Source organism: Lysinibacillus sphaericus, assembly GCF_015844675.1.
In the GTDB taxonomy this organism is placed as follows: Bacteria; Bacillota; Bacilli; order Bacillales_A; family Planococcaceae; genus Lysinibacillus; species Lysinibacillus sphaericus_E.
In genome coordinates, this window is sequence record NZ_LDGC01000010.1 from 1 (window position 1) to 91,786 (window position 91,786).

Below are 91,786 nucleotides of genomic sequence, written 5' to 3' on the forward strand. Positions count from 1 at the left end.
GTGACCGGCTCTACTGGAGCTACTGGCGTCGCCGGGGCTACCGGCTCTACTGGTGACACTGGTCCTACCGGAGCTACTGGCTCTACCGGAGCTACTGGCTCTACCGGGGTTACTGGGGTTACTGGGGCTACTGGCGTTACTGGCGTTACTGGTGTTACTGGTGTGACCGGCTCTACTGGAGCTACTGGCGTCGCCGGGGCTACCGGGGTTACTGGCTCTACTGGACCTACTGGGGCTACTGGTGTTACTGGTGTTACTGGTGTTACTGGTGTTACTGGTGTTACTGGTGTTACTGGTGTTACTGGTGTTACTGGTGTTACTGGTGTTACTGGTGTTACTGGTGTTACTGGTGTTACTGGTGTTACTGGTGTTACTGGTGTGACCGGCTCTACTGGAGCTACTGGCGTCGCCGGGGCTACTGGCGTTATTGGCGTTACTGGCGTTACTGGCGTTACTGGGGCTACTGGCGTTACTGGTGTGACCGGCGCTACTGGACCTACTGGGGCTACTGGGGCTACTGGTACTGGTGTGACTGGCTCTACTGGACCAGCATTTACAGAAGGTTTCTCAGCATTTAATAATGGTATAGCAGTAAGTGCTTCTAGTACAATCACTAACTGGAGTGTTGCATCGCCATATTTCACAACACCAGCATTCAATCCAGTGACCGGAATTTTCACTGTTCCAACAACCGGAAGATACTCTTTTGAAGCAACAATAAATTACTCAACTACTGCAGTAATTACCGTTGGTTTAGGTGCTGGCATCAATCCATCATTTGCAATTCGCAGAAACGCAGCAACAAGTTTAATAAGCGGGCTATTCCCTTTATTAAATGTAAATATTATTGCCGTATTGGATTTACGCACTATCCTTGGTAATGGGACAGTAACATTAGCTGGAGAAGTCGAGTTAAATGCAGGTGATACCATTGATTTATTCTACAATGCTAACGGTTTAACGATTGGACTTACTCTTGGAGGAGCGAACTCTGGCGGTATTGTATGGTCATGTCACCGAATTTCATAGCATAAAAGAACAAATACTGGTTGAACAACTAACATTCTCTATAAGATTTTTACTGGGAAAGTAGAAACTTACTTTCCCAGTTTTCTATTTCGATGTATCTAACTTGTGCAATTTTTACTTTTAAGCGCTTCTATTTCATACTTTACAAATAATTTATCGCGGAATCTCTTAAAAGCAATAAAAAAAGTAGTACAAACATTGTTCAAGTTTGTACTACTTCTAAAAACTTTTAATCCACAAACATTTCCGATAGTACTTCGTCAGCAACATTTTTACCTTGCTCAACGCACTCAGGTATTGATATTCCTTCGAAGGAACTCCCCGAGAGCTTTACAACGGGAAAATGTTCACGTAATTCTTGCTTTACTCGCTCGATCTTCGCTTCATGTCCTACGGTATATTGTGGCATGGCATTTTTCCAGCGGGAAACTACAGTCATTAACGGTTCTCCATCTACGCCAATTGTTTTCATTAAATCCTGCAAAACGGTCTTTTCAATTTCAGTATCGGATAACGCTACAATTGCCTCGTCTCCCACTCGGCCAATATAACTACGCAACAGTACGTAATCATCCGGTGTTGTGCCAGGCCACTTTCGATTAATCCAAGTACAAGAAGTTATTGAAAAATCACTATTTCGAGAAACAAAAAATGATAACGCATCTAGATCACCTAACTGGTCTTTTTTAAATGCCATTGTCACAGTAGCAATAGTTGCCGCCTTCATCGTACTCAATTCATTTAACAACTGGTGTTTGCTGAACATTTTTCTTGCTACATTAAAGGGTGTAGCAATAATAACAGCATCTGCTTTTAATTGTGTAAAATTGTTTAACACAACTTGGACAGTACCATCCTTACCATGCTCGATTTCCTCGACTTTAACACCCTTCATAACTGTACCAGGTAGTAGTGATTCTTCAAGTTTTTCGATAAGTGTCTCAAGACCATTATTAAATGATTGAAAAATGCCCTTATCTTTCGTAGTAAGACCGTTATTTAAAAAATTTGTACCAGACTTTTTCATACCAATAAGTAAGCTACGATATTTTTGCTCTAATCCATAGAGCTGCGGAAATGTTGAACGCATACTTAACTGCTCAATATCACCAGCAAACGTTCCAGCAAGTAATGGCTCTACTAAATTTTCTACAACTTCAGCACCGAATCTTCTTCTAAAAAATTGCCCTAATGGTTGGTCATCATCCTGTGCAGAGCGCGGGATGAAAAAATCCCCCGCTGCACGAACTTTCCCGCTAAGTGAAAACAAACCTGATGTAATAAATGACGAAACATGTGGTGTTGCCCCAGACAAAAGATTACTAGGGATTGGATACAATTGACTACCAACAGCAACGTAAGTCGGCCCTGTATTGCTTGTAATTATTTCCTGTTCAATGCCTAAATCCTTTGCCAAAGCATATACATAGTTCTCACGATCAAAAAAAGATTCTGGCCCGCGCTCGATAATACAGCCATCTTTCCTCAGTGTTTGTATTTTTCCGCCAAGACGTAATGACGACTCGACAAGTACGATATCTAACGGCAAATCTTTTGCGCTTGCTTCTTTTTGCAAATAGAACGCAGCTGTGAGGCCAGTAATGCCACCGCCTACAACAACTACCTTTCGTCTTTTCTGAGTCACCAACATCATCACTTTCTTTTCGCTTAGCTTAATTTTTTATGAATGGCATCAACCATTGCATCAATAAATAATGGGTGTGTATTTGGCATGGCTGGACGATAATATTTCGCGCCAAGTTCATCACAAACAACTTTACATTCATAATCGTTGTCATATAAAACTTCTAAATGTTCTGTTACAAAGCCAACTGGCGTATAAACGAATGAACGGAAACCCTTTTGCTCGTAAAGTTCACGCGTTAAGTCCTGAACATCTGGACCGATCCATGGCTCAGGTGTTTGACCTGCTGACTGCCAGCCAACTTCTACATTGTTTACACCTGTCGCTTCTTTAATTAATCGAGCCGTCTCAATTAATTGATCTTCATATGGATCGCCTAGATCTTTAATTTTCTCTGGTAGTGAATGTGCAGACACGATTAGACATGCTTTTTCACTTTCTTCATCAGTCATTGCATTAAATGTTTCATTCACTTTGTTTTTCCAATAATCAATGAACTTAGGTTCATCATACCAAGATTCAACAGAAGTAATTGTTAATCGATCTCCAGCTGTTTCTGCTGCACGACCATTATATGACTTAATAGAGAACGTTGAGAAGTGAGGAGCTAATACGATAGAAACCGCTTCTTTAATACCTTCTGCTACCATTCCTTCTACCGCATCTTCAATGAATGGGTGGATATGCTTTAAACCAATAAATAATTTATATTCCACTTCATCTTGCGCTTCATTTAAACGCGCACATAAAGCTTCAGCCTGCGCCTTTGTAGCAGCAGCAAGTGGTGATAAACCACCGATAGCCTCATAACGACCGCGTAAATCTTCTAAATGCTCTTCTGATGGTTTGCGACCGTGGCGAATATGCGTATAGTAAGGTTCGATGTCTTCTTCTTTATAGGGTGTTCCGTATGCCATAACTAATAAGCCTTTAACTTCTTTCATTACCTTTTCACCTCTAAATAATAGTTAAGTATATCTTTATCGTACAGTATGTGACAAAAAGAAGCTGTCCAATTCATTAGGTTGGACAGCACCCTTTCTACGATGAAATAGAGATATCATTCATAGAAAAGAAATATGAAAGTTAATATCTTGTTCACATCTATATTAAGAGCGTGCTTGAATTTGTTGAGCACTATACTCATGTATAAGAGCAGTTAAACGTTTTAACACTTCTGGATCTACCTCTGGGAATACACCATGACCTAAGTTAAAGATGTGCCCTGGCATTTCTAAGCCTTGATCGATAATATCTTTCGTGCGCTTTTCAATAATTGACCAATCAGCAAGTAATAGTGATGGATCTAAATTCCCTTGTACTGGTTTAGTTATACCGTTAGCACGAGCTTCTCTAATTGGTAAACGCCAATCTAAGCCAACAACATCGATCGGTAAATCATTCCACTCTTTCGCTAAATGACTTGCACCGACACCAAACTGAATAAGTGGCACATTTTCTTTTTGCAACTCTGCAAAAATACGTGTCATAATTGGTTTAATGAACACACGATAGTCTTCAACATTTAAAGCACCAACCCAAGAGTCAAATATTTGGATAGCTTTTGCTCCCGCTTCCACTTGAGCTGAAATATCAGAAATAATCATGTCAGCTAATTTATCCATTAATGCAAACCAAGCTTGAGGCTCTGATACCATAAATGACTTTGTTTTATTATAATTTCTTGAAGGACCGCCTTCAATCATATAGCTTGCGAGAGTGAACGGCGCACCTGCAAAGCCGATTAGAGGTACATTCAGTTGTTCCTCTGATAACATTTTAATCGTTTCTAAAACGTATGGTGTATGTTCTTTTGCATTAAATTCGCCTAGTTTTTCTATATCTGCGATTGAGCGAATTGGATTTGAAATTACAGGACCTACGCCTGCTTTGATTTTTACATCTACTCCAATACCAGGTAGTGGTGTCACTATGTCTTTGTATAAAATCGCTGCATCAACATTGTAATTTTCTACTGGTAATCGCGTTACATATGCACAAAGCTCAGGTTGAAGTGTAATTTCTTCTAAAGAATACTTTTCTTTAATCGCACGATATTCTGGCTGAGAGCGTCCTGCTTGTCGCATATACCACACTGGTGTATGTTCCGTTCTTTCTCCCCGTGCAGCACGTAGAAGAGTATCATTAAAAGTTGTCATGAATAGTTCCTTCCCCTCAATAAAATTCATATAGTAAAATTCTCTGATTTAATTCGTTATTATTGATATCCGTTTTCAATAGTAAACGCTTCCTCTGTTATTGTATAGTTTTCATAGGGAAATGTCATAAAATTGTTCTTTCTATAGGGTTTCTTTTTTGACAAAGCTATATACTTCCATTTAAATGGAGATAATCACGCTATGTTATCATTTCCGCCTTAGCGTGCTAGTTGCTTTCGCGTAGATAACAGCGGGTCTAAGTAGTGCGTTATACAAGCACAATTCATTCCTTTTAAAAGATGAACATTCATAAGGAGGGCAATAGTTATGTATATTTATTTAACTTCTGGTACAGGTGATTTTTTAGAGCAGTTAAAGAATAAACATCCAAACGAGGCGTTGATTTTAATACACGGAGAGGGAAACTCTGTGCTTATACATGAAACCAATGGAAAATCTATATTTGCCACACCTCGTAAGTTTGAAGTACTGGATTCAGTAAATGCTTTAGAAGAACGAGGCTTCTTTGTTTTCAACAATATTTCTGTGACAGATGAAGGTCGACCAGTTTTTGAACATCGCTTTTTAAATCGAGCACGTGCTATAGAAGATGAACCAGGCTTTGTAGCATTTCGACTTCTTCGTCCATTAAATAGTGAAACATACATTGTCATGACACAATGGAACGGCCCTCATTCATTCGAAGCATGGAAAAGCTCAAAGGCCTTTGCATCAGCTCATGCTGAACGCAAAGAATCAACAGGCGTGAATCAACAAAACATTTTCTCAGCAGCTTCCTATGTCACAACCTATAGTGCCGCTCCAAAAGAAGACAACGAAGATTAGTTGAGGGGCGCGAGTGTTTGCTACTCTTGCGCGGGTATTTTCACCGGTAGCGCGAGTATTTCCACCGGAAGCGCGGGTATTCGCTATTCTTCCGCGGGTATTTCCCCCGGAAGCGCGGGTATTCATTACATTACTTTTCCGATATTCTTTATGAGAAACGTTTACCCCTATTTATCCAGTTTGTAAAACTATTATGTTATTAATAAAAATCTAGGATAATCCGTTTAAGGAGGTTTACTATGAACCAACATCTACTTGAAAAAATCGATGCTCATTTTGATGAAATGGTGGCGATTCGCCGTCATCTGCATATGCACCCGGAGTTAAGCTTTCAGGAACAAGAAACTGCTAATTATATTATTCAATATTATAAGAAACTCGGCGTACCGGTTGAAGCTAATGTCAGTGGTCATGGTTTAATTGCGCGGATTAAGGGGAGCAAGCTTGGCAAAACGATTGCCTTACGGGCAGACTTTGATGCTCTTCCTATACAAGATGAAAAAGATGTACCATACAAATCAACTGTGTCTGGTGTTATGCATGCTTGCGGGCATGATGGTCATACAGCTACTTTGTTAATTATCGGTAAGCTATTGTGGGAAATGCGCGATGAGCTAGTAGGAGAATATGTACTAATTCATCAACATGCTGAAGAGGTTGATCCAGGTGGAGCAATTGGGATGGTACAGGCTGGGGCTTTGGATGGCGTTGATGCTATTTTTGGCACACATCTTTCTTCTAACCATCCTACAGGGATAATTGGCTACCGCGTAGGGCCGACGATGGCCGCTGTTGATAGTTTTGAAATAAAAATTCAAGGTCAAGGCGGTCATGGCGCTCATCCGGATCAAACAAAGGATGCGATTGTTATTGGCTCTCAACTTGTTATAAATTTACAACAGCTCGTCGCACGTCGTGTTGCCCCAACCGAATCGGCTGTTTTGTCGGTTGGTTCATTCGTGGCATCTAATGCCGACAATATTATTGCCGATACAGCCTACTTAAATGGCACAATTCGAACGTTTAATAAAGATGTTCGTGAAACGATGGAACGTGAGTTTAAACGGGTTATCCAAGGTACAGAAATTGCGCATGATTGTACAATTGAACTGAATTATCGTCATGGCTACCCTGCAGTTGTAAATCATGAGAAGGAAACACTCTTTGTACGTAATATCGCTCAGGATATTTGCGATGTTACTGAGATTGAAGCAACTATGGGGGCTGAAGATTTCGCTTATTACTTAGAAGAAAAGCCCGGTACATTCTTCTTCACGGGAGCACGCCCAGCTAAATATGCACCACATCATCATCCTAAATTCGATATAGATGAAAAAGGGATGCTCATTGCTGCAAAGGTATTAGTATCAGCAGCACTAGATTATCAATTAGTAGAATAGAAGACAAATGCACTGGAGAGCCCGAAGCAAAAGTAAGCGCTCCACCACTTAAAACCCGCTTTAACAAAGATAAGCTCATTTCTCCAATTCTATTGTTGGAAAAATGAGCTTTTATATTTTGCTGAACACCATAACGTGGGCTGATTTCCGTTCCGGCTAGGCGCTTTCTTGTTGCTGTCGCTACGCTTTCGCACAGATAAAACATTTGCTGACGCTTCGCACAGACCAAAGCTCCCTGGGGGTGTCGGGGCAACAGATGTTTTTTGCACGAAACCGTAGTGTAACGTAGCGCCAGCAGCACGATGTTAGTCACGAAGGCGTTATCACAGGATGTGATGCTTTTAGCCTTCGTTCCTCTATTGCTAAACCCAAGGAGTCGCCCAGCCGTAACGAAGATCAACTTATTCACATGGCACACGTTTTTAGCAAAATGCCTCTAACCTTTGCTGATAAGCTAACATTAACTATATTCAAGATTTTGAGGCCTTAGATGTCAATTCACTAACAACCAAAATGATTATAAAAGTAACATAAAACATCGGCTGTGTGATACCACATAGACCCACTATAATTGCTTGCGTAATCATTGCAAGACGCACAATTTGATTGACTGCTACCTTACGTGCTTCATCCGTTAAAGGATAAAGCATGTCCATACGAAATTCACCGCTTGATAATAAAGCTGATTTTAATTGAATAGTTGTAGCAAAGCTCAATGCACCTGCGATAACCCATGTAACGACTGGGATATCTACAAAGGCTGCAATAACAGCTGAAATCACTGTTAATCGGAGCCATAAATAAAAATGATCATCTGTTCGGACGAATGTACGGAACACTAAGTACTTTTGGGCATTGTCCTTCTTGTATGCCACAAATTTATAAAGCCAATCAAGCCAACCACGACGACGGATACTACCTCGTAAATGTGGAACGTCCGTGAAATAATTAGCAAAGCGATAGAAACTCATCATGCGATTTTGTTCCAGCTTTACAAAATGCTCGTACGGAATAGGCTCACCTGCACATTTTTTTCTAAATATTACAATATACACACATCCAACTGCAGCAGCAACAATTGCAAAAATAAGCTGCATTTGAAGCGCCATGTACACAGTAACACCAAAGAAAACAGCTCGAATTAGCCTGTCCACCCAAATCATTTGACCACGTTCACTATAACGGTAACTAAATTCACCTTGAACGCTCAAATACTTCAATATAATAATAAGTAGAAATACTGACCAAATTTCAGATGTTGTTAATTCAGTAACAGCCTTTAGTAAAGGGATGCTTACGATATAAACAATTACCACAATCCAAACTTGTGACCAAAACGTCCACGCTAACGCCTTTTTAAAATACTGTGACATTTTCGATTCTAATGGTAATAAATATACTTGGTCTGGCTCTCTCAAAAGTGTAGTTGGACGACTAAATGCTAGTAAAATCCCCATTGCCACTGCAATTAAAATCTCTGCTGGAAAATCAGGCTGTACAATTTTCAGCCATTCACTATATTGATAGCCCCCTGCTCCAATAAGAAATACTAGTACAATCGCTATATGCCCCGTAAAAATAAATCGCATATATTTTTGCACTTCACCTATATAGTGCATAAAGCGAGAGGACCATACATCACGCAAGTTCTTCATGGTCGCGCTCCTTTGTCATTGCAATATATAAATCATCCAATGTCGCACGTGGCATCGCAAATGCCTTGCGTAAATCCTCCATTGATCCCTGTGCTCGCACGCGTCCTTCATGCAATAAAATGATACGGTCACAATGTTTTTCAGCGGTCGATAAAATGTGCGTAGACATTAAGATAGAAGCGCCTTCTTTTTTCTTTTCATCCATCTGATCAAGCAAGGATTGAATCCCAAGCGGGTCGAGTCCCACAAAAGGTTCATCAATAATGTAAAGGCTTGGATTGACTAAAAAGGCGCACATAATCATAACCTTTTGACGCATCCCCTTTGAGAAATGCGATGGGAACCAATTCAGTCGTTTTTCCATTCGAAATTCCTTTAATAATAATTGTGATCGAGCTGCAAGTGTTGCTTCATCTAGACCGTAAGCCATCGCCGTTAATTCTAAATGTTCACGTAATGTTAGCTCATCATATAATACGGGTGTTTCAGGGATATAAGAAAATGCTGTACGATACTTGTCCGTATTTTCCTTTAACGTCACACCATTTAAACGTATGTCTCCTTCTTTTGGAAGCATCGTTCCGATGATATGCTTAATCGTTGTACTTTTACCAGCTCCATTTAAGCCAATTAAGCCAACAAGCTCCCCTTTTTCAATCGAAAATGATAAATCTTTAATAACCGGCTTTCTTGTATAACCACCTGTCACATGTTGTACCTCTAATACCGTCATGCCATCACTCCTCTTCTCGTTTATATTTTATCAAAAATTAGCAAATGATACAGTTATGAGTATGATAGAATGTATGTACATATAAAATAAGGAGGAATTTTCGAATGAGCGATTGCCTTTTTTGCAAAATCATTGATGGATCCATCCCAAGTACAAAAATTTATGAAGACGAACATGTCTATGCATTTACTGACATTTCACCTGTAGCGAAGGGGCATACCCTATTAATTCCAAAACATCACTGTAAGGACCTATTTGAGATGCCTGAGGAAGTGGCCCGTAATTTATATGCAGCTGCACCTAAAATTGCGAATGCTATAAAAACTGCTTTTAACCCGATTGGACTTAATACAATTAATAATAATGGTGCTGCAGCTGGACAAACTGTTTTCCACTACCACTTACATTTTATTCCTCGTTACGATGAAAAAGAAGGCTTGGGCTTAAATTGGCAAACACAAAAATATACACCAGAGCAATTATCTGACGTTGCGGAAAGCATTAAAGCTAACCTTAAATAATTTATGAAATACTCGAATTGTCAGAATTTCTTATTGCAATTTAAAGATTTATATCGTACACTCACAAATAAGTTTCGCTAACGGTCATGAGGACACGTTAGGAGACAAAAAAGATTAGCATAGTCGAGGAGAGATTAGAAATGAATACAAAGAATTTAGTATTAATGGCCCTTTTAGTCGGTGTTGGTGCTACACTTTATGTGGTCACACCAGGAATGGTAAATGGCATGAAACCTGATTTCATGTTAACAATGATGTTTATTGGCATTTTATTGTTCCCTACTGTTAAAGAAACGTTCTTACTTTCTTTAGCAACCGGTGTACTGTCAGGTTTGTTTACAACGTTTCCAGCTGGTCTTGTTCCAAACGTTATCGATAAAGCAGTAACGGGCTTTGTCTTTTTAGCGATCTTAATTGTGCTAAAAAAATTGGCAAGCAACTTTATAGTATCTGCTAGCTTAGTTGGCTTAGGAACAATTTTATCTGGAACTGTCTTTTTAGCAGTAGCACTTTTTGTATTCAACGCAAATGTTGGTGCAACATTCGCTGTACTGTTTGTAGGGGTTGTATTACCTACTGTAGCATTTAATGTTATTGCTTTTGCAATTATTTATCCTATAGTTGCAAAATTAGTGAAGCGCTCTAAATTCCAAACAGCTATTTCAATTTAATAAAAGGTGCATTTAATTAGAAAATGCACCTTTATCTTCAAAAGAAACTAAACTGTGATTTAAAATCACTCGTTTAGTTTCTTTTTTATTTTTGTATATGTGCATTTCATGGTTTAATAGTAGGTATCACATGATAATTACAGGAATGAGGTAATCGATATGAAAGCAAAACCATTTTTATTTGGACTTGGAGCTGGGATCGTCGGTGGTACAATCGCTGTACTTCTTTCAACTCCTCAATCAGGACAACAATTGCGTGCTAATTTGCGAGCAAATGCTGAAAGCACCAAGGACAAACTTTTAGATGTAAAACAGCAAGCAGGCACAGTAAAACAATCTGTTCATTCGCTTACTACTGAAATAAAAAATAATATACCACTAATAATAAATGATTTAAAACAAACTATTACTACATTTACTGAAGAAATAGAACCTTCAAAAAATAACTTACAACAAGAAATAGAGGCATTACAGAATTCAATAAGCGAAATCGAGAAAAACGTTGCACAATTTACAGAAAAAAAGAAAAAACCGCAAGAAAATGTTAGCAACTAAAGTCCTTCACAACTAATAAAAATCATATATTTTTATTAGTTTTCATTGGTAAAATATTATTTTTTAACCACTTTTCAATTTTTTAATTTTTCTAACTTTAAACTTTTTTCCTTTATTGCTATAATATTTTTAAAATGTTAAAGAAAGCAGTAGGTGATGGCTTTGTCAGAGGAATTGTACACTCAAAAAGAAGCGATGCTTTATAGTCAAAGAATTGCGCAAATATCAAAAGCCTTATGGAAAGCAGTTGAGAAAGATTGGCAGCAATGGATTAAACCCTACGATTTAAATATTAATGAACATCATATTTTATGGATTTCGTATCATTTAAAAGGGGCTTCAATTTCTGATGTGGCGAAATTTGGGGTAATGCACGTTTCCACTGCATTTAATTTTTCAAAAAAATTAGAAGAGCGTGGATTCCTTAAGTTTTCAAAGCGTGATGACGACAAGCGTAATACGTATGTTGAGTTAACAGAAGCAGGTACAGAACTTATTGTTGAAATGAATAGTAATTATCATAATACGTATCATTCTGTGTTAGAAGGTTCATTAGCTTTAAAAGACTTATACGGTCGCTTCCCAGAATTTTTAGATGTTATGGCTGTTATTCGCAATATATATGGAGAGGACTTCATCGACATTTTTGAGCGTTCCTTCCAGCACTTCCGTGAATCCTTTGACACGATTGAAGAACGTTCAACTGTAAAAGGATGAAAATGAAACTACTAGGCTTTTAGCGTTAGTTGTTCGGAATCTATACCTAATGGCCGTAGATGCTTATAATTAAAGAGGTATTTCAGAAATATTTCTGAGATACCTCCTTTTTCTTGCATTCTAATATAAATCAATTTAAATTAAATAGACCATTCATATTACGGAGTTGATAATCATGCATTGTTGGAAAACATTAAATCTGGAACATCATTACGGAACAACGCGTATTATGATCATGTCTGTACTTGTTTTTTTTACTGTCTTTTCGCTTTCCTATGTGACATTTAATTTATTTAATGATGAGCACTATACCGATCGTTTGTTTTGGCTTTTTGTTATTGCTATATTTGCAATCTACCCAATTCATAAATGCTTACACTTTCTAGCATTATATGATTTACGTCAGCATTTAAAATTGCGTGTGCGTACCCAATTTTATGTTATTCCTGTTCTTCACATGCGTATCCGTGAACCTTTATCGAAAAACCGTTATATTCTAGCTTTACTTTCACCATTTATTGTACTAAATACAAGTATTTTATTGGGTACACTACTATTCCCTGCGTATACTCATTATGGTACATTACTTTTAGCTTACCACTGTAGTCTATGTGTAATAGATATTCTATATGTAAAATATTTATTGAATTCACCTAAAGACTCCCAGATTGAGGAGACGCCTAAAGGCTATGAAATTTTAGTGCCACCTACTATTCACTAAATTGCTTGTACTTGTGTTTTATGAACGTTTTTTGTTATGCTATTAATATTGAAAGAGGGGAGGAATAGACTTGCTGTTAATGATTGTAGTTCTATTCTCGGTATTCTATTTATTTCAAATAAACCGCATGACTTATGCGCTGTGCATGCGACGTGAAATTCCCGAAGAAAACCAACCAAAAGTATTCCGAACTATAAATATACTTATTACAATTTTACTTGTCTCATTTTATATTGAAGTTTTATATGCAGTATAGTTAAAAAGAAAGTGATCCACGCAGTATCAATGGAACGTAACTTCAAGCGGGCTGCGAGAATGCCTTTACATTGTTAAAAAAAGCTAAGGATATTAAACCCTTAGCTTTTCGTCATTTTTATTAATTAGTATAGGAACGCTGCACCAACAATAATTAATAAAATAAATAACACAACTAATAAAGCAAAGCCAGAGCCTGAGCCGTAGCCACCGCCGCCACCGTATCCTCCGCTGCCCATAACTTCACCCCCTTTCTTTTCTATATCCTATGCGCTTGTAAATCTGAAATATAGGCTATACTCAAGGGGGAACCATTTTGTTTTTAAAACGTTTATGTTATAGTAAAAAATGGGACGAAACCATATAAGGAGAGAATATCCACTATGAAAAAGACAGTTTTATCTTTAACATTAGCTGCTTCGGTATTAGCACTTGGTGCTTGTAGCGGAGACGACAACAAAACAATCGCAACTTCAAAAGTAGGCGACATTACAGTTGCTGACTTTAACAAAACATCAAAAACTTTAGCAGGTTCTCATATAATTCAACAAATGATGACTGAAAAAGTACTAGCTGATAAATACAAAGTATCAGATAAAGAAATCAAAGAGGCCTATGACGCAACTGCTTCACAATTCGGTGATAGCTTTGCCGATGCACTTGCTCAAAGTGGCTTAACTGAGGAAGGCTATAAAGATGCATTACGTATTGAGCTTCTTTCAGATAAGGCTATAAAAGATAAAGCTTTTAAAGAAGAAGATGTTAAAAAACATTATGAGCAAATGAAAACTGAGTTAAATGGTCGCCATATTTTAGTAGCAGATGAGAAAACAGCTAAAGAAGTCATTGCTAAAATTAAAGGTGGCGCTTCTTTTGCGGATGTAGCAAAAGAATACTCAACTGATACTGGCTCTGCTCAAAATGGCGGAGAGCTAGGTTGGTTCTCTGTTGGTGCAATGGTAGATGAATTTAATGACGCGGCTTATGCCCTTCCTTTAAAAACATTAAGTGAACCGGTTCAATCAAGCTTTGGTTTCCACGTTATTGAAGTTACGGAAAAGCGTGATGTAAAAGGTGTTGGCTCATTCAAAGATGAAGAGAAAAACATCCGTACACAAATGCTAGCTAAATTACAGCAAACAGGTGAAGATAAACAAATTCTTAAAGATGTTGTTGCAAAATTGGCAAAAGATGCTGATGTAAAAACATCTGATAAAGAATTAAAAGCTGCTATTGAAGCCCTTACAACAACAAGTGAGGAGCAAGCTAAAGCTGCTGAAGAAGCAGCTAAAAAAGCTGAAGAAAAAGCTGAAGAAAAAGCTAAAAAAGAAAGTAAAGACGACAAAGAAAAAGATTCTGAAAAATAATCTTACTAGTTGTTACTTTACTATATGAAAAAGGGTTACGCCGATACAGGCGTAACCCTTTTTATACAAAATTGTCTGCTAAATGAATAAGAATGTAATCTCCAACCTTTGAATTTACTATATAGTCGGTTTATAAAACGATCGATTATCAAGTGGAAATAGTCTTTCCGTAAATTCGCCTGGTGCTGTTTTGCCTAATGCTCGTGTTAGCATGTTCATCTTCGCATCAATATTATCAATATAATGTAAGATTTCCGCTTCTTGAATCATCGGTTTTTTCGGGCTACCCCATTCTTCTTTACCGTGGTGAGATAATACCATATGTTGCAATAGCATAACTTCCTCGCCCTCGATTTCTAGTTCACTAGCAATCTTGGCGATTTCATTGACCATAATAGTAATATGACCAAGTAAGTTCCCTTCAACCGTATACATTGTTGCAACAGGTCCTGATAATTCAACTACTTTACCAATATCATGTAAAATAATCCCTGCATATAACAGATCTCGATTTAATGTAGGATATAAATCAGCAATTGCTTTTCCTAGTCTCAACATGGACACCATGTGATCTAATAGACCAGATGCATAATCATGATGATTTTTCGTAGCAGCTGGATAGACTAAAATAGCATCCTGATGTTTTTTAATAGCTGCACGTGTAATTCGTGATATATTCGGATTTTTAACATCAAAGAAAAATTGCGTCAATTCTTCATATAGTTCTTCTTTTGGAGTTGCTGAGGAAGGAACTAAATCATTAATAGCAATTCCCTCCTCTGGTTTTGCAACACGGATTGCCTTGATCCGTAATTGATTTTTGCCACGATAATCATGAATTTCTCCACCTACTCGGACAATTGCTTCAGCGTGATACATTTTTTCATGATCTTCATTTGTATCCCATAGCTTGGCTTCAATATCTCCACTTTTATCTTGTAATAACAGTGACATAAATGGCTTTCCGACTGTGGTAACCCCTTTTGTCGCCTGTTTAATTAATAAAAATTGATCGACTGTTTCTCCAACCTGGAGCGTCGTAATACCCTTCATGTTGACGCCACTCCCCTTTCATTTGCTAGTGCTCCTACATCGACAATTTGGTCTTTCTGCCAATGCTCGAGCATCACGTCATGGCAAGTAAAATATAAAATTTGACGTTCATATCCTACTTCTTTCATTAATTGTACCATTTTGTCTGTACGGTTTCGATCAAAATGGACAAAAGGATCGTCCATAATAAATGGAAATGGAGCAGAGGTTGTTAGCGTTTTTGCTAGTGCCATACGCAACGAAATATAAGCTTGCTCCTTTGTAGCCTGTGATAATTCTGCCATTTGATAACGTAATCCAGAAACATCCTGTGCAACAAAATAGCCTTCATCATTAATTGAAAGCTTATCGTAACGCCCACCTGTAAACGAATTAAATATTGCATTAACTTCTGTCAAAACATGAGGTAGTTTTTCTTCTCTTAGGCGGAACAATGTTTCATGGATCGCAGTAGCCAATGCTTTTTTTGAAGCCCATTGTCCTATCAGCTGTTGCAACACTGATTTCTCTTCTTCAAACTGTTGAAGCAACTGGCCATATTTCTCGTCATTTAGAAGATTCTCCTTTTGGATTTGCAGTGTCGCTCGTTGTTCTAAGCAATGATCGATCGCTACCTGCATTGTTCCTCGCTCTTCTTCTAAAGTAAGCAGTTTTTCATTTAGCTGTTCCTCTTCTAGCAGTGACTGTTTGTTGTCTACATTTAGCGAGACTAGCTGACTTTGAATGGCTTGAAGTTCTGTTTTTATTTGTTGTTGTTGCTCAAATTGTTCATGTGCTTCATAATAGCCCTTCTCTGTTTGTACATTCGCAGCATTAAATAACTGAGTAATTTCAGACTCATAGCTGTCTATATGTGATTGCACTCCTTGCATTTTAGTCTGAAGACTAGTCAACTGCTCTTTTGCTTGTTGGGATATTTGTTGCTCCTGCTGTAAAGTAAGGAATGTAGTACGTAAATGCATAAAGATTTCTTGCTCGCTATACTCTGTCTTTAAGACTCGCTGTATCTGTTCTAGTAACTCGTTTTTCTCCGCTTGTACCGTTTGTAAAAGCGTAAATGTACTCTTCTTTTTTGCTGCCAACTCTTGAGCACCACGAATGCGCATAAACAGTTCTGGTAATAATGTTTTCGGTATATTTCCCTCTAACCGATAGCGTCCTAAAAAGTGGTGAAGCAACTGAGTAGCCTCTTCACTTACCTGCTCAGCCCGTTGAATTTTATATTCAAGTTTCACATATTGACGTTCTTTTTCTTGCTGTTGCTCATTTGCATGCAACAAGCGATCCTCAAATTTTTGTTTTTTTAGCAGGATAGTCTGAGCAATATTTTCCTCCTGCTCTAACTCACGCATTTGCTGACTCTGTTGTTTACTCGGCGCTTCATGAGCTTGTCTAGCAAATTTTAAATATAAAATAATGATGAGTGACATAACCGCTCCTACAACGATAACAGCCATATTTCTTTCCATAACACCATAGATACACGACAGTACACTTATGGCTAATACAATAAATATAAAAATACTTGGTTGTTGTTGTTTCGAGCGTTGTGACCTTCCATAACGCAATTGTTCAAGCTTGCGCTTACGCTGTGGCCACTGTGCTAAAATATGTTCTTCCTCCGTAGTTAATGACTCCTGGTGAAGCTGTTGTTGCAGTTGAGCAATTGTCTCTAATTCTGCATGTAGTTGCTCTAACGAACGCAAATGAAATTTCAGCTCTTCTTCTGCTTCTTCCAATAGGCTTAACTGTTGTTGAAATTGTTCCTCTTGCTGTAATGAAACGGTTTCTTCAAGCAAAATATCCTGCGCTGTTTTTTCCTGGACACCTAATAAACGGAACTGAGCTTCTATTTCTTGCTCGATTAAATACAGCTCATCCATTAAGTTCTGTTCCTTTACAACTAACTGATTCCATGTTGCTTCCTTGTTCACAAGACGAGACATCTCAGTAATAACTTGCTCGTCCATTGTTAATTGTAGCTTACGTTGCAGTCCCTCATACTGCTCCTTCAGCTGCTCCATTTGCAGTGTTTCATGCATAAGTCGATCCTTTAATTGCTCATAACGTCGGATCCCTTCCGGAGGAAACTGCACATGTTCACAGCTTTGTTGTGTCTGTTCTAAAGCTTTTTGCTGCTTTAGAAGTGGCATAGCCTGCTTCAGGATTGTGAGCTGCTGCCATTTTTGCTGCTCTGTTTTTTTCTGACTATATAAACCCTCTAGCCTTAAATCGAGCTGCTGTAATTGTAATAATTTATCCTCAAAGGTCTGAATATTACCTTGCTCTTGTTTAATCGTACGTTCTAACTTTTTTAAATGCTCCAATTTTTGATTAATGAGTGGCACTTTGCCTGATTTTTTAAAAAGCTCACTAGCATCTTTGTCCAATTTCTTTTCTAGAGATGATAGTTGTTGAATCCCAGTTGTTCCAGAGGCAAGTAACAAATGTGTTAGCTCTTCCTCTGACATTTTTTCAATGCCCTGTAGCTCGTGTAATGAAAAGGAGAAAATAGACTCAAAGGAGGCTTTTGAATAACCATATAAGAGCTTTGCTAAAAGCTCCTCATGCCCCATTGTTCCGTCTTCTAAATAAACAGTAACATCTCCAGCTGCCTTTCCTTTCATACGCTCGATCGTGCATTGCCCGTATGTTGGATGCCAAATCGTCAGCTGACCACCGAATTTAGTCGATGCTTTCGGCTCATATTTACGTTGTGCCTGCTGCCTCGTAGGAAATCCAAAAAGCATTTGTAAAATAAACTGTTGAATGGTCGTTTTCCCCGCTTCATTCATACCATAAAAAATGGTAACCCCTTCGCGTAAAGTAATAGTGATATTTTCATGCTTGCCAAAGCCATAAATTTGGATTTTTTGTATCGTTAGCATGTTATTCACGCCCTTTGAATTTCTTCTGCTAATAATTCTTGTGCGTCGTGCATTAAATTTTTAATGTCCTGTTCTGTTAAAGGTTCAATCAGCCTTGCACCGCCAGCATGTTGGTATAGTTCCTTTAAAATATCCTTCCATTCAGAAATATCCCATTCCTCCATTAAATTCATAACGGATTCGGTCGCAGCAGTATGCTCATACAATACGGACGATTGATGTAACACGAGCTTTTGCACCCAGCACATTGGTTCAATTCCATCTTCGGCTTCTCGAATAGTTTCTAGCCAAGCGTCAACTGTAGCATGTTCAAATAAAGATTGTGATTGTTCATCTATATTTTTCAAATGAAGTTCAACAACAGATGCTCCGAACTCTTGACGATTAAGCATCAAAACTTCTTCACATTTTTTAAGCAGTTCATTTGCATGAAACACATTCGAACAATCAACCTCTACCGTGTTATAAACAACAGCAGATGTCGGTACAAATTCCAAATCTGTAGAGGTTTGCGACAAAGTTACGTCATAGAAGCCCTTTATCCCCTGCTCTTTCCGATGTCGGCTTTGAATATTGCCTGGATAAACAATCGGTGGATTTTGATGTAAAAATTGTCGTTTATGAATATGCCCTAAAGCCCAATAATGATAGTGTTTTTCAAGAAGTTGATCTTTTGTGAAAGGAGCGTAAACAGCATGTGAAGTATCGCTAGCCTCGCTACCGTGAAGCATACCAATATGAATAACGCGCTGGTCCTGTGCAACAGGATAACTATCAATCATTGATTTCGTTATATGACGGTCACCATAGCTGAAGCCATAAATATTGACTTGTTGACCACGTATGTTTAATTGCACAACACTAGTTTCAGCTGGTAACTCATAAACATTGCTCGGTAAAGCAAAACGTGTCCAAGCACCATTTAAGTGATCATGATTCCCATAGCTTAAAATGACAGGGATATTATGCTGAAAGAGTTTTTCCATAGCCTCTTGAAATCGTCTTTGTGCCTGTAAGCTTCGATTTTCACCATCATATATATCACCGACAATCAGTAAGAAATCGGGTTTCTCCTGAATAGCTTTCTGAATAATTTTATCAAAAGCTTCGAAAGTACTTGTTCGAATCTTTTTGAAATTTTGTTCGGGTAAACCAAATAAGCCCTTAAAGGGACTATCTAAATGTAAATCCGCCATATGGAAAAAACGAATTGCTGACATCCAACCACCTCAAGTTTTAAATAATCTATACCTTAACTTCATTCTTTTTCACTCGCATCGCGGTAAAATATTGAGTACATCGGAATCGCCGATTTTATAATTTATCAATTATTACATATCTCATTTTTATAATGAGACATTCGTGAATCACGCAGAAACCGAATATTTGTTCTATTTTATCATAATTCCCACTAGATGAGAAATGTATTCAACAAATAATCATTAATAGTATTGCCTTAAACTTTCCACAACTTTCATAATTTATCGAAATATTCGCTAGTTTTACCGTGAAGTTTATAAATCTTCTATGTATAATAGATATATATTTAAGTAAAGGGTGGGGTTTGTATGGAGAATTATCGCTTTACGGCTTTTGAAAAAACTGGGGAAACATTATTTGATGAAACTTGGACTTTCGAAAACGATGAGGCTGCAAAAATCAGCGGTTTAAAGCAGATCGAAGAAAAAGGTGTTGCCAACAAAACTCATCGTCTTGTTAACTCTTCGGGTAAATTAATCTTGTTTCATGTCTAAAAATGGCTAGTAAAAGGCACGTAGTACACTTCTTTACTACGCGCCTTTTAGGCCAAAATGATATTGGTCACTCAGTCGTGTGTTGCTGTCGCTTCGCTTTCGCACAGATAAATTGCCACAGGACGTGGCGCTCTTAGACTGAGTTCCTCTATTTCAACGGGTGTTTGGACACCCAATGAAAGAAGGTAAATCTATTTTCCTACAAAAGCAGGTGCTCTTTTCTCTACAAATGCATGAATTCCCTCTAAATGATCCGTCGTTTTACGCATCGCTTCTTGCCCCGCTGCTTCCATAGATAAGATACTCTCTAATTGCGGTAAATTTTGAGCATGTAGAATTTTTTTAGTCGTAATCATCGATGCAATTGGAGAAGCAAGCATTTTTCCTACTAGTTGGTCAGTAATCGCAAAAACAGTCCCATCTGGTGCAACGTAGTCAATTAACCCTTCATCATGTGCTTCCGATGCTGTTAGCACCTTTCCTTCCCAAATCATTTGTTTAGCTTTGACAGTACCCACACGTTCCTTCATGAAGAAATGGCCGCCACCATCAGGGATGAGACCTATGCCGATGAAGTTCATAGCGAGCTTACTATTTTCACATGCCACCACTATGTCTGCCCCTAGCGCTAGACTAAAACCTAATCCAGCTGATGCTCCATGAACCGCTGCAATGACAATCATCGGTAGCTGGTAATATGCTTTGACAATACGTGTTAAATAAACCATTACCTCATTAATATTAAATGGCTTATTTGAATCTAGCATCGCTTTAATATCGCCACCTGCTGAAAAGACTTTTCCTTCTCCGCGAATAACGAGAACTTGTATTTCTTGTTCTTGCTGTAGTGCCTCAAAACATTCTGCTAGTTCACGCATCATCACGTCGTCCATAGCATTCATGGCATGTGGACGATTTAATGTTAATGTTGCACGGCGTTCTAATTTCTCTAATGTAATCGTTGAAAATTCCATCCCAACACCCCCAAATATGAATAGTCATTCACTATGTACTATTCGTGTTTTTTTAGAAAACTCCTTCTATCCTACGCAAAATTGCACTTGATATGCTATATTTAAGGACGAAAAATGATTTAAAGGTGGTTAATGATTGTGACACAGAAAGACTATCGTGTATTACTTTATTATAAATATATAGCTATTGAAGACCCTGTAACATTCGCAGAGGAACATTTAGCACTTTGTAAAGATATCGGGCTTCTTGGTCGTATTTTAGTTGGCTATGAAGGCATTAATGGAACCGTTTCAGGTACAGTCGAGCAAACTGATGCTTACATGAATCATATGAAGGCAGACCCTCGTTTTAGCGACATTATGTGGAAAATTGATGAAGCTGAAGGGCATACCTTTAAAAAAATGCATGTGCGCCCACGTCGAGAAATTGTGCACCTTGGTTTAGAAGATGATATTAATCCTTTAGAAATAACAGGCGATTATTTATCACCAAAGGAATTTATGGAACGTATGCAAGAGGACAATACGATAGTTATTGATGCACGCAATGATTATGAATTTGACCTTGGACATTTCCGTGGTGCTATTCGTCCAGATATTGAAAACTTCCGTGACCTACCAGCTTGGATGGAGGCCCATAAAGAGGATTTTGAAGGCAAGAAAGTTTTAACTTACTGCACAGGTGGTATCCGCTGCGAAAAGTTCTCTGGCTGGTTAAAACGTGAAGGCTATGGAGAAAGTGTTGGCCAATTACATGGTGGTATTGCCACGTATGCCAAAGACCCTGAAGTAAAAGGTCATCTATGGGGTGGACAAATGTTCGTTTTCGACCGTCGTCGCAGTGTACCTATTAATCAGGTTGAGCACGTGATTGTCGGTAAGGATTTCTTCACTGGTGAACCGACAGAACGTTATACAAACTGTGCAAATCCTGAATGCCATAAATTAATGCTTTGTGAGGAAAAGCATGAGGCCTTTTATATGCGTAGCTGTTCAGACGAATGCCGCCGCGCAGAACGTAACTTTTTCGTTGAAGAGAACACTTGGACAAAAGAGCAGATTGAGGAACAAATCACTAAAATCGCTCAAGTTCAAAATTCTTCTTTATAAGAATAAAAGAGCATCATCCATTTTGTTGGTGATGCTCTTTCATATTTTTTGGATTCTCCATGTCTGTAAAAAAATACACTTTCTCGCCATACCCGAGCGATTTACCACAATTAAATTTCCTTCATTCTCCTTTTGATAAGTAACGCCCTACCTGTCGGCCACTAAATAAACACCCTCCAACAAATGTCCCTTCTAAAGCACGGTAACCATGTACACCGCCACCACCAAAACCACTAACTTCTCCAGCTGCAAATAAACCTGGTACAGGCTGACCATCCGCACCTAACACAGCACCATTCAAATTCGTCTGTAAGCCTCCTAATGTTTTACGCGTTAAAATATTTAAGCGAACCGCAATAAGTGGCCAATTGTTAGGATCTAATATTTTATGGGGCTTCGCAACGCGCACAAATTTATCACCTACATAGTTTCTTGCACCATGAATAGCATTAACCTGTAAGTCCTTTGAAAATTTATTGTCCATTTCACGATCCCTTGCTAAAATTTGCTCTTTTATTTTGATAAAATCGAGGAGGTCATTGCCAGCCAATTTGTTCATCCCATCAACTAATTCCTTTAAATCATTAGCAATAACAAAATCTTCACCATAATTTTTAAATGCTTGTATGGGAGCAGGTGGTCCTGGCAAAACACGTTTCAGAACATCCATAATACTTTTATTTGTTAAATCAGGATTTTGCTCAGAGCCCGATAAGGCAAATTCTTTTTCAATAATTTTTTCCGTTAAAATAAACCATGAGTAATCATAGCCAGTTTTTTGAATGGCTTCTAATGTGCTTAGCGTATCAAAACCAGGAAAATTAGGTGCTTTAAATCGATTGCCCTCTGCATCAAACCATAATGATGAAGGGCCCGGCAAAATTCGAATACCGTGATTGGGCCAAATTGGGTCCCAATTTTTCAAGCCTTCTGTATAATGCCACATGCGGTCTCGATTAACGATACGTCCACCGACATGTTCCGTAATTTCTAACATTCTGCCATCTACATAGGCAGGTACACCACTGACCATATTTTTCGGTGGTGTTCCAAGTCGTGCAGGCCAACTTTTTCTAACTAAATCAAAATTTGCACCTATTCCACCGCTGGCCACAATAACCGCTCCAGCTTCATAAGAAAATTCACCTATACCCAATCTAGAGCTTTTTTCACCACGATTTGCATAGCTTTGCGCCAAAACTGTGCCACTAATTCCCGTTATTTTTCCATCTTGTTGCATAAATTCATCGACACGATGTCTTGGTTTAAAATCTATAAAACCCTTCTTTATGGCCTTTTTCACTTTTTCAACAAAAGGCTTTACAATGCCTGGTCCGGTTCCCCAAACGATATGGAATCTAGGTACTGAATTACCGTGGCCGCCCGCTAAGGATCCCCCTCGCTCTGCCCAACCGACAACAGGAAAAAACTTAATCCCCATAGACTTTAACCAGCTATATTTTTCACCAGCTGCAAAATCTACATAAGCTCTAGCCCATTTGTATGCCCATGAATCTTCATCCTCTAAGCGATCGAAGCCAGCCGTTCCTTGCCAATCCTGCCATGCAAGCTCTTTACTATCCTTAATACCAAGCCTTCTTTGCTCGGGTGAATTCACTAAAAAAATACCCCCAAAGGACCAAAATGCCTGTCCCCCCATTGAATTTTCAGGTTCTTGATCTACTAATAGAATTTTTTTCTTGGCATCCGCTAACTCACAGGCAGCTACTAACCCTGCCAGTCCTGCACCGACAATTGCTACATCATACATCATTCTACACCCCCTAAAAATCAATCTTCCTTACTTACATTCTTCTCTAATTGACGGTTTACCTTCTACACATCGTAATTTCGACAAAAATGTGACAAAAAAAAAATGTTCGCTTTCCTCCACTAAACAAAGAAAGTTTCCATCGTATAATTTTCGACCTCAAATATTTGTTAAACGCCCATGTAATCTGACTTAACATATATCGGTAGCGCTTTCATTGCCCTTTCCTGAAACACGAACGATATTTTGATAAAAACAACATATTGTTCGCTTTTGGTTGTTTAACAGACGTCCTTGGTCATAAAATTTAATCTTTTTCAGAAATATTGTTGACAAAGGTGAACAATAAGGATTATGATGTTAACAATTAAATCACACGAAAATATAACGACGGAGACACGCTAGTCGCTAGAAAATCCAAAGAGAGCTGATGGTTGGTGTAAATCAGTGATTTCTACGATAATAGTTCCACTCCTGAATAGATAAGCCGAACATCTCCAAAGTAAGCTTATCCGTCACATGCACGTTACGCATATAGCTAAGACTGCTAGAAATTTTTAAGCAGTGATTAAGGGTGGTACCGCGAACCAATGTTTATTATGCCTTTCGCCCCTTACAACACAATATCTGTGTTTGTAAGGCGCGGAGGGCTTTTTTTATCTTCATTTTGTAACACTTACAAAATGAAGATTAAGCCTCTGGCAGATGTCATGGATTTTGAAAGGAATAAATTGTGCAAGCACAATTCAGAATCCAGACGCAATTACGCCAAGGCGAAATTGCTATTATTCTCATTTCTACAATGGAGATTTGTAAGATGTACTATCTCCGCAAATTTCAGACTGTTTCGTCTATAAAGAACACTAAACATTTTTTAATTAAAAGGAGCTAATTACAAATGACTACTACAACAAAGGCAATTAACGTATTTATCGCTGACCCACTAAGTGAAGATGGTATTTTCCCACTACGCCAAGAACAAGATCTAGACTTAAATATCATTGTTGATACTGGTCTTGCACCAGAAGAATTAATCGCAAAAATTGCAGATGTAGATGTTTTACTAGTACGTTCTCAAACAACGGTAACACGTGAAGTAATTGAAGCGGCTAAAAACTTAAAACTTATCGGACGTGCTGGAGTAGGTGTAGACAACATCGATTTAACTGCTGCAACTGAACATGGGATTATCGTTGTAAATGCACCAGATGGTAACACTAACTCTGCTGCTGAGCACACTATTGCCATGATGACTTCACTTGCTCGTCACATCCCACAAGCATTCAACACACTTAAAAATGGTAAATGGGATCGTAAATCTTATGTTGGGGTTGAGCTTAAAAATAAAACTTTAGGTGTTGTAGGCTTCGGTCGTATCGGTGTAGAAGTTGCTTATCGTGCAAAAGGACAACGCATGAACGTTATGGCATACGATCCATTCCTAACAGATGAGCGCGCTAAAGAGTTAGGCGTAACAAAATCAACAGTTGAAGAAATTTGTGCAGCAGCTGATTTCATTACAGTACACACACCACTTCTTCCTGAAACACGTAATCTTATTAACAAAGAGAAATTCGCTATGATGAAAGATGGCGTGCGTATTATTAACTGTGCACGCGGCGGTATTATCAATGAGGATGATTTATATGATGCAATCGTAGAAGGTAAAGTTGCTGGTGCTGCTCTTGACGTATTCGTAACTGAGCCAGCAACAGATCACAAGCTACTTACTTTACCACAAGTAATCGCAACACCTCACTTAGGTGCATCTACAATCGAAGCACAAGAGTCTGTAGCTGTTGACGTATCAAACGACATCATTAAATTTTATAAAACAGGTACTGTAACTAACCCAGTGAACATGCCATCTATTCCGAAAGAGTTGCTTGCGCAAGTTGAGCCATTCTTTGAATTAGCTGAAAAACTTGGTTCATTCTTATCTCAACTTACAACTGAGCCTGTGAAAGAAATCAACTTATCTTATGCTGGTGAAGTAGCAAATTATGACGTTCGTCCATTAACGTCAAACGCGTTAAAAGGCTTATTAGCTAAAAATCACGGTAATCATGTTAATGACGTAAATGCTCGTTACCTATCTGAACGTATCGGCATGAAAATAAATGAGCATAAAACAACAACTGCTAAAGGGTTCACTAGCTTAATTACGATTGAAATTAAAACAGGTAACGAAACACACACAGTTGCTGGTACATTATTAAATGGTTTAGGTGCACGTATTGTTAAAGTAGAAGACTACGTTGTTGACGTTATTCCACAAGGTCACCTTCTTTACATTAAAAACACTGACAAACCAGGTGCAATCGGCCGCGTAGCAACGAAGCTAGCAGAAAAAGATGTAAACATCGCAACAATGCAAGTTGGTCGTGCACAAGTTGGCGGAACAGCTGTCATGATGCTAACAGTGGATAATGCTGTATCAGAAGAAGATCTAACATTCGTTGCACAGCTTGAAAATATTGATGAAGTAAAAGCGATTAACCTATAATTTTGCTTTATAAGCAGGGAGTACAAATACTCTCTGCTTTTTTGTTTTGATAAACTTTAGAAACAAAAAAATGTACTGATTCTATGATTTAATCAGTACATTTTTTGTCTTATAGCTTATTTACAAGTTCTAATAATGCAGTTAAAGAATCAACTTCATATGTTGGAGTGACAACACCATTTGGTGCATTGTTTTCACGATTGATCCAAACGTTGCGCATACCAACACGAGATGAGCCTAAAATATCCGTATTTAAGTTATCTCCAACCATGATCGCATCGTCTGCTGTAATACTTGCTTTTTCCATTACATATTCGAAAATTGAGGCATCCGGTTTCCCTTTGCCAAAGTCTCCAGAAATAATGATATGGTCAAAATATGGCGCGATTTCTGGTGTTATTTCCAGCTTTAAATTTTGTAAACTTGGTGCTCCATTTGTTAGTAATACGAGTTGATACTTTCCTTTCAGCTTATCTAGCACATCAAAAGTATCTTCATATAAAAATGGAGACACTTTACGCTCTGCCACAAAACGCTCCCCTAGCTCCGCTCCTAGTTGTGCATCATCAATGCCAAGAGCTGCTAAGCCTTTTGTCCATGCTTCTGCACGATAGCCTGGTACGATATTTTTCATTTTTCGGAAAGAATCTGTTGGATCATCGAATGTTCCCCAAAGCCCTTCGAATGGGTTAATGCCGATTAACACAGTATAATCATATGTTTCATAGCCTTCGTAAAGTGCACGCGCTTCTTTACGCACAGCTTCCTCAAGCTCAGCCGGATTCACATTATGAATTGTTGCTGCGTACTCACACGTTTTTTCAAATGCGGTTTTGACGGATTTTTTATCCCATAATAGCGTATCATCTAAATCAAAAATAATTGTGTTAATTGACATTGTGTCAGCTCCTAGCTTCCTATTAGTATAATCATTTTAGCATATATTCAAAATATTTAGCATAGCGTTTTTAGTTTTTCACGATCGATTTGAACAACAAAAATTTAGGCTCATCACTATAACGTGGGGTTGATGTCCATTCCATCTGGGGGCGTCCCAATTGCAATGAAAATCACGACATACGCTTTTACAAATGCCATCCCTAACTTCTAGTGATGAGCCTATTCCTAGTCTCTTCTACTATTGATTTTTCCTACGCAATCTATCCATTAAGCTTTGTATATCAGCCTTTTTTTGTTCTGTTTCTTCTTTTAAAATTTCAATCTGATAAATGCCGTCTATTTCTTCAATTAGCACACGATCGCCTACTTGCACTGGCTTATTCATAGCGGACTGTAAAATAATTAGCTGTTCCTCTTCCTCTGGGTACTTCAAAAAAACTGCATATCCATCTTCAATACGGTCTAAGGTGTATTTAGTCGAGTTCACTGACGATATCCCCTTTCGCATTACGTAATTGCGCAGCATCTCCATCATTCAGCCAAATCTGTTTCTTTGTCCATTTTAAATAGTTTTGACCTTCTCGTGCGTTTGAGCCACTAGTGACATAAAACGTTTTCCCTGGTTGCAATGTCACATTTGGGAAATTAAAAACTTGAGCTCCTTCAATTGATATAAGTTGCCAATCCTTTAAGGACACTGCTTCATTACTATTATTTTTAATGCCTACAATTTCTTCTATTAAATCCTTACTAACAATTTCAACATTTGTACTCGTAGTTGGTAGTGTTGTTGGTGCTGAGGCGATGGTTCCAGACCATTCCTTCGAATTCACTGCATAGTTTACCCCATCTGTTGATACGATAACATTTCCCGCTTCTGCAGTTGCGTAAATTTTACTGCCAATTGCTTGTAAACGCTCAACGACTTCAGCATGAGGATGACCATACTTATTGCCCTCACCATAGCTTAAAATCGTTACTTCAGGATGCACTGCCTGAATGAACTCTGCAGAGCTACTCGTGTTAGAGCCATGATGGCCTGCCTTTAAAATTGTAGCTTTCACACCGTCTTGCAGCATCTCTTTTTCTAACGCTATTCCCGCGTCGGCTGTTAATAAAAATGATACATTACCATATGCAAGTTTTAAGACAATGGAAGCATCATTATTATCTGTTGCATTTTCATTGGCGTTTAACACCTTCACATTTATATCATCATCAAACGCAATACGATCGCCTGTTTTCGGAATATTATAAGGAATATTCTTCGTATCAATAAGTGTCAGCATCTCTTCAAAAGTTTGAGATGTATGTACCTTCCCTGAATCATAAAACTGCCCAATATCTATCGAATTTAACACAGGAATTAAACCACCAATATGGTCTGCATCAGGATGGGTTGCGACCACTATATCAAGCTTGTTCACACCAAGTTCCTTCAAATACGAAACAACCTTTTGACCGGCTCCTTTAACGCCTCCATCAACAAGCATTGTTTTGCCGTTTGGCGATTCAATAAAAATCGAATCTCCTTGTCCTACATCAATAAAATGTACGCGCATTTCTTGTCCCGCAGTAACGGATACTTTCTTCGTATTTGATGTCTCCGTACAGCCTGCTAATAAAAAAATACAAAGGAGCATTACTATTAATTTTTTCATTTCTAACTTCCTTTCTACTTTTCTATTATACAAAAAAGAGAGCTTCCTATGGGCTAGGGGCGTTAGCTGAGTCGCAAGATCAACTTATAACGGATCAAAGTTATACCCATTTTGTATATAATGCTCAACCATTTTCTTTGTTTTCCTGCGAATAAAATAATAAGGCTCTTGCATTGCCTGCGAAACACTAATAGTCTCATCTACTAATGATTCAACTACAGTAAAATGTTCAAGTAATGTAGGTTTATCATTTTCATCTATCACCCCCGACAATAACACAGCGTTTACATTCGATAATGTTGCCGTCTTCGCCACCCCTAATGGCGCTTTCCCATGTAATGTTTGGTGATCTGATTTTCCTTCACCTGTCATCACAAACTCGGCACCTTCTAAATGCTTTTTTAACTGTACTGCATTCATCACAATCTCAATACCTGCATGAAAACTACCGTTTAAAAAGGCGATTATCGCGCCTCCCATTCCACCTGCAGCGCCTGCCCCTTTGTAGTCGTGTAATCGAATGCCAACATGCTTTTCAACAATGTCCGCAAATTGCTTTAAGCAGCTATCAAAATAAGCAATTTGATGCTCTTTAACACCTTTTTGAGGCCCAAAAATAGCTGTTGCCCCTTGCTCTCCAATCAGTGGATTATCAACATCACAGGCAATAATAAATTTCGCTTCTGCTAATCGAGGGTCTAACTGACTAATATCAATTGAAGCTAAATCTAATAGTGCCGACACTCCATCCTGAATTAAAGTGCCATCTTCTTTTTTCAGTTGCAATCCAAGTGCCTTTAACATGCCCATACCAGCATCATTTGTCGCACTACCGCCGATTCCGACAATGAATTTTCTAAACCCTTTATCAAGAGCAGCTTTGATTAGCTGCCCCGTCCCATACGTTGATGCAAGCTCGGGATTTTTTTCTTCATCCCGCAATAGCATTATTCCAGATGCCTGAGCCATTTCAATAACACATGTTTCATTATCACCAAGTACACCGTATTTCGCTTCAATTTTTCTCCCTAATGGATCAAGCACACGATGTGAAAAATATTGACCTTCTGTTGAAGTAACAAGTGCTTCTAGTGTACCTTCTCCACCGTCTGCAACTGGTAAAATGACTGTTTCAATCGATGGATCAACGTCCAATATTCCTGCTTCCATCGCACTAGCTACCTCAATGGCCGACAAAGTCCCCTTATAAGAATCTGGACTAATAACGACTTTCATGTTATACCTCCGCTCATTTTAGTTAGACACTTATCACCATTATAATTCAGATTAAACTTTTATCGGAATGTTTCGTGGACTTATCGGAATAAAAAAAGGCAACCTGAAAACATCAGATTGCCATCTTGTTTATGCCTTATATAATTCATCTAAAAACTCAATTTTTTTACCGATTGCCTCTTCAAACGTCATGATGTAGGCAGCAGGATCTTTTGGATTATGGAACTGTGTAATTTTTCCTGTCTCAGGATGAACAAATTTAGAGGAGGCTCCACAGCCAATTCCTAGAATAGTCTGTACTTCTTCCATGATGACAATATTATAGATACTTTCTTCGCCAGCTTTACTGTAGCCGACATTTTCTAAATTACCTAAAATATTTTTTTGACGATATAAATAGTACGGTACATATTCATTTTCTTTCGTCCATACTTGCGCCATATGCATCATTTCTGCAACAGTATCACGGTCTGCAACCTTATACTTATCCTTATTACGTGTCATTTCTGATGCACGTTTAAATGATAATGTGTGTACTGTTAGCGATTCTGGCTGCATTTTTGCTGATTCATCTAATGAATTTCGGAACTCTTCAATCCCTTCATTCGGCAAACCAATAATTAAATCCATATTAATATTATTCATGCCTGATTCACGTGCTAACCAGAATTTATCAATTGTTTCTTGTACCGTATGATGGCGACCAATTGCTTTAAGGGTCTCATCTGTGTACGATTGTGGATTAACACTTATTCGGTCAATGCCCCATTTTTTTAACACTTCTAGTTTTTCAGGCGTAATCGTATCAGGTCTGCCCGCTTCAACAGTTACTTCACGGATTGTTTCAGGATGCGGGAAGGAGTCATACATCGTCTGATACAATGCATCCATTTCATCCGCCTCGATAGATGTCGGTGTACCACCACCCCAATATATGGACGTAATTTTCATATTATTGTCCTTCAACCATTTACCCATTTCACGTAATTCAATATGCAATCCATCTAAAAATGTTGCAACTCGCCCTTGCTTGCGATTGCTGCCAATCGCATACGCTGGAAAAGTACAATAAGCACATTTAGTCGGGCAAAAAGGAATGCCAATATAAATACTTATTTCTTTACCGATATCATCTATATCAGGAATCGTCACTAACTGACGTTCAACTATTTCTTTTAGTAGCGCTACCTTTTCCTCTGACAGTCGGAAATCACGAATTAGGATATCAGCAATTTCTTCATCGCTTTTTCCGGCCTTTCGAAATTTATGGTACAACTTAGTCGGACGTACGCCCGTTAAAATTCCCCACTGTTGTTGCATGCCCGTATGTTGCTCTAGCACATCTAAAAATACGTGTGACAAAGCTCGCTTCATACGAATATTTAGCTCACGTCCTTCAGCCCCAGATTCGTATTGAATACGGTAATCATTCGTATAACGCTTACCATCTACCTCAAGCACAGCTTTTGTAGAAATGGAAAAATCATCACCAATGTTATATTCGAATGACACTGTCATATCTGTTCCTTCAGCTTCTACCTTTAACTTGGAATCCTCAAAAAATAAATTCGCAATATGATTTAATACGCGAATCCAATCCTCAGGATATTTTTGATCTATGTGAATAATTTTCATTGTCTTCGCTCTTTTCTCTCAAAAATTACAGCACCAATAGTTTAACAAATTTTTATAACGTTAAGCAAAGCTACAATTAATAACAGAACATTCCGTTTAAATTATTTCAGCGGTTGTCCAAAACATCCGCTGAAATAATTTAAAGCCTCCGGCGGATGTCACGGGAATCGAAAAGGAGTTCTTTGTGCAGGTACAGAGCCGATTCCGGACGCAATTATGCCAAGGCATAATTGCTTGATACAAAAAATCCATTTTGAAAAATTCATCAAAATGGATTCTTATCTTTTAATTATTTATAGCCGCGTTTGTTTTGAAACTTTCTTCTTTTAGTTTAAGAATTTTTCTTAATTCCATGCTTACTTTCTCTAAGCTTTCCTTATCAGGTATAAAATAAGAAACTTTGTCGATATACTGATCTTCGCCTTTTATTTCTATCGTTTTCGTAGATATGTTTTTAGCATTCAAATATTGCTTTTGAAGTGCGTAGATCTCTTTAGGGTTTAAATCTGTTTCTACGTTTTCTCCTAAAATATCTGCAATTTGACCAATTTTAAATATTGTATTCGTAGATTTCGCTTGATCAATGGTTGCAGTCAAAAATTGTCTTTGTCTTTCTTCACGAGAGTATGAAGCATTTATAGGTCTATATCTCATTCTTACAAATGCAAGTGCCTCTTCCCCGTTTAAATGCGACTCTCCTTTATGAAAGTCTATCCGTTTTTTATCGTAAATATTATCTTCCCAAAAATCCTCTTTTACATCTACTGTTACTCCACCTAAAGCATCTACAATATCTCTAAAGCCATCAAAGTTTACCGCAATAAAGTTATCTATCGGTATATTAAGGAATTTTTCAACTGTCTCTAATTGCAGTTTAATTGCCCCATAGCCTGTCATCGATCCATAATTATAAGCGGCATTGATTTTATGTATACCTGTATATTCCCCTGCATTTTCTATGTTAACTCTGGCATCTCGAGGCACTGTAATTAAGCTAATTTCAGATGTATCCGGGTCCAAAGTAATGACCATTTGAGTGTCTGCTCGGCCATTCTCCGCTTCACTAGAGTAATCTTCAACACCTATTAAAAAAATGGAGATAGGATCTTTTTTAAATGAAACATCCTCTTCCCTTAGCTCTGATTTATTGCCATCTCTTTTTAAATCTACCTTTGAACTATCATAGGCATTTTTAAATTTAACAAACGCATAGGCCCCATAACTAGTTACGCTTAATAGTAAAATTACGATTACTATTAAAGTTATTTTTATTATTTTATTTTTAGGTTTCACTTTTTTAGACCTTCTTAATTTTCTTTCCACACAAAATCCTCTCTTCTATTAAAGTCATCCTCTTCATTGATTAAGACGATAAATGCTCTCACAAGTTTCCTACAATGATTATGTTTGGTAATATAATCAAATATTTATTTAAAATAACACTTAAGAAAGTGAATGAATTCAGCATTTTAAGGCGAAAAAACCCATACAAAGGTAGGCACCTTAATATGGGTCTCAAAATTATTTTAAATATTCTTCTACAAATTCAATTGGTACATATGTTTTATATGCTTCTAGAAAAGCAGGTGCTGCATTAAGTGGGCGTAATGCTTTGTTATAACCAAACATTTTTTCTCCACGAGTAATTGTGTAAGATAGATTACCTTTTGATACAATTGCGCCTTTACTTGTTGATTCCACTTTATAGCCAAGCTTTTCGGCAATCAAACGCAACGGTACCATTTTCGTTCCATCGACTTCATAGTAATCTGTCGCGATAATTTGTGCTATTTCCGCTTCTACAGTATTTTCTGTTGAATTTTCAGACTCGTCATCAAGAACAATTACTTTCGAAGGAGTTGTCTGAGCTGGAATACTTTTTGTTGAAGCTGTATAGAAAACTACTAAATTTTTCTCTATTAAATCTTTAGCTGCAACTTTCTCTCCCTTTGAATTGATAAGCTCTGTGTTTTTGCCAATAGTTAACTTCAACATATCATAAGTATTCGTTAAGTTTTCAAAGAAGTAATCAACTTCAACAAATCCAGCTTCCTCAGTTTCAACAATGACAACATCAGGATCGAATTGTGGTGGATAAATTAACTTTTGTGGCTTGTTCGCAAATGTATAAGCTACTATTTTATCCCCTTTTTTAAGTTCTACTTTTTTACCTGTATTATCGAAAACAAGTGTATCCTTTGTGATTTCTAAAATGTTTGTTTGATCACCATCTTGTACTGTGAAGTATGTAATATTTTCACTTGAATTTACTTTTTCAACCGTTCCATAAGTATTGTTAAAGATGTGTACAGGATCAATTTGGATTTGTGGTACTTGTTGTTGTGCGTCTATTGAATTTTCATTTGCTGAAGCGACTGGTATTACTACACTTCCAAATAATAATGCTGTCATTGCTACGGGTGCAATTTTTTTCATGTTCATAAAATCTCTCCTTATTATTAGGTTCATAGTAGTAGTAGTTTTAGTATGGTAAAAGTTTCATTAAAAATGGAGAATTTATGATAATAACCGTTTTTTTAGTCAATATCTTATAATTAGCAATAAAGAATGCTAGGGGAAAGCCGGCTTGCCGAAAGGTGAGGATTATTATGAGGGGGGTCTTTGTTCTTTTTATGATAATTACTTTTTCTGTCTAGCTGAGGAAGAGATACCTGTTAGTCATTATTATCTTTCAAATTTCAAAAACGTTACAAAAGAATCATTAGAAGAAGTCATAGGTCAAGTTATTCAAATTTCTTCTTATGAGAGATATGGAGATCCTGATGATATCGTATATTATGCAAATTTTGAATTTGATAATGTTTATTTCCAAGCTGGATTTAATCATAATCAAAGTAACGCTGAGCTAACTAGTCTTACATTAGGGATTAGGGATTAATGCTATAGATTAGTGAAAACCAACTTGTCACTGAACTGCGCCCAATTGTTAGACACATCATCTAACAATTGAGTGTGCATTTCAAAATACTGGTAGTTCTCTTTTAGAGAGTTACTCCTTTACAATTTCCTTTAACCCTGTAATATCGATGCCGTTTAATGCTTGAGTTGCAAGGCGGTCGGCTTCAGAATTTTCTTTACGTGCTATCAGCTTGTACTCTGGCTGAATACTAAGTTCCTCTAGCTTTGCATCGATTTTATCTGCCCAGCTAGATAAATTCTTTTCTAGCGCTGGCCATTCCCCACTCAATTGATTAATCACTACTTGGGAATCCCCAGTGAAACAAACAGGCAAATGATGAACGTTCAATAGCTCAAGCTCAACTAACCCTAAATAAAGCGCTGCATACTCTGCTTCATTGTTAGATTTAAGCTCGGACGAAAAAGAATTTTGTCTTAATCGATATGGCTTGCCATTTTGTTCATAATAAATCACACAGCCCAGCCCGGATTGATATGTGGCACGATCAAATCCACCATCAAAATAAACTGTAATATTGTGTGGCTCAGTGTCAATTTCCTTTAAATATGCCTTAAGTTCTTTTAAAGACCAATTTGTATCCTGTCGATCGATACAATGCAGTGATTTTACTCTCCCTGTTCGCTCCATGTCCTCTGCAAGTAGTAATGCTTTAGCTGCTAGCATTTCTTCTGAACGCAAAACAGTTTCCGCACCCTTTTTCGCTTTATAAGTCCATTCAATGATGACATGCATAGTATAACCTCCAATGATAGTGAGCCATAAATTGAAAACGTGCTCCGACTTGCGGAAACACGTTTTCTTCTTACTTGTTATATGTGCAACTAATAGTATTTTTATGCCTTCTCTTTTTCAGGACTCTGAACTTAGCTGTTAAAATTCTTCATATAATGTTTGAATAGGTTTTATTAAAATTCGGTTTACCTCTTCGATGATCTTACTTAAATTCATTTCTGCTTGAAGCATTGCAGAAATTTTTGTATTTTGCTGTGCAAGCTGTGCAGCTTTCTGTGCATAAACAAGTTCATCTTCAAGAATATCTTCACCAGTTAATTGCTTTTTCTGTAGGTCAATTTGAACCTTACGGAAATTTTTGAATAGATTTAATGCCTCTTCATCTTCCTTAACAACTCTCACTGCTGCTTCCAAAGCTTCAAATTCAGGTGTTTTACGAAAAGCTGCCTCTAACGTATTAATTTCATTGTAAATATTAATCATCAACATAATTCTCCTTTTTAAATAAAGTAAACAATTAATCCTTGCACAATCCCAATCAATCCACCAAGAACTGCACCAAGTACTGTAATCATTTTAAACTCACGCTTTGAAATACCTAGTACAAGCTCCTCTAATTTTTCCACAGGGAAAGAATCAACCTGCTCACGTACTACTTCTTGTAAATTTAAGCGCTTTAATACATCTTCTAATTTGTCTTCAGCTTTTACAAAAGCTTTTTCGATAACTTGGGGAATTACTGTTTCCTTCATCCACGAATTCCCTTCTGGCCAGTAATGCGAAATAGGATAATTCAAGCGTTCTTCAATTGCTAATTGTTCTTTTACGTAAGTTTGTAATTTCGATAATATAGCTTCAAAGCGAATATCTTGTAAGAAATCCATTGCTGGGCGATCTTTTAATTTCTCCAATTCCTGCGTAAAAATTTTCGTTAGTAATGTTGAAGTTCCTGGCGCCTGTAAAAATTTCACTAGCTCACGCTGAACCTTTGCCACGAGCGATGAAGAATCACCTAAAAACATATTAATCATTCCACCAAGTGATCCTTTTGACGATAAGAAATCATCAATCATCGCCTTAATTGTCAGTTCGCCCTCGGGTGATAAAAAATAATCCTCACCCTTTTCTAAAATATGATCAACCGCTACTGGTATCTTTGCATCAATCGTTTGTTGAATATCTGCTGATAATAGTGTACGAATTGATTTCGTAGATAGTGTATTCTTAACTGATTCAAATTGTCCCTCAACAATTGCTTCTACCTTCTGTTCAATTGTTGCTGGCATATTAGAAAACCCAGCTAAAGATAGCCAATCCTGAATTGTTTTATCATTTGTAAAAATCGTTTCTTCTACCTTTGTTTGTACAAACTGTTCTACCTTTTCCTGAATATCCTTTGAGAAAAATTTCTTTCTAAAAGTTTCAGGCGTTAATAAATAATTTACAACCGTTAGCCCAAGTTGCTTCGCTAACTCGTCACGTCGTTTTGGAATAAGGCCTGGAGTAAAAGGTACTCGCCAATTTTTAATATATATAGCGTTGTGTGGTCGAAAAAGCATTTTGATGGCTAAGTGATTCGTTACACCACCAATTGCAGCTCCAATGACTGCCATAAATATTAATGTCACTAGAAAATTATCCATTAGTATCCTCTCATTTCAATTGTATTCACTATTGGCGTTTTTTGTCGCCTGCTGCACTCATTATAGCAGAGCAATGATTTTCTACGAAAGAAATACCCCCTGTTAAAGTATGAGGTTTCACTATTTTTATCCTTCTTCATTAATTTGAATATGCATAGGCATAATCATACCGTGTGCTGATTTCCGTTCCGATTGGGCGCTTTGTTGCTGCCGCTTCGCTTTCGCACAGTTAAAACATTTGCTGCTGACGCTTCGCTTTCGCACAGTTAAAACATTTGCCGCTGATCCCCAAGGAGTCGCCCAATCTCCACTCCAATTAACTTATATAAGGAATATGTTTAAATAAATGCCACTCTTATGAAGCCGCAGAAAAGTGAGTAGCTCATAGCAGAATTCAGTATCTGCAAATAGCACTTACAAGCGTCTGTAAAGTGAATAGTTGCAAAATTACCACTATCCTTGAATAATATTAACTACATATATAAGAAATGGGGTTTGGTTATGATTCAGCATTTTAGCTTTAAGCCTTTATTTGAAAATTCTCAGCTTCCAGGTTGGTCCATCTCGTTCTTTTATCAACGCGAACGTTATACAGGGGAGTACTTAAAAGATGGCGTTATACAATGGAAAGGCTCTATCCCTCCTAACGAAGAGGAAGTAAAAAAAATGATTCACGAGCTTATGTTGTACCATGTTTACGATTAATAAAAGTAACACTTTTCAACACACACACTGTATAAATATACCTATTTTTCACTATTTCTAGCACTGCTATTAGCTTATAATTGTTTAAATATGTTGAAATTCCCTTATCCTTCTTATACATTTATGTTATCATGTATTAAAGGGATTTTATGCAGGAGGCTATTTCTATGAGTAAAGTCACTCTTTCTGATGACATAAACAGTTATAATTCAAAACCATTAATTCGTGCAAAAGTAAAAGAAGTTTTTTCCGAATTTTCAGCTAAAATTTTCGAGCTAGCGAATGAGGCTGAAGTTATTGATAGTAAAAAATTCGAAGCTCTTTCTGGCTTTAAAAGTGATTTCTACACGGAATACTGCAGTCAATTAAAAGGATTTTTCGATTCTTCTACTAGTACTTTCGGAAAAAGACCTGTAAAAAATATGTTTTTAACATATAAGGGCAATCATTATATTTTGACAAAACAAGGTATAGCAGAAAAAGCACCTATTACAATTTCTCTTTATTCAGGTGAAATCCCGGTAAAAGAAACGCTACACGATGTGGAAAAAGCGTGCTTGAATTACGCTTTCAACAATAATTAAATAATGAAGAAGGAGCCATCTCATACGAAAATGGCTCTTTTTTTGTTGAAAACTATTTTGACATTAAAGTGTTATAGTAGTATCGCTTTTTGGCATGAAAAGGGGTCGATTTCCGTTCCGACTGGGCGCTTTCCTGGGGGCGTCCGATGAGCCGCTTCGCTGCGCTGCAGGGTCTCGGGCCAACAGATGTCTTTTGCGCGAAAGCGTGAGTGCAACGTAGCGGCAGCAGCACGATGTTGGTCACGAAGGCGTTATCACAGGACGTGATGCTTTTAGCCTTCGTTCCTCTATATTGCTAATCCCCAAGGAGTCGCCCAGTCGTAACGAAGATCAACCTCTTTACTAAGCATATATTTTCAGGGATGGCACTCTGTGCGAAAGCGTGGTGCTATCGTAGCGGTGGCAACAACAAATGTACAACCTCGTCACTTTTAAAAGCCTATTTCTCATTAACATCCTCATTGATTTCCTTGACTATTTTTATTTTTTTAAACAAAGAAGCCACCTCATTTGCATGAGATGGCTTCGTTTTTGTTGCTATTAAAAATAATTCATTTAAAAAAATCCGCAAGTAAGCACTCTTGAGATTTTTGACGTGTCGTTTTATATGAGATGTAAATGCTTCTTTCTCTAAACAAACTATCTTCTTTGCTACATTTAAATTTAGCATAACAAATTTTTATTTTCAATCTGTTGGTGTTTGAAATTATATATTTTTTATATATCGTGAGAAAATTAACTAAAAAAAGTTGTTGTCAATATTTGTGTTTTCCATATAAATATTTTATGATTAAATCATTCAACAATTTTTCAAATCATAGGAGGTGTACACTTTGCTTCCTTCCCTCATTCGGGCGGGAACAAAGGAATTATTTGGACGGAGACATAATGGAAATAACCATAAGGTTGGTGGCATTTGCCCTACTAATAATAATGACAGGATTTTTCGTTGCAACAGAATTTGCAATCGTTAAAGTAAGGACTACGCGAATTGATCAATTGCTTGCAGAAGGCAATAAAAAAGCAAAAAATGCAAAACGTGTAGTTTCAGATTTAGATGAATACTTATCAGCTTGTCAATTAGGTATTACGATCACTGCTTTAGGTCTAGGTTGGCTTGGTGAACCTACATTTAAGATTATATTGAATCCAGTGTTTGAATTTCTAAATTTGAGTGAAAGTTTTACTACTGTCCTTTCATTTATACTTGCATTCTCAATTGTAACGTTTATGCATGTAGTTATAGGGGAATTGGCACCAAAAACACTTGCCATCCAAAAAGCAGAATTTGTAACATTAAACCTTGCTGGCCCATTAGTATTATTCCACAATATTACGTATCCAATCATTAAGCTTTTAAACGGATCAGCACGTGCCTTAACTGGCCTTTTCGGCTTAAAAATGATGTCAGAATCAGAAGTAGCCCATACTGAAGAAGAGTTACGTATGATTTTGTCGGATAGTTTAAAGGGTGGAGAAATTAATACTTCAGAATATGAATATGTAAACAGTATTTTTGAGTTCTCTGATCGTCTTGCGAAAGAAATCATGGTCCCACGTACTGAAATCGTCGGCATTGAAAAAGAACTAACAATTAGAGAAGTTTTCGATTTAATGGGCGTTGAGCAATATACCCGTTACCCAATTATCGATGGTGACAAAGACCATATTATCGGCTTAGTCAATATGAAACACTTATTAACCGCCTACATTAAAGACCCAGCAAATGGCGATAAACCAGTGATTGATTATATGCAGCCAATTATTCGCGTAATGGAAACAACGCAAATTAACGAATTATTATTAAAAATACAGCGTGAACGCATTCATATGGCCATTTTAATGGATGAATATGGCGGAACATCTGGTCTAGTTACGATTGAAGATATTATTGAGGAGATTGTCGGCGACATTCAAGATGAGTTCGATGAAGATGAAATTCCAGAGGTTCAGGAAATTGCAGAAAATCACTTTATTTTAGATGCGAAGATGCTAGTTGAAAGTGTTAATGATATGCTAGGTACTGACATAGAAGATGATGATATTGATACAATCGGTGGTTGGTTCATGACGAAACGCTTTGATGCGGTCGAAGGAGACAGTATTGAAGAACAAGGTTATGAATTTATCGCAAAAGAATTAGATGGTCACCATATTTTATACTTAGAAGTTCTGAAATTACCTGAACGTGATTTATCAAATGACAACGGTGAAGTAAATGACTAAAAATCAATTACGCCTTGGCATAATTGTATTGGATTCGGCTTTGTACATACACAAAACCTGAGTTCCACTCTTTCAGAGGATGTTTGGACAACCGCTGAAAGAGGTTAATTGCAGTGGTATGATTGATGTCGCGATTGTTTGATCAAGTATAAAACTAATATTTTGCTCACAGCCTATAATGGCAAGAGCTTCTACTGAAGTAAAAAAATATTTACGCTAAAAACGACTCCCTTACACGATAAGGGAGTCGTTTTATAATGCCATAAAGTTTTGCTAGGAGGAAACAAAATGGAGCTCTATACAAATTTACGTCAAGGGGAAAAAGGTGCCTGGTTATCTATTGGTACGTATATAATACTAAGCTCAATAAAACTAACGATAGGCTATATCGGAACATCAGAAGCATTAAAAGCAGATGGTCTTAACAATACTACTGATATTATCGCATCCATTGCGGTATTAATTGGATTACGGATTGCTCAAATGCCACCTGACTCTAATCACCAATATGGACATTTACGTGCCGAAACCGTCGCTTCACTTGTTGCTTCGTTTATTATGCTAATTGTTGGCTTACAGGTACTCATCAATTCGCTAAAAAATCTATGGGAGCCAACTGGCACAGCACCATCATTATTAACAGCCTATGTGGCAATCGGCAGTGCAATCGTGATGTATATCGTGTATCGCTATAATTTGGCACTATCAAAAAAAATAAAAAGCGCTGCTGTTAAGGCTGCAGCCTATGATAATCGCTCAGATGCCCTTGTTAGTATCGGTACAGCAATTGGGATTTTTGGCGCTATTTTTGGCTTCCCCATTATCGATACAATAACAGCTCTACTCGTCGCACTTCTTATTATTAAAACAGCTGTAGAAATCTTTTGGGAGGCCGTTCAAAGCCTCACGGATGCCTTTGATGTTGAAGAAGTTGAAACATTATCCGTTTTAATTCGTAATGTTGACGGAGTAATCGAGCTCTTGGACTTTAAGGGCCGAGCTCACGGCAATATGTATTTTATAGATGTAACAGTGACTGTTGATCCTTACTTAAATGTCTTTGAAAGTCATCGAATCACGGAAGAGATTGAAAAAACCGTTACTCATGAAAATCCCTTCTGTCAGGTACTCGTGCATATTGAGCCTGAAATAGAAGTAAATCCTCTAGCAAATGACGACAAGTCTCCTACCAATTGATTGGTTGGAACATAATAATGGAAGCGTATGTTTTTACACCATTTTAAATGAAAAAAAATTTCAATATAAACAAAGAAACCTCCTATTTATCATAGATAGGAGGTTTAATTTGTTTATTATTTAATGGCAATATAAATATCGACCTGAGCTTCTTTAGGGTTGGCACATCGTTCATCGTACATTTCAAAGTCACCTGTGTATGTTCGCTCTACATCTGAGCTTGCAAACCAAGCCCAGACATTCTGCCATGCTTTTACGACAACTTCTTCAAATGGACCTTTATCAGAAGTGAAAACTAAGTATTTAGCAGCTGGCACTGTTTTAACGAACATACCTTCAGGAATTTCGTCGGCAGCAACTACTTCCACCCCAAGTGAAATGGAATATTCTCCGTTAACATCCGTTTCATAATCAGAATACAAGCCATACGTTACTTGATTTACTGCATTAACTACCTGCCCTACAACATTTTGCTGATAAAAATCCGACCATAATTGTGGGATTTTTGCTTGAGCGGTAATTTCATTCGCATTGCTTGTTCGCGCTGAAATCCCTACAATTTGAAATGATTCTTTATTCGTCACAACTGGTTCTTGTATATCATGCTTTCTCCATCTCTTTAAGCTTGGTAAAAAAGACGTCAACATTTGGCGAGCTTCCTCTTCAGCCATACCATCTTTCTTTAAATGTGGGACACAAGTTTCGATCATTTCTTCAACAGTTAAATTTGACTGTTTGAACTCTCCTACTTCATAACAATAAGTGCAATAGTCCTCACTTTTGTTTCCTTCTTTTTCTGTACCAAATAATGCCTCATCCACTAATGGCATTCCACAGCTTTGACAATAACTTTGCATCATTACATCCACCCTTCGTCCTGTTTGTAATGACTATAACAAAGGAAACCTGACAACTGTATGTCATCAATTCATTTTATTTATACAACGCTACGATTTCTTTTGCTCGCATTAATACAATTTCACGTATATGAGGTGGCTCTAAAACTTTTAGACGATGGCCAAAGCTAAGAAGAAAGCCGTATAGCCATTCATCCTCAGGCAATGCAATGTTGATAGTAGAACTTCCACTATCTACATGCTCAGCGCCAAATGATTCTTCTACTAATGTCGTTATCGCACAATCGAAAGATAACGAAAGGTTTACTACATTTTGAGGGTGATGCCACTCTTTATCCCATGGGAGTTCAGATAAGTTGACTTCCCTGCGCTGGAAAGTCGTCACCTCTTCTTGTATATCCTTCATTCTTGAAATTTTAAATAAGCGAAAATCTTCTCTCAATGTGCAATAGCCATAAACATACCAAACTTTTCCCTTTTGTACTATAGTATGCGGCTCTAATAATCGTCTTGTTATATGACCATGTGTAGTAGAATACGTAAAGCTTACACAATGTTCGCGTTCAATTGCTTTCTTTAATAAAGTAATTTGTTCCTTGAAAATAACATTTGGTCCCCAAGGACTAAGGTCAATAAATAGTTGATCAATCGATTGTTTTACTTCCTCATCCGCAACACCTGTTAATTTTTCAAGTACTGCTTCGGCATGTGAATCCTCGTATGTTGTTAGTGCACTTTTAATGGCAATAGAAAGTGATGTAAGCTCATCCTTTGTCAACACCTGCTTATCAACACGATAGCCATCGATTAAACTAATTCCACCATGAACACCCTGCTGGCTAATAACAGGAACCCCTGCACAGCTCAATGTTTCAATATCTCGATAAATAGTACGAACTGACACATTAAATAAATCGGCAAGCTCCTGGGCTGTCACCTTTTTACGATTTATTAAAATCATCGTCATCGTTAAAAGCCGCTCTAATTTCATATTTGTGCTCCTTTACTCTAAGCCCTATTTCCCCCATTGCTAATTACATCGTTTAACTTCCAAATCCTTACTCAATTATATTTACAATATAAGAAAAAACAACCTAGGTACTTATCATCGGTGCTTCCTGATTTACATTCCACACCTTCTTATACAAAAACGGCGGGTTGCTATAAATTGTAGCAACCCGCCGTTTACATTCATTATCTTTTAAACACCGCTACCCTCTGTCAGTCCGTGCTTGACAGCATAAAGAGCCGCCTGTGTACGATCCTGCACCTGTAGCTTCGTAAAAATATTAGAAATATGAGTTTTTACTGTTTTTTCTGTAACAAATAAAGAGGACGCAATTTCTCGATTACTTTTCCCTTTTGTAAGCTCTGCAAGCACATCCTGTTCACGAGGTGTTAGTGGATTTAAAACATGAGGTGCATTTTTAGATTCTTGTCGGTCCATTTCCAGAGTCGTTGTTGCTTCTGGATGTAATGTATTTTCGCCTCGCATAATACGGCGAATGGACAATACTAACTCATCAGGTTCAATATCTTTCAATTGATAGCCTGCAGCTCCTGCCTCCATAGCTGGCACCACATGATCACGGTCTGAAAAGCTTGTCAGCATTAAAATTTCTATTTGCGGAAATTTAGCTTTAATGCGCTTCGTTGCCTGAATCCCATCCATCTCAGGCATTACTAAGTCCATGAGTATAATATCTGGCTGTATACTTTCCGCTAAAGCTACTGCCTCAAGTCCATTTTTTGCTTCTCCTACAACTTCAATATCTTTCTGTGTTTTTAAGAAAAATAATAATCCCCGCCGTACTACATGATGATCATCTGCGATTAAAACACGTATCATACTCTTCCCCCCTAATATGGCAAGCGGATTAACAGCTCTGTTCCTTTGCCAATTTCACTAACCCAGTCAGCTTTGCCACCAACTGATTTTGCACGATCCTTTATGGATTGCAAGCCTATCGAAAGTAGCTTCGTGTTATGATCGATGACGAAGCCTCGTCCCTCATCACGAATAACAAGTAAAATATCTGTAGAAGTAACTGTAATATAAAGTGCAGCCTCCAGAACTCCTGCATGACGACGAACATTATTAAGTGCTTCTTGGGCTACCCGAAATAATGTTTCTTCGATACGTGATGGGAATTGTAGTACACCTGAGACCGTTACATGAAGCTTTAAGCCAAGCATTTCAGCATACACTTTTATCGCCTCAAGTAAACCATTTTCTAATCCTTTTGGACGGAGTTGCCAAATGAGAGCACGCATTTCTGTTAAGGCATCTTGTGTTAAGTGCTGAATCTCCTTAAATGTTTCCTTCACATCACAATCATTTGTCATTTCAATACCAGCTCTCGCCGTTAATGTAACCGAAAAAAGTAGCTGATTGACAGAGTCATGTAAATCTCGGGCTAGACGATTGCGCTCCTTCACAAGTGCCATTTCTTGTTCCTGCTTTGTCAGCAAAATACGCTTAATTGCCGACCCCATCTGAAATGCAACCGATTCAAGTAAAGCTAGCTCTTCCTCTGAAAAACGCACGGTATCCTTTGATGCAACATTTAGGACACCAAAACGCTCTTGCCCTGATTGAAGCGGAACCGTTGCATGATGTGTGATGCCTTCATGGTCACCAACATTTGCTTCAATTGCACTTTCAATACGTTGACATTCAATAATATTAGAAGCTTTCTTTAATTCCTCATTACGATAGCGGGAAACACACCAGCAGCCTCCCTTTTTTAAATAATGACAATTTTTATACTCTAGAGCCTCTGGTAAATTGACATGGACAACAAGCTCTGATCGCCCTTTTTCATCGATAAAAAAAATCCAGCCTGTTTCAAAATTTGTGCCATTTAAAAATTTCACAAGTGCTCCTTTTAACATCGACACAATTTCAGTTTCTTCGTTTAATAACTCTGCGATCTCTTTTAAAATACCAATATTAGAATGATCATTCTCCCTCACAAAAACACCTCTTCTTTGGCATCGCTAATTTAATGATAACATTTCAAAGTCTAGAACGTATGCCTAAGCAATTCATACTTTAGACTGAAATTTTTTATCTTCTTTCGGCGAAGTCTCCCACCTCTATAGGTGATGAGATGAATGCAGTTTTAAACAACTTTTCAATGGGTGTCCTAACACCTACACCTGTCGCTACGCTTTCGGTATAATAGACATTTGCTGAAATAGAAGAACTCCGTCTAAGAACGCCACGTCCTGTTGCAATTTATCTGTGCCTGACGCAATTATGCCGAGGCATAATTGATAGAATACACCTTATTTTGGGTCATCATCAAAAGTTGTGGATGACTTATGTTAAAATCGTATACTATGTAAATAAGTTGATTGGAGTGGAGGCTGGGCGACTCCTTGGGGATCAGCGATAGTTGAACGAAGCGCCAGTCGGAACGGAAATCAACCAAATGTTTTGGTGAATACACCTTATTTTGGGTAAGTTAATTTACATATAAAACTAGAACAACTATAATCGAACAAGTACATGGTTATACTAAGGAGAGAACTTATATGTCTAAAAAAGTAGAGAATGGCTTATTATTTATATGGATTGTCTCTGTTGTTGCAACATTGGGTTCCTTATACTTTTCAGAAATCCGTCATTATGAACCTTGCAAAATGTGTTGGTACCAACGAATTTTCATGTATCCAATTGTCATTATGACAACGATTGCCTTTATCCAAAAAAATGCACGTATTGCTGTAACAACTGCTGTTTTTGCCATTATGGGAGGCAGTATATCACTTTATCATTATGGTATTCAAAAGCTTAGTTTTTTAGCTGAAACTGCACCTTCTTGTGGTGCTGTTTCATGTACTGGTCAATATATCAACTGGTTAGGTTTTATCACAATCCCATTTTTAGCGTTAACTGCATTTATTTTAATTGCAGGGGCAAGCTTCTATGTAATGAAGGCTGCTAAAGCAGCAAATTAATTTCTAGACCGTGTTCTACAAATGGAATACGGTCTTTTCTACGGAGGAAGATATATGTTTCACTATGAAATAAATACGAATGATTTGACAGTCGAGGACCTATTACGCAATCATTGGCGACTTGGCAAAAAGCTAGTCCATGAACTAAGAATGGCGAAGGCTATCACAACTGTTGACGGAGAGCCTATTCAGTGGAAAGATCCACTACAAAAAGGAACAATCATAAAATTTACATTCCCGATTCCGACATCCAATTATCAACCGACACCGGTTTGTGCAATTGATGTCGTCTATGAGGATGACCATTGTTTGATCGTTTCTAAACCAAAAGGCATGTCGACACATCCAAATGATGAGCGTGATACTCATACTTGTATGAATCATGTTATGGCTCATATTAAACAGCAAGGCGGGACATATGCGGAGCATGTTCATCGTTTAGATAGAGGGACACAAGGTTTGTTACTTGTAGCAAAACATCCTTTAGCAAAATCAATCTTTGACCGTATGATTGAGGAAAAATCAATTATTCGAACATACGCTGCAGAAGTGCAAGGAAATTTACGTTCTTCATCTGGCACAATTTCTGAAGCAATCGGGAAAGACCGACATCATGCTACAAGACGTGTCGTTTCTAAAACTGGACAGCATGCAGTTACACACTATGAAGTTGTAGCTCGCTATAAAAGCTCTTGTGTTGTCCATCTAATTCTTGAAACAGGGAGAACACATCAAATTCGCGTACATTTAGCACATATCGGTCATCCGATTATTGGCGATACAATGTATGGAGCAAGAGAAACGGCAAGTGATGATTACGAGCTTCACGCTATTCAATTGGAATTCGAGCATCCATTTTTAAATAAGCAGATTGTTGTAAAGGACGAGAAATAATTTGCACTGCACTTCCAGCTAACAATCGGAAGTGCATTTTTTTATACCTTTTTTGTATAAGTTGATTTCCGTTATGAAAATGCCTTTTACTTTAAGTCTATTAACTTTTTATCCCAAAAAAAGTATAAATATATTGTTTTACATTTCTTTCATCTATTTTTTACAGCAAATTTAATATGCATTTCCATTATTGGTAATGACGATAGATTTCTTTCATGATAGAATTAGAGTGAAATATCAGTCATCTGACTAATATAAGGGGGAATTTATTGATGAAATGGGTTAAAAGTATTGCAGCAACAACTCTAGTTGCGAGTTTACTAGCTACACCCGGTTTTGCCGCACATGCAGCGGAAACAACACCAACTGCTACGAAAGATGGTTTCAAATTAACAGTTCTACACTCAAATGACACGCATGCACACGCTGAGGATGCTCCAAAGCGTGCAACAAAAGTAAAAGAACTTCGTGCTGCAAATGCAAATTCACTTCTTTTAGATGCTGGTGACGTTTTCTCTGGTACTTTATACTTTAACGAATTTGCTGGAGAAGCTGATATGAAGTTAATGAACTTAATGGGTTATGATGCCATGACTTTTGGTAACCATGAGTTCGATTTAGGATCAAGCCCAGAAGGACATGCTGCACTTGCTAAATTCGTTAAGGGGGCTGATTTCCCATTATTGGGGAGTAACCTAGACTTTTCAAAGGATTCTTTATTCGACGGCTTACAATTCAAAACAGTCACTAAAGACTTTGAAAACGGTAAGATTTATGACGGTATTATTAAAGAAATCGCCGGAGAAAAAGTAGGTATTTTCAGTTTAACAACAGAAGAAACACCTTCGATTTCAAGCGTTGCTAACGTGAAATTTGCGAACTATATCGATTCTGCGAAAAAAGCAGTAGCAGAATTTGAAAAACAAGGTGTTAACAAAATTGTAGCATTAACTCACATAGGCTTCGATGACTCCGTAGAATGGGATAATGATCAATTACTAGCGAAAGCTGTAGAAGGCATTGATGTAATCGTAGGTGGCCATACACATACAAAATTAGACAAGCCTGTGAAAGCTGAAACATCGTTTAAGAACCCTACAATTATCGTTCAAACAGGTCAATATAGCGAAAATTTAGGTGAATTAGACTTAACATTCGACAATAACGGTGCTGTTGTTGACTACTTCGGTCAATTACATGCTCTAAATGATAAAGAAAAGCCTGTAGAAGCTGACGCTGAAGCTACAGCACTTTTAGCTCCATATAAAGAGAAGATCTCGAAAATATTAAATCAATCAACAGGTAATACAGCTGTTTCACCGCTAAATGGCGGTCGTAATCTTTGGGGTGTTCGTGCTGGAGAAACAAACCTTGGTAACTTAATTACTGATGGTATGCTTGCTGGTGCTAAAAAAATTGACCCTGAAGTACAATTCGCTTTCCAAAATGGTGGTGGTATCCGCGCAAGTATTGATGCAGGAGATATTACTGTTGGTGAAGTTATGACAGTCATGCCATTCGGTAATGCACTTGGCATCGTAAAATTAAAAGGTGCTGAAATCTATGAAATTGCTGAGCATAGTGTGAAAGAGTTCCCTAAAGAATTTGGTGGCTTCTTACACTTCTCTGGTTTACAAGTAGAATTTGATGGAAAGGCACCTGCTGGTAAACGTGTCAAATCTATTAAATTAAATGGTAAAGAACTAGATAAAGCAGCCTATTATAAAGCTGCAACAAACACTTTCACTGCTAAAGGTGGAGACGGCTATGATACACTGAAAAAAGTTTATGAAGACGGCCGTGTAAGTGAACCTGGTACGATTGACTATGAAATGTTTATCGAACACTTAAATACACTGAAAAAAGTTGATGCAAAAGTAGAAGGACGTATTATTGCAACAATTCCATTTACAGATATTATAAAAGGATCAGAAACAGAAGGCTATGTTCGCGATCTTTATTACCGTGATTTAACAAACGGTACTTCTGCAACAATCTATTCACCAAACGCAAACTTAACTCGTGCTCAAGCTGCATCATTTATCACGCGTGCCTTAAAGCTTGAAGCGAAAGGTCAAGCAACATTCTCGGATATTGCTAATTTAAAAGCTGAAACACAAAAAGAAATTACAGCACTTGCTGAAGCAGGAATTGTAAAAGGTGTGAATGGTAGTAAATTCAATCCTAATGCAAAAGTAACTCGTGCTCAACTTGCATTAATGTTCGCTCGTGCGTATAACTTACAACATGACGCAAAAACAGGTTTAAAAGCTGATTTCAGTGATATTTCTAAATACGACACTGAAACACAAGATGCTATCGCACTTCTGAAAGACTTAAAGATTGTTAGCGGCGCAAACGGCAAATTTATGCCTGGTAACAACGCAACACGTGCACATATGGCAAAAATGCTTTCTAACTACGTTCCTTTTGTAAAAGAATCAAAAAAATAATTTATAAAATCCCGCTTCTCTATGTAGAGAGCGGGATTTCTATTGCACTAAAAATTAAATTTAAAGTTATCTGGGTCTTGCCCAAATCGTTCATTGCGATTTACTGTAGCTATTTTATCCATTTGTGCTAGTGTCAATTCAAAATCAAAAATCTGTGCGTTTTCCTCAATACGACTTGGTGTTACAGACTTTGGAATAATAAGTGTGTCATTTTGTAAATGCCAGCGTAGAGTTACTTGAGCAGCTGTTTTCCCTATTTCGCGACCAATTTCCACAATCGTTGGATTATCAAGCACACCACCGCGACCTAATGGAGACCATGCTGTAACAGCAATTCCATGCTCACTACAATATGCTCTTAATGCATCTTGCTGTAAATATGGATGCACCTCTACTTGATTGACCATTGGTGCAATATTTCCTTTAGCTAATAGCTTTTGTAAATGGTGCTCATGATGATTTGAGACCCCTGTTGCGCGAATTAATTTTTCATCATATAAACGCTCAATTGCTCTATACGTCTCTTCAAATGTTTCAGGAACTGCCCAATGCGTTAAATATAAATCTAAATAGTCCATATTTAACTTTTTCAAAGATACTTCAAAAGCTCGTAATGTTTCATCATAACCTTGGTCATTATTCCAAACCTTTGTCGTCACAAAAATATCCTCACGTTTAACGCCTGCATGACGAATAGCTTCGCCCACCTCAGCCTCATTACCATAAAGCGAAGCCGTATCTATAGCTCGGTAGCCATATTTAAGAGCTTTATCAATAGCCTGCAAAGTCTCATCACGCTCTGTCATTTTATAAACACCTAAGCCAAAGCGAGGCATTTCCACACCGTTTGTTAATGTTTTTGTTGATTGTAAATTCAAGAATAACAACCCCTTTCTTTTCCTAGTTCCATTATACAAAAAATTGGTTTTAAGAAACATCAGGAAAATTTACTGGGTCATTTCTTATTGTTCTTCTGCTTTCTCTTCATAATCATCCACTTGGATAGGGTCTGGAATTCGATCGTCCTCTATAAGCTCTTGACCATCACGTAAATGCTCCATCTGCTTCCCTAAATCCTGTAAATCTTTAAAATTTCTAGCCATTGTACCGTTTTCGATGTTTGGAACCTTTTTTTCCATTATCATCACCTCTCTTATAGTTTTCCCTAAATAGTTATTTCTGAACCATTTCTGACATATTTTATTCCGCTACGTCGTTTCATTTTTATAGTAGATAGGCTATACTAAAAAGAGATGTCTTTATAAACATGAGGAGGGTACTTCCATGAGTTTATTATTAATTATTGGTGTAACTGTAGCATTCTTAACTGCTATTTTCACTGCTGGTTACGAAGGCGACTACAGATCAGACAAATAATACCTCAAGAAAATCACTAAGCGTAAGTATGTGCTTAGTGATTTTTTTGTTTTTTTAAAACTATTACGGCAAAAGGTATAAGGTGCCCTATTGTAAAAAGGTTTGACTCTTCGGCAAAGCGAGGAGTTCATTTCCGTTCCGACTGGGCGCTTTCCTGGGGGCGTCCAGTCGGAACGGAAATCAACTTATTGATATGACATACATTACAAAATGAAATCCAAAAATTCAACAATGTGAAAATTCATCAAAAAAAATTCCCCTTGCATGACCCACCACCATAACGTTGGGTTGATTTTCATCTTCGACTAGGTGCTTTCATTAGGACGTCCTATAGCTGTTCGGTTACCTTTCTTATTTATTGGAACAATATAATTACTTGACTTTCCTCACTTTATAAAATAAACTTACTTACATAAAGTAAGTTGATAATTAATAATAACTTTTATTCGGAGGTAATTTACTATGCATTTTCACGAAAAACCTAACACATATGTCACAAATGTTGAAATTAAAGTGAGTGATTTACAACGTTCATTAACTTATTATCAGGAGGTAATTGGTTTTAAAGTTTTACATCAGGAGTCACATAGAGCAACTTTAACAGCTGATGGTAAAACAGCTTTACTGACAATCGTCCAGCCTGAAACAATAGAAGAAAAAACGAGCTTAACAACCGGGCTTTATCATTTTGCAATTTTATTGCCTACTCGTCGTGATTTAGCAAATATCATTACTCATTTCCATAACAATGGCGTGTACTTTGGAGCGTCTGACCATGATGTCAGTGAAGCACTTTATTTAAATGATCCTGATAATAATGGTATTGAGGTTTATGCGGATCGTCCTGAAAATGAATGGACTTGGCATTTCGACCAAGTGCATATGGTGACTGAGCCTCTTAAGATCCATTCTATATTAGAGGAAGGCGATGGTAGATGGGATGGCCTTCCAGGTAATACGGTTATGGGGCATATTCATCTATCAGTATCTAATTTAGCTGCCACAGAGGAATTTTATACGAAAGGATTAGGATTTGAGATTGTCACTCGCTATGGCGCACAAGCTTTATTCATCTCAACTGGCCGCTATCACCATCATATCGGTTTAAACACTTGGCACTCTGAAAACGCACCAAAGCTTGGTGAAAATCAGGTTGGCTTACAAACATTTTCACTGCGTCTAGATAATGAAGAGCAAGCAGCAACAATGAAAGAAAATCTTCGTGCAATTGGTGCACCTGTTACTAATATAGATGGAGGTTTCCAAACAGAGGACCCATCAGGTATCGTTGTTTTATTAAAATTTTAAAAGTGACTTTTGGATTCATTTTTACGAAAAAAAGCAGTTCTCCTCTATGAGAGAACTGCCTTTTTTAATGTAATCCTGGATATCCTTGTTGACGTAACGCTTCATAAATAACAATGGCTGCTGTATTCGATAGATTAAGTGAACGAACATGCTCACTCTGAGGAATACGTAAGCACATATCGCGACGCTCATACGCAAAATCCTTTGGTAGGCCAGTCGTTTCTTTTCCAAACATAAAGTAAATATCACGATCTTTATCACTAAAATCATGTGTCGTAAAGGGCTCTTCACTATATGTCTCAATTAAATAAACGTCGCCATTTTTAGATGCCTCTAAAAAATCCTCTAGCGAATCGTGGTATACGACATTGACACTATGCCAGTAATCTAAGCCAGCACGTTTTAGCATTTTATCGTCCGTGGAAAAGCCAAGAGGACGAATTAAATGTAATGAGGTATTTGTTCCAGCACATGTGCGTGCAATATTCCCTGTATTCGCTGGAATTTCTGGTTGATATAAAACGATATGCAATGGCATAACGGTACACTTCCTTAACTAAAAAATTATAAACCTTTATCAATTTCAACGAGTACTTCCTCGTCTCGTTCTTTTGCTTTTGCCTCAAGTAATGCAGATTGGGCCTGCTCCCCGCCTATCTTACCTAATGCCCATGCTGCTGTTCCTCGAATAACAGGTCGTTCATCTTTTTCAAGAAGTGCTACTAAATCTGGTACCGCAGCTTCTTCTTTAAAATGCGCAAGTGCCAAAATAGCATTGCGTTGAATTGGCTTTTTCCCCCGCCACGAACCAGAAACATGTCCAAACTTTTCTTTAAAGTCACGATTTGAAATCGTTAAAAGTGGAACAAGTAATGGCTTTGCAAGCTCTGGATCAGGCTTAAATTCCTCATGTATCCAATTAATTTTGCCTTTATTCTTTGGGCATACAGTCTGGCATGTATCGCAGCCATACAAACGATTACCAATATGGGTACGAAACTCATCAGGTAGCATTCCTTTAGTTTGCGTTAAAAAGGCTATACAACGTTGCGAGTCTAGTTGTCCCCCCTCGATTAAAGCGCCTGTTGGACAAACATCTAAACATAAACGGCAATCCCCGCATTCATCCTCCATAGGCTTATCAGGTGCAAATGGGATATTCGTAATAAGCTCTCCTAAATATACATAAGAACCGAACTCAGGTGTAATAATCGAGCAGTTTTTTCCGCTCCAGCCTATCCCAGCACGTTCTGCAACTGCCCTATCTACAAGTGCACCCGTATCAACCATTGATTCAATACGTGCACCTTCTACGCGCTCCTCAAGCCAGGCTGATAATAATTTCAATCGCTCACGTAATGCTGTATGATAATCGACACCCCAGGAAGCACGGCAAAAAATCCCGCGTCTTGCACCCTTCTTGCCAACAGGTGCATTTTGCATACGCGACGGATAAGCTACAGCGATCGCCACAATGCTCTCTGCTCCCTCTAACAATTGTAGGGGTTCGGTACGTTTTTCAACATCGCTTTCTTCAAAACCAGACTGATAGCCAAGTTCTTGCTGACGGCGCAGTCTATTTTTTAATTCTGTAAATGGAGCTGCTGTTGTAAAGCCAATTTTGTCTACACCAATGGACATTGCATACGCCACAAATTCACGTTGTAGGTCATGTATGTTCATTTCATTTCCAACTCCTTACATGATACAATAATAGAAATAGATAAAGTAGGTGATGTTTTATGGACATTTCAATTAATCAATCTCTATTGAAACAACATCCCGAGCTAAAAATCGGCATTATTCATTATACCAAAATTGTCGTTGCAGAATCGCCTCAAATGATTAAAGGCCGCATGCAATTGTATCAGGAAAATCTCTTTTTAGAAATGCAAGATCGTCCTGTAACGCAACGTGAGGGCATCGCAGAATGGCGACAACTATGGAAAAAGCTTGGCGCAGATCCGAACCGCTATCGTCACGCAGCAGAAAGCTTAATGCGCCGAATTAGTAAGCAAAATTATTTAACACCCCTTCACTCAGGTGTTGATTTAAATAATTTCTTCTCCCTCCAATATGAGATTCCAGTAGGTTTATATGATATGGCTAAACTAAAAGGAAATATAGAAATCGCACTTGGCAAAGAGGATACTGGCTATGAAGGTTTAAATGGACGTTTTAATGCATTAAAAAATATCCTATATAGCTGTGATGCTGAGGGAGCGTTTGGGTCACCATTTGTTGATTCTAAACGTACATCTGTTTCAGAGGAAACGACCGAGGCTCTACATATTTTTTACCTTCGTCCATCATTATCAGAAGAAAATGCGAAAGAGCTTCTTACCTCTGCTAGTAAGATGTTTAACCAAGTTCATGGTGGCGATTATAAAATGGCCCTATTAACAAACGCAGCACCATCTACAACAATGTAAAAGGACGTGTATTCATGATTAATCTTGCAGAAGCAGTTAAGCTAAAAAGTATTTTAGGAAAAAAAGTTCAAGAGCTTATTGACGAATTAGAACGTAGCGCTTTTGTAACTGTTGAAAAAGGACAAGCACCTAAAACAAGCAATCGCGCAATGACAGTAATTGAAGCTGAATTGGCTCAAGTACGTCTCGATGTTCGTACATTGGATCGTTTAGTATATGAAGCAAATATAAAAAACTTAGTAGACTTTAAAGGGGAAAAACTAGCATTAGTTGAAGCGATTGAACTCGCTACACAACTCCGTGCAGAAGTCGAGCTTTGCAAAGAGTTTAGTACGCATGAAAAAGAGAGTGTACGCACGGGGTATGGTGAAACTACAATGCTTTATGAAATTGCTATGTATGAACCAGATGAGTACCGTGAACGTGCTATTACACTAGAAAAAGATGCCCATAAATTGTCAAATCTGATCAATGCAAAGAATTATAGTGTTGAAATTAACTTCGATGATTCTCGTTATTTTTAATTAGATCGTAAAATGCCGCAATAAAAAAGCATCCTTTTGAACTGCACCTCCAATTGAGTTTAACAATTGGAGTGCAGCTCCTTTTTGGATGCTTTTTTTCTACTTTGTTAAATCAAAATTAATTCCAATTTTCCCTAAATCCATGTCAGCAATAAGAAAAGTTACATTATGATTAGTATTAGGATCAGTATAAGTATGAGTACCTTTATTCTCATTTCCAGCTTTTTCTAATTCATCACCAAGTTTTTCTACATTTACTCCTAATATAGCAGCCATTGATATAGCGGAGGTAATTCCTTCTCCCCATTCATCACCCTCTTCATTTACTTCGTTTTCTGGCACTCCTTCCATAGAAACACCATATCCAATTATTTTTTTATCATTGTTATATTTAGCTTCTACTTTATAATGACCCTTATATTGTTTAAAATCAGTTTCCAATAAGATTTGTGAGAATGTATTATTCTCTTCTTTATACAGTTCACTAGTAATTGGTTCTGAAATCTTGTCTATTTCGATTGGATCTTCTGGATCCTGTTTGATTACATCAACTTTGACATTGTATTTTTTAACAAGCTTTTCTACCGCAGCCTTTGATTCAGGATCAACCTCTTCAAATTTTACTGGAACGACTTTCTTTTCCTCTGCTGGTTCTTTCGTTACAACATCTTCTTTTTTTACATCTGCCTCTTTTTTCTTCTCTGCTCCCTCTCCGGAACATCCAACTAGCATAACTGCTAAAAGTAATAATAATGCTTTCTTCACTACCTTTTTCCCTCCGAATGCATATCCATAAAAAATATACGTTATTAGATTCAATGGAATAGAATTATAGTAAAATAAATACTTAAATTTCTATTTAACATCCTCTAATTACAATTCTTACAAAAATGTATGTATATTACCATAGTTATCATTCGTCATTTTTCGACAATAAAAACTTTTTGTTATACATTAAAATAGCAAAAACATACGCTCGAATGCACCGAAGGAAACATCTGTTAAAAATCAATAAAGCCTTATATATCAAGGTTAAGACTATAAAGAATAGGAAAAGTATGTACAGGAATAAACGAATTCAAACATGAAATAATTTTGACATTTTTCTACAAATGTCACTGATATTCTTTCGGAAATTTGTAACAAACATGAGTTTTTGCTCGTTATTAGAGTTTGTAATTTATTTAGGAACGACTTACAGTACATACTGATGAATCAAAGCTTTTCATATCATTAAGAAATGTATACAATAGGTATGGAGTCGATGAGACTTCATATCAAATTGGATGTGCTGTTTTCAAAACTAGCTTTTTGAAGCTAACATAAACGAAACCAATGACAAGTTACCTGTTACTGTATGACCAATGACTAATAACCAACTATATGCAATGGCCATACCCGTAAACTTAATAAATCATTCGAAAACGCCATCCAATAGCTCTCTTACACCTTGTGTGTGGGAGAGCTTTTTTCATTCGCAATGAATGAATATAAACAGAGTCAAAATCAATATTTTCAAGTTTTAATCATATTTTGATAATTCACTTTCGTTAACTCACTCATCTCATGTGCAGGAGAGTTTTTTCATGTCTATTTGTTCGCTAATATGGACAAAATGGCTATATCGAAAGAAAGGAGTTATACAATGACAAAACAACATGATTCAACAGACGAGCATGACATGACCTTGACAAATCGACAGGGGCATCCTATTACTAACAATCAAAATATACGAACTGTCAGTAATCGTGGACCTGCAACCCTTGAAAACTATGATTTTATAGAAAAAATAAGTCACTTTGACCGCGAACGAGTTCCTGAGCGTGTTGTTCATGCTCGAGGTGCAGGGGCACATGGCTATTTTGAGACATACGGTGTTGTCGGGGATGATCCTATTTCTAACTATACAAGAGCTAAAGTATTTCAGGAAAAGGGCAAACAGACACCTGTTTTTGTGCGCTTCTCAACAGTTATTCATGGTGGCCATTCACCAGAAACATTACGAGATCCACGAGGCTTTGCTGTAAAGTTTTATACTGAGGATGGTAACTGGGATTTAGTCGGCAATAATTTAAAAATTTTCTTTATCCGCGATGCTATGAAATTCCCTGATATGATTCACGCCTTTAAGCCTGATCCTATTACAAATATTCAAGACGTTGAACGATTTTTTGATTTCTGTGCAAGCTCTCCAGAATCCTTCCATATGGTGACATTCGTTTATTCGCCTTGGGGCATTCCAGCTAATTACCGAATGATGCAAGGCTCTGGCGTCAATACGTATAAATGGGTCAATAGTGAAGGCAAAGCAGTACTTGTAAAGTATCATTGGGAACCTTTACAGGGTATTAAAAACTTAACACAAAAAGAAGCGGAAGAAATCCAAAAGAAAAACTTCAATCATGCTACACAGGATTTATACGATGCAATTGAAAAAGGTGATTATCCTGAATGGGAGCTTAACGTCCAAATTATGGAGGACGGTCCACATCCAGAGCTTGATTTTGATCCATTAGATGATACGAAGCTTTGGCCTAATGATCAGTTCCCGTGGTATCCAGTTGGTAAGATGGTGTTAAATAAAAATCCAGAAGATTATTTTGCAGAGGTCGAGCAAGCTACTTTCGGTACAGGTGTGCTTGTGGACGGATTGGATTTCTCGGACGATAAAATGTTACAGGGGCGTACCTTCTCCTACTCTGATACACAGCGTCATCGCGTAGGTGCAAACTATTTACAGCTCCCTATCAATGCTCCTAAAAAACGAGTGGCAACCAATCAAAACGGTGGTCAAATGCTGTATAAGCGTGATTTAGCTCCAGGGCAAAATCCTCATATAAACTATGAACCCTCGATGTTAAATGGTTTAAAGGAAGCTACCCAAACGGCTAAGGAACATACACCACTTGTGGAAGGCAATCTCGTTCGAGAATCCATTGATCGTCAAAGTAATACGAAGCAAGCTGGAGAAACCTATCGCAATTTTGAGCAATGGGAGCGAGATGAACTGCTTGAAAACTTAATTCGTGATTTAGCTGTCTGTAATATTGCCATTCAAGAGGCAATGATTTCATTAGCGGAGGAAGCAGACGAGGAGTATGGTCGCTTGTTAAAAGAAGGGTTGCAAAAAGCTCAGAATGATTCTTCTTCATCAAAGCCACTTGGCAATATTGCTGGTGATAAAGCGCCTAAAAAGGCTGTAGATAAAGGTCATGACGCAGAGCCTTATTAAATCAAAAAGACATTACATATTTTCACAACAAATATATAATGTCTTTTTTTAGTGACAGAAGTTATTCTTCATTACATTAGAAAAGAACTTTTTAATTATTTTTCGTATGCTTTATACCAATGATATGGTTGTATTTCTTTCAGTGTTTTAAATATCAATTCACCATTCGGATTAGTGATAGCCGCTTTTACATTTTCACCCCAATAAAAAAGCCTTTCTTGACATACACCACAAGGAGTTAGCACAGTAAATACTGAATTTTCGTTTTCTCTGGCAATACAAATACTATGAGTAACCTTCGTATTAAGTTTATGCGCTTCAAGTATTGCACCGGTTTCCATGCACAATTCAGTAGAGGCATTAATAACGTCTGGTGCTACGCTCGTTAAAATCTGACCATCTTCAGTATACATTGCTGCAGCACCACCCCAACCAGAAGGATATCTTTTTTCGATCAATTCTACCGCCGACTGATATAATTTTCGCTCAATATCCATCTTCTTAACCCCCTGTTTTTAATCAATTTAACATAACATAAAATGCTTCTTTTTAATGCACACCAGGCAAAATCTTTAGTACCTTTTCCTGTGCATCTAAAATAGCATCTACGCCTAATGGAATAGCAATATTCGTTGAATCATGGCCAATTTTAAAGCCTGCTACAACTGGAACACCTAAATCCGCAAAATAGTCATTCATTAAAGTCATTAGTGCCGCTTCATCCGCTTCCGTTTGCGTAAAGGAACCGATTACAACACCTGCTAACTGTTCAAGCTTTCTCGCCTGTTTTAATTGCTGTAGATTCTCATCGATTTTTGGAATAGTTTCTCCAAGGTCCTCAATCAATAAAATTCTACCTTCCGTGCGAACTTCAAATTTAGTACCTAATGTGTTAACAAGACGACGTAAATTGCCACCAATCATCTGGCCACGAGCAACTCCAGGTGCAATCGTTGTTAACGGGGCAATATCCTCCGTATACTGTAATTCCATCGGTGAAAATAACTGTAAAAACATTTTCTTTGATAAATCATCTAGTCTATCTACTGACATAAGGAGCGGCCCATGAAACGTCACTAAATTAGCATATTCATTTATCGCGCAATGTAAATATGTAAGATCAGAGAAGCCCCAGAAGATTTTCGGATTTTCCTCAAGTAGTCCGTAGTCAATCTTTTCCGCAATTCGAGCAGCGCCATAGCCCCCCTTAACACAAAAAATTGCCTTCACCTCTGGATTTCTCACCATCTCATGAAAGTCAGCCAGACGCTCCTCATCACTACCTGCCAAATAATCATGCTTTGCCTGAATCGTATCCCCAATTATATAGTTAAGGCCTAACTCTTCAAGAAAGGCTATTGCATCTCCTAGCTTTTCGGGCTCTACTTGACTCGATAAAGCCACAAGACCAACTGTATCGCCCTTTTCTAAATGTGGTACGGTGCTTTTCACCCTAACCCCTCCTATTGTTTTTCTCATTCTAGCATATAGGTATTATTGTAGCATTGATTAATGGCGAAGCTAGAGCCTATGACATCTAAATTTCTGGGTGAATGCTCCACTCTTTTTAGGTTCTCATTCTATCTGTTGATTCGAAGGTTTTATCCATGATTTTGGTGAGTCTATCCACGGCTTGGATTTCTCTATCAATCGCTTTGTCGATCCTTTCCGTCGCCCTAGCCTTTCCATCCGTCGCTTCGACTCTTCTTTCCGTCGCTCTCGCCTTCCTTTCCGTCGCTTCGGCTTTTCTTTCCATCGCTCTCATTTCCATCCGTCGCCTTGGCTTTCCTTTCCGTCGCTCTCATCTCTATCCTTCGCCTTCGTTCATCTGTCGAATCCAAAAAAAAAAGCGCAGACTTCAAAAATATAAAGTCTACGCTTAATTTCTATTTTGTTCCGCCGTAAATAATCGTTACATTCGGATGTTTCAATAATTGGCTTGCTGGGAAATCTTCAGTGATGAACCCACTTTTTAATTTTTCCATAGCCTCTAGTTTTTTCTCACCAAATGCAATGAGGACGATTTCCTTGGCATTCATAATAGATTGAATGCCCATTGTAATAGCATGCGTCGGTACATCCTTTGAGTCATCAAAATAGATGGCATTTTCTGTGCGTGTAGATTCTGTTAACTCTACGATATTAGTCAAAGATTCGAAAGATGTGCCCGGTTCGTTAAAGCCAATATGTCCGTTAACGCCGATGCCTAATAGCTGAAGGTCAATGCCTCCCGCTTCCTTGATTCGAGCATCATAAGCGACACACTCTGTATCTAAATTTTCTGCCTTGCCATTTGGTAAATGTATATTTTCTTCCTTAATATCTACATGATTGAATAAGTTCTCATGCATAAATGTCCAATAACTTGCGGGACTTGATTGGTCGAGACCTACATATTCGTCTAGGTTAAAAGTGATCACGTCGTTAAAAGAAATGTGTCCAGCTTGTTGGCGTTTCACTAATTCTTTATACATCCCTACTGGAGAACCACCAGTTGCTAATCCTAAAATACTTGCTGGCTTTGCTTGTAATTGTTTAGTGAAAATATCCGCTGCTACTTCGCTCATTTCATCGTATGAATTTACTTCTATCCATTTCATTTCGCATTTAATTCCGCTTGTCATTTGTATACCTACCTTACAATCATTATTATTAACTAGACTAATAGGGAATATTATTCTTATAGTAGCTAATATTTTAATTTTACAAGTTATTTACCTATTTTTCTATTATTTTCTTACTAATAATCACGTGTATTCTTAAGCAATTTCGGTTATGTTATTTAATAAGGAGTGAGGCGATATTATGAATTCACAAATACAGCAATATTTAAAGCGTATTCAATTTCAAGGATCTTTAGAGCCTTCTATTAAGTTACTTGGTCAGCTCCAAACAAGACATCTACATATAATTCCTTATGAGAACCTAGATGTTGCCTTGAAATATGGCATCTCCTTCGTTATCCCTGACCTTTTTCAAAAGATTATTATTCAACATCGTGGAGGCAATTGCTTTGAACTAAATATTTTATTTAGTTGGCTACTTCGCGAGCTTGGCTTTTCTGTAACTAATCGCTATGCACAGTTTTGGCGCAATGTTGAAGCAAATACTCCTGTTGAGGATGTACCTATGCACCAGCTATTGCTTGTCCATTTCGCTGGTCAATCATATATTTCAGATGTTGGGGTAGGTGCAGTAGCTCCTTGTAAGCCAGTACCACTAATAGCTGGGCATCAACACCGTGAAGGTAATGAACTTTATAAAATTGAACGAGATGAAATGAACGGCTGGATGCTATACGAACAGACAAAGCATGGTTGGCGTTTTCTATATAGTTTTTTCAATGACGCTAACGATGCACAGTTTGCGCCAAGACTTTCTAAACAAAAAAATAAAATTGCTATGATTCGTACCCCTCGCGGACGACACACGATGCTTAACAATGAATTCCGAATATACGAGGGACAATCCCTAACGACCTATTCAACTCATAACGAAAAGGATTGGCGACAAGCACTTCATCGTTTTTTTCATATAACATTAGATTAGATACTTCATGACAAAAAGCAAGCCTCCTCATTAATAGGAGACTTGCTTTTCATGTGGTAAACATTTATTTGGCAGTACGATCGAGCAACTCATAAACAACAACATCATTGTAAAGCTCTTTAACTAAACCGATACCATCGACAAAGTAATATGTTGAAACTCCATCCCTGTATATGGACATTTCTTCTAGAACAATTACATGATTATAATTGACACCACCTGCTTGGACAGTGCCATCTGTTGCTTTAACAGTTAGTCGGATACCTCCAATTATCCCGCCATCATCCTCATGTTGAATCACGCCAATTCTAAGGGGTAATCCGAAGAATAAATCGTAAAATAAATCATAATCACGATCAACGCCTTGACCAAAAACAAAACCATCGCTAAATAAAAGCTCACTATTAAATACTTTATTAGAATTCAAATCGCTTACTGTCCACACATCACTCTTACCGTCATTATGACTATACTGATAGTTTAATGTATACTGTTTTTTGTCTTCCAACGAATAATGCGCATACGTGTAGTCATACGCCGTATCTTTTAATAGATTCGGATTCGATAGCGTTAATGCACGAGCTAAAAATGCTGAAAAATGCGCTCGCGTTAAAGGTAAATTGGGCCTAAATGAACCATCATCATATCCTCTTGCTATATTATTATTATAAATTATCGAGATTTCCTTATAGCCACTTGTCTTCTCTGAAACATCTGTAAAGTCGCTTGTCTCAAATCCCTTTATTTTAAATGCTCTTTGCAGCACAATCGCCATGTTCCCTCTTGAAAGAGTTGCATTCGGATTGAATTTCTGTGCCGCATTGAAAATCCCAGCATTTTGTACTGCCGCAATTTCTTTATAATAGGGATGCGTAGTAGGTACATCCTGATACTTTGGATCTTTGACATTCGTCGTTTGCAACCTTAAAGCACGTGTTAGCATGACAGCTACTTGCGCTCTCGTTACATTTGTATCTGGTTTAAATAGATTATTAGGATAGCCATTAATAATTCCTTTTTCCACTAAGTAATCAATTTCCGTTATCAATGTATTATCTTTGGACACATCTTTGAAGCTCGCTGCATGTACACTTTCAATCGGTATTAACCAAACAGCTAATAATAGTGAACATACTACTTTTAACATCTTTTCCATGCCTCCCCCCCCTTTCTCCACTATTCATAATATACTTTTTAGACATTATTTCCAATGTAATTTTTAACAAAAAAAAGCCTCCAATCGTTCACAGAGACTTGTTAATCAAATTATTTATTCTGAATTAAGCCGATGCCAATCCCAGTTGGATCTACCAAATAAGCAAGATAAAATTCATCAAATCCCATTTGATCTCGTACAATAACGGCACCATTTTGCGTAGCCTTTGAAATAGCATCATCGATACAATCAACTTCAATTTGAATACGTGTTCCAAAAGGATAGTCATATGGCCCCTTTGCAATACCGCCGTTAATCCCTGACTTATGATCATCCCCAGTTGTTACGCCCCAATATTCCCAATTAGGTGCAGCTACCTCCCAACCAAAAACCTTAGCATAAAACGTAGCCGCTTTTTCTGGCACCTGACTATTTAATTCAAACCCTATTACTCTCCCCATATTATTCCCCTCCTGATTTTTGAAGCATAATTAATAGTTCAACAGTTTGGTGAATATTTCCTCCAACCAAATTGTGCCTTATGGCTCTGTCCATAGCAATTGTAAAAACTTGATGAATTAGGTATTTAACTATTCATTAATTAGTAAAATATTGTATAATCAAATTAGAACGACCGTTCAAATTTTATAAAGGGGTAAATCATTGAATAAAAGACGTTATGATAGCGAGAAAGCAAAAGTTGATATTATGGAACATGCGGTTAGTTTGTTTTCTCAAAAAGGCTATAATCAAACATCAGTCGGAGATATTTCAACCGCTTCAGGCTACAGCAAGGGACATATTTATTACCATTTTGAAAACAAAGAAAAGCTTTTTGTACTTCTAGCCCAACAATCAATGCAAGATTGGCACAACAAATGGCTCCAAAAAGAGTTTATCTACTCCACGGCAGCAGAGAAACTATATGGCATGGCCATGCATGTTCTCTATCATTACCAAACACCTTTATTAAGATCCGGGCAAGAACTAGCTTCCAATCCAAAGTCGAGCCCTGAATCAGTGGAACAGTTATATAATTTAGCGGTTATACCGATGGGTGCTTATCGTGCGATCCTTCAAGAAGGCATTGATCGAGGAGAATTTGTTAATGGCAATATTGATGAGTGGACAGTTCTACTAGGCACATGGCTAGGAGGTTTATGTCAGCTGACAAATACGCAGGAGCTTAAAGCATTAGAACCACTCTTTAATCAGGCAGTTACCATTTTTTTAAGAGAAATAAAAAAGGTGGGATATAAATGAAAATTGCATGTATCGGAGACAGCTTAACAGAAGGCCGACCAGGGGTTTCATTTTTTAAACGATTAAGAGCTAAACATCAACATATAGAATTTGATAATCTCGGTAAACCAGGTGAGACAGTGAAAAGCTTACACACTCGCTTAGAGAAATCGAAGCTAGCTACTTTTTATGACCTTAGCTTTCTTTGGATTGGTGTCAATGATGTCTACACTAAACTTTTGAAAGTACAGGCACAGCCGGTTTCAAAAGATCATCAAGAGTTTAAAGATTACTACGCAAATGTTTTAGAAATGATTTTAGCCTCCTCTAAACATGTAGTTTTAGTAACACCAGCTTTAATAGGAGAGAAAATAGAAAATACTCTCAATATGGAATTAAAAGAGCTCTCCTCCATTATTCATTCCATTTCTTCTAAATATGAAAATGTTAGCTTTTTAAATATGCAAGCGGTTTTTGAACATCAATTAAAACATGTTACTAGTTCGGAATATGTGAACACCAATGTTATGCGAGTGATGAAAGATGTACTGTTGTATAAAAACCCTTTGCGGATTGATCGATTATCCAAAAAGAGAGGGCTACATTTAACGTTGGATGGCATTCATTTAAATAGTAAAGGAGCAGAGCTTGTCGTCGAAGAATACTCAGCTGTCATTAAACGACTTCAATTGCAGGAACACCCTGTCCATTAAGGAATTCATATGAGAGGTGATAATTATGAGAAAGGTTGCGATTGTTACTGGCGGTGTATCAGGTATAGGGAAGGCTATCTGCAAAGAGGTAGTAGGTCGCCACGTATTTGTTATTATTGCAGATATTAACGAACATGATGGACGTCTTCTAGAGGCAGAACTAAATAAAGATACTTCAAATGCTCGATTTGTTAAATTAAACGTAAGTGATTTCGAAAATGTTGAACATGTCATTACAAATGTATATGAGGAATTTCAACGATTAGATTATTTGTTCAATAATGCTGGTATAGCTATGTATGGTGAAATTTATGACATGACAATTGACGATTGGAAAGACATTGTAGATATTAATTTATGGGGCATTGTTTATGGTACACAAGTTGGGTATCAAATCATGAAGGAGCAAGGTTTTGGTCATATCATCAATACGTCATCAGCTGCAGGGTTGGGACCATCTCCTATATCAGCTGCATACTCAACTACGAAGCATGCTGTTGTGGGCTTAACAACATCACTACACTATGAAGCTGAGGAATTTGGCATCAAGGTAAGTACCCTCTGTCCGACTTTTGTTGATACGCCTATTTTTGATAAAGCAACAGCTATTAATATAGATAAATTGGCGATGTCCAAACAATTGAAAAAACAAAAAATGATGTCTCCACAGCAACTAGCAAAAATCGCTATTGCAGGCGTGCACAAAAATAAGCCAATTATTTGTCCTATGCCAATGCGTAAAACAATGGATGTTGTCTTTACGATCTTCCCTTCGTTTCACAGGGCATTAATGAGAATGGTCTGTAAAGTAAGCCGAAAAGCTCGATTAACATAAGTATTTAACGTAAAAGTTTTCTTCTAGATGGTAAAAAACCGCTATGCTTTTCTGCCGGCAAGGCACGAGCCGCATCAGTGCAAAAAATAGAATTTGAACACGAAGGCATATGTCTCCTTCGCTATATTTTCATTTACACTACATTGGAAAAACAATTCTAGGAGTCTCGCGGCTTTTTACCTTTAATTTAGATAACAAAAACACTGAACGAATTAACCCCTTTTAAGAGACAAGTAGCTAGTTATTATGCTCTTCTTCATTTTTCTTATAAATACCTAAGAGTAAAATAATAAGACCTATGATAAAAATTATAGGAAATAAAACCATCATAATCGATGCAGCCCAACCATTTCTAATCAATACTCCATACAATACGCCAATTATATATGATAAAAATGGTGCAAACGCAATCATTATAATGATACCCCAAATGATATATCTCCCTTTTTCTGACCGTTCTTCGCTTAATTGGAATCCCGCTATTAACCCTACTAATACAATTATTAAGGCAATAACAAACGTCATGTCAAATCACCTCCTCCTTTCCTTCTACAATATGCTGCTTTCGTTTATCGATTTGGTAACTTAACACTAGGCTTTTAAAAAAATTTCGTAATTTGCGCATAGACTGAAATCATCCATTGATTCAAAAAAAATACCACAACCATCAAAAGCTGTGGTTGTGGCTTTCTACTACTCGATTTAAATAACATCTTGCAAAATGACACCATCGCTCATTTTTATAATACGGTCCGTATAAGCAAGCATCTCTTCATCATGGGTCACCATTAAAGTTGTAATGTTTAACGTTTTAGTTAAATCCTTAATTAATAACATAACCTCTTTTGATCGTTGTGAATCTAAGCTTGCAGTTGGTTCATCTGCGAATAGTACTTTCGGTTTATGAATGATTGCACGGGCAATGGCAACACGTTGCTTCTCCCCTCCTGACAATGCAGAAGGATAAGAATTTTTCCGATGATCCATCCCTACTAATTTTAGTAATCGATCAACTTCATTTTTTTGTTCCTGTTTCTTTAATTTTGATTCAGAAACATCTAGCATTAGTAGCAGTTGCTCCTCAACTGTAAGAAAAGGTACGAGGTGTGCAAATTGAAAGACAAACCCAAATTCACTTGCTCGTACTTTTCGAACCTCCTCAGCGTTCATAATAGACAGGTTTTTTCCTTCAAATATAACATATCCATCTGTTGCAGGCTGAAGTCCTGCAGCAATTGTCAAAAGCGTACTTTTACCGGAACCAGATGCACCTACCAATGCAGTTATTTCTCCTTCTTTTAATGAAAGATCTATCCCTTTAAGTATTTCCTCCTCTACCTCGCCATTCGTAAACGTTTTTCTAACTTCATCAATTTTAAATAAAGTCATATTAAGCCTCTCCTTGCTGTATCGCTTGTAATGGTTCAATTTTTTTAATTTGGATTGCTGAAATTGTAGCGCCTACAAATCCAATAACTAGAAATACAATCGATAATTGCGTTGTTGTCGCAATCGTTAAAGTGAATGGCATTCCTTTTGGCGCTATTAGATTAAAGGCCTGGCTAAAGGTTACAGATAAAACAAGTGAAATAACTGTAATGATGGCCATCTGTGTCCATATCATTTTAAATAACTTGCTTGTTTTTAAACCAATCGCCTTTAAAATTCCGTATAAGCCGATTTTTTGGACATTCATCATATAGAAGAAGATGGCGAACAACATCCCACTAATGACTACTAGAAACCAAACAATCATATTTAAAGACATTTGTTCTGCGTTATAGCTTGGGATTATGTTAAGAAATTCTTTATTTGAAAATGATTCTAATCCAGCAAATTCTTTTGAAGAATCTCCGTCTGGTACGAAAATCATCTGCATTTCATCCACACGGTAAATTTCTTTATAATCCTCTTTATTAATATAGGCAACAGGTGCATGACTATATTTCTTTTGATCGACAAATCCCTTTACTACAAACTTGCCACCAAATTGATTATTCGTTAATGTATCTCCTACTTTAATTCCTTTATCTTCCATTGAGCTGTCTAATACGACTTCATTATGTTTCACATTTTCAAATAAATCTGAAGCGGTAGATGTAACAAAGGCAACGCTTTGCTGCTTATCGTCCTGATCATTTAAAAAGCCCATTTGTAATGAAAAAGCTACTGCATCTTTTTCTTTGCTCAATATTTCATTTTGTGTACCGCTATCTATTTTTGACAGATTATAAGTTTGATTTGCATCCTCATTCATATAAAATTGACCTTGTGGTAAATCCTTAATTAGAGCGGCATTATCTTGTGACAATCCGTTCGCCAAACCAGAAATAATAAAAGTTAATAAACTAACTAAAAAAACAATTGACCCTAATATTAAAAATCTTACTTTATTCTTCTTAATTTCTTTCCACGCAAGATTCATCGTTAACTCCTCCATTCCTTTTTACATCCTTAGCATAAAATCCTTAAATGAACGGAAGATGAACTAATTATTAATTATGAGATGTTTTTAACAAAAAAAGCTCATAAACCTTTTCTTTGTTAGGTTTACGAGCTGATTGAAATATCCATCATTATTATAGTAGGCTTTTGACAGAGATCTATTGGCCATCTAAACGCATGGAAGCTTTTTTATAATATTTTGGGGTTTCCTCTATTTTTGATTCGTACAAAACCACTTCATCTACTAGAAATTTAGGAAGCTGAAAATTCTCTTCCATCAATGCCTCGAACGGAATTTTTCCGCATGCTTCATCCCACTTTCTTGCAACAGTTATATGCGGGACAAAGGGCTTCTTATCTAATTCAAATCCAACCTTCATACAATCTCGGTATACTATTTCTTGCACAACATTTAATTGCTGCGATTCGAGCAGATCGACCCATAAAATTCTTGGATATTCTTTTCTTCCAAAAATATTGAAACCCTGAATTTTTAATTCAAATGGAGATACATTCAAAAGATTTTTCCTCGCTTCATTCAGTACAGCCTGTAATTGCTCCTCTTCATCCGCATGACCTAAAAAAGCCAAAGTGATGTGATAATCTTCCTGATGAACCCATCGTTTAAAATGAAAAGCTGACTTCATTTTTTCACACTTTTCATTAAGAGCTGCTTTAATGTCTGAAGGAAGTGGAACTGCAATAAAAAAGTGTCTGTTCATAATCATACCCTCTCTATTCATCATAAATGCTACCTAACAGGCATTATGTCTTTTCCTACAATAATTTAACCATACTACTCACGCTTAAGGCTAACCCGCTTTGCTTTTTATCTATTTTTGTCTTATTATCTTTTCTTATTAAATAATGCCCAGTTACTTCAAGAACTAATAACCCTAACATGGATAGAGAGGTGGTCTAAATGAAACTACAAGATTATTACCAAAATCGGATAAACAGTTATATCTCCTTTAATTTAGGACAACCTGTTCCATGTATTCGCTCGATTTAGGATCCATCTGATATTTAAAGAGTAGTCCTTACTGTGTAGGTGACAACGATAATATTTCCTGAATATTGTCTTTTCTTAATATTTTATTATTTATCAAGTAAACCATCCTTTTATTTTGTAGTAAATTTCAGTTAAATCAATTGTAATTATTGCTTCAGTAGATGTTCTTCACACCAAAATTTAAATTCCATTAGTTATTGCGATTTGGATTAATTTAATTTAGTATACAAATAACAACTCACTAACTATTAACTTACAAGGAAAATTCTGAAAAATATTATATAGGTTCTTTATACTAAAATCGGGTGGAGAAGTTTTTTAGATAGCAAGTTTTCGTATAAAATACATCGAAGGAGGGGGGATTTTATGGATTTTATCAGGAAATAAACCGCTTGGAAATAATTTATTCCCTTCTGCTATTGCGGAGTCTCTGATCCTATCTGTACTTTATAGTAAGGGAAGAAGCCTTATAGTCAGTAGAAACCCTTGAAAAAGTTAGTTCAGAAAATTTCTAGTAGGAGCGTGTAAAATGAATTTAAAAGAAAAGTTGATATTAATAAAAGAAAATGGGTACCAAGCACCCCCCGATACATTCCAGTTGATACTAGAAATGATAAATAACATCGGTTCTTTGGATGCCCAACTACGTGATGAGCTAATTTATACAACCTTATCTCATTGGATTCCTGATAATTCTCTAACAGCAAACGAACTAGAACAACTTCTACCGGTTGTTTTGGATAAAAACCATTTGCTTTTTAAGCTTGGTGAAACAAATACAGACTCTGTCTTCACTCGATCTTTCTCCATGCTAGTCATACCGCTCTTCTTCATGAGGCATAGAGAATCACCATTTCTCTCAAGAGAGCAAATTCATCAGATAAAAGAGAAAGTATTTTACAATGTACAAGAAGAGCGAGATTACCGTGGGTATGACGAAGAAAAGGGCTGGGCTCATGCTATAGCCCATGCAGCAGATGCTTTAGAAGATTTGGCTCAATGTTCCGAACTGGATAAAAATGACCTCATTACTATCCTCGATTTAGTTTACGAAAAGATGACCATAACAGATCGAGTTTACTCCGATGGGGAAGATGAGAGAATGGTAAAATCCATAATTAGTGTTTTAAATAGAAAAATACTTAGTCAGACTTATGTAGAACAATGGATTCAAAGTTTTGGTGATGTGGAGAAAAATTCAGAATTTCTCCCTGCCTTTAAGCAAAAAAATAATATAAAGAACTTTTTGAAAAGCTTATACTTTCGAGTTAAATTTTACAAAGTGGATGCAGTTCTCTGCCCGACTATCGAGCATACATTATATAAAGTAGAAAAAGTATACTATTCCTAATTAAAAAAATGAGGGGAAAGCACCCGCACTTGTCCGTCTCCACTTCAAATGTGGTAACAGGCAAACAATAGCCCTCAGGGGACATTTTTACTTCACACTTTTCACAGAAAATTTGATTTGCGGGGATTCAGATGGATCTCCGTTCTACATGGCGTCAAAGGAACGTTGAGGGTTAAAATTATCTTTGAAGCAAACGTATGCAAACCTACAATAATTACGGGGGTATCTTTTGTCTCTCTTCAAAATAGTTAAAATAATTTCGATTCTTATCGTTTCCTATCGTAACCCCAAAAATGCAAAAAGCTCACAAACCCTGTACTATCAAGGTTTGTGAGCTTTCCAAACTTACTAAACGTAACATATATGTACGTGATGATACCGGTGGTCGGGGTCGAACCGACACTCCAAAGGAACACGATTTTGAGTCGTGAAAAGAGTGCGTTAGATACTCCGACATGCTAAACGTTAATTTGAACGGACATTTAATCGAATAATGCGTAAACGACCGTTTTCCTATTACCGATAGTTTACGCTACGCTTATCCGAAAGTAAAGATAAATTACGCTAACTTCACAATTACTTCTATTATAATACGTTGTTCATTATTTGCTGTTTGAATAGTTGTCGATGATGGAATAACTTCTGCGCTAACTGGCGGTACATAAACAGCAGTACCTTGTTTCAAACGTTCAATGACGATAGGCATAACATCTCTCGGTCTTTTTCCCGAAGCAACTTCGCTCAACATCCAATCCATTTGTATTGCGTCATTACCTTTATAAATTGCACCTATCGAATCTTTAGGAGCAAACTCCGGAACTTCCTTACGAATGTCTCTCGCATAGCCACGAATTACCGGTTCTTCAATACCGTATTTTTTAGAAAAGTCGCCTGTTCTCATAATCATTATAAAACCCCCAATGAACTATTTATATACGTCAATTAAACGCTCATTTGAAGGATTGCCGTAATTATTAGATTTTAAACGTCATTCAGACGATTCCAGACGGCTAACTATCCGATTCAACGATTCTCGATGCGTCTGACAGCGCTGAATATCCCGATTACACTGACTACCGTCTTTAAAAATGAAATTTATTTTGTGTATGACGTAGAGAGGCGGGATATGATCGGTGGCCGTTGGGGGGTTTCTATATTCAATTAACGTAACTTTGACGCAATGAATAGCGAAAGAATATTTATTCATTCTAGCTTCCCAAAATTATAATTATGTAAACTAAAACAACCTACGAAACGTTGTTATATCAACGTTCTTCAACTACCGCAAAACTGCCCATTATGCAGTATTTTATACATAACGCTCAAACGCAGTATCTACGCATGGTTACGTTATGTAACTGCAACAGTCCGATTGATTACGAATGCATAAAATGTAACGTTTATTCGCATTTATTTGCATTGTTTTTGACCCCCTATTTTTTGAGCGACCTTCCGCCAGCCACCTCTGCCTGACGTAATCTCCGTAATAATCCTAGATTAAGTGGCGATATGTAAACGTAGGCATAAAAAAAGACGGACACATAAGCGCTATACTACGCCTACATGCCCGATAATAACCACACTATTCCGTTGTATCTGCCTCAATCATCTTCGTCGGCATATCGATAACATCTACGTCGCCCTGCTCTGCTTTCGCAATGATACGCGCAATATCTTCGTCACTCACTTGCGAGCCAACTCCGCCCTGGTTAACAGTAATTTCGTGCTGTTGCTTCGTATTGCCCATGCCAGCGTGATTTAAGAAGAATAAGTTGGCGCCAATGGACGGTGTGCCTGAGAATGAACCGTCTGCTAAGCCTTTCATATTCCTCAACGCCTGCAGCACGTAGTCATTAGCGATAACTTGCGCTGCATCCTTTATATAGCGATTGAACTCCGGCGACATCCGATATTCATATAAGGTTTCACGTGACACACCTACATCTGCAGCGATTTCACTAAATGATCGGCGCTTTCCTTTGCCACTGCGCGGTAATGAATCGTTCACAATGATAAGCTGTGCAGCTAATAGTTGGCGCTGTGTTAAGTCGTAGTTCTCTACTGGAATAGATGGTAGTACATCTAAGTCCACCTCGGTAATTAGTTCTGTTGATTTGATTTCGTTTGTCATATCGTAATTCCTCCTGTTATCTTAGTGAAACCCTCGCCCTATTTGACGACGGCCTGTTACATTCGTTTTATACTCTGGATACACACCGTACATCCAATCTGGTTTCGGTATAATCCTTGCTTCCGGTTTTTTAGCACTAGAGAACGCCATTTCAATCGCATCTAAAACGTCCACGACTCCGTTAGGATACTCTTGTAACTCTCGATACACCTCTTTATGATCGCGATTAAGAATGAGCGACTTATTAGCTAGTGGTACTTCTAGCGACTCGATACGGCTCGCCTTCGACTTTGTACCATGTGTTTTAATGGTTTTCATACGCGTGTGATAGATAGAGTTATGTCGCATAGTATCTTCTAGTTGTTCAGCATAAGCTCTGTACGCTCCAATACCTTCAACAACGCATTTATGCGGCTTATACTCAGCCATTCGCGGTAAGATTTCCATGATAAACTCCGACGGTACTTGTCGACTTGCATAAACATCTAATACGAATACGAGTCCACTTTCCTTATGGCGTCCTAACGTTACGTATGCGTTAAGTGCCGACCTTTTACTACCCGCCAAAGCAGGATCCCAGCACGCTACTTTATCCATATCTCGCAAATAGTAATACTTATCGTTATATTCGATTGCATCTAGGTGATGTTGTCCGTCAAATACTCGTCGACAGTATGCGTAGTCCTCTGGTGAAAAATGTTGCTCATCGCTCGCGAATGATTGATTCATATACTCCGAAGCAAAGGCACGACTGCCGATGGACGCCTTAACATGCATTAGCTCGCGGTATGTCCAACGGTTAGACCACGCTAACTCTATGCCCGATTCTAGTTCGTCCCTATGTTTCTCGTAATATTCGTCCAGTTCAGCGTCCGTTGCTTCGCCAGTGTACATATGCAAATAGTCGCTCCACAAATGCGGATTATCCGGCTCATTGATAACTGCAGCATGAAATAGTCGCTTATAGTCGCGACGTTCCAGTAGATGCGACAATAGACCGTTTGCCGTAACTTTTGTTCCGACGAATGCAATTACGCCATTCTCTGAAGGTAAAGGCTCAACCGTTGAGTTCCACCAGTGAATTAACTTCTGGCGTTGTTCTTCCGTCGCCTCATTGTTCAGTGAAGATAAATCATCACATATACAAAGCGAAGGACGAGCAGAATTGAACGTCTTGCCTCGTAGACTTTTCCCGGCTGACGATGCCTCAACTAACTGCTTATTCGTAGTAATGAACGTATCCTCGTTATCGCGCTCGTTCTTAGTAGACTGCTTGTGAAGCAACTCTCCGAAGTCCTCGCGTAATTTTTCGTTATGCTTCAATTGATTAGCGATAGACGCTACCAATCGCTTAGCAAGCGTATCTGTCTCGGAAATTATAAGGATGTAATTATCGTGTCCATATGCTAGTGAATGAAGAGCTTTGATTGTACTGACTATCGAACTTTTCGCATGACCGCGAGGCGCCGCAATAACGAATCGCTTATCTTTACGTTTAGTGATCGCATCACACACGTCATACATATCGCTATGAATAGCTGCGGTTTCTTCTATCGTTTCATGCGGTCGATCATCGCTGAAATTACGGATAATATTTCCGGCATCATTGCCAGGATTGCGTTCGTCGGAAAAGTATTCATATGCGAAGTGTGCTACGTCATGTTCGCCTTTTATAATTGATTCCAGGCGCTCACTTTCACGGTCCATCGCTACGAGTTGCAATTGTTCCTGGCTTGTTAGTCTACCTTTGCCGGCTTTCTTGGCCAACGCATGGATAGCGCGACTTAGCTGTCTCAATCGTGCTTTACGTTCGCTCATATTCATATTATTTAGCACCTCCCGCGATTAATAAGTCGCCAATCTTGTCACGAGTCTCGGCTGCAGCCTGTAGATGTTCTGCGTCACCCGTCACATGGAACATAATCGCTGATGTGACTAAATTGCGTGCTGTAATCGTTTCTGGCGTCTCCTTCATCTGATTTAGCGCTCTTAAATCCTCTTGCAAAGCCGAAAGAGTTTCCCCGTCTGTAGAGCTTAATGCCGTTGTAAATGCTGCTAAAATTGTGTGTGTTTGAATTGCTTTCAAATTATCTTTAGTCATATTCCCATCCCCTTTTTAAATATAAAAAAGACAAGCGCAATTAAGCGCCTGTCCCCCGTTGTTATTTATCTGATAACGATAATACGTATAGTTGTTGCTGATGTTCTGGCTCGAATACTAGCACCCGAACGCCTGCTTTCAGCTTACTGTCGTACTCAATCGTTGCTTCCTGTCCATTAATCCTCACTGTTTCTGTATATGGCAATAAGTGCGGATTACATATGATAATATCATCGTCAATTTCCAAAGTGTCAACATCGAGAAGAACTTTTAAATTCGGATGCTCACTTGTTATAGTTGCCGCCTTTAAAGTACCGCCCGCGTTATATCCAACGGCTCGGATTGACCCAATTAACCGTGAGGAGCCACTGCCTTCTTTAGGAATCGCAGGTTTAGTAGCCAACTTGTGTCGCCTGCCTTTCGATTAATTTCGCTAGTTGATACGCTATCTTCTCAATGTCCGCCTCTTCACGAACAGTGAAGCTGTTGCCGGAAATAACGACTGGTCCGCTAGAACCGTTTCCGCTGTTGCCTTGCGAGTAATCTTTGTTTTCCTGTGCAGTCATAACGCGTTCGCCTTTGTGCAAGCGTGTGTAATAAGAATCGTAGGGCACATAATCTAATCCATGATAATTAGATTTTGCGTTACTGCCTTTTTTACCATCTCCTGCACCGATTAAGCCTCCGACAAAGTTTACTCCTGCACTTATCCCGTTAGTCACCCAGTCCGGTAATTTAGCTTTGCCGATAAATCCGATAAAGTCCTTTACATGCCCGTATGCAGTCGAAATCCATCCGCTAAGTGTCTCGAACCAGCCCTGTACGATTTCTAACGCTCCCGAAAACGTGTCGAACGCGTTTTTAACGGCAGTTAAGATAAAATCAACTAATGGCGCTAGTACGTTATCCCACATCCATTTAATAACGGTAGACAAAGCTTCCCACGCCAAACCTAGCGCAGATAGAATCGGCTTAGCGATTGACCATAAAGTCGAGAATAACTGAACCAGGAACGAAATAGCCGGAGCGATAACGTTGTTAAATACGATCATTGCGACGTCTCCGATAATCTGCAACATGTTCCAAAAACCGCTCAGATATGGCTCAATTATTGACCATGCATTCGATAGAATATCGGACACTGTAGACCACGCCTGAGAAAATGCTGATTTTAAGCGCTCAAAAATTGGCATGAATTGTGCTACTTTTTCGGAGATATATGACTTCACTTCTTCGAATTTAGACTTGATTGATTCAAACGAACCTTTACCGAAAATCTCATCAAAAACTCCACCTACGCCGCCTTTTTTAAACGCTGTTGTTAATGTCGATATTTTAGTTTTGATTCCGTCTATGATACCGTTCACTTTAGTTGCTATGTCTGGCGGAAATAATGCGCTTATTAAGCCACTCACGCCACCTTCTTTAAATGCTGACCATAACGTTTTTACTTTACCGATAATGCCGTCAATAGCACCACGGAATGCTTCGCTATTATCATAGAGCGCTTTAAATCCGACTACTGCAGCTGCGATTCCCATTGCGATTAAGCTGATAGGGTTGGCTAGTGCAGATATTGTCCCTACTACGGCTAGCGCAGCTACAAACGTGCCAATCGCACCGACTATGTGAGCGATCGGTTTTCGCCATTTCACGAATAGATCATACAACGCAATGGCTTTATCGGTTGCTTTGCCGAGCATATTACCTAATTTGTTACTAAGTGCTTCGGTATCAATTCCTTCAAACATCGTGTTTAGTCGCCGTAAAAAGTCACCTAATTTAGTGTTACTTTCCATCCCCATATTTTTAAAGAATGTTTGCGATTTCTCTTGAAGCTGCGACCACAAGCCTTTGGTTGTATTCCCCATCTTATTAACCATTTCATCCGTTACACCCATTTTTGTTAATAATTTATCTAAACCAGACATCTTAGCAGACAAGCCGTCCATTTTAGTGATTTTTTGCAATTCCTTTTTATCTAGCCCGACCGCCTCGTACATTGAAGTATAGTCACCTTGCATAAGTTCCTTTGTTGAAAAAGATGCCTGCTGAGTATCTACGCCAGAAAAGGCTTGAATGCGCTCAACTAAGCCCCAAACCTGTTGGAGTTCATCAACATTCTTACTAAGTCCTATGAACGCCTTTGAGTTAGACATCATATCTGTACTGTTTAAAACTGGACTCGCGATAGCTGCCTTCTCGACCATTTGAAGATACTTTTTCGCTTGTTTATCGTCCCCAAACATCCCGCTAATTGCCATCGCATTTTGTTCGTAGTTTGAGGCAGCGCCGATTGTTGCATTAAACAATTTGGCCATTCCTTGTGCTCCAACGTATGCCCCTGCGATACCAATTAAAGCACTTTGAGCCCCCTTCAACGATGCACTTAAACCGTTTGCTCCAACGCGCAATGAACTGACTTGCGTAGCGAACCCGCCCAGTTTACTTGAAGCTGATGACGTAGCATTTCCGAGCCGACTTATTGCAGATTGAGAACGAGTCATGCTTTCGCTAGTTGTACGGCTTACACGGTTCATTTTCTCCGTCATCTGCGTGATTTTACGTAATTGAGCTGATCCTCGATCCCGAACCTTAAAAATTGCAGAAAGTTCCATAAATCACCATCCCGCCTTTCTTAGTTCGGATTGAATCTCTTTTTCCATCCATTGGCGCCACTTTTCCTTACTTTCCATTGCCGGCTTATCGAGGAACTTTTTCTCACCGGTTATTGCGTTACCATTACCTTCATGAATGTAATAAGCGTAATTAAATCTCCTCGGGCCACGCGTTGCATTCGCGGTAATCTCAACGCCCGCGCCATCGCCTTCGGTAAAAACTTCTGCTTCAATACTTCGTCGAAGTGTACCGCCTAGTTTCTTGGGACGTTTATCGATTGGAGCGATATCGACCGATTCGGCTTTCCAATCGTTCTTAACGTCTGTGAGTCCAGTTAGTAAAGCTTTACCTACCGCCTCTGGCGATTTCTTTAATGCTCGCTCAAGTTGAGATAAATCGAGATTAAATTCCATACGATTTCCCACCGATCATGTCGCTAACAACAGAATCAAACTCTTTACATACACGTTTAAATTCCTCGATGACATCTTGTCCTTCTGCCTGCTTTGTAGCGAGTACCAACGCCTCTAGCATCTTGGCTGCGGCGCGTGACCATTGAGGATCACTTACTACAACTTGTAATAACAGAGGCTTAATGCCGTTAGCATAGCGAATGTAATCAGCGTTAACTTTAAATTTGCGCTTGTCGATATAGTTAACAGCTCCGCCAGCTTTTACTACTACTTGCTTTCCGTTCATCTCCCGTATCCCCCTTGAGTTTTTTGAATAGAAAAAGACACGACGATTAAGTCGTGCCTTTCGTTAATATTGCGTTATTTACTATGCGTCCACCGGCTTAATTGACTGCGATGTAATGGCCGGCGGATGTGAAATTTTCGGTTGGTTTGCTTGCTCTGTAACTAGCGCCTGCTGTCGCTCGAACGCTGCTTTAATAGCAAAATATCGTTTAATTGCTTCAACACCTCGATACTCAGCGTGATTTGCTGCGATAGCTAAGTTATGTGCGTCGATTTTTTCATCCGAAATATCAACTTGTAATACGTCGAAGCCTTCCGGTAACTTCTCAAATAATTGTTCGTCACCCTTAATTGCAAAAGTGCCGTCGCCGTTTGTTAGCATAGAAATTGTCATTTAATCATCTCCATTCGGTTTTATTTGTGGAAATATAAAAAGGCGGAACCAAGTCCGCCCTAATCGTTATTCCATTACATTTGTTCCAGCCATACCTCCGAGTGTTTCAACCTGTCCGTCAAGGATACCTAGCGCCGTTTCCGGATCGTTAATGTGATTTGCAATAGCGCCAATATACGTCTTAACAGTGTCGTGCTGAGGCGATCCCTCACGGAACAATTTAATGTCCTCACCATCGCTAAAGTACGCTAGGATTTCGTTAGCCCTTGCAACTTCCGGCGTAGTAGCCTTTGCCTGGACGCTAGAATAAATATATCTTAATGCCTGTCTATGCATCGGACTGTCGTCGATAGCAGTTACGGTCTGGATAAGCGAAGGGAACGTTTTTTGTAGTTCGGTAGCATAATAAGGTTCATCATATTTTGATTGGAAAGCGTCAATTGCTTTAATCGCCGTATCTACGTTTGTACTAAGCATGATTGACGTCTGTAAAGCAGCGAGTTCTTGCTCGAACAACTTAACGTCTACTGTATTTGAGGGCGGCTTAATAGCTTCTGTTTTCATCTTTTTAGCAAGTGCTGTAGCTTCTGCAACAACCTTCGCATAAGTGGCTTTTTCTTTCGCTACAACATCAAACACTTCGCGAGCTGCCTCTCGCTTAAACTCCTCTACTTTTACCTTTTTACCTTGAGGCGTAAGATGTTGGTCATTTCTAATCTTGGCCAGTGGATCGTTCATTCCTTCTCTTACTTGAGTAGCGATTGTTGTAGCGAATTTCGATCTAATTTCGTAACCTTGGTCAAATAGCTCGTTTAATTTTTGGATTGTCATAATTTTCATTTCCCCTTGTCTTTTAAGTTATTTTTTATTGTAAAGCGTCTGCAAGCGATTGAATTTCTACGGTTGCTGCAGACACTTGACGACTAATTGCAAGTAATGCTTCTGCCGCACGTTCAGCTACAGACCTGGACAAATTTCTCTCTCCGCGTTCAATAAAGCCTAGCATGACAGGCGTAATACCTATGTGCTTTGCGAGTTCTCCTTGTGAGACTCCGAATATTTCGCGATAGTATTTGATTTGATTTGCTGTTAGTGCCATTTTTATCCCCCCCTTTTTTTGTTAGTAATAAAATAACTACATGTAGTGAAAATAAAAAAGCCGCCCATTATGAGCGACTGCCGAGTTATTTTATTTACTTTTTTCTCTCTTTCCCTGTTATTTAAAATACGCTACTTTGTGACTTTTTTCTTGATGCGTGACAACAACTTTCTTAAATTTGTGTAATCAACACCTAACTCTCCAGCTGCGTAATCTCTTTTTATAATCGCATAGCCTCGGCGATCGCATGAGTACCCATCAAACTTACATATTCTACGGTCACGATCGATTATCTTAATTAACTCATCTACCAACTCACGTTGCTTTTTAGTCAATCGCTCAACCTTGCTAGCACTAAATCCAGGTATTATAGCGTTATAACTATCCGTAGGAAATTGCTTTTTAACATACAATGTTACCGAATCTCCAAAACTGTTACGTCGATAGATTCGTTTCATACCATTACGACGCAGCTCTAGCTCACCAAATTTAGACGTTATAGCCTTGTTCATGTAAACGATAATTTCACGTTCTGACTTCGATACGTCCACATATCCAAGCGCTCGCTCAATCGAAGCGACGATATTTTCATCAACTCCTTGTTCTACTTCTAAACGGCGTTCCTCTCGTTCCATGCATCTACGTTTAGCATATTCGTAGAACTCTAAAAAGTATGGTAGCTCAGTAGCATACAACTCCCGTTTTATTCTGTCCATAGAAGCATCTACACACGTAAATAACGTTGCATCCTGTTTAAATTTCAATAAATAGCCATCAAAATCTGTATACTCACAACCGAAGTCAATACCAAAGTCAATGTAAATCATCGAAAGTAGGCGATTTAACTCCTTTGCCGTTTCATCTAACCTTTCTCCTAAGTAATCGCGTAGGGCGCCCTTTTTAAGCCTTCTGACACGATACCCGATATAATGCTCAGGTCTACTTAACTTCACGTTTACGTGTACCTTACCGTCCATGAGGGGGAACACTTCTCGCGTTGGGTCTTTACTAAAATCAAAAGTAGCTCCATATAAAATCTCATCAATAATTAAACGGTCACCAGTTTGTTGATAGTTTACAAGTCTTTGTTTGAAGTCGTTTGTCATAATCTCATTTCCCCTTTGCAGAATAGTTTTTTGAAGAGTTTTACCATTAGATTTCGTATCGCGCCCATTTTTCGAGTAGTTCTCGCATACGTCTAGCGGGCATATATAGATTGATAGATTCTCCATTGCGGATGCGTGAGCGCCAAACCCATTGAAGTAAGTCCGATACCGCTAGCTTGTCTTGACTAACCGTGATATCATGGCATTCAAAGAAAGCTCGCTCGTTTGGATGCATGAATCGATTGTAACAATACATTAAAGTTGAGCGATCTGCATATTCGTTGGTAGCGCGAGCATTACATGCTAAGAACCCCTTTGCGTATCCCTTACCTTTAAGGTCAGACTGATGTTTTTTTACAGTCGTCCATAATACAGCGTTAGCTTTTGCTTTAGCTACGTTGCGTACAAATGAATACATACTTGATTGAATTTCCTCTAATTGATCCTCAGACTGCCTACCTAACCATCTCACACTAAACGCCGTAGGTATGTCGCCATGACGATTATGCGCCCCATCGTAAAGATTAATTAATGCGCGCAATGCCTCACGCCCCTCGTCACGTTTGTTATATTCGACTAAATGCCCACCCTTTACTGCTCTAAGTTCGTAAGGGATTTTATAAAGATCAAAATAATATTTCATTAATTGCGCTTCGAACAGATATGTCAGTACATAAACCTCTGTAAATGTCTCAAAGATTTTCGGCGGAAACGCATAGATTAAAAATTTGTCTCGCATATAGTAAAGCGTGCCAGCTTGCGCTTGAAGCTTGATGTGATCGTAAACTCCGTACTCATACTCTGCCTCATTCGCATTCCAAACTACGCGGTGATTTTCGATTTTTATAAAACCTCGTTCCATTAGTAGCCGCATATCAGAAGGCGATACACTCGCATTATCTATTACACTCATAACCTCGTCCAAAATCAGTGTATAATTGTTCTCTCTTAATAGCTCTCGCAACTCAACGTCGGCCATCTCGAAGAGTGAGTGCGTAGCTGCAATGTCCTTTCCACCCGCAATCAACTGTTTAAGGCTCGTTAACTTACTACCACCCTCAACATTGGTTGATGGTTGTGCGAATGAACGACCTGTTGCCGAGCTAATTACGCGATCAACTTCCGCAAGAAATGGGGTAATGTAGATGAAACGCTCTAATGGACTAGCCGCGTTGATTTTATTGATAGCATAAGTCGTCTTTCCTGCTCCCATCACCGAATCAATTACCGTTACGTTTTTCATTTCCATTTGAAAACCTCCGATTTGTAGAATTATTGTTGTAGACGACGACCCCACCGCCTCAGCGCTTAAGCACTTTTACATACCGTTCCTTTAAGGGACAAAACGAAACTTACGAATAAATGACGATAAAACTGAATTTGCGAGAATATATGATACATAGAATTAGCGTTAAGCACTTTTATATCGTTATAAGTGTTTATCACAGATATCATTTTTGCGATTAGCAAAAATAGAAGTATGAGCGTTAGCGAATGCTTCGTAAAGAACTCTACGGCTCATTTCATTCGCCTATCGCTGCCAGCAAACTGTCATCGATGATAAGCACTTTTTATATACCTCTCTTTAAGGACGACACCTCACAAACGTTGATATGACGCGGTTTATAACGGTCAATAAGCACTTTTCATTTCGGATAAGTGTTGCAGTTGAGGTCGTCGAGAACTTTTGGCGAGAATTTCATCGATAAGATGTGATCGTTCAAATATAAAGACAAGTTTGCCTCGCTCATGTCGACTTGGCTCCATTTTGATTAAGGCTTGTCCCGCATCGATAATTTCCTGTGCTACTTGGCGAGAATGGATTACGATAAATTTTTCGATTTTCGCTTGCATTGTTGTTCATCCTCCTGTATAATGAAAATGTAAATAAGATAGTATATAATAAGTGAAGTCTGCGCGAAAACAGACGTATCACTCTCCATTATATCGGTTACTGCTTGCAAATGTAAAGCAGTTTTTTGCATTTTTTTTTAAACTTTTTTCCTCTACTTCCGTTCAGCCTTACTCCCTCTAAGCGTCAAGCCACTTTTAATATGCAATACACTTCCGAATCTACTAAACCGCCTCGAGACGGCTTTACTTCCTTCTACTATATAACGCACACTAAAACGTCCTATTTTGGTACAACTTTTAGGAAAAATTTATTCCTACTTACTTTAACCTTAAATCCCCCTTTGTTTTAGGCGCTCTACCCTTCGTATGATAAATACGTCGACTCTCGATTTAAAACCGTTTCTAGCCACGTTTATAAAGGCGAAGTGAAGGCGTGCTGTATCCCCGGGGACACACTTCCGAATCTCTCCGATTTCGTCTTTGACAAAATGCCAAAGTCGCTGACGTTGGCGATTCTATGGAATGATTTCGATTATGCGCCGTGCGCACGAACGATTGTCGGTAGCTTCCTCGCGTTTATAATAGAAAAACGGCTACTCTGCAAAGTAACCGTCCTCAATCGTAGTTGGCGCTACGATTATGATACTAGTCGCTTGTTGGCGCAAGCTCTAGCGAATATTTGCCGGTCCTGTTGGCGCAGGATCAGCGTTATATATGACTCTACTAGTTGGCGCTAGTTGAGCGTTTAACTTTTCACATATTAATCGTTACACATATAAACAAAGCTATTGCGATAGAAAACGCTGTTGTACCGTAGTACCACACTCTAAGTTCACCGTCCTCGCCTTCTTCACCGAAAAAATATGCGTCTACCTGCTTCGCTGTATCAACGGCTGCTTTCGTTAGTAACTTAATGTACGCCTTCTTATATTCACGTTCAAACGACTGTGCTGACGCTTTACGCGCAACTCCTTGTTTCATGCCGGAATACCCCCAATCACTAACTCCTGACCATCAACTATCAAGGCACGATAAAAGTCTGAACAAACTACATGCATATGATCGAAAATTGGAATCGTTTTAAGTGCTGTATTTGATAAACGCATTACTATAGTTCGCCAAGCACCTTTCTCTGTGGAAACTGCCTCGTAATTATTTAAGTAATCACTACTATCTGCGATAACAACTTCCGTAGCTTGGTCGGCTACTTTTTTCGTATACTCTGCTATTAAACGTTTGCACTTACGAATAGTGTCGTCAATCATTTCCTGTACGTATAACGGAACTGGTGTCGTAGGAACTGTATAATCCCACCTACAGTTACGTCGCTTCACAAACACTCGATAAGACGTTGAGAATACGCCTTCTTTTTCAAACGATACAATTTGATACTCCACTGACCAAACTTCATTGTCTGTTAACCATTTGCCCTCGTCTAACGTCGTAAACATTTCACATTCCGCCTCTCTCAGTGTTATTTTTGCACATTGCAGTGTGCTTTATAGTTAATATAATATACACTACAGTGTGCATTGTCAACAATAAATTGAAGTTATATACACTACAGTGTAAAATGAAATTAAAAAAGGATTGTGACTACGTATGATTAAAGTACATTTATCTCGTTTATTAGGTGAGAAGAGAATGAAAATTTCAGAGTTAGCAAAAGAAACTGGATTACATAGAAATGGTCTTTCACGTTTGTATAACGAGGAAACTGATGGAATAAAGTTCGATACATTAGAGAAGGTTTGTAAAGCTTTGAATTGTGATATTAGTGATCTAATCGAAATAGTGGACGAAGAAAAAGCGCATGCTGACTAATAGTTGGCTGCTCTTTTTTATTATTTGTATAACGTAATTTATCATATGGCGATTATGCTATGATGGATATAGTTGGAATTATATGTTTAGGAGTCGAACAAAATGGAATGGTTAAAAGATGATAGTTGGAAAATGAAGCACTCTTCTAAAGAAATTTATTTGATGATAAACCATAAATGGGCATTTGTTGTCTGGGAATTAGCTCTGATAAATAATGTTATTAAAGATAATTCAGCGCTTGTTCATGTAGATTCACATTTAGATGATTGGGTCGATTTAAGTTTGGACCCTAGATATTACAAAGCAAAAACTGAACAGGATATTAAGTTATTAGGAAATTATAAAAATACCGATGGAAATATTGATTATGAATTAGATTATGCTAATTTCATCATCCCTTCATTTGTAAGAAATACGATTAGAAGTATCATCTATGTAAGTGACTACAATAATACAGAATTAAGTGTTGACCAAATTTATAATTTTGTCATCGAAAATTCGAAAAGTAGTTTCATTGTAAAACATATTGAGATGTTTATTAAAAATACCCCTTCTATAAAACGCTTTTACAGTGTAGAGGATTATTTTAAAGCACCGCCAGTTATCCCACCCAACCAATCAAAAATATTAGACTTAGATTTAGACTATTTCAATGACTCAGATAATCTACTCTTTTCTAATTTAAAAACTGATAAAGTAATTAAAGATAACTTAAGACATTTAAAAGAACAGCATGATTGGGATTTGATTACCGTCGCTCTATCACCTTCACATTGCGGCGGAGATCAAGAGTGCTTACATATATTTAAATTATTTCTAGAAGTTTTCGAGTTAAATTTTGCTGATTTTGAGTATTGGTTGTAATTAAATTTTATATATTAAAGTAGTTGACAATCGCACCCAATTTCAGCAGAATGGCTGCTCGCTCCGGGAAATCGGCGCAAAGTGGTTACCTATTATCGCTAGACACGTAGAAATACGCGAAAAGCAACAATAAGTAACAACCGCATATTTCAGCGTCATAGTGACGTCCTGGGTTTCTCGTATGCTCCTGTTAGATTGGGATATTTCTATCCGTATGTACTCGTCTATTTATCGTCCTAGACGTGCGGTAGTCCTTAATTGAGCGTATTTGTACGCTGATTGTCCGCTTGTACATGCTTACCCTAGCCGTAACTAGCCGATAAACCATGCCGCGCCCTTAAATGGTGGCGCTCACCAATTCGTCGCAACCGTAACAGGAAACGGCTTGACCTGCGATATAGTCGCTTTTGTGCAATGGTACGACTAACCTTTCCAGTTTTGTTTAACGTCCTGTTAGTGGGCAACCAAGACGGAATAACACTGAAAAAGGCCGCATTTAACAGAACTTGCATCAACCGATTTTTTCGGATATAATGAAGCCTAATAAAACACTTGCGTCGGGAAACGTTTTAGTGTTAATCGTATTAAGTTAAGGTCTAGCGCTCCAACGCTAGGCTTTTTCTTTTTGTCTAAAGATTATTTAACGGACTAAACTCACGATGTTTGTCGTGGACCTCCGTTGAAAATAGATTTACATAGGTCTTTACCATCTCCATCGTTGAGTGGCCGAGTATCTTTTGTAATTCGAATATACCAGCGCCATTCATAACGGATAGCTTTGCGAATGTATGGCGCATTGTATGAGGCGAGCATCTTACGCCTTTAATCCCTGCTTTATTACCGTATTGAGCAACTATCTTCTGCAGAGAATTACGTTTCATTCCTGTACCTTCTAATGTGACAAATAACGCATCTGTTTCGCATGTCCCTCTTAATTGAAGATACCGACGAAGCTGCTCCTTCATTTTCGCTTGTATCGGTACATAGCGATGATAATGATTTTTCGTATTACGAATAAACACGAGACCTTCCGATAGCTTCACATCTTCTACTAAAATACCGCAAGCTTCATTTAAACGGATTCCAGTTTCGAGTAACAGCATCATAAACGTATAATCTCGCTGACCTGTGAATGTTCGCTTGTCCGTCGCATTGAACAACGCATGTAACTGTTTAACGGTGAATGTTTCAACGCTATTCTTACGGTCACGGACTAACGGAAACTTCGCCAGATCATTTACGGCCAAGTATTTATTTTCTAGTAACCAATGAAAGAACGCCCGAATCGCTCTTAGCTTTGAGTTTATCGTTGTTGTCCGAAGTCCGCGTACTTGCATATCCTCGACTAACTCCTCTAAGTGCTTCCGCTGTACGTCGTGAATAAATAGCGAATGCCCTACGCTGACCAAGAACGTACGGAAGTGATTTAGTTCACGTTGATAGTAAGTAATCGTAAATTCGCGCAAGCCACGTCGTTTCGCATCCTTTATAAATACCGCCAACGCTTCATCAAACGTAGTCACCTGCATTGATACCGAACGACTCACGAGATCGAGTTCCCGTCCTACCAATTCGTTATTACGCTTAGACATAGAAAAAGACCGCCTTCCTTAGTATTTAAGGAAAACGGTCTACTAGCGAACATGCTAACGACTAATTTGACGCACATTATACGTCTAAAACGTAAAAAAGCGCCTCATGCTTACGCATGAAACGCCCGTCAAATCAACGATTTAAATGATACCGGTGGTCGGGGTCGAACCGACACTCCAAAGGAACACGATTTTGAGTCGTGCGCGTCTGCCAATTCCGCCACACCGGCATAATGGAGATAAAAAAAATCGGATAAACCGATTAAGTAATAAATTATGGAGGCGGCAACCGGATTTGAACCGGTGATAAAGGTGTTGCAGACCTGTGCCTTACCACTTGGCTATGCCGCCTTAATAATTGGAGCGGAAGACGAGGTTCGAACTCGCGACCCCCACCTTGGCAAGGTGGTGTTCTACCACTGAACTACTTCCGCAAAAAAATGGCTGGGGTACCTGGATTCGAACCAGGGCGTGACGGAATCAAAATCCGTTGCCTTACCGCTTGGCTATACCCCAAAAGTTAAATATATATAAATATGGGGCGACTGATGGGAATCGAACCCACGAATGCCTGAACCACAATCAGGTGCGTTAACCACTTCGCCACAACCGCCATATTATTATATTTTATTATTCTAAATTAAATGGGGCGACTGATGGGAATCGAACCCACGAATGCCTGAACCACAATCAGGTGCGTTAACCACTTCGCCACAACCGCCATGAAATTAATTGATTGGCAGGGGCAGTAGGAATCGAACCCACACCAAAGGTTTTGGAGACCTCTATTCTACCGTTGAACTATGCCCCTATGAATAAAAAACTGGTGGAGGGGGACGGATTCGAACCGCCGAACCCTAAGGAGCGGATTTACAGTCCGCCGCGTTTAGCCACTTCGCTACCCCTCCGGAATTACATGGTGCCGGCGATAGGAGTCGAACCCACGACCTACTGATTACAAGTCAGTTGCTCTACCAACTGAGCTACACCGGCAAAAAAATATGGTGGGTCAGGACGGAATCGAACCGCCGACACTTAGAGCTTCAATCTAATGCTCTACCAACTGAGCTACTGACCCATATTTTAAAAAAAATGGCGGTCCCGACCGGGATCGAACCGGCGATCTCCTGCGTGACAGGCAGGCATGTTAACCGCTACACCACGGGACCATTTTGGTTGCGGGGGCCGGATTTGAACCAACGACCTTCGGGTTATGAGCCCGACGAGCTACCACTGCTCCACCCCGCGATAATAAGGTGATTTATTTAAATAATGGTGGAGGATGACGGGCTCGAACCGCCGACCCTCTGCTTGTAAGGCAGATGCTCTCCCAGCTGAGCTAATCCTCCATCTGGGTATTAAATGGTGACCCCTACGGGATTCGAACCCGTGTTACCGCCGTGAAAGGGCGGTGTCTTAACCACTTGACCAAGGGGCCATCGTTTGGAATGAAAAATCCTTAAAAGTGCTGGCGGAGAGTAAGGGATTTGAACCCTTGAGACAGTGTTAACCGCCTACACGATTTCCAATCGTGCTCCTTCGGCCACTCGGACAACTCTCCAAGAATGGCTCCGAAGGCAGGACTCGAACCTGCGACAACCTGATTAACAGTCAGGTGCTACTACCAACTGAGCTACTTCGGAATAATTTTATCATATAGCCTAGCGACGTCCTACTCTCACAGGGGGAAGCCCCCAACTACCATCGGCGCTAAAGAGCTTAACTTCCGTGTTCGGTATGGGAACGGGTGTGACCTCTTTGCCATCATCACTAGACTATTTTGAAAGACAGTACCTATTATAACGTATATTTGTTGAAGTTACAAGTATATTTTCAATAGTTTTTATTCTTTCAAAACTGGATAAACGGTGCATTGAATGTTTCAAACATTTTGGTTAAGTCCTCGATCGATTAGTATTCGTCAGCTCCATGTGTCACCACACTTCCACCTCGAACCTATCTACCTCATCGTCTTTGAGGGATCTTACTTACTTGCGTAATGGGAAATCTCATCTTGAGGGGGGCTTCATGCTTAGATGCTTTCAGCACTTATCCCGTCCACACATAGCTACCCAGCGATGCCTTTGGCAAGACAACTGGTACACCAGCGGTGTGTCCATCCCGGTCCTCTCGTACTAAGGACAGCTCCTCTCAAATTTCCTACGCCCACGACGGATAGGGACCGAACTGTCTCACGACGTTCTGAACCCAGCTCGCGTACCGCTTTAATGGGCGAACAGCCCAACCCTTGGGACCGACTACAGCCCCAGGATGCGATGAGCCGACATCGAGGTGCCAAACCTCCCCGTCGATGTGGACTCTTGGGGGAGATAAGCCTGTTATCCCCGGGGTAGCTTTTATCCGTTGAGCGATGGCCCTTCCATGCGGAACCACCGGATCACTAAGCCCGTCTTTCGACCCTGCTCGACTTGTAGGTCTCGCAGTCAAGCTCCCTTGTGCCTTTACACTCTACGAATGATTTCCAACCATTCTGAGGGAACCTTTGGGCGCCTCCGTTACCTTTTAGGAGGCGACCGCCCCAGTCAAACTGTCCGCCTGACACTGTCTCCTGCCCCGCTAAGGGGCATGGGTTAGAATTTCAATACAACCAGGGTAGTATCCCACCGACGCCTCCTTCGAAGCTGGCGCTCCGAGATCTCTGGCTCCTACCTATCCTGTACAAGTTGTACCAAAATTCAATATCAGGCTACAGTAAAGCTCCACGGGGTCTTTCCGTCCTGTCGCGGGTAACCTGCATCTTCACAGGTACTATAATTTCACCGAGTCTCTCGTTGAGACAGTGCCCAGATCGTTACGCCTTTCGTGCGGGTCGGAACTTACCCGACAAGGAATTTCGCTACCTTAGGACCGTTATAGTTACGGCCGCCGTTTACTGGGGCTTCAATTCGCAGCTTCGCTTGCGCTAACCACTCCTCTTAACCTTCCAGCACCGGGCAGGCGTCAGCCCCTATACGTCACCTTACGGTTTTGCAGAGACCTGTGTTTTTGCTAAACAGTCGCCTGGGCCTATTCACTGCGGCTCTCATGCGCTTGCACGCTCAAGAGCACCCCTTCTCCCGAAGTTACGGGGTCATTTTGCCGAGTTCCTTAACGAGAGTTCTCTCGCACACCTTAGGATTCTCTCCTCGACTACCTGTGTCGGTTTGCGGTACGGGCACCTCTCACCTCGATAGAGGCTTTTCTTGGCAGTGTGAAATCAGGAACTTCGTCCATACGGACTCGCCATCACAGCTCAACGTTACAGTGTGCGGATTTGCCTACACACACGCCTTACTGCTTGGACGCGCATAACCAACAGCGCGCTTACCCTATCCTACTGCGTCCCCCCATTTCTCAAACGGTGAGGAGGTGGTACAGGAATATCAACCTGTTGTCCATCGCCTACGCCTATCGGCCTCGGCTTAGGTCCCGACTAACCCTGAGCGGACGAGCCTTCCTCAGGAAACCTTAGTCATACGGTGGACGGGATTCTCACCCGTCTTTCGCTACTCATACCGGCATTCTCACTTCTAAGCGCTCCACCAGTCCTTCCGATCTGACTTCAACGCACTTAGAACGCTCTCCTACCACTGACATCGTAGATGTCAATCCACAGCTTCGGTGAATCGTTTAGCCCCGATACATTTTCGGCGCAGCGTCACTCGACCAGTGAGCTATTACGCACTCTTTAAATGATGGCTGCTTCTAAGCCAACATCCTGGTTGTCTGTGCAACGCCACATCCTTTTCCACTTAACGATTACTTTGGGACCTTAGCTGGTGGTCTGGGCTGTTTCCCTTTTGACTACGGATCTTATCACTCGCAGTCTGACTCCCGTGTATAAATATCTGGCATTCGGAGTTTGTCTGAATTCGGTAAACCGGGATGGCCCCCTAGTCCAAACAGTGCTCTACCTCCAGTATTCTCATCACGAGGCTAGCCCTAAAGCTATTTCGGAGAGAACCAGCTATCTCCAAGTTCGATTGGAATTTCTCCGCTACCCACACCTCATCCCCGCACTTTTCAACGTGCGTGGGTTCGGGCCTCCAGTAAGTGTTACCTCACCTTCACCCTGGACATGGGTAGATCACCTGGTTTCGGGTCTACGACCACGTACTAATTCGCCCTATTCAGACTCGCTTTCGCTGCGGCTCCGCCTTCTAAAGCTTAACCTCGCACGTAATCGTAACTCGCCGGTTCATTCTACAAAAGGCACGCTATCACCCATTAACGGGCTCTAACTACTTGTAGGCACACGGTTTCAGGATCTCTTTCACTCCCCTTCCGGGGTGCTTTTCACCTTTCCCTCACGGTACTGGTTCACTATCGGTCACTAGGTAGTATTTAGCCTTGGGAGATGGTCCTCCC

87 protein-coding genes, 16 tRNA genes, 2 rRNA genes, 1 pseudogene and 1 other annotated feature are annotated in these 91,786 nt (G+C 38.6%); of the genes and pseudogenes, 32 read left to right on the forward strand and 74 right to left on the reverse strand.

Going from position 1 to position 91,786, the window contains the following annotated elements:
• Positions 1-1,029 (forward strand): annotated as a pseudogene (locus ABE34_RS03280) (collagen-like protein); the annotation flags it as partial.
• Between the two features lie 229 nt (positions 1,030-1,258).
• Here the strand turns inward: ABE34_RS03280 and hemY are convergent.
• The 3 genes from hemY to hemE form a co-directional block, all read right to left on the reverse strand.
• Positions 1,259-2,683, reverse strand: coding sequence for a protoporphyrinogen oxidase (gene hemY / locus ABE34_RS03285; RefSeq protein ID WP_197140447.1), 1,425 nt, complete (start codon positions 2,681-2,683; stop codon positions 1,259-1,261).
• A gap of 14 nt (positions 2,684-2,697) precedes the next feature.
• Positions 2,698-3,618, reverse strand: coding sequence for a ferrochelatase (gene hemH / locus ABE34_RS03290; protein ID WP_197140449.1), 921 nt, complete (start codon positions 3,616-3,618; stop codon positions 2,698-2,700).
• Positions 3,619-3,783: 165 nt separating this feature from the next.
• Positions 3,784-4,833 (reverse strand): uroporphyrinogen decarboxylase, encoded by a 1,050-nt coding sequence (gene hemE, locus ABE34_RS03295; protein WP_197140451.1) that lies wholly within the window; start codon positions 4,831-4,833, stop codon positions 3,784-3,786.
• Between the two features lie 327 nt (positions 4,834-5,160).
• Between hemE and ABE34_RS03300 the strand changes: the two genes are divergently transcribed.
• Together ABE34_RS03300 and ABE34_RS03305 are read left to right on the forward strand one after the other, a co-directional pair.
• Positions 5,161-5,679 (forward strand): antibiotic biosynthesis monooxygenase family protein, encoded by a 519-nt coding sequence (locus tag ABE34_RS03300; protein WP_197140453.1) that lies wholly within the window; start codon positions 5,161-5,163, stop codon positions 5,677-5,679.
• Positions 5,680-5,918: 239 nt separating this feature from the next.
• Positions 5,919-7,079 carry an amidohydrolase gene (locus tag ABE34_RS03305; RefSeq protein ID WP_197140455.1) on the forward strand — a complete coding sequence of 387 codons (1,161 nt, stop codon included), beginning with the start codon at positions 5,919-5,921 and terminating at the stop codon, positions 7,077-7,079.
• A 470-nt stretch (positions 7,080-7,549) separates the two neighbouring features.
• Here the strand turns inward: ABE34_RS03305 and ABE34_RS03310 are convergent, their stop codons facing one another.
• Entirely contained in the window at positions 7,550-8,734 is a 1,185-nt protein-coding gene (locus ABE34_RS03310; protein WP_197140457.1) for an ABC transporter permease, read from the reverse strand.
• Positions 8,718-9,467: an ABC transporter ATP-binding protein gene (locus ABE34_RS03315; protein ID WP_197140459.1), complete on the reverse strand. Its 750-nt coding sequence runs from the start codon at positions 9,465-9,467 to the stop codon at positions 8,718-8,720. Before ABE34_RS03315 ends, ABE34_RS03310 begins: the two co-directional genes overlap by 17 nt.
• Positions 9,468-9,571: 104 nt before the next feature.
• On the opposite strand from ABE34_RS03315, the gene ABE34_RS03320 reads away from it, so the two are divergent.
• The 6 genes from ABE34_RS03320 to ABE34_RS24945 all read left to right on the forward strand — a co-directional run bounded on the left by ABE34_RS03320 (position 9,572) and on the right by ABE34_RS24945 (position 12,908).
• Positions 9,572-9,988, forward strand: coding sequence for an HIT family protein (locus ABE34_RS03320; protein ID WP_197140461.1), 417 nt, complete (start codon positions 9,572-9,574; stop codon positions 9,986-9,988).
• A gap of 140 nt (positions 9,989-10,128) precedes the next feature.
• A complete protein-coding gene (locus ABE34_RS03325) occupies positions 10,129-10,659 on the forward strand; it encodes a tryptophan transporter (RefSeq protein WP_197140462.1) in 531 nt (176 codons plus the stop codon).
• 159 nt (positions 10,660-10,818) lie between these two features.
• Positions 10,819-11,214 carry a YtxH domain-containing protein gene (locus ABE34_RS03330; RefSeq protein WP_197140463.1) on the forward strand — a complete coding sequence of 132 codons (396 nt, stop codon included), beginning with the start codon at positions 10,819-10,821 and terminating at the stop codon, positions 11,212-11,214.
• Positions 11,215-11,370: 156 nt separating this feature from the next.
• Positions 11,371-11,931 carry an HTH-type transcriptional regulator Hpr gene (locus ABE34_RS03335; RefSeq protein WP_079563333.1) on the forward strand — a complete coding sequence of 187 codons (561 nt, stop codon included), beginning with the start codon at positions 11,371-11,373 and terminating at the stop codon, positions 11,929-11,931.
• A 175-nt stretch (positions 11,932-12,106) separates the two neighbouring features.
• Positions 12,107-12,652 carry a DUF3267 domain-containing protein gene (locus ABE34_RS03340; protein ID WP_197140464.1) on the forward strand — a complete coding sequence of 182 codons (546 nt, stop codon included), beginning with the start codon at positions 12,107-12,109 and terminating at the stop codon, positions 12,650-12,652.
• 70 nt (positions 12,653-12,722) lie between these two features.
• Positions 12,723-12,908, forward strand: a complete 186-nt coding sequence (locus tag ABE34_RS24945; protein ID WP_079563331.1) for a hypothetical protein — start codon at positions 12,723-12,725, stop codon at positions 12,906-12,908.
• A 124-nt stretch (positions 12,909-13,032) separates the two neighbouring features.
• Here the strand turns inward: ABE34_RS24945 and ABE34_RS03350 are convergent, their stop codons facing one another.
• The gene (locus ABE34_RS03350; protein ID WP_079563330.1) at positions 13,033-13,146 is read right to left on the reverse strand and encodes a YjcZ family sporulation protein; all 114 of its coding nucleotides are present in this window, start codon (positions 13,144-13,146) and stop codon (positions 13,033-13,035) included.
• Positions 13,147-13,290: 144 nt separating this feature from the next.
• Between ABE34_RS03350 and ABE34_RS03355 the strand changes: the two genes are divergently transcribed.
• Positions 13,291-14,274 (forward strand): peptidylprolyl isomerase, encoded by a 984-nt coding sequence (locus ABE34_RS03355; RefSeq protein WP_197140465.1) that lies wholly within the window; start codon positions 13,291-13,293, stop codon positions 14,272-14,274.
• Between the two features lie 117 nt (positions 14,275-14,391).
• Here ABE34_RS03355 and yhaM read toward each other — a convergent pair whose 3' ends face one another.
• From yhaM to ABE34_RS03370, 3 genes are read right to left on the reverse strand one after another with little or no spacing between them, the layout of a single operon-like run.
• Entirely contained in the window at positions 14,392-15,327 is a 936-nt protein-coding gene (gene yhaM / locus ABE34_RS03360; protein WP_197140466.1) for a 3'-5' exoribonuclease YhaM, read from the reverse strand.
• The gene (locus ABE34_RS03365; protein ID WP_197140467.1) at positions 15,324-18,215 is read right to left on the reverse strand and encodes an ATP-binding protein; all 2,892 of its coding nucleotides are present in this window, start codon (positions 18,213-18,215) and stop codon (positions 15,324-15,326) included. The genes yhaM and ABE34_RS03365 overlap by 4 nt, the downstream gene beginning before the upstream one ends.
• Before the next feature lie 5 nt (positions 18,216-18,220).
• The gene (locus tag ABE34_RS03370; protein ID WP_197140468.1) at positions 18,221-19,435 is read right to left on the reverse strand and encodes a metallophosphoesterase family protein; all 1,215 of its coding nucleotides are present in this window, start codon (positions 19,433-19,435) and stop codon (positions 18,221-18,223) included.
• A gap of 348 nt (positions 19,436-19,783) precedes the next feature.
• Between ABE34_RS03370 and ABE34_RS03375 the strand changes: the two genes are divergently transcribed.
• Positions 19,784-19,969 carry a YhzD family protein gene (locus ABE34_RS03375; protein ID WP_197140469.1) on the forward strand — a complete coding sequence of 62 codons (186 nt, stop codon included), beginning with the start codon at positions 19,784-19,786 and terminating at the stop codon, positions 19,967-19,969.
• A gap of 191 nt (positions 19,970-20,160) precedes the next feature.
• Here ABE34_RS03375 and ABE34_RS03380 read toward each other — a convergent pair whose 3' ends face one another.
• Positions 20,161-20,943 carry an enoyl-CoA hydratase gene (locus tag ABE34_RS03380; protein ID WP_197140471.1) on the reverse strand — a complete coding sequence of 261 codons (783 nt, stop codon included), beginning with the start codon at positions 20,941-20,943 and terminating at the stop codon, positions 20,161-20,163.
• A 138-nt stretch (positions 20,944-21,081) separates the two neighbouring features.
• On the opposite strand from ABE34_RS03380, the gene ABE34_RS03385 reads away from it, so the two are divergent.
• Positions 21,082-22,053: a rhodanese-related sulfurtransferase gene (locus tag ABE34_RS03385; protein ID WP_197140473.1), complete on the forward strand. Its 972-nt coding sequence runs from the start codon at positions 21,082-21,084 to the stop codon at positions 22,051-22,053.
• Positions 22,054-22,174: 121 nt separating this feature from the next.
• On the opposite strand, the gene ABE34_RS03390 is transcribed toward ABE34_RS03385, so the two are convergent.
• The gene (locus ABE34_RS03390; protein WP_197140475.1) at positions 22,175-23,827 is read right to left on the reverse strand and encodes an FAD-binding dehydrogenase; all 1,653 of its coding nucleotides are present in this window, start codon (positions 23,825-23,827) and stop codon (positions 22,175-22,177) included.
• A gap of 375 nt (positions 23,828-24,202) precedes the next feature.
• Positions 24,203-24,441, forward strand: a binding site (T-box leader).
• 281 nt (positions 24,442-24,722) lie between these two features.
• On the opposite strand from ABE34_RS03390, the gene serA reads away from it, so the two are divergent.
• Positions 24,723-26,330 (forward strand): phosphoglycerate dehydrogenase, encoded by a 1,608-nt coding sequence (serA, locus tag ABE34_RS03395; protein WP_197140477.1) that lies wholly within the window; start codon positions 24,723-24,725, stop codon positions 26,328-26,330.
• A 109-nt stretch (positions 26,331-26,439) separates the two neighbouring features.
• Here serA and ABE34_RS03400 read toward each other — a convergent pair whose 3' ends face one another.
• The 7 genes from ABE34_RS03400 to ABE34_RS03430 form a co-directional block, all read right to left on the reverse strand.
• Positions 26,440-27,228 carry an HAD family hydrolase gene (locus ABE34_RS03400; protein WP_197140479.1) on the reverse strand — a complete coding sequence of 263 codons (789 nt, stop codon included), beginning with the start codon at positions 27,226-27,228 and terminating at the stop codon, positions 26,440-26,442.
• Between the two features lie 240 nt (positions 27,229-27,468).
• Positions 27,469-27,717, reverse strand: a complete 249-nt coding sequence (locus tag ABE34_RS03405; RefSeq protein ID WP_197140481.1) for a DUF3006 family protein — start codon at positions 27,715-27,717, stop codon at positions 27,469-27,471.
• On the reverse strand, positions 27,704-28,891 hold the full coding sequence (locus ABE34_RS03410) for an MBL fold metallo-hydrolase (protein ID WP_197140483.1): 1,188 nt from the start codon (positions 28,889-28,891) through the stop codon (positions 27,704-27,706). Before ABE34_RS03410 ends, ABE34_RS03405 begins: the two co-directional genes overlap by 14 nt.
• 84 nt (positions 28,892-28,975) lie before the next feature.
• Positions 28,976-30,127: a glycerate kinase gene (locus ABE34_RS03415; protein ID WP_197140485.1), complete on the reverse strand. Its 1,152-nt coding sequence runs from the start codon at positions 30,125-30,127 to the stop codon at positions 28,976-28,978.
• A gap of 129 nt (positions 30,128-30,256) precedes the next feature.
• On the reverse strand, positions 30,257-31,762 hold the full coding sequence (locus ABE34_RS03420; RefSeq protein ID WP_197140487.1) for a coproporphyrinogen III oxidase: 1,506 nt from the start codon (positions 31,760-31,762) through the stop codon (positions 30,257-30,259).
• 285 nt (positions 31,763-32,047) lie between these two features.
• The gene (locus ABE34_RS03425; protein ID WP_197140489.1) at positions 32,048-33,085 is read right to left on the reverse strand and encodes an LCP family protein; all 1,038 of its coding nucleotides are present in this window, start codon (positions 33,083-33,085) and stop codon (positions 32,048-32,050) included.
• A gap of 198 nt (positions 33,086-33,283) precedes the next feature.
• Positions 33,284-34,204 carry a copper amine oxidase N-terminal domain-containing protein gene (locus ABE34_RS03430; RefSeq protein ID WP_197140491.1) on the reverse strand — a complete coding sequence of 307 codons (921 nt, stop codon included), beginning with the start codon at positions 34,202-34,204 and terminating at the stop codon, positions 33,284-33,286.
• Between the two features lie 145 nt (positions 34,205-34,349).
• Between ABE34_RS03430 and ABE34_RS03435 the strand changes: the two genes are divergently transcribed.
• Positions 34,350-34,661: a hypothetical protein gene (locus ABE34_RS03435; RefSeq protein WP_197140493.1), complete on the forward strand. Its 312-nt coding sequence runs from the start codon at positions 34,350-34,352 to the stop codon at positions 34,659-34,661.
• Positions 34,662-34,772: 111 nt separating this feature from the next.
• On the opposite strand, the gene ABE34_RS03440 is transcribed toward ABE34_RS03435, so the two are convergent.
• The 3 genes from ABE34_RS03440 to ABE34_RS03450 form a co-directional block, all read right to left on the reverse strand.
• Positions 34,773-35,435, reverse strand: coding sequence for a ribonuclease H family protein (locus ABE34_RS03440; protein WP_197140495.1), 663 nt, complete (start codon positions 35,433-35,435; stop codon positions 34,773-34,775).
• A gap of 138 nt (positions 35,436-35,573) precedes the next feature.
• Positions 35,574-35,918, reverse strand: coding sequence for a YlbF family regulator (locus ABE34_RS03445; protein ID WP_197140497.1), 345 nt, complete (start codon positions 35,916-35,918; stop codon positions 35,574-35,576).
• A gap of 17 nt (positions 35,919-35,935) precedes the next feature.
• Positions 35,936-37,078, reverse strand: coding sequence for a DUF445 domain-containing protein (locus tag ABE34_RS03450; RefSeq protein WP_197140499.1), 1,143 nt, complete (start codon positions 37,076-37,078; stop codon positions 35,936-35,938).
• Between the two features lie 501 nt (positions 37,079-37,579).
• Here ABE34_RS03450 and ABE34_RS03455 point away from each other — a divergent pair.
• From ABE34_RS03455 to ABE34_RS03470, 4 genes are all read left to right on the forward strand, one after another.
• Positions 37,580-37,783 (forward strand): YheE family protein, encoded by a 204-nt coding sequence (locus tag ABE34_RS03455; RefSeq protein ID WP_197140501.1) that lies wholly within the window; start codon positions 37,580-37,582, stop codon positions 37,781-37,783.
• A gap of 167 nt (positions 37,784-37,950) precedes the next feature.
• Positions 37,951-38,367: a hypothetical protein gene (locus ABE34_RS03460; RefSeq protein WP_197140503.1), complete on the forward strand. Its 417-nt coding sequence runs from the start codon at positions 37,951-37,953 to the stop codon at positions 38,365-38,367.
• 888 nt (positions 38,368-39,255) lie between these two features.
• A complete protein-coding gene (locus ABE34_RS03465; RefSeq protein ID WP_197140505.1) occupies positions 39,256-40,593 on the forward strand; it encodes a hemolysin family protein in 1,338 nt (445 codons plus the stop codon).
• Between the two features lie 288 nt (positions 40,594-40,881).
• Positions 40,882-41,790 carry a cation diffusion facilitator family transporter gene (locus ABE34_RS03470; protein WP_197140507.1) on the forward strand — a complete coding sequence of 303 codons (909 nt, stop codon included), beginning with the start codon at positions 40,882-40,884 and terminating at the stop codon, positions 41,788-41,790.
• 116 nt (positions 41,791-41,906) lie between these two features.
• On the opposite strand, the gene ABE34_RS03475 is transcribed toward ABE34_RS03470, so the two are convergent.
• The 4 genes from ABE34_RS03475 to ABE34_RS03490 form a co-directional block, all read right to left on the reverse strand.
• Positions 41,907-42,650, reverse strand: coding sequence for an effector binding domain-containing protein (locus ABE34_RS03475; RefSeq protein ID WP_241747042.1), 744 nt, complete (start codon positions 42,648-42,650; stop codon positions 41,907-41,909).
• 73 nt (positions 42,651-42,723) lie between these two features.
• Positions 42,724-43,638 (reverse strand): helix-turn-helix transcriptional regulator, encoded by a 915-nt coding sequence (locus ABE34_RS03480; protein ID WP_197140509.1) that lies wholly within the window; start codon positions 43,636-43,638, stop codon positions 42,724-42,726.
• Between the two features lie 210 nt (positions 43,639-43,848).
• Entirely contained in the window at positions 43,849-44,496 is a 648-nt protein-coding gene (locus ABE34_RS03485) for a response regulator (protein ID WP_132364071.1), read from the reverse strand.
• An 11-nt stretch (positions 44,497-44,507) separates the two neighbouring features.
• Positions 44,508-45,623 (reverse strand): histidine kinase, encoded by a 1,116-nt coding sequence (locus ABE34_RS03490; protein WP_197140510.1) that lies wholly within the window; start codon positions 45,621-45,623, stop codon positions 44,508-44,510.
• 564 nt (positions 45,624-46,187) lie between these two features.
• Here ABE34_RS03490 and ABE34_RS03495 point away from each other — a divergent pair.
• The 3 genes from ABE34_RS03495 (at position 46,188) to ABE34_RS03505 (ending at position 49,960) form a co-directional block, all read left to right on the forward strand.
• Positions 46,188-46,613 (forward strand): disulfide oxidoreductase, encoded by a 426-nt coding sequence (locus tag ABE34_RS03495; protein WP_079563298.1) that lies wholly within the window; start codon positions 46,188-46,190, stop codon positions 46,611-46,613.
• Between the two features lie 54 nt (positions 46,614-46,667).
• The gene (locus ABE34_RS03500) at positions 46,668-47,507 is read left to right on the forward strand and encodes an RluA family pseudouridine synthase (RefSeq protein ID WP_197140512.1); all 840 of its coding nucleotides are present in this window, start codon (positions 46,668-46,670) and stop codon (positions 47,505-47,507) included.
• A 272-nt stretch (positions 47,508-47,779) separates the two neighbouring features.
• Positions 47,780-49,960, forward strand: coding sequence for a 5'-nucleotidase C-terminal domain-containing protein (locus tag ABE34_RS03505; protein WP_197140514.1), 2,181 nt, complete (start codon positions 47,780-47,782; stop codon positions 49,958-49,960).
• A 47-nt stretch (positions 49,961-50,007) separates the two neighbouring features.
• On the opposite strand, the gene ABE34_RS03510 is transcribed toward ABE34_RS03505, so the two are convergent.
• A complete protein-coding gene (locus ABE34_RS03510) occupies positions 50,008-50,838 on the reverse strand; it encodes an aldo/keto reductase (RefSeq protein ID WP_276569477.1) in 831 nt (276 codons plus the stop codon).
• Positions 50,839-50,922: 84 nt separating this feature from the next.
• Positions 50,923-51,099: a hypothetical protein gene (locus tag ABE34_RS03515; protein ID WP_170939047.1), complete on the reverse strand. Its 177-nt coding sequence runs from the start codon at positions 51,097-51,099 to the stop codon at positions 50,923-50,925.
• Positions 51,100-51,799: 700 nt separating this feature from the next.
• Between ABE34_RS03515 and ABE34_RS03520 the strand changes: the two genes are divergently transcribed.
• Positions 51,800-52,645, forward strand: coding sequence for a VOC family protein (locus ABE34_RS03520; RefSeq protein ID WP_197140518.1), 846 nt, complete (start codon positions 51,800-51,802; stop codon positions 52,643-52,645).
• Positions 52,646-52,709: 64 nt separating this feature from the next.
• On the opposite strand, the gene trmL is transcribed toward ABE34_RS03520, so the two are convergent.
• Both trmL and queG read right to left on the reverse strand, forming a co-directional pair.
• On the reverse strand, positions 52,710-53,183 hold the full coding sequence (gene trmL / locus ABE34_RS03525; protein ID WP_053485736.1) for a tRNA (uridine(34)/cytosine(34)/5-carboxymethylaminomethyluridine(34)-2'-O)-methyltransferase TrmL: 474 nt from the start codon (positions 53,181-53,183) through the stop codon (positions 52,710-52,712).
• Between the two features lie 26 nt (positions 53,184-53,209).
• Positions 53,210-54,328: a tRNA epoxyqueuosine(34) reductase QueG gene (gene queG / locus ABE34_RS03530; RefSeq protein WP_197140520.1), complete on the reverse strand. Its 1,119-nt coding sequence runs from the start codon at positions 54,326-54,328 to the stop codon at positions 53,210-53,212.
• A 59-nt stretch (positions 54,329-54,387) separates the two neighbouring features.
• Here queG and ABE34_RS03535 point away from each other — a divergent pair, with 59 nt between their 5' ends.
• Both ABE34_RS03535 and ABE34_RS03540 read left to right on the forward strand, forming a co-directional pair.
• Positions 54,388-55,077 carry a B3/B4 domain-containing protein gene (locus tag ABE34_RS03535; protein ID WP_197140522.1) on the forward strand — a complete coding sequence of 230 codons (690 nt, stop codon included), beginning with the start codon at positions 54,388-54,390 and terminating at the stop codon, positions 55,075-55,077.
• Positions 55,078-55,091: 14 nt separating this feature from the next.
• Positions 55,092-55,601, forward strand: a complete 510-nt coding sequence (locus ABE34_RS03540; RefSeq protein ID WP_197140523.1) for a hypothetical protein — start codon at positions 55,092-55,094, stop codon at positions 55,599-55,601.
• Positions 55,602-55,700: 99 nt separating this feature from the next.
• Here ABE34_RS03540 and ABE34_RS03545 read toward each other — a convergent pair whose 3' ends face one another.
• On the reverse strand, positions 55,701-56,366 hold the full coding sequence (locus tag ABE34_RS03545) for a hypothetical protein (RefSeq protein WP_197140524.1): 666 nt from the start codon (positions 56,364-56,366) through the stop codon (positions 55,701-55,703).
• 880 nt (positions 56,367-57,246) lie between these two features.
• Between ABE34_RS03545 and ABE34_RS03550 the strand changes: the two genes are divergently transcribed.
• Positions 57,247-58,833, forward strand: a complete 1,587-nt coding sequence (locus tag ABE34_RS03550) for a catalase (protein WP_197140525.1) — start codon at positions 57,247-57,249, stop codon at positions 58,831-58,833.
• Positions 58,834-58,928: 95 nt separating this feature from the next.
• On the opposite strand, the gene ABE34_RS03555 is transcribed toward ABE34_RS03550, so the two are convergent.
• The 3 genes from ABE34_RS03555 to nagB form a co-directional block, all read right to left on the reverse strand.
• Positions 58,929-59,330 carry a cytidine deaminase gene (locus tag ABE34_RS03555; RefSeq protein WP_197140526.1) on the reverse strand — a complete coding sequence of 134 codons (402 nt, stop codon included), beginning with the start codon at positions 59,328-59,330 and terminating at the stop codon, positions 58,929-58,931.
• A gap of 52 nt (positions 59,331-59,382) precedes the next feature.
• Positions 59,383-60,285: a S66 peptidase family protein gene (locus ABE34_RS03560; RefSeq protein ID WP_346655520.1), complete on the reverse strand. Its 903-nt coding sequence runs from the start codon at positions 60,283-60,285 to the stop codon at positions 59,383-59,385.
• Between the two features lie 434 nt (positions 60,286-60,719).
• Positions 60,720-61,433 carry a glucosamine-6-phosphate deaminase gene (gene nagB / locus ABE34_RS03570; protein WP_197140581.1) on the reverse strand — a complete coding sequence of 238 codons (714 nt, stop codon included), beginning with the start codon at positions 61,431-61,433 and terminating at the stop codon, positions 60,720-60,722.
• Between the two features lie 205 nt (positions 61,434-61,638).
• Between nagB and ABE34_RS03575 the strand changes: the two genes are divergently transcribed.
• Positions 61,639-62,382, forward strand: a complete 744-nt coding sequence (locus ABE34_RS03575; RefSeq protein WP_197140530.1) for an arylamine N-acetyltransferase family protein — start codon at positions 61,639-61,641, stop codon at positions 62,380-62,382.
• 64 nt (positions 62,383-62,446) lie between these two features.
• Here ABE34_RS03575 and ABE34_RS03580 read toward each other — a convergent pair whose 3' ends face one another.
• On the reverse strand, positions 62,447-63,538 hold the full coding sequence (locus ABE34_RS03580) for an S-layer homology domain-containing protein (protein ID WP_197140532.1): 1,092 nt from the start codon (positions 63,536-63,538) through the stop codon (positions 62,447-62,449).
• A gap of 110 nt (positions 63,539-63,648) precedes the next feature.
• Entirely contained in the window at positions 63,649-63,999 is a 351-nt protein-coding gene (locus tag ABE34_RS03585; RefSeq protein ID WP_197140534.1) for a VOC family protein, read from the reverse strand.
• A gap of 202 nt (positions 64,000-64,201) precedes the next feature.
• Between ABE34_RS03585 and ABE34_RS03590 the strand changes: the two genes are divergently transcribed.
• From ABE34_RS03590 to ABE34_RS03600, 3 genes are read left to right on the forward strand one after another with little or no spacing between them, the layout of a single operon-like run.
• Entirely contained in the window at positions 64,202-64,801 is a 600-nt protein-coding gene (locus ABE34_RS03590) for a TetR/AcrR family transcriptional regulator (RefSeq protein ID WP_197140536.1), read from the forward strand.
• Positions 64,798-65,493 carry an SGNH/GDSL hydrolase family protein gene (locus ABE34_RS03595; RefSeq protein WP_197140538.1) on the forward strand — a complete coding sequence of 232 codons (696 nt, stop codon included), beginning with the start codon at positions 64,798-64,800 and terminating at the stop codon, positions 65,491-65,493. Before ABE34_RS03590 ends, ABE34_RS03595 begins: the two co-directional genes overlap by 4 nt.
• Before the next feature lie 25 nt (positions 65,494-65,518).
• The gene (locus tag ABE34_RS03600) at positions 65,519-66,328 is read left to right on the forward strand and encodes an SDR family NAD(P)-dependent oxidoreductase (protein ID WP_206700623.1); all 810 of its coding nucleotides are present in this window, start codon (positions 65,519-65,521) and stop codon (positions 66,326-66,328) included.
• A gap of 237 nt (positions 66,329-66,565) precedes the next feature.
• Here the strand turns inward: ABE34_RS03600 and ABE34_RS03605 are convergent, their stop codons facing one another.
• The 4 genes from ABE34_RS03605 to thpR form a co-directional block, all read right to left on the reverse strand.
• Positions 66,566-66,853, reverse strand: a complete 288-nt coding sequence (locus ABE34_RS03605) for a hypothetical protein (RefSeq protein ID WP_197140540.1) — start codon at positions 66,851-66,853, stop codon at positions 66,566-66,568.
• 177 nt (positions 66,854-67,030) lie between these two features.
• On the reverse strand, positions 67,031-67,717 hold the full coding sequence (locus tag ABE34_RS03610; RefSeq protein WP_197140542.1) for an ABC transporter ATP-binding protein: 687 nt from the start codon (positions 67,715-67,717) through the stop codon (positions 67,031-67,033).
• A 1-nt stretch (position 67,718) separates the two neighbouring features.
• Positions 67,719-68,753, reverse strand: a complete 1,035-nt coding sequence (locus tag ABE34_RS03615; protein ID WP_197140544.1) for an ABC transporter permease — start codon at positions 68,751-68,753, stop codon at positions 67,719-67,721.
• Positions 68,754-68,931: 178 nt separating this feature from the next.
• A complete protein-coding gene (gene thpR / locus ABE34_RS03620) occupies positions 68,932-69,495 on the reverse strand; it encodes an RNA 2',3'-cyclic phosphodiesterase (RefSeq protein ID WP_197229818.1) in 564 nt (187 codons plus the stop codon).
• A gap of 819 nt (positions 69,496-70,314) precedes the next feature.
• On the opposite strand from thpR, the gene ABE34_RS03625 reads away from it, so the two are divergent.
• Positions 70,315-71,136 (forward strand): DUF2785 domain-containing protein, encoded by an 822-nt coding sequence (locus ABE34_RS03625; protein ID WP_197140548.1) that lies wholly within the window; start codon positions 70,315-70,317, stop codon positions 71,134-71,136.
• Between the two features lie 559 nt (positions 71,137-71,695).
• Here ABE34_RS03625 and ABE34_RS03630 read toward each other — a convergent pair.
• From ABE34_RS03630 to ABE34_RS03705, 16 genes are all read right to left on the reverse strand, one after another.
• Positions 71,696-72,043, reverse strand: coding sequence for a hypothetical protein (locus ABE34_RS03630; RefSeq protein WP_197140550.1), 348 nt, complete (start codon positions 72,041-72,043; stop codon positions 71,696-71,698).
• A gap of 675 nt (positions 72,044-72,718) precedes the next feature.
• Positions 72,719-73,267, reverse strand: coding sequence for a phBC6A51 family helix-turn-helix protein (locus tag ABE34_RS03635; RefSeq protein WP_197140552.1), 549 nt, complete (start codon positions 73,265-73,267; stop codon positions 72,719-72,721).
• A 21-nt stretch (positions 73,268-73,288) separates the two neighbouring features.
• Complete coding sequence (locus tag ABE34_RS03640) at positions 73,289-75,091, reverse strand: hypothetical protein (protein ID WP_197140554.1); 1,803 nt, start codon at positions 75,089-75,091, stop codon at positions 73,289-73,291.
• Between the two features lies 1 nt (position 75,092).
• The gene (locus ABE34_RS03645) at positions 75,093-75,368 is read right to left on the reverse strand and encodes a hypothetical protein (protein WP_197140555.1); all 276 of its coding nucleotides are present in this window, start codon (positions 75,366-75,368) and stop codon (positions 75,093-75,095) included.
• Positions 75,369-75,429: 61 nt separating this feature from the next.
• Positions 75,430-75,771, reverse strand: coding sequence for a DUF2577 family protein (locus ABE34_RS03650; RefSeq protein ID WP_197140556.1), 342 nt, complete (start codon positions 75,769-75,771; stop codon positions 75,430-75,432).
• Positions 75,761-77,986 (reverse strand): phage tail protein, encoded by a 2,226-nt coding sequence (locus ABE34_RS03655; RefSeq protein ID WP_197140557.1) that lies wholly within the window; start codon positions 77,984-77,986, stop codon positions 75,761-75,763. Before ABE34_RS03655 ends, ABE34_RS03650 begins: the two co-directional genes overlap by 11 nt.
• A 3-nt stretch (positions 77,987-77,989) precedes the next feature.
• Complete coding sequence (locus ABE34_RS03660) at positions 77,990-78,400, reverse strand: hypothetical protein (RefSeq protein ID WP_197140558.1); 411 nt, start codon at positions 78,398-78,400, stop codon at positions 77,990-77,992.
• Positions 78,390-78,686, reverse strand: a complete 297-nt coding sequence (locus ABE34_RS03665; RefSeq protein ID WP_197140559.1) for a hypothetical protein — start codon at positions 78,684-78,686, stop codon at positions 78,390-78,392. Before ABE34_RS03665 ends, ABE34_RS03660 begins: the two co-directional genes overlap by 11 nt.
• 81 nt (positions 78,687-78,767) lie before the next feature.
• Complete coding sequence (locus ABE34_RS03670) at positions 78,768-79,079, reverse strand: hypothetical protein (protein WP_197140560.1); 312 nt, start codon at positions 79,077-79,079, stop codon at positions 78,768-78,770.
• Between the two features lie 66 nt (positions 79,080-79,145).
• Positions 79,146-79,910 carry a hypothetical protein gene (locus ABE34_RS03675; RefSeq protein ID WP_197140561.1) on the reverse strand — a complete coding sequence of 255 codons (765 nt, stop codon included), beginning with the start codon at positions 79,908-79,910 and terminating at the stop codon, positions 79,146-79,148.
• A 34-nt stretch (positions 79,911-79,944) separates the two neighbouring features.
• Entirely contained in the window at positions 79,945-80,178 is a 234-nt protein-coding gene (locus ABE34_RS03680) for a helix-turn-helix transcriptional regulator (RefSeq protein WP_197140563.1), read from the reverse strand.
• A 131-nt stretch (positions 80,179-80,309) separates the two neighbouring features.
• Entirely contained in the window at positions 80,310-81,284 is a 975-nt protein-coding gene (locus ABE34_RS03685) for a hypothetical protein (protein ID WP_197140564.1), read from the reverse strand.
• Positions 81,285-81,330: 46 nt separating this feature from the next.
• Positions 81,331-82,527: a hypothetical protein gene (locus tag ABE34_RS03690; protein ID WP_197140566.1), complete on the reverse strand. Its 1,197-nt coding sequence runs from the start codon at positions 82,525-82,527 to the stop codon at positions 81,331-81,333.
• A gap of 389 nt (positions 82,528-82,916) precedes the next feature.
• On the reverse strand, positions 82,917-83,138 hold the full coding sequence (locus ABE34_RS03695) for a hypothetical protein (protein ID WP_197140568.1): 222 nt from the start codon (positions 83,136-83,138) through the stop codon (positions 82,917-82,919).
• A gap of 753 nt (positions 83,139-83,891) precedes the next feature.
• Positions 83,892-84,119 carry a hypothetical protein gene (locus ABE34_RS03700; protein WP_197140570.1) on the reverse strand — a complete coding sequence of 76 codons (228 nt, stop codon included), beginning with the start codon at positions 84,117-84,119 and terminating at the stop codon, positions 83,892-83,894.
• Complete coding sequence (locus tag ABE34_RS03705) at positions 84,116-84,589, reverse strand: hypothetical protein (RefSeq protein ID WP_197140572.1); 474 nt, start codon at positions 84,587-84,589, stop codon at positions 84,116-84,118. Before ABE34_RS03705 ends, ABE34_RS03700 begins: the two co-directional genes overlap by 4 nt.
• A gap of 151 nt (positions 84,590-84,740) precedes the next feature.
• On the opposite strand from ABE34_RS03705, the gene ABE34_RS03710 reads away from it, so the two are divergent.
• Together ABE34_RS03710 and ABE34_RS03715 are read left to right on the forward strand one after the other, a co-directional pair.
• On the forward strand, positions 84,741-84,962 hold the full coding sequence (locus tag ABE34_RS03710) for a helix-turn-helix domain-containing protein (RefSeq protein ID WP_197140574.1): 222 nt from the start codon (positions 84,741-84,743) through the stop codon (positions 84,960-84,962).
• Between the two features lie 102 nt (positions 84,963-85,064).
• On the forward strand, positions 85,065-85,826 hold the full coding sequence (locus ABE34_RS03715; protein WP_197140576.1) for a UPF0489 family protein: 762 nt from the start codon (positions 85,065-85,067) through the stop codon (positions 85,824-85,826).
• A gap of 629 nt (positions 85,827-86,455) precedes the next feature.
• On the opposite strand, the gene ABE34_RS03720 is transcribed toward ABE34_RS03715, so the two are convergent.
• From ABE34_RS03720 to ABE34_RS03810, 19 genes are all read right to left on the reverse strand, one after another.
• A complete protein-coding gene (locus ABE34_RS03720) occupies positions 86,456-87,418 on the reverse strand; it encodes a tyrosine-type recombinase/integrase (RefSeq protein WP_197140578.1) in 963 nt (320 codons plus the stop codon).
• A 149-nt stretch (positions 87,419-87,567) separates the two neighbouring features.
• Positions 87,568-87,648: transfer RNA gene (locus tag ABE34_RS03725), tRNA-Leu, on the reverse strand.
• 47 nt (positions 87,649-87,695) lie between these two features.
• Positions 87,696-87,769: transfer RNA gene (locus ABE34_RS03730), tRNA-Cys, on the reverse strand.
• A gap of 8 nt (positions 87,770-87,777) precedes the next feature.
• Positions 87,778-87,852, reverse strand: a tRNA-Gly gene (locus ABE34_RS03735).
• 7 nt (positions 87,853-87,859) lie between these two features.
• Positions 87,860-87,934 (reverse strand) — tRNA-Gln (locus ABE34_RS03740).
• Positions 87,935-87,955: 21 nt separating this feature from the next.
• Positions 87,956-88,031: transfer RNA gene (locus ABE34_RS03745), tRNA-His, on the reverse strand.
• Between the two features lie 32 nt (positions 88,032-88,063).
• Positions 88,064-88,139, reverse strand: a tRNA-His gene (locus ABE34_RS03750).
• A 16-nt stretch (positions 88,140-88,155) separates the two neighbouring features.
• Positions 88,156-88,229, reverse strand: a tRNA-Trp gene (locus ABE34_RS03755).
• A gap of 13 nt (positions 88,230-88,242) precedes the next feature.
• Positions 88,243-88,326, reverse strand: a tRNA-Tyr gene (locus ABE34_RS03760).
• A gap of 9 nt (positions 88,327-88,335) precedes the next feature.
• Positions 88,336-88,411, reverse strand: a tRNA-Thr gene (locus ABE34_RS03765).
• Positions 88,412-88,420: 9 nt separating this feature from the next.
• Positions 88,421-88,496: transfer RNA gene (locus ABE34_RS03770), tRNA-Phe, on the reverse strand.
• A gap of 15 nt (positions 88,497-88,511) precedes the next feature.
• A tRNA-Asp gene (locus tag ABE34_RS03775) sits at positions 88,512-88,587 on the reverse strand.
• 4 nt (positions 88,588-88,591) lie between these two features.
• A tRNA-Met gene (locus tag ABE34_RS03780) sits at positions 88,592-88,666 on the reverse strand.
• A gap of 25 nt (positions 88,667-88,691) precedes the next feature.
• Positions 88,692-88,767, reverse strand: a tRNA-Val gene (locus ABE34_RS03785).
• A 14-nt stretch (positions 88,768-88,781) separates the two neighbouring features.
• Positions 88,782-88,856: transfer RNA gene (locus tag ABE34_RS03790), tRNA-Glu, on the reverse strand.
• A gap of 31 nt (positions 88,857-88,887) precedes the next feature.
• Positions 88,888-88,979, reverse strand: a tRNA-Ser gene (locus ABE34_RS03795).
• 5 nt (positions 88,980-88,984) lie between these two features.
• A tRNA-Asn gene (locus ABE34_RS03800) sits at positions 88,985-89,061 on the reverse strand.
• Positions 89,062-89,077: 16 nt separating this feature from the next.
• Positions 89,078-89,193, reverse strand: a 5S ribosomal RNA gene (gene rrf / locus ABE34_RS03805).
• A 116-nt stretch (positions 89,194-89,309) separates the two neighbouring features.
• Positions 89,310-91,786, reverse strand: a 23S ribosomal RNA gene (locus ABE34_RS03810); the annotation flags it as partial.

Excerpts from the sequence above, each read along its gene's own strand:
- hemY (WP_197140447.1), bottom strand. The coding sequence starts at position 2,683 with ATGATGTTGGTGACTCAGAAAAGACGAAAGGTAGTTGTTGTAGGCGGT.
- hemH (WP_197140449.1), bottom strand. The coding sequence starts at position 3,618 with ATGAAAGAAGTTAAAGGCTTATTAGTTATGGCATACGGAACACCCTAT.
- hemE (WP_197140451.1), bottom strand. The coding sequence starts at position 4,833 with ATGACAACTTTTAATGATACTCTTCTACGTGCTGCACGGGGAGAAAGA.
- ABE34_RS03300 (WP_197140453.1), top strand. The coding sequence starts at position 5,161 with ATGTATATTTATTTAACTTCTGGTACAGGTGATTTTTTAGAGCAGTTA.
- ABE34_RS03305 (WP_197140455.1), top strand. The coding sequence starts at position 5,919 with ATGAACCAACATCTACTTGAAAAAATCGATGCTCATTTTGATGAAATG.
- ABE34_RS03310 (WP_197140457.1), bottom strand. The coding sequence starts at position 8,734 with ATGAAGAACTTGCGTGATGTATGGTCCTCTCGCTTTATGCACTATATA.
- ABE34_RS03315 (WP_197140459.1), bottom strand. The coding sequence starts at position 9,467 with ATGACGGTATTAGAGGTACAACATGTGACAGGTGGTTATACAAGAAAG.
- ABE34_RS03320 (WP_197140461.1), top strand. The coding sequence starts at position 9,572 with ATGAGCGATTGCCTTTTTTGCAAAATCATTGATGGATCCATCCCAAGT.
- ABE34_RS03325 (WP_197140462.1), top strand. The coding sequence starts at position 10,129 with ATGAATACAAAGAATTTAGTATTAATGGCCCTTTTAGTCGGTGTTGGT.
- ABE34_RS03330 (WP_197140463.1), top strand. The coding sequence starts at position 10,819 with ATGAAAGCAAAACCATTTTTATTTGGACTTGGAGCTGGGATCGTCGGT.
- ABE34_RS03335 (WP_079563333.1), top strand. The coding sequence starts at position 11,371 with ATGGCTTTGTCAGAGGAATTGTACACTCAAAAAGAAGCGATGCTTTAT.
- ABE34_RS03340 (WP_197140464.1), top strand. The coding sequence starts at position 12,107 with ATGCATTGTTGGAAAACATTAAATCTGGAACATCATTACGGAACAACG.
- ABE34_RS03350 (WP_079563330.1), bottom strand. The coding sequence starts at position 13,146 with ATGGGCAGCGGAGGATACGGTGGCGGCGGTGGCTACGGCTCAGGCTCT.
- ABE34_RS03355 (WP_197140465.1), top strand. The coding sequence starts at position 13,291 with ATGAAAAAGACAGTTTTATCTTTAACATTAGCTGCTTCGGTATTAGCA.
- yhaM (WP_197140466.1), bottom strand. The coding sequence starts at position 15,327 with ATGAAGGGTATTACGACGCTCCAGGTTGGAGAAACAGTCGATCAATTT.
- ABE34_RS03365 (WP_197140467.1), bottom strand. The coding sequence starts at position 18,215 with ATGCTAACGATACAAAAAATCCAAATTTATGGCTTTGGCAAGCATGAA.
- ABE34_RS03370 (WP_197140468.1), bottom strand. The coding sequence starts at position 19,435 with ATGTCAGCAATTCGTTTTTTCCATATGGCGGATTTACATTTAGATAGT.
- ABE34_RS03375 (WP_197140469.1), top strand. The coding sequence starts at position 19,784 with ATGGAGAATTATCGCTTTACGGCTTTTGAAAAAACTGGGGAAACATTA.
- ABE34_RS03380 (WP_197140471.1), bottom strand. The coding sequence starts at position 20,943 with ATGGAATTTTCAACGATTACATTAGAGAAATTAGAACGCCGTGCAACA.
- ABE34_RS03390 (WP_197140475.1), bottom strand. The coding sequence starts at position 23,827 with ATGATGTATGATGTAGCAATTGTCGGTGCAGGACTGGCAGGGTTAGTA.
- serA (WP_197140477.1), top strand. The coding sequence starts at position 24,723 with ATGACTACTACAACAAAGGCAATTAACGTATTTATCGCTGACCCACTA.
- ABE34_RS03400 (WP_197140479.1), bottom strand. The coding sequence starts at position 27,228 with ATGTCAATTAACACAATTATTTTTGATTTAGATGATACGCTATTATGG.
- ABE34_RS03410 (WP_197140483.1), bottom strand. The coding sequence starts at position 28,891 with ATGAAAAAATTAATAGTAATGCTCCTTTGTATTTTTTTATTAGCAGGC.
- ABE34_RS03415 (WP_197140485.1), bottom strand. The coding sequence starts at position 30,127 with ATGAAAGTCGTTATTAGTCCAGATTCTTATAAGGGGACTTTGTCGGCC.
- ABE34_RS03420 (WP_197140487.1), bottom strand. The coding sequence starts at position 31,762 with ATGAAAATTATTCACATAGATCAAAAATATCCTGAGGATTGGATTCGC.
- ABE34_RS03430 (WP_197140491.1), bottom strand. The coding sequence starts at position 34,204 with ATGAACATGAAAAAAATTGCACCCGTAGCAATGACAGCATTATTATTT.
- ABE34_RS03440 (WP_197140495.1), bottom strand. The coding sequence starts at position 35,435 with ATGCATGTCATCATTGAATGGACTTATAAAGCGAAAAAGGGTGCGGAA.
- ABE34_RS03445 (WP_197140497.1), bottom strand. The coding sequence starts at position 35,918 with ATGATTAATATTTACAATGAAATTAATACGTTAGAGGCAGCTTTTCGT.
- ABE34_RS03450 (WP_197140499.1), bottom strand. The coding sequence starts at position 37,078 with ATGGATAATTTTCTAGTGACATTAATATTTATGGCAGTCATTGGAGCT.
- ABE34_RS03455 (WP_197140501.1), top strand. The coding sequence starts at position 37,580 with ATGATTCAGCATTTTAGCTTTAAGCCTTTATTTGAAAATTCTCAGCTT.
- ABE34_RS03460 (WP_197140503.1), top strand. The coding sequence starts at position 37,951 with ATGAGTAAAGTCACTCTTTCTGATGACATAAACAGTTATAATTCAAAA.
- ABE34_RS03465 (WP_197140505.1), top strand. The coding sequence starts at position 39,256 with ATGGAAATAACCATAAGGTTGGTGGCATTTGCCCTACTAATAATAATG.
- ABE34_RS03470 (WP_197140507.1), top strand. The coding sequence starts at position 40,882 with ATGGAGCTCTATACAAATTTACGTCAAGGGGAAAAAGGTGCCTGGTTA.
- ABE34_RS03475 (WP_241747042.1), bottom strand. The coding sequence starts at position 42,650 with ATGATGCAAAGTTATTGTCAAAGCTGTGGAATGCCATTAGTGGATGAG.
- ABE34_RS03480 (WP_197140509.1), bottom strand. The coding sequence starts at position 43,638 with ATGAAATTAGAGCGGCTTTTAACGATGACGATGATTTTAATAAATCGT.
- ABE34_RS03485 (WP_132364071.1), bottom strand. The coding sequence starts at position 44,496 with ATGATACGTGTTTTAATCGCAGATGATCATCATGTAGTACGGCGGGGA.
- ABE34_RS03495 (WP_079563298.1), top strand. The coding sequence starts at position 46,188 with ATGTCTAAAAAAGTAGAGAATGGCTTATTATTTATATGGATTGTCTCT.
- ABE34_RS03500 (WP_197140512.1), top strand. The coding sequence starts at position 46,668 with ATGTTTCACTATGAAATAAATACGAATGATTTGACAGTCGAGGACCTA.
- ABE34_RS03505 (WP_197140514.1), top strand. The coding sequence starts at position 47,780 with ATGAAATGGGTTAAAAGTATTGCAGCAACAACTCTAGTTGCGAGTTTA.
- ABE34_RS03515 (WP_170939047.1), bottom strand. The coding sequence starts at position 51,099 with ATGGAAAAAAAGGTTCCAAACATCGAAAACGGTACAATGGCTAGAAAT.
- ABE34_RS03520 (WP_197140518.1), top strand. The coding sequence starts at position 51,800 with ATGCATTTTCACGAAAAACCTAACACATATGTCACAAATGTTGAAATT.
- trmL (WP_053485736.1), bottom strand. The coding sequence starts at position 53,183 with ATGCCATTGCATATCGTTTTATATCAACCAGAAATTCCAGCGAATACA.
- queG (WP_197140520.1), bottom strand. The coding sequence starts at position 54,328 with ATGAACATACATGACCTACAACGTGAATTTGTGGCGTATGCAATGTCC.
- ABE34_RS03535 (WP_197140522.1), top strand. The coding sequence starts at position 54,388 with ATGGACATTTCAATTAATCAATCTCTATTGAAACAACATCCCGAGCTA.
- ABE34_RS03540 (WP_197140523.1), top strand. The coding sequence starts at position 55,092 with ATGATTAATCTTGCAGAAGCAGTTAAGCTAAAAAGTATTTTAGGAAAA.
- ABE34_RS03550 (WP_197140525.1), top strand. The coding sequence starts at position 57,247 with ATGACAAAACAACATGATTCAACAGACGAGCATGACATGACCTTGACA.
- ABE34_RS03555 (WP_197140526.1), bottom strand. The coding sequence starts at position 59,330 with ATGGATATTGAGCGAAAATTATATCAGTCGGCGGTAGAATTGATCGAA.
- nagB (WP_197140581.1), bottom strand. The coding sequence starts at position 61,433 with ATGAAATGGATAGAAGTAAATTCATACGATGAAATGAGCGAAGTAGCA.
- ABE34_RS03575 (WP_197140530.1), top strand. The coding sequence starts at position 61,639 with ATGAATTCACAAATACAGCAATATTTAAAGCGTATTCAATTTCAAGGA.
- ABE34_RS03580 (WP_197140532.1), bottom strand. The coding sequence starts at position 63,538 with ATGGAAAAGATGTTAAAAGTAGTATGTTCACTATTATTAGCTGTTTGG.
- ABE34_RS03585 (WP_197140534.1), bottom strand. The coding sequence starts at position 63,999 with ATGGGGAGAGTAATAGGGTTTGAATTAAATAGTCAGGTGCCAGAAAAA.
- ABE34_RS03595 (WP_197140538.1), top strand. The coding sequence starts at position 64,798 with ATGAAAATTGCATGTATCGGAGACAGCTTAACAGAAGGCCGACCAGGG.
- ABE34_RS03600 (WP_206700623.1), top strand. The coding sequence starts at position 65,519 with ATGAGAAAGGTTGCGATTGTTACTGGCGGTGTATCAGGTATAGGGAAG.
- ABE34_RS03605 (WP_197140540.1), bottom strand. The coding sequence starts at position 66,853 with ATGACGTTTGTTATTGCCTTAATAATTGTATTAGTAGGGTTAATAGCG.
- ABE34_RS03610 (WP_197140542.1), bottom strand. The coding sequence starts at position 67,717 with ATGACTTTATTTAAAATTGATGAAGTTAGAAAAACGTTTACGAATGGC.
- ABE34_RS03615 (WP_197140544.1), bottom strand. The coding sequence starts at position 68,753 with ATGAATCTTGCGTGGAAAGAAATTAAGAAGAATAAAGTAAGATTTTTA.
- thpR (WP_197229818.1), bottom strand. The coding sequence starts at position 69,495 with ATGAACAGACACTTTTTTATTGCAGTTCCACTTCCTTCAGACATTAAA.
- ABE34_RS03625 (WP_197140548.1), top strand. The coding sequence starts at position 70,315 with ATGAATTTAAAAGAAAAGTTGATATTAATAAAAGAAAATGGGTACCAA.
- ABE34_RS03630 (WP_197140550.1), bottom strand. The coding sequence starts at position 72,043 with ATGATTATGAGAACAGGCGACTTTTCTAAAAAATACGGTATTGAAGAA.
- ABE34_RS03635 (WP_197140552.1), bottom strand. The coding sequence starts at position 73,267 with ATGACAAACGAAATCAAATCAACAGAACTAATTACCGAGGTGGACTTA.
- ABE34_RS03640 (WP_197140554.1), bottom strand. The coding sequence starts at position 75,091 with ATGAATATGAGCGAACGTAAAGCACGATTGAGACAGCTAAGTCGCGCT.
- ABE34_RS03645 (WP_197140555.1), bottom strand. The coding sequence starts at position 75,368 with ATGACTAAAGATAATTTGAAAGCAATTCAAACACACACAATTTTAGCA.
- ABE34_RS03655 (WP_197140557.1), bottom strand. The coding sequence starts at position 77,986 with ATGGAACTTTCTGCAATTTTTAAGGTTCGGGATCGAGGATCAGCTCAA.
- ABE34_RS03660 (WP_197140558.1), bottom strand. The coding sequence starts at position 78,400 with ATGGAATTTAATCTCGATTTATCTCAACTTGAGCGAGCATTAAAGAAA.
- ABE34_RS03665 (WP_197140559.1), bottom strand. The coding sequence starts at position 78,686 with ATGAACGGAAAGCAAGTAGTAGTAAAAGCTGGCGGAGCTGTTAACTAT.
- ABE34_RS03670 (WP_197140560.1), bottom strand. The coding sequence starts at position 79,079 with ATGACAATTTCTATGCTAACAAACGGCGACGGCACTTTTGCAATTAAG.
- ABE34_RS03675 (WP_197140561.1), bottom strand. The coding sequence starts at position 79,910 with ATGACAATCCAAAAATTAAACGAGCTATTTGACCAAGGTTACGAAATT.
- ABE34_RS03680 (WP_197140563.1), bottom strand. The coding sequence starts at position 80,178 with ATGGCACTAACAGCAAATCAAATCAAATACTATCGCGAAATATTCGGA.
- ABE34_RS03685 (WP_197140564.1), bottom strand. The coding sequence starts at position 81,284 with ATGACAAACGACTTCAAACAAAGACTTGTAAACTATCAACAAACTGGT.
- ABE34_RS03690 (WP_197140566.1), bottom strand. The coding sequence starts at position 82,527 with ATGAAAAACGTAACGGTAATTGATTCGGTGATGGGAGCAGGAAAGACG.
- ABE34_RS03695 (WP_197140568.1), bottom strand. The coding sequence starts at position 83,138 with ATGCAAGCGAAAATCGAAAAATTTATCGTAATCCATTCTCGCCAAGTA.
- ABE34_RS03700 (WP_197140570.1), bottom strand. The coding sequence starts at position 84,119 with ATGAAACAAGGAGTTGCGCGTAAAGCGTCAGCACAGTCGTTTGAACGT.
- ABE34_RS03705 (WP_197140572.1), bottom strand. The coding sequence starts at position 84,589 with ATGTTTACGACGTTAGACGAGGGCAAATGGTTAACAGACAATGAAGTT.
- ABE34_RS03710 (WP_197140574.1), top strand. The coding sequence starts at position 84,741 with ATGATTAAAGTACATTTATCTCGTTTATTAGGTGAGAAGAGAATGAAA.
- ABE34_RS03715 (WP_197140576.1), top strand. The coding sequence starts at position 85,065 with ATGGAATGGTTAAAAGATGATAGTTGGAAAATGAAGCACTCTTCTAAA.
- ABE34_RS03720 (WP_197140578.1), bottom strand. The coding sequence starts at position 87,418 with ATGTCTAAGCGTAATAACGAATTGGTAGGACGGGAACTCGATCTCGTG.